104 protein-coding genes, 1 pseudogene and 1 riboswitch (2 of these 106 only partly in view) are annotated in these 115,343 nt (G+C 35.9%); of the genes and pseudogenes, 9 read left to right on the top strand and 96 right to left on the bottom strand.

From position 1 onward, the window contains the following. From ACTNEP_RS09620 to ACTNEP_RS09725, 22 genes are all read right to left on the bottom strand, one after another. Positions 1 to 1,057 carry the 5' portion of a GHMP family kinase ATP-binding protein gene (locus ACTNEP_RS09620; protein WP_441161692.1) on the bottom strand. It extends 152 nt beyond the left edge of the window, so the window shows 1,057 of its 1,209 coding nt (coding positions 1–1,057); the start codon lies at positions 1,055 to 1,057; its stop codon lies off the left edge, out of view. Positions 1,058 to 1,087: 30 nt separating this feature from the next. Further along, a complete protein-coding gene (locus ACTNEP_RS09625; RefSeq protein ID WP_441161693.1) occupies positions 1,088 to 2,140 on the bottom strand; it encodes a GDP-mannose 4,6-dehydratase in 1,053 nt (350 codons plus the stop codon). Positions 2,141 to 3,224: 1,084 nt separating this feature from the next. After that, positions 3,225 to 4,100: a UDP-N-acetylmuramate dehydrogenase gene (gene murB / locus ACTNEP_RS09630; RefSeq protein ID WP_441161695.1), complete on the bottom strand. Its 876-nt coding sequence runs from the start codon at positions 4,098 to 4,100 to the stop codon at positions 3,225 to 3,227. Between the two features lie 34 nt (positions 4,101 to 4,134). Further along, on the bottom strand, positions 4,135 to 5,478 hold the full coding sequence (locus ACTNEP_RS09635; protein WP_441161696.1) for a UDP-N-acetylglucosamine 1-carboxyvinyltransferase: 1,344 nt from the start codon (positions 5,476 to 5,478) through the stop codon (positions 4,135 to 4,137). A 26-nt stretch (positions 5,479 to 5,504) separates the two neighbouring features. Next, the gene (locus ACTNEP_RS09640) at positions 5,505 to 6,809 is read right to left on the bottom strand and encodes an oligosaccharide flippase family protein (protein WP_441161697.1); all 1,305 of its coding nucleotides are present in this window, start codon (positions 6,807 to 6,809) and stop codon (positions 5,505 to 5,507) included. Positions 6,810 to 6,820: 11 nt separating this feature from the next. Next, positions 6,821 to 8,029 carry a glycosyltransferase gene (locus ACTNEP_RS09645; RefSeq protein ID WP_441161698.1) on the bottom strand — a complete coding sequence of 403 codons (1,209 nt, stop codon included), beginning with the start codon at positions 8,027 to 8,029 and terminating at the stop codon, positions 6,821 to 6,823. 77 nt (positions 8,030 to 8,106) lie between these two features. Continuing rightward, positions 8,107 to 9,261 (bottom strand): O-antigen ligase family protein, encoded by a 1,155-nt coding sequence (locus tag ACTNEP_RS09650; RefSeq protein ID WP_441161700.1) that lies wholly within the window; start codon positions 9,259 to 9,261, stop codon positions 8,107 to 8,109. 187 nt (positions 9,262 to 9,448) lie between these two features. Next, positions 9,449 to 10,348, bottom strand: coding sequence for an ATP-grasp fold amidoligase family protein (locus ACTNEP_RS09655; protein WP_441161701.1), 900 nt, complete (start codon positions 10,346 to 10,348; stop codon positions 9,449 to 9,451). 58 nt (positions 10,349 to 10,406) lie between these two features. Further along, positions 10,407 to 11,636 (bottom strand): glycosyltransferase, encoded by a 1,230-nt coding sequence (locus tag ACTNEP_RS09660; RefSeq protein ID WP_441161702.1) that lies wholly within the window; start codon positions 11,634 to 11,636, stop codon positions 10,407 to 10,409. A gap of 127 nt (positions 11,637 to 11,763) precedes the next feature. After that, positions 11,764 to 12,654, bottom strand: coding sequence for a glycosyltransferase family 2 protein (locus ACTNEP_RS09665; protein ID WP_441161704.1), 891 nt, complete (start codon positions 12,652 to 12,654; stop codon positions 11,764 to 11,766). Continuing rightward, entirely contained in the window at positions 12,654 to 13,919 is a 1,266-nt protein-coding gene (locus tag ACTNEP_RS09670) for a hypothetical protein (protein ID WP_441161705.1), read from the bottom strand. The genes ACTNEP_RS09665 and ACTNEP_RS09670 overlap by 1 nt, the downstream gene beginning before the upstream one ends. A gap of 18 nt (positions 13,920 to 13,937) precedes the next feature. Next, positions 13,938 to 14,768 carry a glycosyltransferase gene (locus ACTNEP_RS09675; protein WP_441161706.1) on the bottom strand — a complete coding sequence of 277 codons (831 nt, stop codon included), beginning with the start codon at positions 14,766 to 14,768 and terminating at the stop codon, positions 13,938 to 13,940. Beyond that, positions 14,765 to 15,625, bottom strand: coding sequence for an NAD-dependent epimerase/dehydratase family protein (locus ACTNEP_RS09680; protein ID WP_441161707.1), 861 nt, complete (start codon positions 15,623 to 15,625; stop codon positions 14,765 to 14,767). The genes ACTNEP_RS09675 and ACTNEP_RS09680 overlap by 4 nt, the downstream gene beginning before the upstream one ends. Further along, the gene (locus ACTNEP_RS09685) at positions 15,622 to 16,248 is read right to left on the bottom strand and encodes a sugar transferase (protein ID WP_441161708.1); all 627 of its coding nucleotides are present in this window, start codon (positions 16,246 to 16,248) and stop codon (positions 15,622 to 15,624) included. The genes ACTNEP_RS09680 and ACTNEP_RS09685 overlap by 4 nt, the downstream gene beginning before the upstream one ends. A 109-nt stretch (positions 16,249 to 16,357) precedes the next feature. Beyond that, complete coding sequence (locus ACTNEP_RS09690) at positions 16,358 to 18,187, bottom strand: polysaccharide biosynthesis protein (protein ID WP_441161709.1); 1,830 nt, start codon at positions 18,185 to 18,187, stop codon at positions 16,358 to 16,360. 26 nt (positions 18,188 to 18,213) lie between these two features. Beyond that, the gene (gene galU, locus ACTNEP_RS09695; protein WP_441161710.1) at positions 18,214 to 19,095 is read right to left on the bottom strand and encodes a UTP--glucose-1-phosphate uridylyltransferase GalU; all 882 of its coding nucleotides are present in this window, start codon (positions 19,093 to 19,095) and stop codon (positions 18,214 to 18,216) included. Between the two features lie 73 nt (positions 19,096 to 19,168). Continuing rightward, positions 19,169 to 19,936, bottom strand: a complete 768-nt coding sequence (locus tag ACTNEP_RS09700; protein WP_441161823.1) for a tyrosine-protein phosphatase — start codon at positions 19,934 to 19,936, stop codon at positions 19,169 to 19,171. A 151-nt stretch (positions 19,937 to 20,087) separates the two neighbouring features. Beyond that, positions 20,088 to 20,849, bottom strand: coding sequence for a CpsB/CapC family capsule biosynthesis tyrosine phosphatase (locus ACTNEP_RS09705; protein ID WP_441161711.1), 762 nt, complete (start codon positions 20,847 to 20,849; stop codon positions 20,088 to 20,090). Positions 20,850 to 21,045: 196 nt separating this feature from the next. Next, a complete protein-coding gene (locus ACTNEP_RS09710; protein ID WP_441161712.1) occupies positions 21,046 to 21,738 on the bottom strand; it encodes a CpsD/CapB family tyrosine-protein kinase in 693 nt (230 codons plus the stop codon). Then, positions 21,713 to 22,477 (bottom strand): YveK family protein, encoded by a 765-nt coding sequence (locus tag ACTNEP_RS09715; RefSeq protein ID WP_441161713.1) that lies wholly within the window; start codon positions 22,475 to 22,477, stop codon positions 21,713 to 21,715. The genes ACTNEP_RS09710 and ACTNEP_RS09715 overlap by 26 nt, the downstream gene beginning before the upstream one ends. A 189-nt stretch (positions 22,478 to 22,666) precedes the next feature. Further along, positions 22,667 to 23,296 carry a response regulator transcription factor gene (locus ACTNEP_RS09720; RefSeq protein WP_441161714.1) on the bottom strand — a complete coding sequence of 210 codons (630 nt, stop codon included), beginning with the start codon at positions 23,294 to 23,296 and terminating at the stop codon, positions 22,667 to 22,669. 101 nt (positions 23,297 to 23,397) lie between these two features. Beyond that, a riboswitch (cyclic di-GMP riboswitch) is annotated at positions 23,398 to 23,497 on the bottom strand. A 503-nt stretch (positions 23,498 to 24,000) separates the two neighbouring features. Then, a complete protein-coding gene (locus ACTNEP_RS09725; RefSeq protein ID WP_441161715.1) occupies positions 24,001 to 24,573 on the bottom strand; it encodes a nitroreductase family protein in 573 nt (190 codons plus the stop codon). A gap of 120 nt (positions 24,574 to 24,693) precedes the next feature. Here ACTNEP_RS09725 and ACTNEP_RS09730 point away from each other — a divergent pair, with 120 nt between their 5' ends. From ACTNEP_RS09730 to ACTNEP_RS09740, 3 genes are all read left to right on the top strand, one after another. After that, the gene (locus tag ACTNEP_RS09730; RefSeq protein WP_441161717.1) at positions 24,694 to 24,852 is read left to right on the top strand and encodes a hypothetical protein; all 159 of its coding nucleotides are present in this window, start codon (positions 24,694 to 24,696) and stop codon (positions 24,850 to 24,852) included. Positions 24,853 to 24,944: 92 nt separating this feature from the next. Next, on the top strand, positions 24,945 to 26,201 hold the full coding sequence (locus tag ACTNEP_RS09735) for a helix-turn-helix domain-containing protein (RefSeq protein WP_441161718.1): 1,257 nt from the start codon (positions 24,945 to 24,947) through the stop codon (positions 26,199 to 26,201). Between the two features lie 60 nt (positions 26,202 to 26,261). After that, the gene (locus ACTNEP_RS09740; RefSeq protein ID WP_441161719.1) at positions 26,262 to 26,417 is read left to right on the top strand and encodes a DUF1540 domain-containing protein; all 156 of its coding nucleotides are present in this window, start codon (positions 26,262 to 26,264) and stop codon (positions 26,415 to 26,417) included. Between the two features lie 55 nt (positions 26,418 to 26,472). Here the strand turns inward: ACTNEP_RS09740 and ACTNEP_RS09745 are convergent, their stop codons facing one another. The 5 genes and pseudogenes from ACTNEP_RS09745 to ACTNEP_RS09765 all read right to left on the bottom strand — a co-directional run. Continuing rightward, entirely contained in the window at positions 26,473 to 26,610 is a 138-nt protein-coding gene (locus ACTNEP_RS09745; protein WP_441161721.1) for a YvrJ family protein, read from the bottom strand. A gap of 402 nt (positions 26,611 to 27,012) precedes the next feature. Then, the gene (locus ACTNEP_RS09750; RefSeq protein WP_441161722.1) at positions 27,013 to 27,225 is read right to left on the bottom strand and encodes a DUF2922 domain-containing protein; all 213 of its coding nucleotides are present in this window, start codon (positions 27,223 to 27,225) and stop codon (positions 27,013 to 27,015) included. A gap of 34 nt (positions 27,226 to 27,259) precedes the next feature. Further along, the gene (locus ACTNEP_RS09755) at positions 27,260 to 27,484 is read right to left on the bottom strand and encodes a DUF1659 domain-containing protein (RefSeq protein WP_441161723.1); all 225 of its coding nucleotides are present in this window, start codon (positions 27,482 to 27,484) and stop codon (positions 27,260 to 27,262) included. 231 nt (positions 27,485 to 27,715) lie between these two features. After that, positions 27,716 to 28,789: a glycosyltransferase family 4 protein gene (locus ACTNEP_RS09760; protein WP_441161725.1), complete on the bottom strand. Its 1,074-nt coding sequence runs from the start codon at positions 28,787 to 28,789 to the stop codon at positions 27,716 to 27,718. 151 nt (positions 28,790 to 28,940) lie between these two features. Further along, positions 28,941 to 29,222, bottom strand: a pseudogene (locus ACTNEP_RS09765) (UDP binding domain-containing protein); the annotation flags it as partial. Between the two features lie 477 nt (positions 29,223 to 29,699). On the opposite strand from ACTNEP_RS09765, the gene ACTNEP_RS09770 reads away from it, so the two are divergent. After that, on the top strand, positions 29,700 to 30,773 hold the full coding sequence (locus ACTNEP_RS09770; protein WP_441161726.1) for an LCP family protein: 1,074 nt from the start codon (positions 29,700 to 29,702) through the stop codon (positions 30,771 to 30,773). Positions 30,774 to 30,826: 53 nt separating this feature from the next. On the opposite strand, the gene galU (ACTNEP_RS09775) is transcribed toward ACTNEP_RS09770, so the two are convergent. From galU (ACTNEP_RS09775) to ACTNEP_RS09785, 3 genes are all read right to left on the bottom strand, one after another. Further along, positions 30,827 to 31,723, bottom strand: a complete 897-nt coding sequence (galU, locus tag ACTNEP_RS09775; protein WP_441161727.1) for a UTP--glucose-1-phosphate uridylyltransferase GalU — start codon at positions 31,721 to 31,723, stop codon at positions 30,827 to 30,829. 62 nt (positions 31,724 to 31,785) lie between these two features. Next, on the bottom strand, positions 31,786 to 32,952 hold the full coding sequence (locus ACTNEP_RS09780; RefSeq protein ID WP_441161728.1) for a nucleotide sugar dehydrogenase: 1,167 nt from the start codon (positions 32,950 to 32,952) through the stop codon (positions 31,786 to 31,788). Positions 32,953 to 33,187: 235 nt separating this feature from the next. After that, on the bottom strand, positions 33,188 to 36,247 hold the full coding sequence (locus tag ACTNEP_RS09785) for a peptidoglycan-binding protein (RefSeq protein WP_441161729.1): 3,060 nt from the start codon (positions 36,245 to 36,247) through the stop codon (positions 33,188 to 33,190). A 307-nt stretch (positions 36,248 to 36,554) separates the two neighbouring features. Between ACTNEP_RS09785 and ACTNEP_RS09790 the strand changes: the two genes are divergently transcribed. Then, on the top strand, positions 36,555 to 37,607 hold the full coding sequence (locus ACTNEP_RS09790) for a glycosyltransferase (protein ID WP_441161730.1): 1,053 nt from the start codon (positions 36,555 to 36,557) through the stop codon (positions 37,605 to 37,607). Between the two features lie 15 nt (positions 37,608 to 37,622). Further along, positions 37,623 to 39,467 (top strand): hypothetical protein, encoded by a 1,845-nt coding sequence (locus ACTNEP_RS09795; RefSeq protein WP_441161731.1) that lies wholly within the window; start codon positions 37,623 to 37,625, stop codon positions 39,465 to 39,467. 40 nt (positions 39,468 to 39,507) lie between these two features. Here ACTNEP_RS09795 and ACTNEP_RS09800 read toward each other — a convergent pair whose 3' ends face one another. The 59 genes from ACTNEP_RS09800 to ACTNEP_RS10090 all read right to left on the bottom strand — a co-directional run bounded on the left by ACTNEP_RS09800 (position 39,508) and on the right by ACTNEP_RS10090 (position 104,928). Next, the gene (locus tag ACTNEP_RS09800; protein ID WP_441161732.1) at positions 39,508 to 42,804 is read right to left on the bottom strand and encodes a peptidoglycan-binding protein; all 3,297 of its coding nucleotides are present in this window, start codon (positions 42,802 to 42,804) and stop codon (positions 39,508 to 39,510) included. 236 nt (positions 42,805 to 43,040) lie between these two features. Beyond that, on the bottom strand, positions 43,041 to 45,431 hold the full coding sequence (locus ACTNEP_RS09805; RefSeq protein WP_441161733.1) for an ATP-grasp fold amidoligase family protein: 2,391 nt from the start codon (positions 45,429 to 45,431) through the stop codon (positions 43,041 to 43,043). A gap of 27 nt (positions 45,432 to 45,458) precedes the next feature. After that, positions 45,459 to 47,591: a glycosyltransferase gene (locus ACTNEP_RS09810; protein WP_441161734.1), complete on the bottom strand. Its 2,133-nt coding sequence runs from the start codon at positions 47,589 to 47,591 to the stop codon at positions 45,459 to 45,461. Further along, a complete protein-coding gene (locus tag ACTNEP_RS09815; protein WP_441161736.1) occupies positions 47,578 to 50,100 on the bottom strand; it encodes a glycosyltransferase in 2,523 nt (840 codons plus the stop codon). The genes ACTNEP_RS09810 and ACTNEP_RS09815 overlap by 14 nt, the downstream gene beginning before the upstream one ends. A gap of 23 nt (positions 50,101 to 50,123) precedes the next feature. Further along, the gene (locus ACTNEP_RS09820; RefSeq protein WP_441161737.1) at positions 50,124 to 51,671 is read right to left on the bottom strand and encodes an ABC transporter ATP-binding protein; all 1,548 of its coding nucleotides are present in this window, start codon (positions 51,669 to 51,671) and stop codon (positions 50,124 to 50,126) included. Positions 51,672 to 51,689: 18 nt separating this feature from the next. Continuing rightward, a complete protein-coding gene (locus ACTNEP_RS09825) occupies positions 51,690 to 52,466 on the bottom strand; it encodes an ABC transporter permease (RefSeq protein WP_441161738.1) in 777 nt (258 codons plus the stop codon). A 23-nt stretch (positions 52,467 to 52,489) separates the two neighbouring features. Next, a complete protein-coding gene (locus ACTNEP_RS09830; RefSeq protein WP_441161739.1) occupies positions 52,490 to 53,272 on the bottom strand; it encodes a glycosyltransferase family 2 protein in 783 nt (260 codons plus the stop codon). Positions 53,273 to 53,282: 10 nt separating this feature from the next. Beyond that, the gene (locus ACTNEP_RS09835; protein ID WP_441161740.1) at positions 53,283 to 54,413 is read right to left on the bottom strand and encodes a glycosyltransferase; all 1,131 of its coding nucleotides are present in this window, start codon (positions 54,411 to 54,413) and stop codon (positions 53,283 to 53,285) included. 233 nt (positions 54,414 to 54,646) lie between these two features. Then, positions 54,647 to 55,756 carry a glycosyltransferase gene (locus ACTNEP_RS09840; protein ID WP_441161742.1) on the bottom strand — a complete coding sequence of 370 codons (1,110 nt, stop codon included), beginning with the start codon at positions 55,754 to 55,756 and terminating at the stop codon, positions 54,647 to 54,649. Between the two features lie 458 nt (positions 55,757 to 56,214). After that, on the bottom strand, positions 56,215 to 56,478 hold the full coding sequence (locus ACTNEP_RS09845; RefSeq protein WP_441161743.1) for a hypothetical protein: 264 nt from the start codon (positions 56,476 to 56,478) through the stop codon (positions 56,215 to 56,217). Positions 56,479 to 56,514: 36 nt separating this feature from the next. Continuing rightward, a complete protein-coding gene (locus ACTNEP_RS09850; RefSeq protein ID WP_441161744.1) occupies positions 56,515 to 59,598 on the bottom strand; it encodes an efflux RND transporter permease subunit in 3,084 nt (1,027 codons plus the stop codon). A gap of 2 nt (positions 59,599 to 59,600) precedes the next feature. After that, complete coding sequence (locus tag ACTNEP_RS09855) at positions 59,601 to 60,467, bottom strand: efflux RND transporter periplasmic adaptor subunit (RefSeq protein WP_441161745.1); 867 nt, start codon at positions 60,465 to 60,467, stop codon at positions 59,601 to 59,603. A 22-nt stretch (positions 60,468 to 60,489) separates the two neighbouring features. After that, complete coding sequence (locus ACTNEP_RS09860) at positions 60,490 to 61,332, bottom strand: TetR/AcrR family transcriptional regulator (RefSeq protein WP_441161746.1); 843 nt, start codon at positions 61,330 to 61,332, stop codon at positions 60,490 to 60,492. A 234-nt stretch (positions 61,333 to 61,566) separates the two neighbouring features. Then, on the bottom strand, positions 61,567 to 61,845 hold the full coding sequence (locus ACTNEP_RS09865) for a hypothetical protein (protein WP_441161747.1): 279 nt from the start codon (positions 61,843 to 61,845) through the stop codon (positions 61,567 to 61,569). Between the two features lie 187 nt (positions 61,846 to 62,032). Continuing rightward, positions 62,033 to 62,449, bottom strand: coding sequence for a 3-hydroxyacyl-ACP dehydratase FabZ (gene fabZ / locus ACTNEP_RS09870; protein ID WP_441161748.1), 417 nt, complete (start codon positions 62,447 to 62,449; stop codon positions 62,033 to 62,035). Positions 62,450 to 62,608: 159 nt separating this feature from the next. Continuing rightward, on the bottom strand, positions 62,609 to 62,899 hold the full coding sequence (locus ACTNEP_RS09875; protein WP_441161749.1) for a DNA-directed RNA polymerase subunit beta: 291 nt from the start codon (positions 62,897 to 62,899) through the stop codon (positions 62,609 to 62,611). A 29-nt stretch (positions 62,900 to 62,928) separates the two neighbouring features. After that, entirely contained in the window at positions 62,929 to 63,759 is an 831-nt protein-coding gene (locus tag ACTNEP_RS09880) for a flagellar hook-basal body protein (protein WP_441161750.1), read from the bottom strand. Between the two features lie 17 nt (positions 63,760 to 63,776). Further along, positions 63,777 to 64,601, bottom strand: coding sequence for a flagellar hook-basal body protein (locus ACTNEP_RS09885; protein WP_441161751.1), 825 nt, complete (start codon positions 64,599 to 64,601; stop codon positions 63,777 to 63,779). Positions 64,602 to 64,708: 107 nt separating this feature from the next. After that, positions 64,709 to 65,707 carry a rod shape-determining protein gene (locus ACTNEP_RS09890; RefSeq protein WP_441161752.1) on the bottom strand — a complete coding sequence of 333 codons (999 nt, stop codon included), beginning with the start codon at positions 65,705 to 65,707 and terminating at the stop codon, positions 64,709 to 64,711. A 292-nt stretch (positions 65,708 to 65,999) separates the two neighbouring features. Beyond that, entirely contained in the window at positions 66,000 to 66,290 is a 291-nt protein-coding gene (gene spoIIID / locus ACTNEP_RS09895) for a sporulation transcriptional regulator SpoIIID (RefSeq protein ID WP_441161754.1), read from the bottom strand. A gap of 597 nt (positions 66,291 to 66,887) precedes the next feature. Continuing rightward, positions 66,888 to 67,916 (bottom strand): AimR family lysis-lysogeny pheromone receptor, encoded by a 1,029-nt coding sequence (locus ACTNEP_RS09900; protein WP_441161755.1) that lies wholly within the window; start codon positions 67,914 to 67,916, stop codon positions 66,888 to 66,890. 200 nt (positions 67,917 to 68,116) lie between these two features. Next, the gene (locus ACTNEP_RS09905; protein ID WP_441161757.1) at positions 68,117 to 69,019 is read right to left on the bottom strand and encodes a peptidoglycan DD-metalloendopeptidase family protein; all 903 of its coding nucleotides are present in this window, start codon (positions 69,017 to 69,019) and stop codon (positions 68,117 to 68,119) included. A gap of 58 nt (positions 69,020 to 69,077) precedes the next feature. Beyond that, positions 69,078 to 70,133, bottom strand: a complete 1,056-nt coding sequence (gene spoIID / locus ACTNEP_RS09910) for a stage II sporulation protein D (RefSeq protein WP_441161758.1) — start codon at positions 70,131 to 70,133, stop codon at positions 69,078 to 69,080. A gap of 247 nt (positions 70,134 to 70,380) precedes the next feature. Beyond that, on the bottom strand, positions 70,381 to 71,685 hold the full coding sequence (murA, locus tag ACTNEP_RS09915) for a UDP-N-acetylglucosamine 1-carboxyvinyltransferase (protein ID WP_441161759.1): 1,305 nt from the start codon (positions 71,683 to 71,685) through the stop codon (positions 70,381 to 70,383). Positions 71,686 to 71,720: 35 nt separating this feature from the next. Continuing rightward, entirely contained in the window at positions 71,721 to 72,440 is a 720-nt protein-coding gene (locus tag ACTNEP_RS09920; protein WP_441161761.1) for a YwmB family TATA-box binding protein, read from the bottom strand. A 79-nt stretch (positions 72,441 to 72,519) separates the two neighbouring features. Continuing rightward, on the bottom strand, positions 72,520 to 72,750 hold the full coding sequence (locus ACTNEP_RS09925; RefSeq protein ID WP_441161824.1) for a DUF1146 family protein: 231 nt from the start codon (positions 72,748 to 72,750) through the stop codon (positions 72,520 to 72,522). 292 nt (positions 72,751 to 73,042) lie between these two features. Continuing rightward, a complete protein-coding gene (locus tag ACTNEP_RS09930; RefSeq protein WP_441161762.1) occupies positions 73,043 to 73,441 on the bottom strand; it encodes a F0F1 ATP synthase subunit epsilon in 399 nt (132 codons plus the stop codon). Between the two features lie 63 nt (positions 73,442 to 73,504). Further along, a complete protein-coding gene (atpD, locus tag ACTNEP_RS09935) occupies positions 73,505 to 74,908 on the bottom strand; it encodes a F0F1 ATP synthase subunit beta (RefSeq protein ID WP_441161763.1) in 1,404 nt (467 codons plus the stop codon). A gap of 42 nt (positions 74,909 to 74,950) precedes the next feature. Then, a complete protein-coding gene (gene atpG / locus ACTNEP_RS09940; protein WP_441161764.1) occupies positions 74,951 to 75,814 on the bottom strand; it encodes an ATP synthase F1 subunit gamma in 864 nt (287 codons plus the stop codon). A gap of 76 nt (positions 75,815 to 75,890) precedes the next feature. Further along, on the bottom strand, positions 75,891 to 77,399 hold the full coding sequence (gene atpA, locus ACTNEP_RS09945; protein ID WP_441161765.1) for a F0F1 ATP synthase subunit alpha: 1,509 nt from the start codon (positions 77,397 to 77,399) through the stop codon (positions 75,891 to 75,893). A gap of 21 nt (positions 77,400 to 77,420) precedes the next feature. Beyond that, on the bottom strand, positions 77,421 to 77,963 hold the full coding sequence (locus tag ACTNEP_RS09950; protein WP_441161766.1) for a F0F1 ATP synthase subunit delta: 543 nt from the start codon (positions 77,961 to 77,963) through the stop codon (positions 77,421 to 77,423). Continuing rightward, positions 77,960 to 78,487, bottom strand: coding sequence for a F0F1 ATP synthase subunit B (atpF, locus tag ACTNEP_RS09955; protein WP_441161767.1), 528 nt, complete (start codon positions 78,485 to 78,487; stop codon positions 77,960 to 77,962). The genes ACTNEP_RS09950 and atpF overlap by 4 nt, the downstream gene beginning before the upstream one ends. 363 nt (positions 78,488 to 78,850) lie before the next feature. Further along, complete coding sequence (gene atpE, locus ACTNEP_RS09960; RefSeq protein WP_018930781.1) at positions 78,851 to 79,057, bottom strand: F0F1 ATP synthase subunit C; 207 nt, start codon at positions 79,055 to 79,057, stop codon at positions 78,851 to 78,853. Positions 79,058 to 79,103: 46 nt separating this feature from the next. Next, entirely contained in the window at positions 79,104 to 79,826 is a 723-nt protein-coding gene (gene atpB / locus ACTNEP_RS09965) for a F0F1 ATP synthase subunit A (RefSeq protein WP_441161769.1), read from the bottom strand. Between the two features lie 5 nt (positions 79,827 to 79,831). Further along, positions 79,832 to 80,218 carry an ATP synthase subunit I gene (locus ACTNEP_RS09970; RefSeq protein ID WP_441161770.1) on the bottom strand — a complete coding sequence of 129 codons (387 nt, stop codon included), beginning with the start codon at positions 80,216 to 80,218 and terminating at the stop codon, positions 79,832 to 79,834. 2 nt (positions 80,219 to 80,220) lie between these two features. Next, positions 80,221 to 80,442, bottom strand: coding sequence for an AtpZ/AtpI family protein (locus ACTNEP_RS09975; RefSeq protein ID WP_441161772.1), 222 nt, complete (start codon positions 80,440 to 80,442; stop codon positions 80,221 to 80,223). 349 nt (positions 80,443 to 80,791) lie between these two features. Further along, positions 80,792 to 82,882 carry a S8 family serine peptidase gene (locus tag ACTNEP_RS09980; RefSeq protein ID WP_441161773.1) on the bottom strand — a complete coding sequence of 697 codons (2,091 nt, stop codon included), beginning with the start codon at positions 82,880 to 82,882 and terminating at the stop codon, positions 80,792 to 80,794. Positions 82,883 to 83,038: 156 nt separating this feature from the next. After that, positions 83,039 to 84,385, bottom strand: coding sequence for a serine hydrolase domain-containing protein (locus ACTNEP_RS09985; protein ID WP_441161774.1), 1,347 nt, complete (start codon positions 84,383 to 84,385; stop codon positions 83,039 to 83,041). A 77-nt stretch (positions 84,386 to 84,462) separates the two neighbouring features. After that, the gene (gene upp, locus ACTNEP_RS09990) at positions 84,463 to 85,092 is read right to left on the bottom strand and encodes a uracil phosphoribosyltransferase (protein WP_441161775.1); all 630 of its coding nucleotides are present in this window, start codon (positions 85,090 to 85,092) and stop codon (positions 84,463 to 84,465) included. A gap of 183 nt (positions 85,093 to 85,275) precedes the next feature. Then, positions 85,276 to 86,511, bottom strand: coding sequence for a serine hydroxymethyltransferase (gene glyA, locus ACTNEP_RS09995; RefSeq protein ID WP_441161776.1), 1,236 nt, complete (start codon positions 86,509 to 86,511; stop codon positions 85,276 to 85,278). Positions 86,512 to 86,685: 174 nt separating this feature from the next. Then, on the bottom strand, positions 86,686 to 87,231 hold the full coding sequence (locus ACTNEP_RS10000; protein ID WP_441161778.1) for a TIGR01440 family protein: 546 nt from the start codon (positions 87,229 to 87,231) through the stop codon (positions 86,686 to 86,688). Between the two features lie 19 nt (positions 87,232 to 87,250). Beyond that, complete coding sequence (gene rpiB / locus ACTNEP_RS10005; protein ID WP_441161780.1) at positions 87,251 to 87,691, bottom strand: ribose 5-phosphate isomerase B; 441 nt, start codon at positions 87,689 to 87,691, stop codon at positions 87,251 to 87,253. Between the two features lie 33 nt (positions 87,692 to 87,724). Beyond that, complete coding sequence (locus tag ACTNEP_RS10010) at positions 87,725 to 89,020, bottom strand: methyl-accepting chemotaxis protein (RefSeq protein ID WP_441161782.1); 1,296 nt, start codon at positions 89,018 to 89,020, stop codon at positions 87,725 to 87,727. 29 nt (positions 89,021 to 89,049) lie between these two features. After that, positions 89,050 to 89,610, bottom strand: a complete 561-nt coding sequence (locus ACTNEP_RS10015; RefSeq protein WP_441161784.1) for a low molecular weight protein arginine phosphatase — start codon at positions 89,608 to 89,610, stop codon at positions 89,050 to 89,052. A 50-nt stretch (positions 89,611 to 89,660) separates the two neighbouring features. Further along, positions 89,661 to 90,209, bottom strand: a complete 549-nt coding sequence (locus tag ACTNEP_RS10020) for a manganese efflux pump MntP (protein ID WP_441161785.1) — start codon at positions 90,207 to 90,209, stop codon at positions 89,661 to 89,663. A gap of 87 nt (positions 90,210 to 90,296) precedes the next feature. Beyond that, a complete protein-coding gene (locus tag ACTNEP_RS10025) occupies positions 90,297 to 91,316 on the bottom strand; it encodes an L-threonylcarbamoyladenylate synthase (RefSeq protein ID WP_441161786.1) in 1,020 nt (339 codons plus the stop codon). A gap of 197 nt (positions 91,317 to 91,513) precedes the next feature. Next, positions 91,514 to 91,945, bottom strand: a complete 432-nt coding sequence (locus ACTNEP_RS10030) for a hypothetical protein (protein WP_441161787.1) — start codon at positions 91,943 to 91,945, stop codon at positions 91,514 to 91,516. 59 nt (positions 91,946 to 92,004) lie between these two features. Next, positions 92,005 to 92,601: a stage II sporulation protein R gene (gene spoIIR, locus ACTNEP_RS10035; RefSeq protein WP_441161788.1), complete on the bottom strand. Its 597-nt coding sequence runs from the start codon at positions 92,599 to 92,601 to the stop codon at positions 92,005 to 92,007. 217 nt (positions 92,602 to 92,818) lie between these two features. Next, entirely contained in the window at positions 92,819 to 93,673 is an 855-nt protein-coding gene (gene prmC, locus ACTNEP_RS10040; protein ID WP_441161826.1) for a peptide chain release factor N(5)-glutamine methyltransferase, read from the bottom strand. 1 nt (position 93,674) lies between these two features. Continuing rightward, the gene (gene prfA, locus ACTNEP_RS10045) at positions 93,675 to 94,742 is read right to left on the bottom strand and encodes a peptide chain release factor 1 (RefSeq protein WP_441161789.1); all 1,068 of its coding nucleotides are present in this window, start codon (positions 94,740 to 94,742) and stop codon (positions 93,675 to 93,677) included. Between the two features lie 71 nt (positions 94,743 to 94,813). Further along, positions 94,814 to 95,425: a thymidine kinase gene (locus ACTNEP_RS10050; protein WP_441161790.1), complete on the bottom strand. Its 612-nt coding sequence runs from the start codon at positions 95,423 to 95,425 to the stop codon at positions 94,814 to 94,816. Between the two features lie 353 nt (positions 95,426 to 95,778). Next, complete coding sequence (locus tag ACTNEP_RS10055) at positions 95,779 to 96,024, bottom strand: type B 50S ribosomal protein L31 (RefSeq protein WP_441161792.1); 246 nt, start codon at positions 96,022 to 96,024, stop codon at positions 95,779 to 95,781. A gap of 126 nt (positions 96,025 to 96,150) precedes the next feature. Then, entirely contained in the window at positions 96,151 to 97,443 is a 1,293-nt protein-coding gene (gene rho, locus ACTNEP_RS10060) for a transcription termination factor Rho (RefSeq protein WP_441161793.1), read from the bottom strand. A gap of 667 nt (positions 97,444 to 98,110) precedes the next feature. After that, positions 98,111 to 99,397, bottom strand: a complete 1,287-nt coding sequence (locus ACTNEP_RS10065) for a UDP-N-acetylglucosamine 1-carboxyvinyltransferase (RefSeq protein WP_441161795.1) — start codon at positions 99,395 to 99,397, stop codon at positions 98,111 to 98,113. Positions 99,398 to 99,713: 316 nt separating this feature from the next. Next, the gene (locus ACTNEP_RS10070) at positions 99,714 to 100,568 is read right to left on the bottom strand and encodes a class II fructose-bisphosphate aldolase (protein ID WP_441161796.1); all 855 of its coding nucleotides are present in this window, start codon (positions 100,566 to 100,568) and stop codon (positions 99,714 to 99,716) included. A 182-nt stretch (positions 100,569 to 100,750) separates the two neighbouring features. After that, on the bottom strand, positions 100,751 to 101,110 hold the full coding sequence (locus tag ACTNEP_RS10075) for a response regulator (protein WP_441161798.1): 360 nt from the start codon (positions 101,108 to 101,110) through the stop codon (positions 100,751 to 100,753). Between the two features lie 281 nt (positions 101,111 to 101,391). Then, complete coding sequence (locus tag ACTNEP_RS10080) at positions 101,392 to 102,990, bottom strand: CTP synthase (RefSeq protein ID WP_441161799.1); 1,599 nt, start codon at positions 102,988 to 102,990, stop codon at positions 101,392 to 101,394. Positions 102,991 to 103,723: 733 nt separating this feature from the next. Beyond that, the gene (gene rpoE / locus ACTNEP_RS10085) at positions 103,724 to 104,227 is read right to left on the bottom strand and encodes a DNA-directed RNA polymerase subunit delta (protein WP_441161800.1); all 504 of its coding nucleotides are present in this window, start codon (positions 104,225 to 104,227) and stop codon (positions 103,724 to 103,726) included. Positions 104,228 to 104,340: 113 nt separating this feature from the next. Then, the gene (locus tag ACTNEP_RS10090) at positions 104,341 to 104,928 is read right to left on the bottom strand and encodes an AAA family ATPase (protein ID WP_441161802.1); all 588 of its coding nucleotides are present in this window, start codon (positions 104,926 to 104,928) and stop codon (positions 104,341 to 104,343) included. A 131-nt stretch (positions 104,929 to 105,059) separates the two neighbouring features. Between ACTNEP_RS10090 and ACTNEP_RS10095 the strand changes: the two genes are divergently transcribed. After that, complete coding sequence (locus ACTNEP_RS10095) at positions 105,060 to 106,202, top strand: phospholipase D-like domain-containing protein (RefSeq protein WP_441161804.1); 1,143 nt, start codon at positions 105,060 to 105,062, stop codon at positions 106,200 to 106,202. A 329-nt stretch (positions 106,203 to 106,531) separates the two neighbouring features. On the opposite strand, the gene argS is transcribed toward ACTNEP_RS10095, so the two are convergent. The 5 genes from argS to speE form a co-directional block, all read right to left on the bottom strand. Continuing rightward, positions 106,532 to 108,199, bottom strand: a complete 1,668-nt coding sequence (gene argS / locus ACTNEP_RS10100; RefSeq protein WP_441161805.1) for an arginine--tRNA ligase — start codon at positions 108,197 to 108,199, stop codon at positions 106,532 to 106,534. A gap of 13 nt (positions 108,200 to 108,212) precedes the next feature. Continuing rightward, a complete protein-coding gene (locus tag ACTNEP_RS10105; protein ID WP_441161806.1) occupies positions 108,213 to 108,641 on the bottom strand; it encodes a DUF1934 domain-containing protein in 429 nt (142 codons plus the stop codon). 16 nt (positions 108,642 to 108,657) lie between these two features. Next, the gene (locus ACTNEP_RS10110; RefSeq protein WP_441161807.1) at positions 108,658 to 109,695 is read right to left on the bottom strand and encodes an AimR family lysis-lysogeny pheromone receptor; all 1,038 of its coding nucleotides are present in this window, start codon (positions 109,693 to 109,695) and stop codon (positions 108,658 to 108,660) included. Positions 109,696 to 109,771: 76 nt separating this feature from the next. Continuing rightward, positions 109,772 to 110,644, bottom strand: a complete 873-nt coding sequence (gene speB / locus ACTNEP_RS10115) for an agmatinase (protein WP_441161808.1) — start codon at positions 110,642 to 110,644, stop codon at positions 109,772 to 109,774. A 15-nt stretch (positions 110,645 to 110,659) separates the two neighbouring features. After that, positions 110,660 to 111,487 (bottom strand): spermidine synthase, encoded by an 828-nt coding sequence (gene speE / locus ACTNEP_RS10120; protein ID WP_441161809.1) that lies wholly within the window; start codon positions 111,485 to 111,487, stop codon positions 110,660 to 110,662. A 186-nt stretch (positions 111,488 to 111,673) separates the two neighbouring features. Here speE and ACTNEP_RS10125 point away from each other — a divergent pair, with 186 nt between their 5' ends. Further along, a complete protein-coding gene (locus ACTNEP_RS10125) occupies positions 111,674 to 113,782 on the top strand; it encodes a transglycosylase domain-containing protein (RefSeq protein ID WP_441161827.1) in 2,109 nt (702 codons plus the stop codon). 139 nt (positions 113,783 to 113,921) lie between these two features. Here the strand turns inward: ACTNEP_RS10125 and ACTNEP_RS10130 are convergent, their stop codons facing one another. Further along, positions 113,922 to 114,434, bottom strand: a complete 513-nt coding sequence (locus ACTNEP_RS10130; RefSeq protein WP_441161810.1) for a YwhD family protein — start codon at positions 114,432 to 114,434, stop codon at positions 113,922 to 113,924. A gap of 147 nt (positions 114,435 to 114,581) precedes the next feature. Here ACTNEP_RS10130 and ACTNEP_RS10135 point away from each other — a divergent pair, with 147 nt between their 5' ends. Then, positions 114,582 to 114,764, top strand: coding sequence for a 2-hydroxymuconate tautomerase (locus tag ACTNEP_RS10135; protein WP_441161811.1), 183 nt, complete (start codon positions 114,582 to 114,584; stop codon positions 114,762 to 114,764). Between the two features lie 48 nt (positions 114,765 to 114,812). Here the strand turns inward: ACTNEP_RS10135 and ACTNEP_RS10140 are convergent, their stop codons facing one another. After that, on the bottom strand, positions 114,813 to 115,343 hold the 3' portion of the coding sequence (locus tag ACTNEP_RS10140) for a hypothetical protein (protein WP_441161813.1). It continues 93 nt past the right edge of the window; only the last 531 of its 624 coding nucleotides appear in the window; its start codon lies off the right edge, out of view; the stop codon is at positions 114,813 to 114,815.

The following is a 115,343-nucleotide window of genomic DNA, read 5'->3' on the forward strand; positions in this document are numbered from 1 at the left end:
GATCGATTAATCCAATACAACAACCTCTGTAACCAGCACCACTGAAACGAGCACCATATACCCCTTCTGTTTCTTTTAGCACTTCATAAATAGTAATTAACTCCGGACAGCCTGATTCATATTGGTGAATAGAGCTCTCTCCTGATGCAAACATTAGCTTGCCAAACTGTTCAATATTTCCTTGTTCCCATGCTTCAATGCCTTGACGTACACGTTCCTGTTCGGTAAAAAAGTGATCCAGTCGCTTACGGAATTTTCCTGGTACTTGTTCACGGTATGTACGATAATGCTCTTCTGAAATATTTCGGAGCTTCACATCCTGTAGTGCTAACCGTTCAAGACCTGCGAGTTCTTCTATAATCCAGCCAGCAACCTTACATTCATCCACACGGTTATTATAGTCTGTACCTATTAATGCCTTACTTACTCCAGAATATACGATGACTACTTCAAAATCCACCATATCAGGTGACTTGTCTACTAAATAATGCTCACTTGTTTGACAGTCCATCACCAATAATCGATTATCTTCACTCAAAATATTAGCCGATTGATCAAGAATACCATTCTTTAAGCCGATAAATTCGGTTTCCACCCAGTGGCTGTAGGAAACTAATTGTTCCTTAGAAATATCTAGATTATTTACTTCTGCTAAAGCCATTAAATAAGCTGTCGTAACTGCTGCAGAAGAGCTTAATCCACCAATTGGCAATTTCCCACTAATCACTGCTTGAAACCCGAACGTTAATTTTTGATCCTGCTGCAGAGAAAGAACGGCACCCCGAATATAATTCCCCCAAAAGCCTGGTAACATCTCAGGTACTCGATCAATATGAAAATATTCCTCATCTGGAAAGTCCATACTGCTAATACGAATATAACCGTCTTCCGAAGGTGCGAATACCAACTCTACATTTGCATCCAATGCCATACCTGTGACAATGCCATCTTGATGATCTACATGTGCTCCCAACGGACAAATTCTTAATGGCGAACGAATAAGTTGCGTTTCCTTTTCACCGTAAAAGTGTGTAAATGTATCAAAAAGCTTCTGCATTAGTAGATACCCCTCACTTCTGATTACTAATTAGCTATTTTGTTTCTGTAGCTTATCTTCAACCAAGTTGTAATATCGTACATACCAATCAGCAAACTTTTGTAGGCCTTCTTCAATTGGTGTTTGTGGTTTGAAGCCAACTGCTTGGTGTAAACGATCCGTTGATGCATATGTTCTGGGAACATCTCCAGGTTTAATTGGTTCAAACACTTTGTCGAACTCAACTTTTTTACCAAGTGCATTACTTAGGGCTTTCTCTAAAGACGTAATAAAATGCATTAATTTCTCTGGATTACTATTGCCGATATTGAATACCTCGTGTTGAACCTCCCCCTCTGGTGTTCTTGGAATTACCTTTACTATTCCTTCGACAATATCATCAATATATGTAAAGTCACGGTATAAATCATTTTCAAAATCACCATTATTAAAGATTTTAATTGGCTCGCCAGCAAAGTATTTATCGGCAAAACCGAAATAGGCCATATCTGGTCTGCCCATTGGTCCATAGACTGTAAAGAACCGTAAACCTGTTGTAGGGATATTGTAAAGGTGACTATATGTATGTGCCATTAATTCGTTGGATTTCTTGGTGGATGCATATAATGATACAGGATGATCAACAAAATCTGTCTCCTCAAACGGAACTTTCTTATTAGCACCATAAACGGAACTAGACGAAGAGTAAATTAAATGTTCTACTGGATGATGTCGACAAGCTTCCAAAATATTATAAAACCCTATCACATTACTTTGAATATACACATCAGGATTTTCAAGTGAATAACGCACCCCTGCTTGTGCTGCAAGGTTTACTACCACATTTGGACGATATTGTGTAAAAAGATCATCAATTATCGTTTTATCCGAAATATCTGCTTTGATAAACGTGAAATTCTCATAATGCTCTAAGCCTTCTAAACGAGTATACTTTAAGTTTACGTCATAATAATCATTCAAATTGTCAATTCCGATAACTTTACAACCTTGGTCTAATAGCTTTTTAGAAAGATAGTATCCTATAAAACCAGCTGTACCTGTAACGAAATAGGTTTTGTCCGTTCCTAATACTTTTTTACTCAATTTACCATAACTCCTTTTTATCCAATATTATTTGTTACTACCTCCACGTCTCTTTCAAAAATTTCTGTATTTATGAGATAGGCCAAGTTACCTTATGAGAAAAAGTGGGCATCTTGTAATCGTAATCAAGCTTCTTGATCTGAAGTCTATAGTTTTCTCAAAACTTTTTTCCTTCACTATAAAACCTTCTATTTTCTCAATGAGTTTTATTCGGAAACTAAGTATGAATATCTAACAAATTTTTTTATCAATATCTAACTCAGCAAATCATTGATAGTGGGTTGACAAAGCTACTTTTAATATTGAAATACCGGATTTTATTCATGTTTTATTTATGAATCTTAAGCGTCTTATAATCATAGATTGAATATTTAGATTTTCTTGTTAAACTAAGGCAGAAAGTGTAGACATACTACTTCTTGTTTATCCTCCATCACGAAAGAACTAGCCTCATTCCCACTTGTTACAGTTCATTAATAATAGATGTAAAGGATAAAACACTGATCTAGTAAGATACTATAGTTTAAAATTAGGGTATTTTATTCGGAAGTTCTAAAAAATTTAATAGCAAGAAGTAAAAATGGATTAGAATTGATGAATATTAAGGCAAAGTTAATGCTATTAATTCCTCAAACCTCATTTTTCACCACGATCCGTTACATTGTTTAATTGCAACTGGTTATTTTTCCACTCTATTAGTCAATTAGTCATAAGTAAGCAAAAACACATTCAACATTTATCTTTGGTTAATGGTGAAGTAGTAAATGTGCAACCGTCACTTTACAGGTTCAAAAATAATATAATCGAACAAGGATCGTTCTAAGTTGTTTGAAAAGTTATATTAATTTTAAAAGGTTTGACATATCGTTTACGTTTTTTTATCAATCTCAAAACAGCCGTCCATTAATTGGTTGTTAATGTCTCAAAGCCAAAAAATTAAGTTTTTATTTCACTTTTAATTGGAGCTACAACCGGTAATACTTCATGTTTATTAGAAAATGCAATTCCTATGTAACCACATCTAACAATTGTAATATTATAGATGCTAAAATTGGAATATTCATTTTAGAAAAATATATTTTTACTATATCACTTTCCACTCTAACTCTAGATTTATTCCGAATTTTGATTTTACTTTTTCTTTAGCAAAATCTATTAAAAATATAATGTCCTCTGGTTTTGCATTCCCTGTATTAACAATAAAACCAGGATGTTTATCCGATATCATTGCTCCATTTCTTTTATACCCTCTTAGATCTAATTCATCAAATAATTTCCACACATAGAAATCAACACCATCTAATTTAGGTCTCTTAAAAACACTCCCTGCATTTGGATAATTTCTTGGTTGTTTTAGGTATCTTTTTTTCTTTATTTCAAGTAATTTTTCTAATGACTCAATATAATCCCCTTTCTCTGCTTTAAATACACAAGAAATTATAACAATATTGTTATTAGCCCATTTAGATTGTCTGCGGCCAAAATTATCTTTTTTTACTTTATCAGTTATAATTCTATTTTCTGTAATATTATAGTAAGTAACTTGTTCTGTAAGTTGACCAATAGTGTCTTCATAGGTTCCCGCATTCATTATAATAGCACCACCAACACTTCCAGGTACATCTTCAAGAAATTCGAATCCTTTAATGTTATTTTCAACAGCATACCAACTCAAACTAGCTAGTGTCGCACCTGTTTCTACAGTAATTTTATTATCCTTATGCTCTATTTTATCCATTAATTTAAAATTTACAAAGACATAGCTTTCATCATAATATTCTTTTGATAATAAGATATTAGATCCTCTACCAATAATAATAATTTTCCTTTCTTTATATTTTTGGTATATTTCTTTAATTCCATTTATATTAATTGGTAAAACCATTTCTGAAGCTACAGACTCAAGTTTAAGAGTATTGTATTGTTTTAAAGAACAGTTTTTTATTGACACATAATTCATATTCATTACTCCCATAAACTTTATTTTATATACATTAAGAAACTCTTTTAATATCTGCACCCAAACTATTGAAAAGTTCCACAAAATTTCCATAGCCACGTTCTAATTGATAAATATTAGTTATTTTTGATACCCCATTAGCAGCTAATCCTGCTACAGCAACTGCAGCCCCTCCTCTTATATCAGTTGCTTTTACTACTGCTGGGTACAGTTTATTTACGCCCTTAATTTTAGCTATTTGTCCTTTGGCTCCATTAACGCAATAAAAATCTGTATCATATATTTGAATATTAGCCCCCATTTTAACTAATTCAACGCAGTATTTAAATCTTCCATTTAATATAGTTTCCTTTACTGTCGATTCTCCATTAGCAAGTGCCATCATTAATGTATGAAGTGGCTGAATGTCCGTATGAAAGCCAGGATAAGCCTTTGTTTCAATACTTGTTGCATTGAGTAAACCTTCTTCACATCTTATACGTAATCCATTATTGTCCTGTTCGAATATTACACCAGATTGCCTCCATACACCGATTTCGGTTGCGAGTAAATTGCTATCAAAATTATTTAGATATACATCACCGTTAGTAATTGCAGTTGCAGCTATAACAGTTGCAGCTATAATCCTATCCGGCATAACAGAATAATCTGTACCTTTTAATTTCTCCGCCCCTTTTATATTAAGCGTTCTTTCGTCACTCCAAGCAATACTCGCACCCATTCTGTTTAAAAGATTAATAACATCTAATACTTCCGGATTACGAGCAGCATTTTTTATAGTAATCTGTGATTCTTTTAAACAAACTGAAGCGAATATTGCATTGAGGGTTCCTCCAAATGTTGGATAATAGAATTCTATTAAAGCTTCATTATTTGCCTTACCAGGCTTCAATAGTATTCCTTCATCCTCAATTACAGTATTTCCTAACGAACGAAGAGCATTTACATGCATATCATGTTTTCTATTCCCTAAATCGCATCCACCGGGCATTGGTAAGAAAATGTCAGTTTTCCTGTTGGCTGCTAAACCTAATAATAACAAAGAATGCCTTATTTTACCTGCTAAATCTGAATCCAATGATCCTCCTCTCCAGTTTACTCCAGAACATATGAGTACTTTTTCTTCTGTATTTACTTTTATACTTGCTCCCATGTTTTTAAGCAACTTAATAATCAATTTCACATCATTCAATTCTAAAGGTACATTTTGCAGCGTTACCTCCTCATCACTAAGACAGGCAGCAACAATCGCAGGTAATGCAGCATTTTTTGCACCTGATATTTCAGTTGTACCCTCTAATACATATCCCCCATTAATTTCTAAGTATGGTTCATCTACCAATACATTTTCAATATTACTAATTAAACTCTCTTTCATTTTAGGGCCTCCTTTTACAAATATGATTATTTCGCAATTATTTTATTTATTGATTTTTTTATAATTAGTAAATCGCCTTTGTTTAATATAAGTAAATCTTTTAATCGAACTCCAACCTTTTTAGCATATACTATCCCATACAAAATACCACCTAATGAATAACTTATTGTTGATGCCCATGCTGCTCCTTTTACTCCATAGTTAGGGATCCATAATAAATTAAGTAATATATTTAAGACGAGTGGCCCAATAAAAACTAATAGACCATAAAGTGGCTTACCTCTAGCTGCCATATCTGGATGCAAAATTTTTGAAATAACTATAATAAATACACCTGGCAACAGGATATTAATAACATCGGATGATTGCTGAAACTCATCCCCATAAAGTAGTGTAACAATATACTTTGATGTTATAATAAAAAATAAACATATAAACAATAATATTGGTAAAGTTATTCTAAGTATCTTTGCAGAACGGTTATGTGCCTCAAAATTCGTTTTACTATTAGCACTTCTTGCAAATAATACAATTGATATTGCTGCGGGTAATTGCCAAATTAATTCTGCTAAATTTGTTCCCACGGAATAAATGCCTACTTCTGTTGATGTAACCATTCTTTCTAAGAATATAATATCAATCTTATAATTAAGTGTTAGAATGAATAATGCTAAAGCAAAAGAGATACCTTTTTTAAATAGATTTTGTGGAATGGGCTTTATGTACTTTAATTTCATAACACTTATACTTCTTACTATTTTTATAAAGTATATTAAACCCACTAGTGCAACTAATAAAGTTACTGTAGATGCCCCAATAACACCTAAATCAAATATCCATACCAAAATTATTACTCCAAATAAGTTAAAAGCAAACGAAATTAGCTCTTTTAAATTTATATTACCTATTTTTTGTTTACCTTGAATAACACCGTTAAGATAAGAGGTTAGAAGTTTGATCGGTATATAAATCAATGCTATTAAAACAAGTATCCAACCATACTCTTGAAGTGATCCCATAGAATAATAACTTAAAACTATTCCAATAGATATTATAGATGTAAACAACCATAGGAATAAACTCGATGATAATACATCTTGTACAGAATATATCTTCCTTCCAATATAATATGCTGACGCTTGTCTAACTCCTAAATCAGCAATACTTATAACTATATTCGGGACTACAAATAATGCTGTAACAACCCCCTTTCCTTCAGGCCCCAATAACCTAGCTAGCAAGATTGATACAAAAAAGCTACCAAATAAAATTACCAGTTTTGTTCCAAAAGTTGTTATCACATAAAATCCTGTACTATTTTGTGTCCGCATATTAATTTAATTCACCTTTTTCTACTGACATCATTATCTTGCTTCACTTTTATTCTTATCGCGTTAATATAAAATTGAATATATTCTCTAATTATCTTAAATAACTTTGGATTATAATTTGGAGCAGTAGGTTGAGTACTCTTATATAAGTCTATAATTTTATTTTCCGCAAATTTAATATCATAAAATTCTTGTGTAAGTTGCTTTAATTTTTTTACATAACTTAAATTTGAATTACCTCGGCGTAAGTTAAGAATACAATTTTCTAGTTCGTCGTAAGAAATTATATCTTCTAAATTTCTACCCGAAAAATTATAAGTTCTTAAATTCTCAAATGTTCTCAAATTACAATGACTAATAGTATTCATTTCACTAACCACAAAACAAATTCTGCAGTTTAAAATACCGTCAATTACGCTTCTACCTTTACCAAAAACGATATGAGATTCCTTGATATAATCTAGAACATTATTTTTAAAACCATGTATAATGATAAAATTTTTATTATATTTTTCATTCAATTCATTTGCAAGATTGCTAATATTTTTGTAGTGTTTTCCATCACCTAAAATATCTAATTTCACATTTAAATTATTTTTATATAACTTTTCTGCCATTTTAATAATATATCTTAATGATTTAATATGATGATCTGACATACGAGAAATCATTAATAATTTTATTTCAGTATCATTTTTTGTTATGTATTTATAATGCTGACTATATTCGTCAATTGATATATTAGTATCCATCCGATTGCTTATTACTGTAATTTTATTGGTGTCATAACCATATTTAGATAATTCTAACTTATTCTCCTCGCTGTATACTAATAATTTTTCATCCTCTAATAGCTGAGCAGAAAACTTATCAATCTTACCACCAGGTATATTGTAAATGATTGGTATATTAATTAATGTAGATATAATTTTATGAAAATAACAATTCATCAATGTAGTTGTATGAATTATATCTGGCTTTTCTTTTTTAATTATATTTAGATATTTTAGTAATATAATAAAACTCTTAAATGGTTTTTTTATATGAAAGTTAGGTAATTCAACTAATTTAATATTATTTTGTTTATATTCTACAGGCTCATAGGTGAATTGACCTAATACAACTACATCTATATCATGCTTTTTTGAAATTTTTACATATTGTAGTAATGATTTCGGAGCACCACCACCAAACCCCGCGTTTTTATATAGTATTTTCAATATTAATTCACCTTCAATTTTCTAATTTCGATAATTTTCAGTCAAAATTTCCTTATTAAAAGAATTACTAAGGAGAGTTAAACAACTTTTTCTCTTTTATTAATCATATATAAATAGAATAAAGTGATACAAACATACATATAGTAAACTGAAAATATTGAATAACTTAACTGCAAAATAAGAAATCCTGTTATACAAAAAACACTAAATAAAGCTTTGTAACTATTATCTTTACAAATGTATAGCATGTAAAAACATATAATCATAATTATGATTACTACTATACTTCCTAAAATTACCCCAAAAGAAGTGAACAATTCTAAAAACATATTATGTGAATAGGTTCCATTATTTAAAACTCTATCATAACCTATTCCATACCCTAATGGATTCTCTCTTATAGCATTAATTGTCCTTATCCAAATAATTTCTCTTGCTGAGGATTCTGCAAGTTGTCCATTTATAATTGAGTTCAACGTTCTACTATGAATACCAATAAAATCAAGGAAACTAAGTGCTATATTTAATAAACGTTCATAAAAAGCAATTATTATTAAAAAAATAGAGAGCGTTAATATAGTAAAATTAATTTTATTGCGACTAAATGTAAACAGGCACCATAACAAGTAAGCTGTAATTATAATTATAGAACCCCTGTTACCAAATAGAACATAGTTGCATATTAATAATATTGTAAGAATAACATCTATTATTTTTTTTTCTTTAAATGCAAAATAGGTTACAACAGCCCAATTAATAATGGAACTGTAGGCTAAGGACATATAGTTTACGTCAACCATATATCCATCTGTAAAAGGTATAAGCAATGTTAATATTAAGACTGGATATGAAACGAGTCTCATGTATGTAAGTATTTTATAAGGATCTCTAATAAAAAGTAAAATCAATATAATAGGTAATACATTCAAAATAAATTCAGCAAAAATTTCCTGAATAAAAGAAAGATTACTGTAGTTCAATAATGAACTTAATAACATAACCGAAACAAATATAATTAGACCCAACAATATAAATTTATCAATTTTATTTATGTACAAAAGTAAGATAATTAAATAAATAGTGATTTTTAAAAAGGCAATTATATTATAATTTGTTAAAAAATCTATATTGAGACCCACATACGAAAAAAAGTTTATAATATGAGATAAAGAAAAAAACATGAATAAACCTAGTAAACCAAATATATCATTTTTATTATTTATATATTTCATAAAAATACCTCTCATTAATAGGAAGTAAAAGAAAATTCACCCTGAAATTTAAACTTAAAAGACTATGCTTTTATAGACTCTCTAACTCTCTCTGTTATGAGTAGTTATCCTCAATCTACCTTCATTATCTATATTGAACTCATTGCAACTATAGTAAATATACTATTTACTATACACACTAGACAATTTATTTTGGCAATTCCAACCAACTTCCAATTTCATAGTTAAAATCATCTGGTCTTATTCTTCCTAAACCATTTTGATGGTATAAGGTCATTTCACCAAATAAAATTTTTTCATTTATATAATAAAAATCGATCCTGACATGAGGTATATTTGCTGATATTTTTCTTGCTAGATCAATCATTTCCTCTAGCTTTTTTGGTTTTTTCACTTTGTATGATAGTTCTTTTGGATATGATATTTCTTGTTCCATAAGAGACCAATCCAAATCATATAGATTACGCCTAGTCTTATCTTTATTTGTAATACTAAAATCCACAGTTATAAATTTTGGTTCTCCATTAAAGCAGAAGAATCTATAGTCTCTTAATTCATCACCATCATCCTGCTCAATAAATTTTTCACAAATAATACGTGGCTTAACATTTTTATATGGCCATTCTCTACCTAGCCAATACCAATTCCTTTTCATCCATTTATTTAACTTGTTTTTAGTCTCTTTTATATTTAATTTTGTTTTATCTGTACAAATTATATTACCACCGGAACCATGCGTACACTTCAAAACAAATTTGTTTGGGAGCTTTTCCCAGTCTATTTCTTCTACACTTTCAAATATTCCTATCATGGGAACTAAATATTCTTCCCCAATATGTTCCTTAATAAATGAACGAACTGCAAACTTATCAACATATTGACTATAGATATTTTTTCTATCATGGAGCTTTAACCATTGAAGTTTTTCATTAAAAGTCTTTGGATTATTTAAATTAAGTTTTTGATTTGTTTCAGAATAATAAAACATTTTCAAGTAAATTTCATCTGGGATCCAATTTAAGTATTCTCTTCCACCCAAAAACCTGATGATTCTTTTAGGATTCTTTAAGATTTTTTTTCCTCTCATGCATCAAACCTCCTAAAAACTTATAAAACTTTTGCATTCCCTGATCTATTTTTAGTATTCAATATCCCATTGATTTTTTATATATTTTTTCAAGCTCACCATTAAGAACATCAATAGGAAATTCTCTTTTAACTTTCTTCATAGCCTGTTCGGTTATCTCATTTTGCTTTTCACTATTATCCATTACATATTTAATTTTTTCATATAAAGCATTTGAGTCCTTTTCGGGCACTAAATATCCAGTAACATTATCATCAATTAATTCAGGTATTCCACTATGAAAGGTGCTAATAACAGGTATTAACATAAGCATGGCTTCCTTTAATGCATTGGGAATTCCTTCTTGGTTACCATCTTTTGATGTAATACTTGGAGCTAAGAATAAATCTGCTGACCTTAGATATTCCATTACTTCTGTTTGATTCTTACGTCCAACTAACTTTATATTAGATTGGGCATTACTTTGTTTAATAAGTAACGATAACTCTTCTTTTAGACTTCCATCACCTATTATCGTGTATTTAATATTGTTTCTAGTTTCAAGTAAAGTAGCTACAGCCTCTATTGCATACTTTAATCCCTTTTTTTCTTCTAATCTTGCAGTTGATATAATATGAAAATAATCTTTATTTTCTTTTGAGTGGCTAACTGGCTTAAATTTGTTTATATCAATTCCTGAATAAAGAACTTTTATTTTATTTTCTGGACAGCCATTTTTTATTAATATATTTTTAAAATGTCTACAAACAGGCAAAAAGAGTTCTTCATTTGCAAATAACTGTTTATATCCAGGGTAATATTCTGCCAAAGCCCTAGTAATGTCAAAACCTCGGATCGAGGTTATTATTTTGCCATTAATAATTCCTAAATTCTTTAAAACCAGAGCTTCAACTCCTTGTGGACCGTATTGACAATGAATTATATCGTATTCTTTTCTTTCAGTAAAATTGATTAATGTGTATAAACACCTTAATGACAAAATACCTCGTCCATATTTCAAAAAATTCACAGTTTGAATTACACTATTTAAATTAGGAGTTTTTTTTAACAAAGCAGGAATAATTTTTAATACTCTCTTTAATTTATTATTGGGTATATCACCACCTAAGTAATATACTCTATCCATTAAATTATACTCTTCAATAGTTTTATGAATAACCTCAGTATCACCTTTATTAAAAGTAAGGATATCTATATTATGACCTTTATCTATTAGGCCTGTTATTTGATTTAGTATGAACGTTTCTGATATGATTGGAAATTTTGGAACTAGCATTGCTATTTTCATATTATCCATCCCTTTATTATGACTTTCTGCTAACAAGAAATATATAAATACAACTTATGCTAAAACTACTTTTATATTTAAATAAACTTTAATCTTTAATATTATTTTTCCAATTAGTTATACAATATTAATTTTTATTTTTTCTCCTTCCAAGAAGCCTTTTAAAGACATCATAGTATGCTGTTGGATTAAATCCTATCTTTAATAAGTATCTTATTGATAGTAAAAATCTTTTTTCTTTAATTAAGAGAAATATAATTTCAAAATAATGTCCAGAATAGATTCTCTTTTGCGTTTTGTTATCATATAAATTAAAGTGATGTTCCATTTTTTTTAAAAAATGTTCTTTAATTTTAATCATTTTGATTGAATTAGGCCTGTTTCCCCCTTCATCTATATGAATCTTAACGTCATACTCTGACAAAACTTGCATCTTATTGACTTTTAAAAAATCCAAGAACAGCTGTAAATCTTGATGTCTTATGAATGATTCATCAAAATATCCACTTTTATCTAGAGCCTCTTTACGAAATAAAACGGTTGAAGTCAAAATAGAAACAGAACGATTTAGAACTTTTAAGTGAAGATCTTTAGTTGTGTAATGTGGAGCTTTTCGTATTGGATTCCCGTTATCATAATAAGTGTACAAACAAGAAACAGCACCGTATTCATTACTTTCTTTCAATATCATCACTTGTTTCTCTATTTTAGTTACCAACCATTCATCATCATCATCCAAGAATGCAATAAATTCACCTTTTGATGCTCTTATTCCTACATTCCTAGCAGCCGCTCCATTTATATGTTTATCCTGTTGTATATACCTTACACGTTTATCGGTAATTGTGCTTAATTTTTTCTGAACTATTTTACTATAATCATCATTTGGTTCATTATCATCTACAACAATTACTTCCAAATTTTTATAAGTTTGTTCCAAAACACTATTAATAGCTCTTAATAGAGTATCGTTTCTCTTATAGGTAGGAATTATACAAGATACTAGACCATTAATCATTATTTAACCTCTCTACTATTATTTTTCTCTTTAATCTCTATAACATACAAGCCTCGTTTCCCTTCAAAAACTGAATCAATACATACCATAGTACTTTTTCTATTCCACCTCGGATGCAAATCGCATCTTACATCATTATCGTATTTAAAGGGAGCAAAAACTTTTGCAATTGTTTTAATAGTGTTATCTTTAATTAAGAAGACATTTGAAATTCTCGCTCTGTTAGGATAGGTATCAGTTACTGCACTACTTCCATCCGGTGAATAGCTTGGATGTCCGTCCATCGTTAATTGAGACCACACTCTTTTATATTCATCTGTTCTATCTTTCATCAAATAATAACTATTACCTTTGGAATTCTTATGAGCATAAGCAATTATTTCATTATCATTTTTCCAGTAACAATGAGACGTCATATTATCATCATTCAAATTAAACATTTCTGAACCATCACTATTTACAGTAACTAAACGAGTATATTTACTTGAGCCATTAATCCATCTATGGAGAACCATAAATCGATTACCAGATGGATTTAGCATTATATGATTAACCTTATGTTCTGCATTTTTCATTTCAGGTCTAGATTCGAAATTTGCAAAATCTGAATAATTCAACAAAGGCTGAACGACTCCACTATTTAAGTCCACATGCCAAATACAAGGCTTGTTAGGGCACTTTTGGCTTTTATATGAATCTGGTAAATTAGAATACCCATAACCTGGTCTTAAACGGTGTAATCTTGAAAAATCAAGTGAAAGTGCAAAATCTCCATTGCTTGCAACACTATAAATTGGCATTGGTATAATTTTTTCTTGATTTGTACTAATGTTTAATATTACTGAACAATACTCACCATTACGAAAATCGTTATAAATAATTTTTTCCTTATAATCAGGACCTAACCACTGCAGCATACAACCTTGTTGCACGTTCCATGTATGTGTTTTTCCCAATACTTTATAGGAATTATTATCATGAGTATCAAATAAAACTATTTCCGCTGGTTCTTTTGGTGCTACAGATAAATAAGTGTTCTTTGTTCTTAAGCAAAGCATATATCTATCCGTAGCATCCCATGGAGATTTATCATAGTAGCCAAAAAAATATTCCATTCCATCATCTGGAGATATACGTTCGATATCTCCCTCATATTTAATTTTTGGTGAAATTATGTAAGATGCAAGTTGATAAGATCTTTTAACAGCTTTTTTTATAACAGGGAATTTATTTAAAGCATCATTTACTTTAGATTCAATACTCATATTCACTTCAACCTTTTCTTATGCTTTTTTTCTTAATAGTTTATCTGATATTACTTCAAGTACCCAAATTGGAGAAACAAAAATAATTATTTGACTAGTAGCCACAACCAAGAAGTCTAACAATGTAGAATATCCTTTTTTCTTAAAACTATAGATCATTTCCATATAACTTCTGCATTTTTCCCAGCTTTTTCGTCTTTTGAGATTATCTCTGTTTGCTCGGAATAACAATAAAGACTTATTAATATTTTTTCCTTTGCATCCATTATTTAACATCCTTACAAATAAGTCCAAATCTTGATTTCTTCTATAATTTTTATAACCACCTAAACGAAGCACTTCCGTTTTTTTATACATAACAGTAGGATGATTAAAAGGGTTTCTTCTACGCGAGAAAGACATAATCTCTTCACTTGTCAATGGAACTACTCTTGAAGAAATTATGTTGTCAGGCTCATCATAAAATTCATCAATATGCGAACCGAGAATCACTAATTCTGGATCTTTATTAAATTCATTGACCTGCAATTCACACCTATTTAACAAAGATATATCATCCGTATCCATTCTAGCTATAAGTTCATTTCTACTAACTTTTAATCCTTCATTTAAAGCTAATCCAAGACCTTTATTTTCTTCTAAGGCAACTATACTAAAAATGCTAGGATATGATGATTTATATGAACTAATTAATTCCTCCAAATCAAATGTTAAAGGTCCATCCTTTACAATAATTATTTCATTTGGCTTTAGTGTTTGGCTCAACATACTTTCAATGCTTAATTTTAAATATTCTGGTTTCTCTTTATAATAGACTGACATCAGCACACTATAATTATTGTAACTCATTTTTCTTTCTCCATCTGTTCTGTTTTTCTAATAGATTCTTCAAAGGAGACTATATTATATTCTTGCATGTCTGGTGACATTTTTTTTTCATACTTTAAGTCTCCAAATACTTTTTTCACTACGTTAACCTTAATGCTCTTAATTAAGAAATTTATAAATTTTACTTTGATCAGTTTTCGATTATGTATTTTAGAAATTAATTCGACCATCTTTGTGGTATTGACATAATTAGTATTTTGCGGATGAAAAATACCTTCATCTTTATTGCCTATCACCCTAGTAATAAACTCTGATAAATTATCAACGAATATCATACTACGTTCATTTTTAATATCTGGAAAAAATAATGATATTTTAGCTATCTTGGACAATTTACTATAATTCCCCACACAGTTAGGCCCATATATCATCGGAGGACGTATGATTGAAATAGAAAAGTCTTTATTTTTCATTTTCATTAGAATTTTTTCTGACTGCAATTTAGAATTTCCGTAAGCATTAACTGGTTTCTCATTAGTATCTTCAGCAATTACTCCTTCTACTAATCCAAAAACACTCATAGAACTTAAATATATGAAGTGTTTGACACCTTCTCTTTTCGCTTTAGAAGCTACATCATTCGTTAAATCTCTATTGACTTTAAAATATAATTCTCTATTTTGTGGGGTTTCTTTTATATGAGCTATCCCAGCAACATGCAACACAACGTCATAAATGGAAAAGTCAGCACTTTTCCACTCTTCTGTTCGCAAACTTATTTTATCAATTTGAAACTCTTCAGGATAATGTTCTGTTACCCAGTTCTCGAAGGAATTTCCTACGTAACTATTCTTCCCTGTAATTAATACCCGTTTCATTTTGAGGCTGACTCCTTCTGCTCATACTTTTCCGAACCTGTTCCACCTTCTACAACGCCATCTCTTTTTAATACACTGACAAAAGTGCCAACAAAGCACTTCAAGTCAAACAATGGCCCAATTCGCTCTATGTATTCACCGTCAAGTTTCGCCTTAATATCAATTGACAGCTCATCTCGTCCATTAATTTGCGCCCATCCTGTTAATCCAGGTAATACATCATTTGCTCCATACTTATCACGTTCTTCGATTAAATCATATTGATTCCATAACGCTGGACGTGGTCCGATGATTGCCATTTGACCTGCTATTATATTTAATATTTGTGGCAGTTCATCTAAACTAGTCTTTCTAAGAAATTTACCTACTCTCGTAATATATGTATCTGGATCACCTAATAAGTGAGTAGGTGTATCCTTTGGTGTGTCAATTCTCATCGTTCTGAATTTCAATATATGGAAATGCGTTTTATTAATACCTACACGCTTTTGCTTAAATAAAACAGGTCCTTTGGAATCTAGTTTAATAGCGATGATTAAAATCAAAAAAACAGGTGATAAAATAATTAATCCTATTAGTGCTAACAGAAAGTCAATTATTCTTTTTACCTTTAAATAAAACACCTTTATCACCTCTGCCAGTACTTTTTTGTGCACTTCATATTACAGATTATTATCATCTTGTACCATATCCTTCAAACAAGAGTCATAGTAATACAAGACTTGATCAACATTACGTAACTGCTCCAACTTTCTTCTGTGCATCAAGATAGACAATATCCATTAGCTGTTCCTTCAACCCTTCTTTCGTATATGTAGAGAAGCCTTGAATCAGCGTTAATACTTGCTCAAACTCTACATCGACTGTTTTACCAACATAAATCTTCTCATAAACGGCATTTGGATGTATTTCATCTTCACCAAGCAGTTCTTCATACATCTTCTCTCCAGGACGTATTCCACTGAATTCAATTGGAATCTCTTCTTCCGTATATCCTGATAGTTTAATAAGATTTCTCGCTAAATCTACTATTTTTACAGGTTCCCCCATATCTAAGACAAATATTTCTCCACCTTTTGCTAATGTCCCAGCTTGGATAACTAATCTGGACGCTTCGGGAATGGTCATAAAATAACGAGTCATATCTGGATGTGTGACAGTAACGGGTCCCCCCTTTTCAATTTGCTTCTTAAACAGTGGAATAACACTACCTCGACTGCCAAGCACATTACCAAAGCGAACTGCCACAAATTTTGTTTTGCTTCGGCTTGCTAAGTTTTGCACAACCATTTCTGCAATTCGTTTCGTTGCACCCATCACATTTGTAGGGTTAACGGCTTTATCTGTAGAAACCAAGACAAACGTATGAGTGCCAAATGCATCAGCCGCCTCTGCTACATTCTTCGTTCCAATAATATTATTCTTTACTGCTTCATGTGGGTTATATTCCATTAGTGGTACATGTTTATGTGCTGCTGCATGATAGATTATTCTTGGGGTATGTTCTTGCACAATTTCAAAGATGCGTTTACGATCTTGTACATCTGCGATAATTGGTACAATTTCGATATCATCTTGCTGATATTTTTGACGAAGTTCCATATCAATGGAATAGATACTAAATTCACCATGTCCAATCAATAAGATTTTCGATGGGGTAAATTGCATTAATTGTCTACAAATCTCTGATCCTATTGAACCGCCTGCACCAGTGACCATTACCGTATTGCCTGTTACATACTCTGCTATCGAGTTTATATCTAATTCAACTGGGTCACGTCCCAATACATCCTCGACATCGACATTTTTCAATGAGCTTACGGATACTTTACCTGAGACAATATCCTCTATTTTTGGCACCATCTGCACTTTTACATTCGTACTGTTACAAATCGCAACTAGTTCTGATAGTGTACCATTTGTTAAAGATGGAATAGCAATCACAATATGGTCAATCTCTAATTTTATTACTAACTCGGGAATATCCTCTGTGCTCCCGGCAACTGGCAAGTCATAGAGCTGCATTTTGTGTTTTGCCATATCATCATCTGCAAATGCAACTGGTAAAAGATCTGTATGCTGCTGTTCATTCTTTAGTTGTCTCGCAATCATTGCTCCCGCAGCACCGGCACCTACAATTAATGTGCGCTTGCGATTTTTCTTATCTTGCATATATTGATCACGGTATACTCTCCAAACAAATCGTGAACCACCTATTAAAATAATATGTAATAACCAAGTTACAATAAGTGCTCTTCTATAAATCACGAAATCATTGACTAAAAATTGGACGATCCCTGTTGCGACGATTGTGAAAGTGATTGCTTTCACAATCGCGATCAACTCCCCAATACTCGCATAAGCCCATACCTTATTGTAGAGCTTATATAAAAATGCGAATAAATGGTGAAACAGAAATAAGGCAATCATGGAAATCACCATTGTTTCTGGCTTCATGTATGGAGTGCCAGGGTAAACAATCCATGAAGCGATAAAAATCGCTGTACTGACAATCAAAGAATCTAATAATATTAATAAGAAAATTCGTTGTTTATAACCCATTGGGTCATCCCTTCCATCGAACTTATTTATTGATTTACTTTGCTTTCTACTGCCAATTGGTTAATAATTTTTTGTACTTCCTCACCTATTTCTTCATTTTCCAGAGCAAATTCTATCGTTGTTTTGATGAAACCTAGCTTTTCTCCTACATCATAACGTTTCCCCGCAAAGTCATAGGCAAATACACTTTGTGATTCATTTAATCGCTGAATCGCATCCGTCAATTGAATTTCGCCACCAGCCCCTACTTCTTTCTGCTCTAAATATTTAAAAATAGTTGGGGATAATACGTAACGTCCCATTATTGCTAAGTTGGATGGAGCTGTTCCTGGTTCCGGCTTTTCGACAAATTTATTGACAGAGTAGTTTTTACCGTGCTGTTCTTTCGGATCCACAATGCCATAACGATGCGTCTCATGATCAGGAACCTGTTGTACACCGATAATAGAGCCACCTGTACTCTCATACTCATCTATTAATTGCTTCAAGCAAGGAGTTTCCGCTTGTACAATATCATCACCAAGTAAAACCGCAAATGGTTCATCCCCAATAAATTTACGTGCGCACCACACAGCGTGTCCTAATCCTAACGGTTCTTTCTGTCGTATATAATGAATATCTACTTCTGCTGGTTGTTTTGTTTTTTCTAACAATTCGAATTTACCTTTTTTTAATAAGTTATCTTCTAATTCAAAGTTATGATCAAAGTGATCTTCGATGGCACGTTTACCTTTACCAGTTACAATAATAATATCTTCAATCCCTGATTCAATTGCTTCTTCTACGATATATTGAATTGTTGGTTTATCCACAATTGGTAGAATTTCTTTCGGCATTGCCTTTGTTGCAGGTAAAAATCTAGTCCCCAGTCCTGCTGCTGGAATTATCGCTTTTCTTACTTTTTTCATAATAATTACAATCCTCCAATAATTTATAAGATTATATTTAAAGCATATTTCACTAACAAGAAATTACTTGCCACTAGAACATTCCCATTATCTTCTTCCGTTTGATTTTCTCTGGGACATCTCCTACTACATGATCGCCATTGACTAAGTATTGCGCATTTTCCATATACCAATAGAGCACGGAGGAACCAAACTTATCTTTCACCAGTGCATGCGCATCCTGCATAACAAAACCTCTACTCGTTATATTATGTGCATCAGAGGCGATAAAATGCGTTAAATTTGCTTCGATCAATTGCAGGCTGAATTTCTTGATTTTTTTACCAAACTTTCCAGCGATACTTGCTGCGGTAACCTGTGTTAACGTCCCGTTACTTACTAAATCATATAATATGTCAGGATTTTCGATTAACTCTTTATTCCGCTCTGGATGTACAATAATTGGTTTGATCCCTTTCAACTGTAAATCAAACATTAATTGTTTTGTGTAACGTGGAACATGATTGGATGGAAGCTCCACGAATAAATATCCACTTGTTTCATTAAGAGGGAGCAGTTGCCCATTTTCTAAATCCGTTAACATCTCCCCGTTTATTCGTGTTTCCTGACCTGGCAGAATCGTAAGCGGAATATCTTCCTCTTGTAGTCTATCATTTAATTGATCTACCGCTATTAATATATCATCCTTATAGTTATCATAACTACCATTCATGTGATGTGGTGTGGCAATAATCGTGTTAATCCCTTGTGAAACAGCATTTTTCGCCATTTGCACACTATCTTCTGCATGCTTTGCACCATCATCTACTCCAGGTAATATATGACAATGAATATCAATCATTACATCCATCGTCCTTTCTCTATTATATGTATTCCTCTACCTCAGGAAGCCACCTTAAAGTATAGCAGTAAACAAGCCAAAATAAAACAAACAAAGGAAGAAGAAACTCTTTCAGAAATCTTAATATTATGAAAATTCAGTTTAACTATGCTTATAAGATCCCTAATATTCTCTTCTTCTTCATTCGCGTTGGTTCTTCGCCTTGTACCATTCTATTATCCAAGAGTAAATGCATGTTGTCTTGTAGTACATACCACTTATTAAAAGGTATGTGCTGCTTCAGACGCTTCCATGCAGCATCTAAGTAATAATCCTTTGCTTCTGAGGTATCTGAACCGATGAAATGGACGAGGTTATTTTTCGCAAATTGTTGTGTGAGCTTTTGTAGTTTTTTCCCTTTTTTCCCTGTTATACTTTTTGCACTAACCTGCACTAGCACACCATTCTTCACCATACTGTATAGGTTATCAGGATCTTCCTGGATTGCCACATTTTTTTCAGGATGAACTAATATAGGCTTATATCCTTTAAGTAGTAGATCATAGCATAGCTGTTTCGTATATTCTGGAATATGATCATACATTAATTCGATAAAGACATATTCAGGGTCCGTACCATAAGTTATGTAGCTGCCATTCTCTAGCTTCTGTTCCAGATCTCCATGAATCCGAATCATATGCCCCGGAATAATCTCAACCTTTGTATTTTGTTCGATTAGCTGTTGATTAATTTTTTCAACGAGATTAGTAATGGTATCTTTACGGCTTTCTTGTTGTCCTTGTATGTATCTTGGTGTAGCAATAATTTTATTGACTCCTGCCTTTTCTGCTTCCTTCGCTATTGCGATCGACGAGGTGATGTTCGCTACACTTTCTTGATTAATTGGAAGTATATATGGATTAATATCCAACATAAGCACCATCCTTTCTCGTTACTACGCATATAGTTCAAGACCTAAGTCCTGTTCTTTGTAAAGAATACCATATTCCACATTGTTTGGAAAGTAATAACATTTTATGTCCATACTATATATGTTAGTATAGCTTGCTTATTTTATGGGGGATCATTCAAAAAAACCTTTCGACTTTAATTGTCGAAAGGTTTTCACTTTAACTACCGTAATAATAATAGTGACCTTTTTTCTGTTCCCGGTCATTCAGTACAACACCTAGCAATTTGGCGTTACCAACCTCTAGCAGTTCTTTCGCCTTGGTCGCTGCATCATACTCTGTTTGGTTGCTACGTACAACCATTACTGCTCCATCGCAAATATTAGCTAGTATCTGCGCATCAGTTACCGCTAGTACAGGCGGTGTGTCAAACAGCACTAAATCATACTCATCACTGGCATTGGAAATAAGATTTTCCATTGCTTTGGATCCTAACAGTTCAGATGGATTCGGAGGGATCGGACCACAAGATAATAAATCCAATCCTGCTATATCGCTATTTGTAATAGAGTCATGCAATTCCGCTTCCCCTACCAGCACACTGCTTAATCCTTTACGATTATCCACTCGGAATGTGTAGTGCAATGTTGGCTTACGCATATCCGCGTCAATTAGTAACACTTTCTTTCCTTGTTGAGCAAATACGATCGCTAGGTTCGCTGTTGTCGATGATTTTCCTTCTGATGGGCCAGAAGATGTCACCAGCATCGTTTTCAATTCTCCATCTACCGAAGAAAATTGTAAGTTTGTTCGAATCGTTTTATATTGCTCGGAAATAGGAGAACGCGGGTTCATCTTTGTAATTAAGTGTCTTACATTCTTTAGGTTAGACTGTTTTTTTCGTTTGACCACTTACGCTCCCCCTCTCTCTTTTCTTATTGATGGAAACTGGCTTTCCCATCGACATCATATCTTTTTCATCAATATGGGATACGACACCAAGAATAGGTAACGCTAATTTATCTTCGACATCTTGTTCTGTTTTAATTGTATTGTCTAAGTATTCAAGTAAGAACGCTAAACCTACCCCAATCATCGCACCAAGCACTATAGCGATTGCAATATTAAGCATTGGTTTAGGATTAACAGGTGTTGGATTAGCAGGCACTTCTGCTGCAGATAGGATGTTTACATTGTTGACATTCATTAACTCCGGTAAATCCTCACGGAATATTTCTACTGTTGTATTGGCAATTTCGGCTGCCACTGCTGGATCATAGTCTGTCGCTGTTAAGGTAACAACCTGTGAATTTTCAGAATTGGATAATGATAATTTTCCACTTAATGCTCCTGTTGAAATCGTTAAGTTCATTTCATCTACTACTTGTTCTAATATCCGGTTACTTGTAATAATATCGTTATATGTATTGATAATCTCTACGTTGGAACGTATTTGGTTCAGGTCGACATTATTCGTCTCATTCGTATCTTGGTTTACAATAAATTGAGTACTAGATTGATAGGTTGGTGTTAAAACAAAGAAACTAACAATAGCACTTATAGCTGCTGCACCAACAATTAATACTATAATGAGTAATATACGCTTTTTCAGGACTTCAAAAATCTCTTTCAAAGATATCGTTTCTTCCATTTTGTAACCTCCGCATATAGTCTATCAGATGATTTTTGTCGATTATTTTCACTAGGATCACACCACATAATCGAAATTATAACATAAACTTTTTTTATTTGTCATAACTATCTGATGATTTCTTGAAATTTTTTCTAGTATTGGATATAAAAAAAAGCCTGTGCATTCTCTTGCACAGGCTTTCTCTCGCTATGAAACACGGAACCATTGGTTTTTTAACGCAGTGATTACGGCATTCGTTCGATCTGGCACTTCTAATTTTCTCAAGATCGAGCTGATATGATTTTTAACGGTTTTATCAGTAATATATAATTTCTCACTAATTCGATGGTTACTATAACCCTTTGTTAAGAGCTCCATTACTTCCCATTCTCGGTTAGTGAACACCCCTACTGGTCGTCTTTCTTTACGGCTGTGAATTTCACGGTAATCTCCTAACAAAACCGCTGAAAGCTCTTCATGAATATAATGCTGTCCAGTAAGAATCTTCTTTATCGCATGAATAAGTTCTTCTTTTTCCATTCCATTATAGAAATAACCATGGAGATCCATTTTAAAAAGCTCTGTTAACGCTGGGTGAGAGGTATCCTCTGTCCAGACAATAATTTTCTTGTTGTTTTCCATGTATGTCTCAATTAAATTCATCGTATTTTCATTCGTGTCAATATCAATGATGAGTAGGTCAATAATATAGTCTCGGAGTTTGCCTTGCTGCTTTGGTTCTACTGCAATAACATCATATGATTTAAACTCATTAGAAAGGACCCCTTCTAAACCTTGTCGATAGATAGAAGCTTCTTTCACTATCGCTATACGCATTGATATTTCCTCCTGTTTTCTTTTTTAATATAATAAAAAGGCTATTTCTCCTTATCAAGTACAGAAATAGCCTAAAACAACATACATATAAGTTAAGTATTTTAGGTAACCAGGCTGCCATAGGTAATATGATTCATGTATACTACCCTTAGACCCTAGGCTTTGCGTCCCGTTTTTTCAAGCGGTTTGCCTTTTTCTTACTATTTTACTCTGTAGTTTATACTACATCTTTCCTATCTCTTTTTCAACAAAAAGGAATAAAAGTATACAAAAATAATCCGAAAGTTATATTAATTGGTAATAATATGGTAGTTTTGAGAGTCTATTTGTTTATATTATTTTGTATATTTTTGTCGAACAAAAGGTGTTACTGTCTTTTCTTGGAGGTGGCTAATTTTTAGGTACATATAACCTGTTTTTTTGTCAAAATAGACGCTAGCAAATGAAGGCCAGAGTAGTTTTTAAATTAATTAGTTTAACTTATGGGCTAATATGTAGGAAGGAAGACTTCAGTATCAAATACTCTTGCGTTTAATAATTAGACAAATCTTTGAACAGGGATAAACGATTACCCAACACCACAGGATGCATCATTAATCTGTATGGATCGATCAGACCAGATGGAACAAATCTTGTTCCTCCATGTGCCGAGGGACTTATCTAGCCAACAACGATCTCATAAAAAAAAAGAACCTGATCTACTTTCAGGCTCTAAACTCTCCTTCCATCACCGTTTCAGTCAGTGGACGACGATTGGAAGGTAATTCGCGTTCTTGGAATTTTTCATCTAATTTATCTTTTTCATCCTGGTAACCAATTGCTATAACGGCATGAATAGCAAATTGTTCCGGAATGTTTAGTACTTCACGAGCTTTATCCTTATGGAATCCGCCCATTGCATGCGTTATGAGACCGTTCTTCATCGCCTGTAATGATAAATATCCCCAAGCTGCTCCAGTATCAAAGCAATGTGATCCACCTGCTTCTGTGTCTGAAATTACTAATGCGAATGCAGGTACCTTACTACACCATGCGAGGTTTCCGTCCATAATAAAAGAATGAAATTTCTTGCGGTCTTCCTCCGTTCTCGCAATTATAAACCGCCACGGCTGTTTATTCATAGCAGATGGAGCCCAGCGAGATGCTTCCAAAACACTCATCAATGTTTCCTCATCAACCTCTTGTTCTGAAAAAGAACGAGGTGACCAGCGGTTTAAGAACATATCATCAATTGGATAATCTGCTCTACGATAATCGTTTATATTTATATTTCTCATCCATCATTCCCCCTTCACCCACACATTATATGCCATTTTAGGAAATAACTCAAAAATCACGATTCTAGGCGAATGTCATACGCTATAGTAATGAAACCATCCAAAAAGGGGAAGCAATCCATGAAACAATTCTTACATTTTAGTTTCGTCATGATCATTGGCTTTATTCTATTTATTATTTTCTTACTATCTGTTATACCGATGATCGGGTTAAAAACATTTGTTATTGTGGTGATTCTGTTGATTATTGGCTTTACCATCGAAGGTTTCTGTAAATAATTTAACTTTTTTTGGTATTTTTATGGATTATTTATGATAATATAGTATTATAGACTTTAGTACTATATTTATAAGGAAGTGGTGTGGTTCCCATGTATGATAAAGGAAAGCTAATCCGTAAATACAGGAAAGAGCTTAACTGGACACAGGAAAAACTGGCAAGGAAAGTTAATACTAGTGTATCGACAATTAGCAAAATTGAATCAGGAAAATACCAACCGTCAGCAGAACTAATGTTAAAAATCCAAAAAGTTCTCCAAATCAAGGAATTGATCCATCAGGAATATCATCCACTCTTTTCCCAGTTAACCTCTTGGCAACAAAGTATCACCCAAAGAAATTATGCTGAAGCAAATAAATACTACAACGAGCTTAAAAAATTCCCTATTACTTATTATTATGACCAGAAAGGGTTACTCTCATTATGTAATTTTTTACATGCTCTAATTGTCGAACGCACAGATCTAGCATCTAACTATTTAGAAAAAATACAGAAATATGCTGAAGTACTTTCCCCTGCGAGCAACTATCCCTACATAAAAGCGATTGGTTTTTATTACTTGTTATTAGATCATTTAAGTGATGCACTTCGTTACTTCCGTGATGCGACGAACATCAATCCTGAAATGTTAGAAAGAGATGGAGAAATTCACCTGTACTATGCCTATGCTTATGAGAAAATTGGTAACAATTTAGATTCCGTTTTCCATGGCTTTACTGCTCTAACAATATTCCAATCAACCTTCAATCAGCCAAATACTTTACTGTCTCGACTCATTTTAATTAAAAACGCGATAGACAGCCAGAATAAACCAATTGCTAAAATTATTCAAGAGCTACACAGTATTCTGACAAATTATACGAGTATACACAAGAATTATATTTACTATGTATTAAGTATAGCTTATCTACAAAACAAGGATTACAATAACGCTTTAAGATATTGTAAGAACGCGATGAACAATGAAAAAATACCGATGAAAAAGGCTAAATATATCTTTTTTATCGCATATATATATGCTTTACTTCAAAATCCACAGATGTCTCTAAACTATATAGAAGGTGCTAAAAAAATGAAAAAAGGGAAAAAATATGAGTATTCTTTTTATCTGTTAAAAGGAATTATCCAACAAGTACACGGTAATGAAGATTACCGTCGTAAAATCACGGATGAAATTATCCCTTATTTCGAGCTGACCGGAAACCTCCTTGAAAAGAATTATTGCCATGCGATTCTCGGGAATGTCTTTTATGAGAAGAAGTCATACAAAGCTGCTGCCAATCATTTTTATATTAATCCTGGTAATTTCTACATCAAGGAATTATTGGCAAAGTATCCGCAAAAGTAATATTTCCCACACATTTTTTTGTATTCTTGAATCAGAATATGGATATAGGAGGTGTGGAGGATGGCGAAAGATGTTAAATGTGAGGTAAATAACTGTAAGTTCTGGGCTGAAGGCAATAGATGTCTCGCAGATACCATCTATGTAGTCAGCCATAGCGGAAAACGTGCTGCTAATGAGAAAGAAACAGATTGCCATACATTCGAACCGTCCGTCTAACAGCCTTCTTTAATGACCTCAGCTAACTATGGGGGTTAGCTGAGGTTAACTTTTGCTAACGCATTTTGTCTGGTAAAGCAACAATGGACTCAATTAATGTATTGAGCTTTGTTTCAATACGGTGTAGCAAATAGAATGTCACCGCAACTGGAAAACCGAGATCGGTAACTAACGATATCCACGTTTGCTCCATGTGATGGACTCCTCTCCTTTTAGTAGTTGAATGATACGGACAAAGTGACACTGCTTTTCTTTTGAAATCATCGTAGCTTGTAGTTGGCACTACTCTTCCACTTCGAGCTATCTCCTTCTACATGTTGCCGATGATTCAGTCTGCTTTCTCCTTCAAAACGTGCTTACGAAGAAAAGCCTAGAAACCCGCAGCAACTGTGATAAAAGGAATTACGGTGTATTTGCGAACGGATGAGGACTTTTGCCCAAGAGACGAGTATCAACGTTTGTCAGTTGATGAGAGCGAAATGACTCGATTGAAAGAACGACTTTGTCTCACTCAGCTAGTGCGTATGTGAATCATCTCCGCGTCTTATTCCTAAATGAATGAAAGGAGAGCTTCTATGCTCTCCTTTTTACTGGATTAGATTTCAATTTCGCTAACATTTCGCTCAACGATTCGCGCACTTTGCTTTGCGACTAAATCACCGCCTGAGGAAAAGAAGGCATTTTCACTCAGGATGGTATCCATCGCCTCAGATACTGCTGCAGGGTCTGCTGGCTCCACTGGATTATCCAACGAGAAGGTTATTGTCTTCCCCTCTTCATTTTCAAATCTTAATTCGAGTTTCTTCATTACGTACACCTCCCTTGTTTTCATTCATTGAGAATTAATCTTCTGTAATTAATTCCGTGTCATTTCGTTTTACTGAATACAAAGCATGCTGCTGTAATGGGACAAGTGCTTGTGTGACTGTCAGAAGTTGATCCGCCGTTGCATCTAACTTCACATTGTTAAAGGACTTTGTCTTATAAACCATGTCTCCAGAGATTGGATCAGTCCCATTCTCGAACGTTAACTGAAGTCTGGAATCAATTCTTTCCGCTAAAGCCATATGTTCCACCTCCCTTCATCTCTATAATCAATTGATGCGATGAGTAGGTGTCGTTTGTTGATTAATAGCAAGATAAGCTACTCTATTGGTGAAATATATGTCGTAGGAGGATATCTCATTAAAGGAATCACTTATCTCGTGAGTAGAGAAATATATCTCATGAAGATAGCATAATACCTCGCCAACAACAAAAAAAAGCCAGCACTTTTTATAAGTACTGACTTTATATAGCTACACCTTTTGTTTTCTGCCTATTAATTTTCTGATACTGCTTAATATCGGTTGCTGACCATTCTTAACAATGCCGGTGAGTTCAGCTATTAACTGAATGCCGATAACAATAAAACCTAAAATAATCAATGATGTTAACATAGTGGCACTGTTAAAGATAATAGCCATAATACCAAAGAAACCACTAAATCCATAAATGATCAACACAGAAGCTTGATGGCTGTATCCCATATCAATCAGTTGATAATGAATATGTTTGCGGTCTGCTGTACCAATATTTTGTTTATTGATCAAGCGACGTACAATCGCAAACAGCGTATCAAAGATTGGAACAGCAATGATGATGATCGGAATGATAAAACTGAAAAAAGCGACATTCTTAAAGAGACCGAGCATGGATATCACAGCAATTGCATATCCTAAAAACAAAGCCCCAGTATCGCCCATAAAAATTTTAGCAGGATAGAAGTTATGATATAGAAAACCTAAACAACTTCCGACTAGCACCATTCCTAAATAAACAACGATCAGACGATAGTCAGTGATGGCGATAATTAAGATACTTGTTAAACCTATCGCCGAAACACCTGCTGCTAGTCCATCCAAACCATCAATAAGGTTAATGGCATTGGTAACACCAACAACCCATAAAACTGTAAGAATCAAACCAATACCTTCTAGTTGAACTGTCCCCATAAAGGGTATTGTTAACTTATCTATGACTAGCCCAGACGATACAACAACAAGTGCTGCAGCAAGTTGACCAATTAATTTCTGGTATGCTTTTAATCCAACAATATCATCGATTACACCCGTAATCACAATGATGATACCACCGATAATGATTTCCATCATATGTGGATGTTGTGGCTGTAAATAAAGCAGACCTGCGGTAACACCTAATACAATGGCAAGCCCACCTAATCGGGCCTTGACACCGTCGTGTTTTTTTCGCTCATCTGGTAAATCTATTGCATTCACTTTCATTGCTAATTTCTTAATAAGAGGAGTTGACGCAAATGCCACCGTAGCTGAAAGCAGAAATGCTACTATTAACTCCGTTACGTTAAACATAATTACACCTACTTAATAATAAAGTCCTATTATCATCATTTTACCATAGTTTCTTTTAAAAATACCTTGAACCATTATAGCACGATTTCACTTCATGTATACTATAAATATTCGATTTTAATGATTAAATCCAGACCGTTATCTGTAAAAACTAATCTCTGCTATAAAGATCTCTAGTATACACTTTATCCTTAACTGTTTTTAATTGATCTGTTAAGCGGTTCGCCACAATAACATCTGCCAAGTCTTTAAAAGCATCAAAGTCTTTCATCACTTTTGAATGGAAGAATGTTTCTTCTTGCAGGTTTGGTTCATATACAACCACTTCTACACCTTCCGCTTTCAATCGTTTCATTATCCCTTGAATCGCTGATTGTCGGAAATTATCAGAATTAGTTTTCATCGTTAAACGATAAATCCCAACTACTTGAGGTTTTTTCGCTAGTATACTTGCTGTGATATCACATTGCTTGCTTTTCATCCCTTGTCGCTGCTAAGTTCAAGTCTTTATTTGCTAGATAATATTCAATCTCCGGGTTCACACTAGGTGATTTCTTGTTATTAATTAGTTGAACTTTTCTTCTATTATATCTAAAGCATAAACTTCATTATGTTTTGCTAATACTATCTCATGGGATAATCCAATATAGCCCGTTCCTGCTACAGCTATTTTCATATGAATTCGCCCTTTCTTTCGTCAATAATTGATCATTTACATGTTACCATATTTTCCACATTTAACATAGAATCGACATATTTCTTTCTTTTAAATGGATGTAACTTTTATTACAAAAATACGTCTAATATATTAAATTATCGATTAATTTCCTAAATACAATTTACGTAGACACTATTTCATAGTAAAATGTACTTTAGTGTGTGGGTTAATTAAGAAATCGGGGGAAATACAATGTCAAAAAAAGAGATGAATTCGAGAACTCAAATAAAAGTATCAAATAAGAAGAAAAAGCGCAGAAGGATTTTATTTTTTATCTTTGTACCTTTACTAGTATTAATAGCTGCTGTATCAGCCTATGCTATTAATTTAATTAATGAAGCAGAAAAAGTTGTATCAGAGTCGTATGAAAGTGATGGTCGTGAGAAGTCCGAATTGCGAGCTGAAGTAGTAGACCCTACAGAAGACCATGTCTCTGTTCTATTTATTGGTGTGGATGGTAGTGAGCATAGAGGCGCAAATGACGAACCAGTTCGTTCCGATGCATTAATTTTAGCTACACTTAACAAGAATGATAAGAGCGTTAAAATGCTAAGTATTCCACGTGATTCTTATGTGTATGTCCCAGAAGTTGGATATGAAGACAAAATTACTCACGCTCATGCATTTGGCGGTGTTCATGCAACAATTGACACAGTAGAGAATTTCTTAGATGTTCCGGTTGATTATTACGTCAGATTGAATTTCAATGCATTTGTTGATGTAATTGACGCAATCGGCGGTGTAGATATAGATGTTCCATTCGAGTTTACCGAGTCTAACTCTGAAGATAAACGGGATGCTATTCACCTTCTCCCTGGTGAACAGACTTTAGATGGTGAAGAAGCACTAGCATTTGCTAGAACACGTAAAATTGATAATGATGTAGAGCGTGGTAAAAGACAGCAAGAAATAATGAAAGCAGTAATTGACAAAGCTACTTCCGTTAATTCTGTCTTCAAAATAGATGATGCTATTCAGGCTGTTGGAAACAACATGACGACTAATTTAACGTTTGATGAAATGAAAGCTTTCGTCTCTTATGGTACATCAGGAAGCCTTGATGTCGAAACATTAAACCTTGAAGGTACCGACTTATATCTTAATAATATTTATTATTATAGTCTTGATGAGCAACAGCTTGCTGAAACGAAACAAATTTTGCAGACCCATCTAGACTTAATTGAAGAGGAAAATCTGGAATCAACAGTAGGAACTGAACAAACTACACCTGAGATGGAAAGTACTCCAGAATCGGCTGTACAATAAAAAAGTAACCGAACTTCTTTTATGGAAGTTCGGTTTTTTTCGCTAGTTATTAATTATTTCATCTTCTCTTCAAACTTAGGCTTGTATTTCTCTAATAAATTCTCTATTACAATTTTTACATCATCGCCAATTTTTTCATTTTGCAGCGCGAATTCAATCGTTGTGCTAACAAAACCCAAAGTTTCCCCTACATCGAATCTACTTCCTTGAAAATCATATGCATAAACTTTATTTGCTTCGTTAAGGCGTTGGATCGCATCTGTAAGTTGAATTTCTCCTCCAGAACCAATATCATGTTTTTCTAGATACTCAAATATTTCTGCAGTTAATACATAACGTCCCATAATCGCTAAATTAGACGGTGCTGTACCTTTTTTTGGTTTTTCTACTAAATAATCGATGGAATATAACCTATCGTGTCTTTCCTTCGGAGCAACAATACCATATCGATCTGTCTCATTTTCGCTAACCTGTTGTACACCTATAACGGATTTATCTGTCTGGTTAAACTGATCGATTAGTTGTTTTAAACAAGGTGTATCGGCCTGAACAATATCATCACCCAGTAACACCGCGAACGGGTCATTTCCGATAAATTTGCGTGCACACCATACTGCATGTCCCAACCCTAAAGGTTCTTTTTGACGAATATAGTGGATATCTACTTTAGCTGGTTGCTTCGTTTTTTCCAGTAGCTCAAATTTTCCTTTTTTCATTAAATTATCTTCTAATTCGAAATTATGATCAAAATGATCTTCAATTGCTCTTTTCCCTTTACCAGTTACAATAATAATATCTTCTATACCGGATTCAACAGCTTCTTCGACTATATACTGAATAGTAGGTTTATCTACAATTGGTAACATTTCTTTTGGCATTGCTTTCGTTGCTGGTAAAAACCTAGTACCGAGTCCAGCTGCTGGTATAATCGCCTTTTTTACTTTTTGCATTTTGTACCTCCAAATATTAAGATCTAGGTTGTATTTTTTATATTTTTCTACTACCGCAAATTTTAATCCCTACTAAATAAATCACGTGTGTATACTTTATTCCTTACATTTTTCAATTCATCCGTTAATCGATTCGCAACAATAACATCTGCCTTGTGCTTAAAAGCACTAAACTCTTCGACAACTTTAGAATTATAAAAAGTTTCTTGCTCAAGATTTGGCTCATATATAATTATTTCTACTCCCTCAGCTTTTAGACGCTTCATAACTCCTTGAATCGCTGATTGTCGGAAATTATCAGAATTAGTTTTCATCGTTAAACGGTAAATCCCAACTACTTGAGGTTTTTTCGCTAGTATACTTGCTGCGATATGATCCTTACGAGTACGGTTGGCATCTACAATAGCTGTCATAATATTATTCGGTACGTCCTGATAATTTGCCAATAATTGTTTTGTATCCTTTGGCAAACAATAGCCACCATAACCAAAAGAAGGATTATTATAGTGATTGCCGATTCTAGGGTCTAAGCCAACTCCTTCGATAATTTGTTGGGTATTAAGACCACGGATTTCGGCATAAGTATCTAACTCATTAAAGAAGGCAACACGCATTGCTAAGTAAGTGTTCGCAAACAACTTAATTGCTTCCGCTTCTGTCGAATTTGTAAATAACATCTCTATATTGTCTTTAATAGCCCCTTCTGCCAGTAAGTTAGCAAAAATATGGGCACGGTCGGATTGCTCTCCTACCACAATACGAGAAGGATACAAATTATCATACAAAGCTCTTCCTTCTCTTAAAAATTCGGGAGAGAAGATGATGTTCTCTGTTTGAAACTTTTCACGTAATTCTAACGTATAGCCCACAGGTATCGTGGATTTGATTACCATCGTTGCATCAGGATTAATCGACAGGACCGTATCAATCACTTTTTCTACAGTCGATGTATCGAAGTAGTTTTTGTCCGGGTCATAGTTTGTTGGAGTCGATATGATCACATAGCTTGCATCCTGATACGCTTGCTTTTCATCTGTTGTCGCAGTTAAATTCAAGTCTTTATTTTCTAGATAATCTTCAATCTCCGGGTCTACAATAGGTGATTTCTTGTTATTAATTAATTGTACTTTTTCTTCTATTATATCTAAAGCATATACTTCATTATGCTGTGCTAATAGTATTGCATTGGATAATCCAACATAGCCCGTGCCTGCTACAGCTATTTTCATAATCATCTTCCTCTCATTAATACGCATTTATATCACATCAAAACATACCTATTATATCATAATTGTATCCTGTAACATAGATTTTATTATATTTCTTATCATTTAATCGAATAAGATAAATTGACTTTAACCACAAAAACGTCGATCTTCCATTTCATGAAGATCGACGTTTTTACTTGTATCTTGTGATATCTAGTTCAAAGTTTCCGGAGCTGAACAGCAACTGATACTGTTCTTATTTCTTTTTCAGACCATATGCCTTGGCTATTGCCTCAGCAGTGATCTGACCCAGCCATTCTCGATAACTGCTATCTCTTAGTTTTTCATTTTCAGCTTTGTTATCAATGAATAAAAATTCAATCAAGATGGATGGCATATTACTAGTTCTTAATACATGAAAATTAGCCTCTTTCATACCTCGATCGTTGACATTCAATTGGTCAATTAAATAATTATGAATTATTTTCTGGTTGTTTTTGGTAGTTGCAGAACTAGACCCGTTATAAATATAAGTCTCAAACCCACTGGCACTACCATTAAATGCATTATTATGGATACTTACAAAGTAATCTGCCCCAATTGAATTTGCATGTCTTGTCCGATCATCAAGAGAAACATATATATCACTTTCTCTTGAAAGAACCGTACGAACTCCAAGATAATTTTTAGTTAAGTAGTCTGACGCTTTTTTAGCTATATCAAGCACAACGTCTTTTTCATTTATTCCGTAACCAATAGCACCTGGGTCAGTGCCACCATGACCAGGATCTATAAATATAGTTACAAGATTATCTTCCATTGTTCGCAAAGCAGTTTCAATTGTTTGCAAAGTGATTTCGTCAGCTATTCCACTTACTGGTAAGCCATATGCTTTTTGAAAGCTTTTTACGGCCTCTTCTGTTTTAGGCCCGTAATGTTCTGTCATATTTCCTGGTACTACAAAACCTAATGCAGCTAAATCATATTTCAACTGTACTGTTCTACTATTGTAGTTACCATTCTGCATTGGACTAGATAATATTTCTTTTATTTTATTTAAAGTTGGAGTGTCTGCGATACCGTTTTGCTTTAATCCATAATGCCTTTGAAAGTCTTTAACAGTTTGTTCTGTTTTTGGACCATAATGGTCTGTCATATTACCAGACACTACAAATCCTAGTGATTTCAGATCATGTTTTAATTGAATGGTTTTTTCATTATAATTTCCATTTTGTAACGGACTTGATAACACTTCTTCAATCTTGTTAAGCGTCCTCTCATCTGCTATTCCATTGCTTTTTAAGCCATAATAAGCTTGAAACTCTTTTACAGTTTTCTCTGTTTGGGGACCGTAATGGTCTGTCATGTTACCAGGCACGATGAATCCTAATGTCGCTAGATTATGCTTTAATTCTTTTGTCTCATCATTTCTGTTACCATTCTGCAATGGACTATTAAGGATTTCATCTAGTTTCCGTAGTGTTGTTTCATCAGCGACACCGGTAACAGCTAAATCATAGTATTCCTGAAACTGCTTTACAGCTGCTTCGGTAAGCGGCCCAAAATGATTAGTTGGGTTATTTGATACTTTGAATCCTACTTTAGCTAAGTTAATTTTCAATTCAATAACATCTTCACGATACATTCCATTCGATAATGGCGCTTCTAACAATTCACTTATCTTTCTCAATGTTACTTCATCTGCTATTCCAGAAGGAACAAGACCATATGCTTCTTGGAATTCCTTAACAGTAGCCTCCGTTTGATCACCATAGAGTTCCGTCATATTACCAGGCACGACGAATCCTAATGTCGCTAGATTATGCTTTAATTCTCTTGTCTCATTATTTCTGTTACCATTCTGCAATGGGCTACTAAGAATTTCATCTAGTTTCTTTAGGGTTGTTTCATCAGCGACACCGGTAACTGTTAATTCATAGTATTCTTGAAACTGCTTTACAGTTGCTTCTGTAAGCGGCCCAAAATGATTAGTTGGGTTATTCGATACTTTGAATCCTACTTTAGCTAAGTTAATTTTCAATTCAATAACATCTTCACGATACATTCCATTCGATAATGGCGCTTCTAGCAATTCACTTATCTTTCTCAATGTTACTTCATCTGCTATTCCAGAAGGAACAAGCCCATATGCTTCTTGGAATCTCTTAACAGTAGCCTCCGTTTGATCACCATAGAGATCTGTCATATTACCAGGCACGATGAATCCTAATGTCGCTAGATTATGCTTTAATTCTTTTGTCTCATCATTTCTGTTACCATTCTGCAATGGACTATTAAGGATTTCATCTAGTTTCCGTAGTGTTGTTTCATCAGCGACACCGGTAACAGCTAAATCATAGTATTCTTGAAACTGCTTTACAGCTGCTTCGGTAAGCGGCCCAAAATGATTAGTTGGGTTATTCGATACTTTGAATCCTACTTTAGCTAAGTTAATTTTCAATTCAATAACATCTTCACGATACATTCCATTCGATAATGGCGCTTCTAACAATTCATTTATCTTTCTCAATGTTACTTCATCTGCTATTCCAGAAGGAACAAGACCATATGCTTCTTGGAATTCCTTAACAGTAGCCTCTGTTAGATCGCCATAGTGTTCTGTCATATTACCAGGCACTACGAATCCTAATGTCGCTAGATTATGCTTTAATTCTATCGTTTCATCATTTCTATTACCATTTTGCAATGGATTGTTAATAATACTATCCAACTTTTCCAAAGTTTGATCGTCAGCAATACCTGTTACTGTTAGTCCATAATACAGTTGAAATTCCTTTACAACTTTTTCTGTAATTGGTCCAAAGTGGTCAGTTGGATTATCCGAAACTTTAAATCCTGCTTTTGCAAGATTCAATTTCAGTTCAATTACGCCATCATCGTATGTTCCGTTTTGAAAATACTGTGATTCCACAGATGAAGTTGTTACTTGTTGTTTAAGATTTTCATCTTTTTGAGATAGTGTATCGTCATTTTTTTCTTCTTTTATATTTGACTGATCAATATTCGGTCTTTTTAGCTCATCAGACTCTGTCTTATTTTGCTCTTTTTCAAGACTCTGTGTCGTCTGGATATTCACACTACTTTCTTCCACTTCTTCTATCTCTTTATCCTGTTGTACTTGCTGAGCTTCATTATTTTGTTTACTAGAATGCTCTTCTTCCATTACTTCATTTTCGTTTATTTCGAAAGCTTCTGCATTGCTTGAAACTTCGGTTGTAGCCAATGAATCGGATATATAGAAAAAGAAGGAAAGTATATTAAACAAGAAGAAAAGAATGCAAACCTTTAACCTCATCATTTCACCTCCTTCTCATCTTATTATTTATATCGGTTATAAAATAAGATTTATAACTATGTTGATAAACTTTTTCACATTTTTTAAGTACAATTTGCACCTGGCCATTTCATTTACTTATCCGTATTTTAACTTGATACCATATTAAAACTTCATGTGTAAAATGCTTCTATGGAGGGTAAAATGTAAGATATAAGTAAACAATCAAGGTGAATTTTTAAAAAATAGTCACCTTTTGAACAATTATATCGAATCTTTTGGGACAGGATAGAAAAATCACAATACACATCTTGCAGTGGAGGAGAAAATGAAGACATTTAAAGAGATTCTTATTATCATTCCTGCTTACAACCCTGATCATGAGTTGTTAGGTTTCATAGATGAACTCAAATCAAAAGGATTTGACAATATTTTAGTTATAAATGATGGTAGTAAAGAAAAATGTTCCATCATCTTTGATCAAATTAAAGAGAAAAATGAATGTGAAATATTACAGCATGCAATTAATATGGGGAAAGGCAGAGGATTAAAAAACGCCTTTAATTACGCTCTAAATCACTATCAAGAATTACATGGCGTTATTACAGTGGATGCAGATGGTCAACATGCACCGGATGATATAAAAAAGGTAGCTGACCAATTATTAAATACAGACAGAAAGATTGTTTTAGGTTCACGTGATTTCTCTCAAAAAGATATACCGTTCCGAAGCCGCTTTGGAAATAAATTGACTTCAAAAGTACTTTATCTTGCTACTGGTATGAAAATTGCAGATACGCAAACAGGTTTAAGGGGCATACACATTAATGCTTTGCCATACCTATTGGACATAAAAGGTGAAAGATATGAATACGAAATGAATATGATTTTGGAAGCTCGCAAAAAAGGTATTGAAATTGAAGAAGTCACCATCCAAACAATTTATTTGAATGACAATGAATCTTCTCATTTCAATCCAATTGCAGATTCATTAAAAATTTATACAATTTTCTTTAAGTACGCCATTTCATCTTTATCATCTTTTGGGATAGACATATTATTATTTGCCTTGTTATCTGTCCTTTTAAAAGAAGCATTCCCGAATTCTTTTATTTTCTATGCTACCATTGGAGCTAGAGTACTATCATCATTATTTAACTATTTTGTAAATAAAACATTTGTTTTTCAAAACAAATCCAAGAGGACTATTTACAAATATTATACTCTTAGTATAACTCAAATGCTTATTTCATCTTATGGAGTTTATTTGATTTACATGATGATTGGTAGTGGGGAAGTAGTTATAAAGATTTTTGTAGATACCATATTGTTTCTAATGAGTTATTATATACAACGTGTTTGGGTTTTCAAGAGTGCGTAATATGGAGTGAGTCTTATGCTAACATATTTATTATCGGGAATATTGTTATTATCATTAATAGGATGGAGTGTACTGATATATAAAAAGTTTAAGTTATATCCTACATTCATACCGATCTTCCTATTTTCTGTAGTTACTTGCGTTTTATTTATTTCGGGCATTCTAAATATTCTAACGCAAGTAGTCTATATTATTTTTTTAATTGGGTTAATTTTATTGATTTATTACACTTTTCAAGCATACAAACAAAATGAACCATTATCTTGGAAAAATGCTGTAACTCCAGGTGTTCTTTTCTTTATGTTATTTGGATTGTTTATCGCTTTTTACTTAAAGGGAATTATTTACCTACACTATGATAATTTTAGTCACTGGGCATTAATTATTAAAGAAATGTTTAGGATTGAGGGATTACCTGATCATACTACTATGGTCAACTACACGACATATCCACCTGGAAGTGCGATATTTATCTATTTCATCAATAAGATTATCGGCTATACCGAAAGCCATACGTTAATGGCTCAAGGCATACTAATTGGAGCTAATCTTTCGGTTCTATTTGCATTTTCAAAATGGAAGAAACCATCTACTATTCTAATGCCAATGATAATTAGTGTTGTCCTAGTCTCAATTATTACACAGAGTTTCTATCACTTATTAGTGGATACATTACTAGGATTAACAGCTCTCAGTATATCTGTTATTGCTTATTATTATAGAAATGACTGGCGTAAGTTATTTTTGATAAATGCACCACTAATGACTTTTCTACTTCTTATTAAAGATAGTGGTAAGCTATTCTTTATATTAAACGTAGTTGTTATTATCATTCTATTGATTTCTAATTACTATACAATGCAGAAACAAGGTTCTGTTGTGAAGAAAGCTAATTTACTTGCATATTTCCTAATTTCTATTTTAGCGATACCTTTATTTTTTAATTTCCTATGGGGGCAATATGTTGATAAAGCTTATGTAGAAGATACCTATGAAAGCAGTAAGTTTGAAGTGAATCTAAGTACAATTACTGATATAGAGAAGTCCCCTGAGTTTATGAATAATATAGTTCCGGATATTATTGAATCAGCTACTAGTTTTGAAAATTCTAATGTGTTATTGCTAATTCTTATAAATGTATTTACATTAATCATGCTTTTCTTGTTTTATTTAAAATATAAAAAATTAGACACATTACTATTAGGGACTTTCTTGTTCACGAATATATTTTATATTCTATATGTTTTTTCTTTATTTTTAATGTATGTATTCTTAATGCCAGAAAATGAGGCGTCAAGATTAGCAGGATTCAAACGGTACCAATCCACTGCTATTATCTATATAACAGGCTTACTGATGTTAGTAAATGTTAATAAGATATCAACTTTCTTTACTAATATACGTGGTCAAATTATGAAGATATCGCTATTCGTTATTTTAAGTGTGATGGCTCTTTTTCCATTCCAAGACAATACGTTAAAAATGTTTACTAAACCAGAAATAGAATCAAACCTTAGGTACCGGGTAAAAGAATTAGTGAGTGATATACCAAATGAGAATTTCGAGGACATCGAAGTAGTGTATTTCAGCCCTAAAAGCAAAGATGATAACGGCTTTTTAGATAAAGTATTATACTACGAACAGCTATCTGATAATTATAGTATAGCTACGCAGCTATCATCAAAGGAAGATAAAGAGGAGTTTAAGAGCAAATTATCTAATGCCGATTATTTAGTTATAGTGGATACTAATGAGAGTCTAGAGAATTACTTAAAGGATTATACCGATAGTGCCATAAATAGTGGCATCTTTAAAATCGACAGTGAAGGAGAGTCCATTACTATCGATCCTGTACAATAAATGAAACCGAACTATTGAAATATAGTTCGGTTTCATTCTTTTACTTATAGCGAGGTATGTCAAACTGTTTAATAGCGTTAGGTAACTTTTCATATAAGCTCTGAATATTAGAGACTTGTTTTACTGCCCAACCAACATCTGTTGCATATTGGTGTGTTCCTGGCGATTGTGGATTCCAACGCATTTTATAAAGAGTGTCCTGTTGGTAATCCTTATGATTAATATAACGACCAGAAATCCATTGAGCTCCTCCGATTATTGCTTTACTAGGAGATGTCCATCCTTGTTCAAAAGCATATTTTGCTCCACCATTTATAGCGTTATTATCTGTGGCCTGAATACCAAACATATTATAAACCTTAACTGATCCACTAGGGACTTTTGACTTGTCCGTAATTAAGTTACCTTTACTATCCCTTATAGTATTTCCATTCTTATCAACATAGATACCATTCGCTAATTCAGAAGTACCATATCCTGTTTCTAATAACGCATGGGACACTAAATAGACTTCATTAACATTACTCTGTTTACTAGCTTCTAGAAATGCCTGTTCTTGCCCATCCAATATTCCTTGTCCATTTATAATAGTTCTTAATTGACTAGCAGTTAGTCCTGCTGTTCCAGATAAAAGTAGATGTTGGAAGTTATTGTTCCTATCAGGATCTAAATATTCCATTACATCTCCTGATTTTGCATTTCTCCAAGTCTGATAACTAATTTCATACCAAGATCCTACTTGATTTCTGATAGTTACTTTTTGGCCAGTACTTAAGCGACCATATGTATGGCTACTTGTACTTGTGGATTCTTTTACATTTGTACTAGTTATTACATTACCTGATGAATCAAGCGCAGATGCTAAAACATATGCCGGATTATTTCGATATTTATCTGTCTGCGGTGCTACACCCATTTGTATATTCAGCATTTGTTGTAATGAATAATTATAATTTGTGTAATGATAGATTACTTTAGTTTCTAATAATTCTTTAATTTTAGCAAATGTGATTTCATCGGCGATCCCCGTAACTTTTAAATCATATTGTTCTTGGAACTCTTTTACTTTTTGAGTAGTTACAAGACCATAATAATCATTAGGATTATCGGAAACATGGAAACCTAGCTTTGCTAAATCCTTTTTCAATTGGATTGTATCTTTGTGGTTTTTACCATACTGAAAAGGACTATTGATAATTTCATCTATCTTTTCAAGTGTTTTATAATCTGCTATACCACTAACAGGAAGGTTATAATAACTTTGAAATTCTTTTACCTTTGATTTAGTAACTTCTGCATAATGATTGGTAGGATTATCTGATACATGGAAGCCTAAAGTACTAAGGTCTTTTTTCAGTTGAATAGCTTCTTCAACTCTTGCGCCATCTTGCAGCGGACTTTGTAAGATCTCTTGAATTTTTTCTAAAGTCTTAGAATCTGCTATGCCATTTGTTTTTAATCCATAATACGATTGAAATGCTTTCACTTTAGATGTTGTTGTAGGTCCATAATAGTCATTTGGATTACTTGAAACTTTAAATCCTAATGTTTCGAGGTCTATTTTTAGTTGTATAACATCCTCATGATAACCACCTTTTTGCAAAGGTGTATTCGCTAACTCTTCTAATAAATCAACAGTGTCATTATCCGCTATACCCGTTACAGGCAATCCATAATACTGTTGAAATTCTTTCACTTTTGATTCTGTTATAGGTCCATAATGTGTAGTTGGTGTGTTTGAGACATGAAAGCCTAATTTATCCAAATTAATTTTTAAATCTATTACATCATTGCGATACATTCCTTCTTTTAATGGAGCATTCGCTAATTCATGAATCTTGTTTTTGGTAACAGGATCAGCTATTCCTGTCACTTTTAGATTGTGATCCCTTTGGAATTCTTTCACTCTTTTAGTAGTTGTGTAACCATATAATGTTGTTGGATTATCTGATACATGATATCCTAGTTTCTCTAAATCTAGTTTTAATTGAATGGTATCCTCATGCCGTTTGCCATCTTGAAATGGACTATGTAGTATTTCTTCAATTTTTTCTAGAGTTGTTGGCCCCACTTTTCCATCTACTGTAAGACCATAATATTTTTGAAATTCCTTCACCTTTGATTCTGTTATCGATCCAAAATAAGTAGTCGGACTATTCGATACATGGAATCCTAATTTTTCTAAATTGAGTTTTAAATCTATTACATCTAGTCTATCCATACCTTTTTCAAGAGGCTGATTCATTAACTCTTCAATCTTCGCAAGTGTTACTGAATCTGCTATACCTGTTGCCTTTAACCCATGATCTTGCTGGAATTCTTTAACTTTTGAAGCTGTTACTGGACCATAATGGGTGGTAGGATTGTTTGAAACCTTGTAACCTAAATATTCAAGATCCTCTTTTAACTTAATTGTTTCTTCGTTATATTCTCCATCCTGAAAAGGACTATTTAGCACCTCGTTTATTTTTTCCAAAGTAGCTGCTCCTACTATCCCGTCTACTTCTAAACCGTAATAGCTTTGAAATTCTTTTACTTTCGCCTCCGTAACAGGACCATAGTGATAAGTCGGAGTGCTTGATACTTTAAATCCTAATTTCTCCAGATTAATTTTAAGATCCACGACGTCATCACGATATAAACCATTAAACATAGGACCATTCAATAATTCATTAATCTTCTCTAAAGTCTTATAGTCTGCTATTCCACTCACTGGAAGACCATATTTTTCTTGAAAAGCCATTACCCCAGCTTCTGTTAAAGGTCCATAATGTTCAGTAGGGGTATTAGAAATAGGAATGTCTAATCGAGCTAAATCCTTCTTCAGTTGGATTGCATCTTGATGATATTGACCTTCTCTTAAAGGGCTAGATAAAATTTCGTCTACTTTATTTTGCGTTTCTTCATTAAGTTCTCCTGTTTTTTCTAATCCATAATAAGACTGAAAATCTATAAGTGCATCTTCAATATTAGAACTCTCAAAACCAAGTCGCTTTAAGTCATTTTGAATATCTTGAAGTGTCGATTCAGTTTCTACAGAAAAAGTGCTGATTTCTAGATCTTTATTAACACTATCTTTTGTATTATGAATTTCCTCTGAAGGAACTTCTTTCTCTTCTAGTACTTCAGCTTCTTGTAAGTCTTTTTCTTTTGATGCTTCTACTTTTTCTTCCTCTTCCATTTCATCAACTTCATTTAATTCTTCATCTGTTTTTCTTTCTTCTGCTTGATCCGGCTTTTTAGTATCTGATTCAGCTTCAGCTACTGCACTAATAGGCACATAGTAAACAAAGGTGAAAAAGGCTACAAGCGTAATAAGCTTTTTCTTAAATTCCATTACGTATTTCCTCCTGTATAGAAACTCGTCGATAACTTATAATAGGCTGAAAAACCTATTAGTAAATTTGTTTTGTTTTAATAGTCACATCACTCCTAAAGAGTTATTACTACTAGTAATATCGTAATATCTTATTCTATTAACGTCAAGCTAATTAAATAAAAATAACCATCTACACCTAGTAACTAGATATAGACGGTTAATCTTGGAATGTATGGTATTAAACTTTTTAGTATTTATTCATTCATATTTTTCTTCTGATATTGATTGATATTTTTAAGGTATTCATGATATTCATTAAATTGCTTTCCAGCCAATAAATCATCCGATAACCTTTCCTCTGCTTCTAAAAACATATCCCCTAATAATTGGTCCACCGATTCATTAAACTCTGTGTAATTACCAGGTCTAGGTGTGAATTCACAAAATACTAATCCTTTTTCTGCTTTAAGAAAGTCGATTCTCATAAACGGAGCTGGAATTTTTGAACTTATCGTAGAAACTAAATCTAATTGTTCACCAGTCGCTCCTTCTCCCTCAAAAAGCTTATCATTGTACTTACCAGTATTAATTCTTGTTCCATCTGGAAGTAACCAGCAATATTTTAACTCAGGATTTCTAACAATTTCTAAGATTAGACCAACCTTACCATAGAAACAATAGAATTTTAAATCTCGAGCTGGTTGTTTCATTTCACTATCTTCACTCAATAGTTCCTCTACGAACCAACTATCTTTTGCCACCCATTTATCTTTTAGGTCTAATCGCATACTCTCTTTAAGTTCATCCCAAGAAGATAGGGCCTTTTCTCGTTTTACATCCCATATACGTTCTTCACTATATATAAAATAAACTCCTCTTGATGCTGCTCCTTGTGTTGGTTTTATTACGGAGTTTTCATAAAAGGGAACATTCTCTAGTTGATAAGAGTCCTCTGTTCTCCATGGCCTAGTTATATTGATCGAATCAATAAATTTATAAGCATCTGTTTTATCATTTAATTGCCATTCAGGCAAAGTATTTTTCATTAATTGTGATTTTCTCGACCTCATTGTTAGACTTGCGCTAAATGAAGCTGCTTGCTTTAATGGTAAAGGGTCAGAATCTTTAACAATTGAATGTGGTAACTCCTCAATTTTCAGCACTTCTAATGCTTTATTATAAACCTCTGATCTTGTTTCTGTACTATCATGTCTATAGATCATTGCTATATACTTAAAAGCACGTTTATATAGTTGATCAACTTCTTTTCTTTTTTTGACTAAATCCTCTAAATATTGTACAACCTCGCCTTTTTCTTTTGCCTTTTTCATTTTGTAAATCATATTTTTTTCAATACAAATCGTTTTGGATTCACTGTTATCGTTACGCTTTGCATCCTTTTCACCTTGTGGAGGTTGAGTTAAATTCTTAGTACCATTTTTTTCCTCAGCGTGTTCTTTCTCATTTATAGTGATATTATTCACTTTCTTATTATGTTGATTATTAGAACGTGACTTGCCTTTAATAATATCTAATGTATTTCGCAGACTATTCGTATATCTCCAGGTTTTACTATTCTCTGTTTGTATTAGTTGTTTCAATGCCTTATCTCGAGCATTTATTGAGTTTTTTATTTTATCCTCTTCAAGACTGATATTATTTTTTAATAATTCAAGGTCTATTTCTAACCTATTATTATTCTCTTTCTTTTTATTTAGTTGCTCCAATAACTCATTGTACTCATTTTTATACTTCAATATTAATTCTTCTTTCTCTTTTATTAATCCCTCTAAAGCTTGTTCTTTTACTAATTCCTCTTGAAAGTCAGTTTCTATCGAAAATTTAGTATAAATAATATTTGGCTCTACCGTAGGTTTTGATCTTACTCTTTTGACTTGCTCTTTACTGTTCGTATCACTAAGAGCATGAATTGTCCGTAAATAGAGTTGGTCTTTCGAATCGATAATTGTCGGACTTTGTTGATCCACCTTAGTATGAGAACCATTACTAAATATAGAAATTAGATTATTTCCGAATGATTCATGCTTTGGATCATACGTATTTAGGTAAGCTAAACCTAAAGCAATTTTTGGTGAATAATTTGTGTGAAAAGATTGATATACATCTAATTCCACATTATATATACCTGTATATCCATTTCCGAACGAAATACAAAATCCCGAGTGTTCAGGAGACAGATACTGAAATAATTTCTCAAGGTAATTGCTAGCTAATGCATCATCATCATCAAGTCTAGCGGTACAATAACAAATTGGTTCATTAAATTGATTTAATTCCTCTGTTATCACTTGATCTATTAAATTTTTCATTGAATCATTATGGTTTGTCGGTATAATTTTAGCCCATGTATAATCTCCCAACATCTCTTGTAAATTCGAGAGGTTTTCTTCAGGTAATTTATCAGATGTAATTACTAACAAAGAAAACTCATCTGGGTTTAAAAAAGTTTGGTTAGCAATAGATGGAAGTGTTATGTTTTTAAACAGTTTTTCTCTTATTTCTAAGCGTCGGGAATCAAACACTTCTTGTTTATATTCATCAAATTCTTTTTCACCAATTCTCCATCCAGATCCATTTTCTGTTAGCATACTGTATCTAACAATCAGAAAAATATGTTTTTTCAAATGCTTCACCTCCATATTTATCATGTACTATTGAGTTTTTATATAACTTATATTTTTCATTTTGTCATGTAAAACATTAGAGTCTGTGTACCAGGTCGCTTCTTCACCAAAGTACTCTAATAAATGCTCATAATAAGTTTGAATGTTATCTATTACATATTGTTCGTCTTCAGTAGAAATATTGTTAGCTATTACTGACACTTTATCAGCATCGATCTTCGGTATGAATCGTTGCCACTCCTTCAGGACATTTGGATTATATATCGTTAGATGATTACATTTAATCTTCTCTCCGTATACAATCATTTGAAATTGCTCGCCATCAATTAGATCTCTAAACTCACCTTTAATCTTTTGTAGCGGATCTATCTCATACTCATACATTTGAACAAAGCCAACCTTTTTATTGTTAAAGTCGACTTGTTTCTTAATTTGCTCCCACATCTCCAGGTCGAAGTTTCGAAAATCACTAACTAGAACTACATCAAAGAATCGTCTGCCATTTTCATCTTTTTCTTCTCTTTTTGGCCACATTGGTTCTGGCACTGGAAAAGCACGTTTTTGTGGTGGGAAGTCATACTTCAATGATTCTGCGTTATTATGATAATGTGATTGACTTTCGACATACTCTTTTCTTGCCCCCATAAAATAACCATGGAAGCCAAATGCCGAATTGCCTGTTAAAGAAGAGTCAGATTGTCTCTGAAATGATAGTGGACCTGTTCTTAAATCAACTATCGAGTCCTTGCCAAACGTTCTTTTGACTCTCCTTAGATATTCAGCATCTGCTCCAAATCTTACACAATCATAAAAACCAACCTTATCTAACAGAAGTTCTCGACGGAACATAAATGAAGACATATTTGTAAACATTAACCTGAAATTACCTCTTCTAAAATAAAAAAGATTAGAAGTAGCACGAACCTGCTGTGAAGTATTCCCCACCTTATCTGGGTTATTCAATAAATGTAAAACTTGCTTTTCTATTTTCTGTGGATGAGACCAGTCATCCGAATCGTTTAAAGTTATAAATTCACCCGTAGCATGTGTAATAGCAAGATTTCTTGCCATATAAGCTCCACCATTGGTTTCAGTTTGGATGAGTTTCACTCTATTGTCTTTTTGTACATATTCTTCAATGACACTATAGGTATTATCTGTACTACAATCATCCACAACAATAACCTCTAAATTTCTCCACGTCTGATTAAGTACAGATTCAATTGCTGTTTGCACCACATCCTCTGCATTATAAACAGGGATAATAACCGTTACTTTTGGCGTACTGCTTGATCGTTCATAGTATTTCAACTGTGATTTGTCATAACTTATCGTATCGTATGGCAACTTACCGTTTACTGGATTTAATTTAATTGGTGCAACATCGTACATTTCATATAATTTATTAATCCACTCTACACGTTTATGCTGGTCTTCTTCTAAATTCGCTGCTGTAATATATAGATCTGCACTGTTGTTGTGTCTCTTGATTTCTCTATCAATTAAACTTTTCGCTTCTTCTATTTTCCCAAGAGTCATATAAGATTCAGCTGCTAATACGGTTGCCTGTATAATTCTTGTTATGTCTCTTTCGTGACGTAGCCACTTATTAATGTAATGAAGACATTTTAATGCGCCTTGTTCATTACGCCGATTAGCATGCCATAAAGCTAATTCTCTGGCAGCTAAACTTTGTATCGCCTCATTCTTACTATCAGCCAACTCTTCTAGCTCAAGCTTAGCTTGTTGATTAAAACCCAGATTTAATAATTTTGTTTTAATCTTTCTTATTTTTCTTTCAGCGCTCTTATTACTTGATTTTTCACTGCTTTTTTTTGTTTTCTTTTTCGAAGTGTTTATCTTAAACACTTTTTTTCTAAGAACATTTGATACATTCCAGATGGTACTATTCTTAATTGCATCTACACGTTTTAAGTATTGTTTTTCTTCTTTCTGCAATTTAACATTTTTATCTTTTTTATTATCTAACTCTTTCTCTAATGTTTTAATTTCTTCTACCAATTCTTTTGATCTTGTTTCTTCTTTTGCAATCTCCAATTTTATTTCTTTTACTTTTGCATCTAGATTTTTTATATCCTCATCTAAACCTTTTAATGTAGCCTCACTTTGAGAATTATTATCTGTTTCACTTCTGTTCATCTAACCATTCCTCCAATCTAGATTGGTGCTGTGCATACCCAAAATTTTTGTTTACATATTCCAATGCTATTTTCTGCTGGCGTTCATAATAGCTTTTATTAGAAATTAATTCTTCCAATTTAGATGTCACTTCATCTGGACGTGCATATATTGCAGCCTCACCAAATAGTTCTTTATATTCAGGAGGTATTACTACTGGTACTCCAGCAGCCATTGCTTCAATAATAACCCTTCCGAATGATTCCACCCAATCAGAACGTGTATAATAGACAAACACATCGAGATTAGACAGAAATTCTTTGGGATCTACTTCACCAAATTCCTTCACAATCCAATTATCTGGGATATATCCTAATACTTTTTCCGGCGCTTGAGCTCCACCTAGAATATGGACTTCATAAGGTGATTTATCAGGATAAATTTTTAATAACTCTTCTTTTTTATCTGGCCATTTTACAGCCTGAGATCTAGAATGTCTACCGATTTTAATATGGTTTTCTTCTCTTTTTCTCTTGTTCGGAGATGTCCATTCTTCGACATTAATTATATTGACCCAATCCTTATCTGATAATTGGATAGACTTTATTTCCTCTGCATGATATTGTTCCAAAGCTTGTCTTACCAATGGGCCAATTGGAAACCAAATTGCATCTTTGTTAAAATATTCTATTAACTGTTTATGACATACTTCAATGTTAAATCGTCTCTCACCATGAGTACCATAATCACTCATTGGTGTTTGATTAATAATAACATTAATATGACCCGCTTGAATATCTGGAATATATCTCTGGTAATGCTCTAAAATAGGTGGATATCGTAAAATTAAGAGATCGCACGAAACTTTTTCCCCATAAACAATCATTTGTACTAAATCCCCATCTATCATATTACGAATTAATGGATTTATTTTTTTGTTTGGGACATAATCAAATCGCGCTAATTGGACTAAACCTGTTTTAAATCCCATCTTTCTCTGTGCTTTTATTTCCTCTAAACTAGATAGTGTTGAGCCACCTTCTAAACGAAAATCAGATACAATGATTACATCAAAGTGTCTTCTGCTACCTTTTTCGACTTCTCTTACAGGTTTCATTGGTTCAGGTATAGGAAAAGGTCTCTTCTCTTGAGGAAAAGTGTATTTAATACTTTCTGCCTTCTGATGATAATCCAATTGCGCTTCCAGGTATTCTTTTCTTGCCCCCATAAAGTATCCAGGAAAACCAAATGCCGAATTTCCTGTTAAAGAACCGCTCGATTGTCTTTGGAAGGATAAAGGACCAGTTTGTAATTCTACTATACTTTTCTCACCAAACGCTTGCTTTATTCTTTTAATGGCTTCGGAATCTGCACCAAAACGAACAGAATCCCAGTAGCCAATCTTATCTCTAAATTCTTTACGTCTGAACATAAAAGAAGACATATTACCAAAAATATATAACCCAGGCTTTCCTCGTCTGTAAAAATTCAAATCCTCTGTCAATCTAGCTTGTTCCGAAGTATTCCCTATTATTTTGGGATTATTAATCAAATGCTCTGCTTGCACTTGTATTTTACAAGGATGAGACCAATCATCCGCATCATTAATTGTAACGAAATCGCCTGTTGCATGATTAAGAGCTATATTTCTTGCTATATAAGGACCTCCATTTTGCTCTGTTTGTAATACTTTAATCCGAGGGTCTTTCTTCGCAAATTCCTCAGCCATTGCTATGGTATTATCCTTGCTACAGTCATCTACAACTATAATCTCCAAGTTCTCCCACGTTTGGTTTTGTAGAGAAGTCAAAGCAGTAGGGAGAACTGTTTCAGCATTGAAAACTGGAATTATTATCGTAACTCTTTCTTTCCTATTAACTTTCTTTGTTGGAATGTTATCTACAGTTAGTTGATCATATAGAGATTTACTATCTGCTCCATTCAGATTTACTTCAGGTAATTGATATAACTGATATACTTTATTGATCCACTTAATTTTCTCTGACGGTTCTTCCACAAGATTGACATAACTCAATAACAAATCCGGGTGTTGTTTCGTATTTATTAAATTTTCTATAAGTTGTTTTGCTTCTGAATTTTTGCCTAAAAAGTTTAGATTTTCTGCTTTTAAAATCATTATTTGTCTTTTGAAATCAGCCGAATCTTTTTGGATAGAATCTAAATAGAATAACGCTTGTTTGGCATCTTCTTTTGTATATTGGTCACTATGCCATAATGCCAACTCAAAAGCAGCCATTTCTTTCAAATCACGGTCTTTGTCTTGGTTATAATATTCGACCATCTCGTTATAACCAGCATCAACAAATCCTAAATTCTTTAATCTGTACTTCGTACGTTTAATCTTCCGAATATTGATTTGCTTTTTACCGTTCTTTAATAGATTTTTAATTCTTTTCTTATTCTTTTCCGTGAGAAAATTGTTAATCGCTGACCTTACTTTATGGGTGAAAATATGGTCATAGATAAACTGTACCATGTTAGAAATCAGTTTAATGATTCTTTTTTTCATTATCCATCACAACACCTATACATCTATTTTTTATTTTTTTGCTTTTTTTCCCTTACTTCTTTTCTATATAATTTAACTGCTTCTTTTGAGTCACCATCAAATTTAATCCTACCTTTATCAATCCAAATCGCCCTTGTACAAACTTTTTCAACCATTGACATACTATGTGAAACAATGACCACCGCTTTTGCTTGTTCCATCATATCCTGAATTTTTTCACTAGCTTTTTGTTTAAATGCCATATCTCCTGTAGATAGGGCCTCATCAAGAATAAAAATATCCGGTTGTAAAGTAGCAGCAATACTAAATCCTAACCTGGCTCTCATTCCGCTTGAATATTCCTTGATTGGTCTATCTATTTTTTTACCTAATTCAGAAAACTCCACTATTTTCGGATAATTTTCATACATTGTTGCCTTGGGAATACCTAGTAGCATACCATTAAGAAAAATATTATCTTTTCCTGATAGTTGAGCATTAAAGCCTGTTCCATAATTTAATAATGCTGTTGTTTCTCCATTTACATGTATCTTACCACCGTCTGGTTTCAATATCTGTGTCATGACCTTACATAAAGTACTTTTACCCGCTCCATTATGGCCAATTATTCCGACTACTTCGCCTTCCTTAATCGCGAAATTAATCTTTTTTAATGCCCAATGTGTTTTCTTCTTAAGCGGATAACCAATACTAATGTCCTCTGCCTTAATTACAACGTTATCTTTTACGTCCGTACTCGTTTGTTCTAAATTTAATTTTCTTTTCATTTTTGGTTTCTTTTTAGGAATAGTTGCCTCGTATTGCTCTAATACAAATTTTGGATCGCCAATTTCTTTAATGACTCCCTTTTCTAACCACATTAAACGATCACAATTATTTAAAGCGTACTTATGGCTATGAGTTACGATAATAACCATTTTTGCTTTTTCAAGCAGTTCTTTTATCTTAATTGATGCTTTTTTCCCGAATTCTGCATCACCTGTATTCAATGCTTCATCAAGAATTAGAATTTCAGGTTCTAAATGTGAAGCAACACTAAAACCTAATCTTGCTTTCATCCCACTTGAATACCGCTTCATTGGCTGATCAAAAAATTCCCCTAAACCAGAAAAATCGTGAATATCCTCTATAAAAAAGCTAATTTTTTCTTTTGTAATCCCCAGCATCATTCCATTTAAATATACATTCTCTCTACCTGTAAGTTCCTTATTAAATCCCATGCCCATTGAGAATAATGCTGATACCTTTCCATTCACTTCAAGATGCCCTTCGTCTGGTTGTAATATTCCAGACAAGGCTTTACATAATGTCGTTTTTCCAGAACCATTTGAACCAACAATTCCAAGTACCTCACCTTTATAACCTGTAAAATTAATATTTCGTAGCGGCCATGTTTGACTCGGTCCTTTTTTCTTTTTTTTCTTTTTTGATAGAAACTCAATTGCTATCGATTTGTAATCATCTCTTTTATAATTAGAATTAAAGGCAACACCTAAATTGTCTGCCTTAATTACTATTTCTTTATCATTTTGATGTTTTTGTGTTTCTCGATCCTCACTTGTTGTATACATGGTAAACAACCCTCTTTTTTATAAAGCTTTAATGATTTTGTGTTCATTTTTGTTATAGTAATATAGCATAAATATTATTCCGATTATCGATATAACTGTAATAATGAATAATCCTAACCATTGTGGTGTTTGGTTATACATCAAAACATCTCGATAAGCATTTAATAATATTGCAACAGGATTTAATTGAACAATAATATCATATTCCTCAGGTAATCTACTTCCTTCCCAAATAATAGGTGAAGCATAGAAAAATAATCTTACGATGTGTGTTAGCACATTATCTATATCTCGAACAAATACTGTGATATAGGATACAAATAAACTAATTGCCACTAAAAAGATAAGCTGTATCAATATAATCACGGGTAATAAAATAATTTGCCATCCCGGAACATATCCAAACACTGCTAAGAATATAGCTATAACAATTAACCCAAAACTAAAATTAAACAATTGTGTAACCGAAAAAGACAACGGGAATATCGTTTTAGGTAAATAAACCTGGTTAATAATAGACGAATACTTGGTAATGGCTTTTGCAGAAGAATTAATCGTAGTACTAATCCAACGCCACACTACTAGACCAATTACTAGATACACCGGATAGCCAGGTCCACCACGCTCCAAAATAACTACAACAACGAAATAATACACAATAACGTTTAATAATGGATCTAGTAACCACCAAAAATATCCTAAATAACTATTTCGGTTTTCTGCTTTTAAACCTGATTTCACAAGATATATAAGTAAATCTTTTCGTTTCAATATTTCAGATATATAATTCAACATTTGTTCTTAGACACCACCAATTCTTACCTTTTATAATTTAAGTATGCTTTTACTTTCAAAAATGCATAATGTCCAAAATACCACATGCTTTTTAAAAAGCTTAGCTTCTCAATTTGCCGATAAACAATCCAATTTTGCTTGGCCATTTTGACTTTGTTACTGGAAATCGAATTGCTTCTTACCCGGTATAGAGCGAGTGCTTCTTGCAACGCATAGGCTGTGTAGCCGCGTCTGGTAAGGTTCAACCATAATGCATAATCTTGGCGTGAGCGGATGCTGGACATGCGAATGTCCGTAATCTGCTCTCGATCTAGCATAACCGTTAAACAGCCAATTACACAGCTCTTCAGCAATTGCTTATAGGTTGCCTCAGCTGGCATATGCACTTCTTTTTTCTTTATTTTACCATCCCCATCGGTTTGAACGCGATGGTATCCTGTATAGGTAAAAGCATAATCATGCTCTTTCATAAAAGCTAACTGTCTTTCTAGCTTCTCTGGCAGCCACTGGTCATCACTATCCAAAAAAGCAATATACCTACCTTGCGCGTGTTCAATCGCTGTATTTCGAGCAACTGCTGCTCCTTGATTTTTTTCAAGGCAAATCAAACGGATTCTATCGTCTTCTTTCTGATATGCTTCAATGATCGAGGTAGTCTGATCGGTGGAACCATCATCCACAATGACCATTTCCCAATTTGGATAGGTTTGCTTTTGAACAGACTCTATCGTCTCTCGTATATACGTTTCTGAATTATAGGTTGGTGTAATTACAGAAACAAGATTGTGATCTTTTATTTCACTCATATTTCCCATCCTATTTCGTTAATAATTGCTCATACCATGATAATAGTTTTTTCTCCTGGGATTCCCAGCTTAGCTCTTGCAATACAGCCTTTCTACCATTATAACCCATAGTTTCTGCTTCTATCGGATTATTCTTCAAATAATCGACTGCATCCTGCCATTCTTGCTTATTTTCAGGATCAACGGTGATCCCACATTGATATTGATCGATAAATGTCTTCCAGCTTGGAAAATTCGAGCAAATAATCGGTAAACCTGCACTCATATATTCAAAAAACTTTGTCAATTCCTTCTTTAAATAATGTTCTGTTGCTGGGAAAATTGCCAAGCCTGCAATCCAATTTTCATTCAGATAATATTCGTCAATTTCTTCTCTTTCGACAAACCTGTCAATCCCGTCAAAATGGAGGTAATCACATTTGTCACCAGCATGTTCTTTCATTTGCTCTGCTAATTCACTCGGACATTTGCCGACAAAATAAACATGCTTGTCCATGAGTTTGGGTATTTTCGCATGATAAAAGGCACCACGTACTTCCGATACATTTCCGGTGTACAATAGCTTATCACTTTTGATCTCACGCTTTATTTCCTTACTGATAAGCTTCTCATTGACTATTGGATAATTCAGAATGCTCGTTCCACGTTGATAGCGATCGTAATAATATTTCTCGGCAAGACAAAGGTCCATCCTTTTAATTAAAAAACGTTCGATACTATTATACAACCTGCCAATGATCCGTTTAATCGGCTTTGGGAAGTATTCCTTTTGCATAATACTTGTATAATAATCTTCATGCACATCATAAATGATTTTGTTATCTTTCTTTTTCAACAGCCAACCGACAAAAATTAATTCCGGATCGTGAAAATGGTAGATGTCTGCTTTCATTTTTTTTGCTTTCTTATAAGCTTCGATTGGACCAATCAGCATTCGTTTCCAGCGATTGGTGTGCTTTTTGATTGGAATGATATCTACCTTATTCTGCTCGTCCTGACTCTTATTTTGTTCATCTATTGGCGCGATTAACGAGACATCATATCCTGCCTTTTGCAAGGATACACATTCCTTATGATAAATTCTTGTATCATAAGGGTGATGTACCGTCGTCAAATGTACAATTTTACTTGAATGAGACAAATGGATAAACCTCCATTTCTATATAGCGAGACTTCCCTCACTGTGAGGGATCAGCGAAACATACCAAGCTGTTTAATATCCGTTTTACTCGAACTTTGTAATGATGTATGACGGAAATATGCACCTTGATTTCGTCAAGTTTTTGCGACAACCTTCGTTTTATATTCTCTTGGTCTCCAACTCTGCTAATAATTTATTCTTTCCTAATGTGACATTGTGTGAACAACCATTAATTATAACACATCCAGGAAGATTTGTTCATATTGTCTAACAATCTTATTTGAATTAAAGAAGGTAGCACGCTCGTATCCTTTTTCCCTGATCTCGTTCAATTCTTCTGGTGTTTTTTGTAGTACCGACAGCATATTTTCCGCCAGCTGCTCTTGATCACCTACAGGGCTTAATAAGCCGTATTTACCATTATCCAAAACCTCGGATGGACCTGATTTGCAATTAGTCGATACAACCGCTGTTTTGGTGGCTAATGCTTCGGCAATGACGTGACTAAAGCCTTCATGCTTAGAGGACAGCACAAATAAATCTGCATGACGGAAATAAACGTATGGGTTTTGTTGAAAACCAAGAAAATGAACACGTTCTGCTATATTTAGTTCGTTTGACAGTTGTGTTAATTCATCATATAAATATCCTTCTCCGAGAATGACGAGTTGGCTAGCTAATTGTTCATTAACCTTTGCAAAAGCACGTAGCATTGTGTCGTGATCTTTTTGTGGTACCAGTCTTCCAGCCGTAATAATCATTTTTTCCTCGGTTTGAAATAATGTTTGATGCTGGAAATCTTCTTCTTGATTGGCAAGCTTGGTAATATTTGCTACGTCGACTGGGTTATAGATTACTTCAATCGACTTTCTTGGCACTTTATATCGCTTCACTAGGTTGTCTTTTACTCCTTCAGAAAGGGAGATAATTTGATTTGCTAATCGATATACAAGACCAAAACCTAATAACATTAGGTTTTCTTTAAACGTACCTCCAAGGTTATCTGCTTCTCTAATCACATTCTTTGCTTTTGTAAAAGATACCAGCTTGGCCAAAATCGCGATCGTATTAACTCTTGGAATCGTACTAAATACAATGTCAACTTTCTCTTCGCGGATAATTTTCGCTAATTTAAAAATGGATCTACTTAAACGTTTCGTGTCCAATTTAATAAAATTCACATCATCTTTTAGCGCATGTTCATATGACCCATCATAGTTTAATGTCACTAAGATAGGAGCAAATTTATTTCTGTCTAGGTTATTGATAATGTTTAATAATGTTCTGGCAGCACCACCGGCTCCCATTTGATAAATAAAGAACACGATATTTACTTTTTTCATCTAATTTCTTCCTCCTGCTTATGATCAGGATATATACGTATTTATAGTGTTATCCACAAAGTTGCCAAAGTAAAAATAAGCAGTTGATACGCACCACTAGCAACAGGGTGTATACTTTGTGTGAGCAATATAACAAGCCAACGAGGAAATGCCGCGCTTATCATTTGGTGACCTTATGAACAACCTCTTATACGTTTTCGATAAAATTGAATATTTATGACTGTATTCATGAACAAATAAATTTATTTCTTCAAAATTTGACATTTTATCGCATATCTTTCTATTTTATACGATAATTGATAGAAACGAAAGTGTTATTAGTGAAATGTAATAAAAGCGAAATGCAACTGTGATAAAGTAGAATTTCCATCAGTTAACTGCATCTCTGCAGGTGATGTTAAAGGGACTTGTATACTGCCTGATTAATGATGGGTATCACTTAATCATGCTGTAAGTTTTCAGTGCTTAGCAAAGAGCCTTTGCTTGGGAATGATTTGTTGGATCCGCTTTAATGAACAAATCATTGCTTCTCCTGTAGAGATTTGTTTATTATCTTGCTTTTTTAAACAAATCTTTGCTCTTTCTATTGAGTTTTGTTTATTATCTTCTTTTATTAAACAAATCTTTGCTCCTTCCATAAAGATTTGTTTAATATCTTTTTTCAAATCTATACCGGTCCTTGGGGCAGAGCAATAATCAATCACCATGTCTAATGGAACCAAACAAAACAGCCTGGCAATATTCACCAGGCTGTTTGCTTATGCTTCTTTTTCTTTTTTATTCTTTTTCGTAAACCAGCCTTTAATACGTTCTGACAGGTTATCAAAGTACGTATAAACCACCGGAATCAAGACTAATGTAAAGATACTGGATGTCAATAAACCGAAGATAACGGTAATTGCCATCGGTTGCTGCATTTCTGCACCCTCACCATATCCTAAGGCTAATGGTACCATTGCTAGGACAGTAGTCAAGGTAGTCATTAGAATTGGACGTAGCCTTGTTTTTCCTGCTTCCACAATTGCCTCGTGTCGATCCATACCACGATTTCTAAGAATATTAATATAATCGACGAGCACAATTGCATTGTTAACGACAATACCGGCGAGCATGATCACCCCAATAAAGGCGGTGATAGATAGTGGTTGACCGGTGATGAATAGTCCACCAAACACCCCTATCACTGTTGCAGGCATCGAGAACATAATAATGAGCGGATGGAGGAAGTTTTCAAACTGAACAGCCATTACAGCATAGACTAAGAAAATCGACAGGATGAGCGCCAGACCTAAGTCAATAAACGCTTCTGTCATATCTTCTGCTTGACCTCCGATTGAATAGTCATAATCCTCAGGGAAGTTCATCGATGCTAAGGCATTTTCCACATTTCGTGCTACGGTACCTAAATCACTATCAGCAATACCAGATGTTATATTAACTTGACGCTCTTGGTTTTGACGAGTAATAGTTGTGGCACTTTGTACTTGCTCAAAATCTGCAATCGTCTGTAAAGAAATCGTTGTTCCTTCTTGATTTTGAATCTGTAAGTTTTCTAAGTCATTAATGGTGGTCCGCTGATCTTCCGGATACATTAATTGAACATTCATTTCATCTCCGGCTTCGCGATATTGCATAATCGTTTGACCAGTGAACCCAAGTTGAATTTGACTCATGACTTCCTGATAACTTAAACCGTATTGTGCTGCCAGTTCACGATCAATTTGAACCGTCATTTCCGGTTGAGTATCAGATAGAGAGGATGTCGGATTATAAACACCTTCTACATCTTCTAATACCATCAAGACTTGATCGGACAGTTCCTGTAATACTTCTGTTTCAGGACCAGTGATTTGAATTTGAATCGGATCTCCCAGACCAGTTGCAGAACCTGCTTCCATAACGGTTATTTCTGTCCCTGCAATATCTTGTAATTCTTCGTCTAACTGCTGAGCGATCGATGTAGTTGATTGGCCTCGCTCATCGGCTGGTATTAACTGAATTTGATACGAGGCTGCTGAGCCTCCTCCCATCAGTCCTCCACCGGCATTATCACCACTTACCGTTACATTACTGACATCAATAACATCATCGTACTCTGCCAATTTTTCATTAACTTGTTCTGTAATTTCTAGACGTTTTTCTTCATTAGTACCTGTAGGTGTTTCCACGGTAATCCCTAATTGTCCTTGATCACCTTCTGGAATAAAGGCTGTACCAATAAAAGGTAGTAGCGAAACACTTCCGATGATAGCGATAATGGTAATCGCAATGGTTGTCTTTCGTAATTTCAAGGCTGCCTCAATCACTCGCTGGTAGCCATTGATTACTTTCTGTAAGAAACGATCGAACCAGTAACGACGTCCTTTATCCTGCATCGCTTTCGTTAGGAGCTTGGATGATAACATCGGAATTAATGTGACCGCAACTGCAAGTGATGCAATAAGGGCAAACGCAACCGTTATGGCTAATGGTGTAAATAGCTCTGAAGCCATCCCCTCAACGAAAACAATTGGTAAAAATACTACAAGTGTAGTTGTGGTTGAGGCAATAACGGCTGGCGCTAATTCAGAAGCACCCTTGATTGCAGACTCCTTCATACTGTAGCCCTTTTGCCTGTATGAGACGATATTCTCGAGAATAACAATCGAGCTGTCCACCATCATTCCAATACCGAGTGCTAGACCACCCATTGTTAATACGTTTAGGGTCTCACCTGTGAAATACAATAATATAAACGTTGAGACAATCGCAATTGGAATAGACACCCCAATAACAAGTGTAGCTCTAATACTTTTCAAGAATAGCAGCAATACTAATAAGGCAAAAATCCCACCAAAAATCATATTCTGTAAAACCGAATTAATCGATTGCTTGATGAATTCTGATGTATCCACCACTACTTCCAAATTAACACTTTCTGGCAAATCCTTATTCAAGTCGTCCACTGCAGATAATATATTATTAGATACATCTACGGTATTACTATCAGACTGTTTTAGAACACTTAACACAACAGCTGTTTCGTTATTCACAAGGGTTGTCCCATTGCTTTGAAATGTATCTTTTACATTTGCTACATCTTCAACTGCTATTTGCGCACCTTGAGGTGTATGAATAATGGACTGAGCAATATCATCTATTGAATCGAATGTACCTTCAACACGTAACTGTAAATTTTGATCGCCACGTTGAATGGTGCCTGCTGAAGCAGACTGATTCGCTCCTTGTAATGCTTGTTGAATTGCTTGAGTGGACACACCATATTGCGCCATGGCTGCCCTGTCTAACTCTAGCTCAATAACTCTTTCTTCTCCACCTTCGATACTAACAGAGGCAACGCCACTTTGTCGCTCAAAATATGGCTGAATAGTATCCTCTGCTACAGAGTGTAAAGTGTTGGTATCACTTCCGGTTAAACCTACCCACATTATTGGCATTTGATTAGGGTTAAAGCGTAGAACACTTGGATCATTTGCACCATCTGGGAGTTGTGCTTTTACCTGATCTACACTTTCCCGTACTTCCAGTAAAGCATTATCGAGATTGGTACCATTTTCGAACATAATTATCACAAGGGAAGAACCTGTTTGTGATTGCGATTGAATCATATTGACGCCTTCTATCGAACTAAGGCTTCCCTCAACTGGTTCAGACACAAGATTTTCAACCTCTTGAGGCGCTGCATCTGGATAACTAGTCGCAACGACTGCTATTGGCAAATCAATCTCTGGAAAAAGATCAATCGCTAAATTTCGAACTGAAATAACACCCATTGCAATAATAGCGAGGACAATCATGATGACCCCGACTGGCCGCTTTACTGATGTGTTGACAAGCTTCATGATTAATCCTCCTCTATTACATTAATTTTGCTTTCATCTTCAAGTGTCAGTTGTCCACTTGTAATGACTTGATCCCCTTCACTAAGATCTTCAGCTTTTATTGCTGTGAGTTCAGACTGTGTTGCTTGAACACTTACTTCTACTTTTTTGGCTTTGTCTTCATCTACCACATATACATATGTTTCATCGTTTTCTTCCACTAATGCTGCAGTTGGAATTAACAGAGAATCCTCAATTACTGTATCTTCTAACACAACAGTAGCAATTACGCCTGCTTTATAGTGAGTTGTTTCATTATCAAATGACAAATCAATCGGGAATAAGCCCGCCTCATTTGCAGAATCAGCTACATATTCAATCTCTGCTTCATGTGTTTCTTCTTCAGCACTTTGTAATAAAAGAGTTACTTCTTTTCCTTTTTCAAATAAATCTAATTGAACGTCCGGTACTTGTAACTGCACGGTTAGCTGTTCTAAATCAATGATCATCGCTAGTGGGTCCTGATTGGAAACCATGGAACCTTCTTTCGCTTCCAACTGTGTAATAACCCCATCTGTTGGAGCTGTTACTTTAATGTTCCCTTGCGGACTGGAGACCGTTGCGATCGTATCATCTTCCTCTACACTATCTCCATTTTCGACTTCCAATTCATCTATTTCTCCCGCTACAGGAGGAATGACAGGTATTGTTTGATTAGGCGTTGTACGACCATAGAAATTACGTTCCATCACAAGATCGCCTTTCGTCACTTCACCTGTTTCTACTGGGGTTACGCGCTCCTCTTGTTCATCTTGCTCCTCACTGTTGTCTGCTGAACACGCAACTAATGTGATGATAACAATCATCAGCAAAAATAATAAACGCTTCATTATCTTGTCCCCTCTCAATTTTTTATAAGTATATTTTTAACTTTTGAACAGTTGGTTTAATAGTTGTATACGTTTCTAAATGATCCATCATACTTTGAATAATAATTTGTTTAGGTTCTTCTTTTTGCCATTCCTCTTCAAGTACATGTAATGCTTCGGTAATCTGTTCTATGTCACTCCTTTCCATGTCTGTAATTTGATCTTTTATTTGGTTAATGACAGATTGAATGGCCTTGTCATCTCTTTTGTTGAATATTTTTAAATCCTGATAGTGAAAAAATGGAGGAGCGGTTGTGGTTAAGATCGATTTCATTAAAACATCTATCTGATTGCTTATATAACCAGCTAATTGAGCGGGGTCGAATTCAAGATCATGAATAGCAATCCACTTGAAATACCCACTTAATAAACCATCCACTTGGATAACTGCTTCCACTATATAGGGTTTCAGCTCCTCACCATATATATTAATTAAGCGACTTTCCATCCAATCAAAACTTTGCCTATGTAGATCTATAATTAATTCATCAAACTTTTTACTTTGATGAAGATTATCACGGAAATGCATGATCAAGTATTCTTTATGCTCTTTAAATAATTGGAAAAATGCTTCGAGCTGCTTGGTAAATTGTTCAAAAGGGTTGCTTGTACCAAGTTCGATTTTGTTCAGGTTGTTCACAACTATCTCGGTATAGTATTTGTACATTTCCATTAGCAGTTCGTCTTTGGAATTAAAATGTAAATAAAACGCTCCCTTTGATACATTACTTTTATCCGCGATTTCCTGTATGGAGGTAGAATGAAAGCCTTTTTCCGAGAAGAGCTTTAAGCTCTCTTCAATCATGCGCTTTTTTTTCTCATCCAATTGAATAGCACCTCACTTTCTCTTATACGGTTACGTGTTCAAAATGTTTCACTTTTTTATTTTACTGAATGACTGGTCAGTCAGTAACAACTATAACAATAAACACTAATCATTTCAAAGAAAAGGGATCACCGAGCAAGGAGAATATGCCTAGTTATTTTAATAACCACAACAAATAACCCTGCTTCAGTTATGAAACAGGGTTTAACTTTCCTAATTAGATAGAACACTCACTTATTCTTGTGGATTATCTTGGTCGTCTATCGGCCCTTCACCATTCTCCATGGCGTCTTCCATTTGTTGTTCCGTTTCGTTTAAGTTTTCTTCTGCATTTTCACCAATATCTTCTCCAGTTCCGCCATCTGGAGCTTCGTCTGTTGGCGCTTGCTCTTCTTGTTGTGGCTGCTGTTCTTCAAGTGGTTGATCTTGATTATCATCCTCTGCTGCACAACCTGCTAACAGAGCTAGTGATAATAAAAATGCTGAAAGATACTTAACGTATTTTAATTCCATGTGATAGCCTCCTTTAAGTCTTGTTCAATGCTAGCTTTTCCAAATAATCTACAAAATATGCCATAAATTTTATTTATATTTTTTGTTTTTTAAACGTAAGAGTGAAAGTGGGATAATTCAAAATGGGTAAAAGATGAAATAAACAGAGGAGCATAAAAAAGAGAAGCTCCTAAAAGCCTCTCTTTCCTTATTTTACTGCAAACGTTATTTCTGCTTCACAGGCTAGTTCACCGTCAACTGTTGCAACGGCTTTGCCTTTTCCGATCGGTCCTTTTATACGGATAATTTCTACTTCTAGCTGGAGTTGATCCCCTGGTTTTACTTGGCGTTTAAAACGGCATTTATCAATTCCCGCAAGAAATCCAATCTTTCCTTTGTTTTCTTCCTTACTTAAAATCGCAACCGCCCCGACCTGAGCTAACGCTTCTACAATTAATACACCAGGCATGACAGGATAATCAGGGAAGTGTCCTTGAAAAAAAGGTTCATTAATGGTTACATTTTTTTTACCGGCAATTCGTGTGTCATCTTGTTCTGTTATCACATCTACTAATAGAAACGGATAACGGTGCGGGATCGTTTCTTTAATTTGTTCAATATCCATATGTATGACTCCTTTCCTCTATCCACTAAAGTATATCAAAAAGCAAAGAAAAAAGCATTGGTGGTTAAACAAATAAAAACACGTGAACCGAAAGAGAATTCACGTGTCCTATCTGTTATATGTTAACCAGTATGTCCCTTAAATAGAATCTTCCTCTTATCATTCTCCTTTTACGAAGTCAATGATATGTTGCCATGTATCCCATTTCAAGACATCTAATGAGTTGCCATCTCCAAGTATACTAAAACCTATAATAAGTCCGATCATTAAAGCAAATAAACTTGACACGACGACAATTAGAACTTTTGCCCAAATTGGGATGAGTCGTCGAACATATTTTTTTTCTTTTTGCCTCTTTTTATCTGCTCTTTTCTCTTTTTTCGCATCTGTATTTTTTTGTTCATCTGCTTTTGTTTTATTTCTGTTTTTTGCTCTTGTTTCCTGTGCCATAAGAGATGACTCCTTATAATAAAACTACACTATCTCAACTGATTAATCAGACCTCTCATCTGGTCGTGCATTGAGATTGTTCGTGCATTAAATTGATATGCGCGTTGTGTTTCGATCATGTCTGTTGTTTGTTTTGCCAGGTCTACATTGGAAGCTTCCAATTTACCACTTTCCATTCTGACATCTGCTAATCCTACTCCGTTGATAATCTCATCAAATGGATAGGTTGCAAGTGACTGTTCGGATAGACGAAATAAATTGTTGCCTGCTGCTTCCAATAAACGTGGACGTACTGCTTCGACAATTCCCAGCTGCCCTTCTACAGCTTGTACACCATTCCGCGTTACGTTGATCATTCCGTTACCATCAATGCTTAGAGCGTCCATATTATCGTCCAAAACAATCGGTTCACCACCAATGCCAAGTACCGGATATCCATCGGACGTCACGAGCATCACTTGATTATTTGCTATTGGTGACAAATAGAAGTTCCCTGCCCTGGTATAACGAATTTCATCTTCGCCATTTTCATTGATAGCTACTTGAAAAAGATGGTTATCCTCCAATAATGCAACATCAAGGTTTCGATCAGTTGTCTGGAGCGAACCTTGTGCAAAATCAAAATTAGTGTGACCAAGCTTTGCTCCACTTCCGACACGAAGTCCATCTGGTGTTAAACGCCCTATCGGATTAGTTGGGTCTGGCTCAGTATTGATTTGCTGTGACAACAAGGAAGAAAAATTCGCATCTCGATTTTTATATCCAGCCGTATTGACATTGGCAATATTATTTCCAATATTATCTAACCGTTTTTGTAATTGTCCCATCGTTACGGCAGCCTGGAAAGTCATTCTAGTCATTTGCCTCTACCCCTTTATTATCCAAGTCGTGCAATTTCATTGACAGCTCTGTCTAAACTGCGATCATATTGTTGAATAATTTTTTGATTTGCTTCAAAACTGCGGTAAGCTTGCATCATGTCTGTCATCGTTTGCGCTGCATCTACATTCGAATTCTCCAAATAGTTTTGCTGAATGGAGAATTGCAATCCTGCTACACCTCTGGCATCCACTAATGCTGCTCCATCTTCTTCAAGTTCAAATAAGTCTTGTCCATTTTTTACTAAATCATTAGGGTTAGCACTATAGGCAATTCCTAAGGGAACCTCTCCCTCGTCTAGCTGGATCATTCCTTCAGGTGTCACAGTAAACGATAGGTTGTCCGTATTGATAGGATTACCCTCATTATCTAACACGTAAAAGCCATTATTAGTCGTCAAATTTCCTTCTCCATCAACAGTAAAATTACCATTTTTTGTATAACGGATCTCACCTTCACCGTTTTGCACAGTAAAAAAGACGGAACCTCCCTCATCTGGAGTTTGTCCTTGTATCAATGCCAAATCCGTTGATACACCTGTTTCACGAATACTTCCTTGAATGAAATCAGGAATGGTTTCTTGAACATATACACCGGTGTTAATAGCACCGATTTCCGTCATTGTTGGGACGGTTGTTCCTTGTGAATTAGGAATATCACGATTTTCCATGCGTCGAATCAATAGCTCAGGAAATGCTCTCAATGTTGTTTGGTCTTGTTTATATCCAGGTGTTTGTGCATTCGTCATATTATTGGATAATACTTCTTGTCTACGCTGCTGTGCTAGCATTCCATTAGTAGCTGTGTAAAAACCTCTTAACATATACAGAACTCCTCTCCGATTGACGTAAAAAGTCTATGTTATAATCTAGCTCTCACGCCGAGAAATAGTAAGACTGCTCTCATCTCTACGATAACAAGAACTATGTATTAAACAATCGAACGTTCTAATTTATCTATGTTATCTAACATAATACCTGTACCTTTAGCTACACAATTCATTGGCTCTTCTGCTAATAAAACAGGCACTTTCAGTTCCTCTGCCAATAATTGATCTAAGCCATTCAACAACGCACCACCGCCAGTTAGTATCACACCTCTGTCGATAATATCTGCTGATAATTCTGGTGGTGTTTTTTCTAAAACTGTCTTCGCTGATTGGACAATTAAGGAAATAGATTCTCTAAGTGCTTCTTCCACTTCTTCGGAATGAATCGTAATCGTTCTTGGTAAACCAGTCACCATATCACGACCGCGAATATCAATTTCCTCGTTACGAGCTCCTGGGAATACTGTGGCAACATTTATTTTAATATCTTCTGCCGTTCTTTCACCAATTAATAATTTATATTTACGCTTTACATACTGAAGGATTTCTCCATCGAATTTGTCACCGGCCATTTTGATAGATTGTGCCGTTACGATATCTCCCATAGACAATACCGCGATATCTGTTGTTCCGCCACCGATATCAACAACCATGTTCCCGCTTGGCTGGAAAATATCCATACCAGCACCGATTGCGGCTACTTTTGGCTCTTCTTCTAAGTAAACTTTTTTTCCACCGGATTTTTCCGCTGCTTCTTTGATTGCTTTTTGTTCAACCTTTGTAATATTAGTCGGGCAGCAAATTAACATTCTTGGTTTTGATAAAAACCCTTTGACATTAATTTTGTTAATAAAATATCTAAGCATTGACTCTGTCACATCAAAGTCTGCAATAACGCCATCCTTTAATGGTCGAATTGCCTCAATATTTCCTGGTGTTCGCCCCACCATCCGGCGTGCTTCTTCACCAACTTCCAACACTTTCCCAGTATTACGGTCCATTGCAACAACAGACGGTTCATCTAACACAATACCTTTTCCTTTGACATGAATAAGTACGTTCGCAGTTCCTAAATCTATTCCAATATCTCTTGAAAACATGAATGGTTATCCTCCCTATTTCAATACCTTACTATTATGTTTAATATCGGTCATTTAATGATGTTTATGTAGTTTGCTAGTTGATGTCTTTCTGAATTATAGTACATAATACCTCTAATTATATATAATATCATAAAATAGTGAAAATCGTTATATCTTTCCAGAAAAAAATGTCGTTATTTTTATAATTTTAATGGATTTTCCCGGAATAACTATGATAGCAAGGAGTATCAGTTGTTAGTATGATGTCCAAAGAAGGTAAATGTATGAATTAGAGAGGATATCAAATTCATTATTTTGATATTAGTTCTTCTGTCTCGGTTAGTGCTTTTTTACTATGCATTTGATATTTCATTTTAGTAGCTTCTCCACCTCTCAGATGGCGAATTGCTTTATGGTGGCTTAGTATTTCTTTGACTTCATTTGCTAATTCGGGATGTAGTTCAGGTAAGCGTTCTGTTAGATCTTTGTGAACCGTACTTTTTGAAACTCCAAATTCCTTGGCAATAACTCGAACCGTCTTCTTCGTGTCGACAATGTACCTACCAATCCTTAATGTTCTCTCTTTGATGTAGTCATGCACATCACTCGCCTCCCAAAAGTTGTCAGTCCAAGGTGTGAACAGAGACAAGTACTATTATATATAGTGAGACTTCAACAGTAGGGATGTTTTTCCCACACTGATGGATAGTGAAACTCATCATGATGTGAGCCGCCATGCTCATCCTCTTCGTCTGCATAATGCCTGATACTTGAAGTATGGGCCATTACCGACGGTTATCACCATGATAAAATTAACCACGATACCTAAAGTTGCATCCTCACCTTAGACAAATAAAACATAATTTGTACCATCATATTAAATAGCGCATCCCATTATGACAGTAATTTTAGGGCGGTCGATTTCAAACAGCATTAACCTGCAAAAACTCGAGTAAGGGATAATGCCTATTTTAAAAAACGTTATCTTCTTCACGAATGGTTGACCGATAGTAGATATGGACTGCTTCTTTTTGTCGCGATACAGGTTTTCGAAACAGCTCGACGATATCCCTGACACGATGAACCCAGAAAAAAAGTGATGGCTAACTGCCATCACTTTTCAACCAATATCACCGTAATCTGGATCTGATTTTTTTCTCAACTTCATACACTATTCTCCTAATCACATTTTATCGCTTTATATTCCTAAACCTTCTGAAGCCTTCAGTGGTAGTCTTGCGAAAAAATGATCACTCCTTTTCTCCATAAAGTGTTGATAAGAATATATGAAAAAATGGTGCTCTCTTGTCGCTAAGCCTAAGTAATATTGTGTAAAGGGAGTTGTGATATTTAGATCTTCTAACATTTTCTTTGCCAATTGATCGTTTCCTTTGGCAATTTCTAGGTGTGCTTGTTCTACAGGATCATTGGTCGTTACTCCATTCACTCTTCCAAAATGAGCACAGATAAATGGATACGTTTTATTTGTAATGTGATTTAATATTTTCTGGTCATCTAAGCAATTAGCTATGTACTTCGCTTCTTCGATATGGTAGACACTAGATTCGAAATCTTCATATATATAACTAAGTGCTAAGTCTAAATGGAGTTGTGCTTTTTGTCTAATGTGGTAGGGCATGAGCAGTGCTTCATAGGCATGTTTTCTAGCTAGAATTAATTCATTTCTCTTCCAATAGTATTGGAATAATAAGATTTGCATCCTAATTTGGCAAAATGTAATAAATAGTGGATTTTCGATATGGTGTAGTTGTTTTTGAATTTTATTTAAAAAGCAGCCTATCCGTTCATAGTTGTATACCTTTATATCCATTTCAATATATAAAAAGTATTTTAAGCATCTCAATTCTGGATGTTGAGTAGATATCGATTTCGGTTGTTTTCTAATGGTATGAACAGGTTTCTCACTTTTTAAATCTAGCATGGATTGATAAAGCATAGCTGATTCCTGATTTAAATCATTCAAACTTGCTTGATTGACTTCAATAAAATATTGTAAGTCCTGATAACATTCATTCATGTAAAAATATTCTAAAGCTAATCGCTTGTCCAGGTCTGAATTGCTTTTATATAAAAATTCTTTTGCCATTTCTAGTTGTGCTGCTTCATCACTATCAAGGCTAATCATTGTTAAAAACTGAGAGAATTGCAGTTCCTTTTCCGATTCAAAATGGTTCATTGTCCCAGTGCTTGTTTTTATTTGTACCATCATTTACCTCCTTTCACAGTTACCTATTATTTCATATTCAAGAAATTATGCAATAGGTTTTTTGATAGAATCGTTCGTCAAATAATTAGGGATATCGACAGTTTTTGATTGGATTTCATAGTGTTTAAGTAGAAAGTATAGGAATAGCGTTGAAAAATGAAAAATCTCCCTACCTTTTTTCACAGGTAAGGAGATTTCCATTACGCTCGTTCCATAGCGCTGGAAGATTCTGTGTTGTTATTTCCCAAGTCTGTATCTTCTTCCGATTCTGTTGAGCTTTCGTCTTCTGTCGAACTCTCATCTTCTGTTGAACTCTCATCTTCTGTTGAGCCCTCATTTTCCTCTGAACGCTCATCTTCTCTCTCTTCATCTTCAGTTGCCGAATCGTTGTCTTCTTCCTGGTCTGGTGCTACAATCTTATTAATAGGTTCATTAATAAAAAGCTCCGGATTGACTGGTGTTCCATCTTTTCTTACTTCAAAATGTACATGAACACCGTTATCTTGACCAAGTGTATTCTGTCCAGCTGTTCCGATGGTTTCACCTTGCTCTAGCTCATTACCTTCTTCAACAAGTACTTCTTCTAAACTAGCATAGTATGTCGAAATACCCTGTTCATGCTCCATCTTCACAACATTACCTAATAATGGATCATGCTTCACCTCTGAAACTGTTCCAGATAATGATGCTTTTACATCAAATGCTTGATGATCTGATGTTGAAATAGCAATCCCATCACTTTGGTAGTATTTGTTTTGATGTAAAATGAGCGCCTGTTCTTGTTCTTCTGCATCTGCTCCATAATCATAAAATTTGGTCACAATTTCCACTTGCAAGTCTTCTGAAACTGGCATCTCTAGTACTTCCTGTTGTTGCATGACAGTAGTTGCATCTTCTTCATCTTGAGCTTGTTGATCTGCTTGTTCATTTAATTGATTTTCCATGTCTTCTGCTACCTCTGGTACTTGATTGATAGCATTCTGATACCATAGAACTCCTGTTAAAAGTAGAGCAGCTACCGCTAGATATACAGCAGGAAAAAACCATCTTTTCTTGAAGATACGTTTCCAACTATTTTTTGAAACGTTCTTGTTTTCCTCCATTATGCATCACCTCAGCTACCATTGTGATCAAATAGAGGAAGATTTATACATGTTTTTTTTATTTTTTTGCTAAAAGTGTTGGTGTAGTCTGTTCTAATGTACTTACTTGCGCACCTTGGTAATAGTGCTCAATGATGTCTTGATAGTCCTTTCCTTCTTGTGCCATACCGTTTGCACCGTATTGGCTCATTCCAACGCCATGACCGTATCCTTTAGTTGTGAAGACATAATGATCATTCTTTTTGGTTACAGTGAAGTCATTAGAAGGAAGATTTAGCTTTTCACGGATCTCACGTCCCGTTAACGTTTCATCACCAATTTGGGCAGTTGCTACTCGTTTACTCTCTGTTCTTGTTAATTGAAAATCCTCTAATTGAGTGAGAGTAATTTCTAAGTTCTCTTCTAAATCTGCTTTCGTAAATACTTGTTGGTCAAAAAACCTAGGAGAAATTTCCTCATCCCATGGACTCTCAACAGTCCGTAAATACGGTAATTCACTTTCCCAGTAATCTTCGGAATTCTCCGTATAACCATTACTAGTAGAAAAGAAAGCTGGAGTAATAGGCTGATCGCTATAAGTAATAATTTCCCCTTGTGTTTCGGCTACAGCTTGCGTGATTTTATCCATTTTCCAATGGTAATCACTGCCCCAAACTTGCCGTAATTCATCTTTATTTTTATATACTTGATGATCGATTGTGTCTTTTACATCTGCTCCACCAGGAAGATCTTCTGGCTGTTCTTGGATCAGAAAGCGCACAATGTACGTTCTTGCTGCCAATGCCTGTGCCTTTAATGCCTCTAATTCAAAATCTGCGGGCATTTCAGAAGCAACTACATGCGTTACATACTCCTCTAACGGGATTTCTTCCACTTCATTCGTTTCCGTTCGTAATACTTCGACATCAAAAGGAGATTCTAATGTAATGGGAGCTTCTGTTGTTCCATTGTTGCTTGGTTCGCTTTCTACTGATGCTTCTGTCGATTCCTCCCCCTTAAAAGGGATGACAATAAGGGTTGGGATGACAAACATTAAGGTAAGTAATGTTGTTAAAATAAGAATAGTTGGTAATTTCCAATTTATTTGTGACTTGTTTTTCTGCCACTTGGCCATGGATAACCTCCTCTGTGATTCTTGTTTTTCTACTCTATCTTATTCACAAGAATACGAGGTTAGAACAAAGAACAAAACATTGATAAAGTAAGACTACGATTAGTGGGGTCTTACAGACGTTTATCTTTTGTGATACAAATCATAGAGCTTGTACAGAACTGGTACAAACAGTAGGAATTATTTCTGCTGGTACTATAGGAAAAAATAAAAAAAGAGGACGAGCTTCTATTAAGCTGTCCTCTTTCTATTATTGCACTTCTACTTGTTGTACTTCTGCTATAATAGTAGTTTCTTGTTGTTTTACCCGTTCAATATCTGCGCCTAAGCTAGCAAATTTTTCTGTGATATCCACATACCCTCTGTCGATATGGTGTAGAGAAGTGACACGAGTATACCCTTCTGCTACCAATCCTGCTAAAATTAAGGCTGCTCCGGCACGCAAATCAGTCGCAGCTACTTCTGCCCCCTGAAGATTGACAGGACCTTCTACGATGACGCTACGGCCTTCTATTTTTAATTTAGCATTCATTCTACGAAATTCCTCGACGTGCATAAAACGATTTTCAAAAACTGTTTCAGTAATCACTCCGGTACCTGATGCCTGTAACATCAAAGCCATCATTTGTGATTGCATATCTGTCGGGAATCCTGGATGTGGTAATGTTTTAATATCTGTTGCTTTTAATTTTTTGGGTCCAATAACACGGATACCATTTCTCTCTTCCGTAATCTTAACGCCCATCTCTTCCATTTTTGAAACGAGGGCACGAATATGTTCAATTTCGGCATTTTCTATTAAGACATTACCACCAGTAATAGCTGCTGCTACCATAAATGTTCCTGCTTCAATACGGTCTGGAATAATCGTATGCTCTACTCCATGAAGCTTGTCGACACCTTCGATTTTAATTGTTTCAGTTCCTGCACCTGTAACTTTAGCACCCATTTTATTTAAGTAATTCGCTAAGTCTACTATTTCCGGCTCTTTTGCTGCGTTCTCAATAGTCGTTCTTCCTTGTGCAAGAGCGGCTGCCATCATAATATTTTCGGTTGCCCCAACACTTGGCATATCCAAATATATTTTAGCCCCTTTTAATCTACTTCTAGTAGAAACTTCGACAAAGCCATTACCAACATGGACATCGGCCCCCATAGCTTCAAACCCTTTTAAATGCAAGTCAATTGGTCGTGATCCAATCGCACATCCACCAGGCAAAGCGACCTTTGCATGACCATAACGTGCTAAAAGAGGTCCTAAAACGAGGACTGATGCTCGCATTTTTCTTACATATTCAAAAGGTGCTTCCGTTAATAATGGTTTTGTTGCATCAACTGTTACCGTATTTGCTTGATAAGTCACTTCTGCGTTCATATGCTTTAATACTTGATTTATTGTGTGCACATCTGCCAATGCAGGTACTTCGTGTATAATGCTTTTTCCTTCACTTGCGATTATGCTTGCGGCAATGACAGGCAGTACAGCATTTTTTGCTCCTTCAACTCTTACAGTACCGTTTAACTGTCTGCCACCACGTACGATGATATTTTCCAAGGCTCATTCTCCTCTGTAGACCATATTCATTATTATTAGTATTCATGTATTAGGATAGGTGTTCCTATAGTGACAGTTGTCCGCTCTCCTATCCGCTCTCTAACTGCGATTTGTACGTTAATTTTTTCATCATTCTGTTGCTTCAATTTATTATTCCAATCTGGTGTGAAGCCTGTCCATGAATGGAAATGTGGTTCATTTATTTCATCGATTATTGTCAAATTCAGTCTTTTATTCAAAAAATTTATTAAACAAACAATATCTATAATACCATCATTCCAGGCTTCAACACAAGTAAAATATTGAGCATTTTCTGTAAATAGTTCATTTGTTATTGTCCTGGTTCTTTCTTTGTATCGATTTAGTACATCAGGTGCTGTTTCGGTCGATGTAATAGTATAAATAACTTGGTAGTGATTTTTTTGTTCATCAGTGCGCACTAATAACAGTGATTCGCTAATACCAGTAGATTCTTGTCGGTCTGACTCGAATTTGATCCGACTATTTTCTTCGTTTTCTTGCATACTTAATTGATACCCATTGATTGTAGCAATAAAACTATTAATGTCTGTTATTTTTCTTGACTCCTTAATAGTAGTTTGTAAGTTTGATAGTTGCAGATTATACTGATCCACTATTTCTATCATGTCGTCTATTTCGTTGTCATTATCTATATCTGTTTTCGTCTCTATTAATGTTTGATCTATCCAAAACATCATGCCAACAGTTACAAGTGTAATAAACAAATACTTCATTTCCCGCTCTCCTTTTTTTAATAGAAGTATTGTCAGGAAATGAAGTATTCATACTTTTTTTATTAAATTATTTTGGATTTTAGAAAAGGTATATCAATTGTTGAGACCATTTTAAGAAGTCTAAGAAAAAGTTACTCACGGTTGAACCAATCGCAATAGTGATGAAAATAATGAGTATCCGTGCTTCATATACCTTATTTTTGCGAAATAATTCATCAAAATTAACTGCTTGAAGCACTTGCCACGTAATGATAATAAAAATAAGATGTGACAGTATTCCAATTAAGCCCTCTTGGGCCAAGCTTTGCATCATAATATATCCCTCGTTTTCATGCTTTTTGTATATTTTAACACATCTATCAATGATTCGCCTTTATTGGATATCCTTCGATATTTCCCGGGAAATTCAGATAAATTATTATCTATCGACAGGGGCTTCTTGCAACTTTCGGGGGGCTTCTTGCAACTTTCGGGGGGCTTCTTGCAACTTTCGGGGGGCTTCTTGCAACTTTCGGGGGGCTTCTTGCAACTTTCGGGGGGCTTCTTGCAACTTGAAAAAGGGCTGCACTCAACCAAATGGTTGAGGCAGCCCTTTTTCATGATTATCTATTTTCTACAACGTCGATTCGGTTTAAGGCACGTTTAAGTGCTAATTCTGCCCTTCTGAAATCTATTTCATCTTGCTTAGCTTGTAAACGACGTTCTGCTCGTTCCTTCGCTGCACGGGCACGCTCAATGTCAATATCTTCAGGTCGCTCTGCTGATTGTGCAAGAATTGTCACTTTATCAGGACGAACCTCAAGGAATCCTCCACTTACAGCGATTCGTTGTGGATTCTCCCCTTTTAAGCGCACCGCACTAATGGACAGTGGTGCAACGAGCGGAATGTGACCTGGTAAGATCCCAAGCTCTCCACTCTCAGCTTTACAGCTAACCATTTCAAATGAATCTTCCAGAACAGGGCCATCCGGAGTAACAACACTTACTGTTAGTGTATTCAACAGAACCCCTCCTTAGGCTATAATAAATGGCAAATCGGGGACTGATTACGTCCCTGCTACCTATTACGCCATTTGTTTGGCTTTTTCTACTACTTCTTCAATGCGACCGACTAAACGGAATGCATCTTCTGGAAGGTCATCATATTTACCGTCAAGGATTTCACGGAATCCTTTAACCGTTTCTTTAACAGGCACATATGAACCTGGTTGACCTGTAAATTGCTCTGCTACGTGGAAGTTTTGTGATAAGAAGAACTGGATACGACGAGCACGAGCTACCGTAAGTTTATCTTCATCAGATAACTCATCCATACCTAAGATCGCGATAATATCTTGCAGTTCTTTATATTTTTGTAATGTCTGTTGTACTTCACGCGCAACATTATAGTGCTCTTCCCCAACTACTTCAGGGTCAAGGGCACGAGATGTCGATGCAAGTGGATCCACCGCTGGGTAAATACCTTGTTCTGATAATTTACGATCAAGGTTGGTTGTTGCATCTAAGTGGGCGAACGTTGTTGCCGGTGCAGGGTCTGTATAGTCATCGGCTGGTACATAGATCGCTTGAATAGATGTAACGGAACCTTTGTTAGTTGATGTAATCCGCTCTTGTAATTGACCCATTTCTGTAGCAAGTGTTGGCTGGTAACCAACGGCAGATGGCATACGACCAAGAAGTGCCGAAACCTCTGAACCTGCTTGTGTAAAACGGAAAATGTTATCAATGAATAATAGCACATCTGCACCTTTTTCATCACGGAAATACTCCGCCATTGTAAGACCAGTTAGTGCTACACGCATACGTGCTCCTGGCGGCTCATTCATTTGTCCGAATACCATCGCTGTTTTGGAAATTACCCCAGAATCTTTCATTTCATAGTAAAGGTCATTTCCTTCACGCGTACGCTCCCCAACACCTGCGAATACAGAAATACCACCATGCTCTTGTGCGATATTATTGATCAGTTCCTGAATAAGTACGGTTTTACCTACACCCGCACCACCAAATAAACCGATCTTACCACCTTTGATGTAAGGTGCTAATAAGTCTACTACTTTAATACCTGTTTCGAGAATTTCTGTTTCTGTTGATAAGTCTTCAAATTGTGGTGATTCTCGGTGAATTGGATCACGACGAACATCCTCACCAATTTCTTCGTCAAGGTCAATTTTCTCACCTAAAACGTTGAAGACACGACCTAGTGTAACATCACCTACTGGTACTGAAATTGGTGCGTTTAAATCCGTTACTTCTGCACCACGTTGCACACCTTCTGTAGATGACATCGCAATTGTACGTACAGAATCATCGCCTAAGTGAAGAGCAACTTCTACCGTAAGTTCTTGTGCTTCACCGTCCGCTTCATACTGTACCTTTAACGCGTTGTAAATTTCAGGGAGATGGCCGTCTTCGAATTTTACGTCGACAACCGGTCCCATAATTTGAATAACGTGTCCTTTTGCCATCGATTTCCCTCCTAACTAAAGTTTTGCTATTGTGCGATTATATTATTCCAATGCGGCTGCCCCACCAACGATTTCGGTGATTTCCTGCGTAATTGCCGCTTGTCTTGCACGGTTATACTGTAGTGATAAGTCATCAATAAGTTCATCCGCGTTATCTGTCGCACTTTTCATGGCAGTCATCCGAGAAGCATGCTCACTCGCTTTACTGTCTAATAGTGCACCAAAGATTAAGCTCTCCGCATATTGTGGCAATAATACATCTAAAATTTGTTGTTGATTCGGTTCATATTCATACGTGCTCTTTACACCACCAGATTCTTCTGCAAGATCTGTTAATGGTAAAAGTTTTTTCGATGTTACCTTTTGTGAAATCGCACTAATGAAATGATTATAGAAGATCACTAATTCATCTATTTCTCCATCAATAAAAAGTTGTACCGTTTCAGACGTTAAATCTTTGATATCCGCAAAGTTAGGTTGATCTGAAAGACCTGTGATTTCCTTAAGAATTGGAATATCACGTTTCCTAAAAAAGTCACGACCCATTCGTCCTACTGCGATCACGGCATATTCATCTTTTGATTGATGCTTCTCCTGAATGGTACGATATACTTCACGAAGGATTCCACTGTTAAAAGCTCCTGCAAGACCACGGTCAGCTGTGATGACAAAATAGGCAGTCTTTTTTACTTCACGAGTCTGTAGCATAGGGTGTTCTGCATCCTGACCACTACCAGCAATACTGTTAACAACTTCTTTGATCTTATTGCTGTATGGATCAAAAGCTTTAGCAAATTCCTCTGCTTTGCTTAGCTTTGAAGCAGATACCATATGCATTGCTTTGGTGATCTGTTTTGTCTTTTGTGTGGAATTAATTCGCGTTTTGATATCTCTAAGAGATGCCACGTTGTTTCACCGCCCTTTCCTAAAAGGTTGACGCATATACTTGCGAAAGTCATCGGACACTTTCGCTTTTCTATCATTATTCAGATACGACGAATGTTTTCTTGAATTCTTCAATTGCTCCGCTCATGTCACCTTCGTCTGCTAAAGCTCCTGTTTCTTTGATTGTTGAAAGTAGCTCAGGCTTATTGTTGTCTAACCATGCCAAGAACTCTTCTTCAAAGCGTGTGATATCTTCAACAGGAATGTCATCTAGGAAACCTTTTGTTAAGGCATAGATAATCATAACTTGTTTTTCTACCACTAATGGCTTATGCAGGCCTTGTTTTAGTACTTCTACTGTACGTGCACCACGATTTAACTTCGCTTGTGTTGCTTTATCCAAATCAGAACCGAACTGAGCGAATGATTCCAATTCACGGAAAGAAGCTAAGTCTAGACGTAACGTACCAGCAACTTTCTTCATCGCTTTGATCTGTGCGGAACCACCTACACGTGATACCGATAGACCAGGGTTGATCGCTGGACGTACACCTGAGAAGAATAAATCAGATTGTAAGAAAATTTGTCCATCTGTAATCGAAATGACGTTTGTCGGAATATAAGCGGAGATATCCCCTGCTTGTGTTTCAACAAATGGAAGTGCTGTTAATGAACCTCCACCTTTTGCATCACTAAGTTTTGCTGCACGCTCTAGTAAACGAGAGTGTAAGTAGAATACATCCCCAGGGAATGCTTCACGTCCTGGTGGACGACGTAATAGTAGTGACAGCTCACGATAAGCGTTCGCTTGTTTCGTTAAGTCATCATATACAACCAATACGTGCTTGCCATTGTACATGAACTCTTCACCCATGGATACCCCTGCATATGGTGCAAGGTATTGAAGTGGCGCAGGTTCACTAGCACCAGCAGATACTACGATCGTATAGTCAAGCGCTCCATGTTTACGAAGTACTTCTACTGTTCCACGTACAGTCGAGTCTTTTTGACCGATTGCAACATAGATACAGATCATATCTTCATCTTTTTGATTCAATATGGTATCAATTGCTACTGTTGTCTTACCTGTCTGACGGTCCCCGATAATTAACTCACGTTGACCACGACCGATCGGTACTAATGCATCAATCGCTTTGATACCAGTTTGTAATGGCTCATCAACTGATTTACGATCCATTACACCAGGTGCCGGAGATTCGATTGGGCGTGCTTTAGAAGTTTCCACAGGGCCTTTACCATCCACTGGTTGTCCTAGCGGGTTTACGACACGACCAATAAGTTCCTCCCCTACTGGCACTTCCATAATACGACCTGTACGACGAACCTCGTCACCTTCACGAATTCCGGTATAAGGTCCAAGGATTACGATCCCGACATTTGATTCTTCTAAGTTTTGTGCCATACCCATGACACCATTTGAAAATTCAACAAGCTCACCAGACATGACGTTATCAAGACCATGTGCACGTGCGATACCGTCACCAATTTCAATAACTGTACCAACATCGCTCACTTCGATGTCTGAATCATAGCTTTCAATTTGCTGTTTAATCAGCGCACTGATTTCTTCAGCTTTAATGCTCATGCCATTTCACCCCTATCGTCCTTAATTTGCTCTTGCAATTTGTCGTTCAAGACGATCCAATTTCCCTTTGATAGAGCCGTCAAATACTGTGTTGCCAACTCTAATCTTGACACCACCGATAACGGATGGATCAATCTCGTTATTTATCTTTAATGATTTTGCATTTAATTTCTGTGTAAACACATTCTCAATTTCCTGTTTTTCTGCATCTGATAATGCGCGAACCGAATAAACAGTTGCCTCTTTAACGCCTTTTGCTTCATTCGCAAAAGTGATAAAGTGATCGACAACATCCGGAACAATTGCTTCATTATGACGATCTACAAGTAACGAAAGTGTATGTAATACATCCTTCGAAAAGCCTGCAAATGCTTCATTCAGTAGCTGCTTTTTCTTTTCTGTTTCTACTTTTGGATGCTGTAAGAATGGAAGAAATGCTTTATTAGTTTGAAAAACTTCTTTGACAGTTGCCAGTTCTGTTTCTAGGAAATCAATTGTTTCTTTTTCCTGACCGATTTGAAAAAGAGCTTCTGCATAACGTTTTGCTACATTCGTTTTACTCATTGCTCTTCTCCTACCTCTTTAATGTACTCACTGATCAACTGTTCTTGATCTTCAGCACTGATTTCTTTTTCAATCACTTTAGTAGCAATTTGTACAGACAATGTTGCCACTTGTGCCTGAAGTGCCTCGACTGCTTTTTCTTTTTCGCGTGCGATATCTTCTTCTGCAGACTTCTTCAAACGAGCTGCTGCCTCGTTCGCTGCATCGATAATCGCTTTTTCTTGCTGACCGGCAGCTTTTTTCGCATCTTCGATAATTTGGTGTGCTTCCTGACGCGTCGCCTTTAATTGTTCATTTGCTTCACGTGCTGCTTTTTCAGCTTCTGCCCGGTTCTTTTCAGCTGTGTCAATTTCATTTGCAATATAGTTTTCGCGCTCTTCCATCTTGTTCATTAATGGACCCCACGCAAATTTTTTCAATAATGCTAGTAAAGCGAGGAAACTGATAATAGCAAATGCCATATCTCCACCTTGCAAACCGCCAATTGAAGCTTGAATGGTCACTCCACCTGCTAAAAGTTGCACAGTGTTCACTCCTTCCCACGATTAGTCATCTATTTCACTTTTACATTACATTCTTTATTTATATAAAACTCTTAATTACACCATTAAACGGTGCTTTTTGCTTTTCTTGTCTAGCTATAAGCGCCAGCAACTAGTAAACTTCCCTCACCTCCGTACGATAAGTCAACATCGACTCAGTCTTCGTCGTGTTTCCTTTATCTCCTTCCGGTTCAGTCCAGTTTAATACGTTGCTGAACAGGCCCTCTTCGCTTTTCTTGTCTAGCTATAAGCGCCAGCAACTAGCAAACTTCGCTTTTCTTTTTACAAAGTAATGGCGAAGGTTGTCTTGGACGAACTTCGCCATTCTATCAACATTAAATATGATTACATTACCATAAAGGCAATAACTACGGCGAAAATTGGAATCGCCTCTACTAACGCTACCCCGATAAACATTGTTGTTTGAAGTGCACCTCTTAATTCTGGTTGACGTGCAATCCCTTCTACTGTACGACTTACGATCATACCGTTACCTAAACCAGCACCAAGTGCCGCTAAACCAATTGCAATTGCAGCTGCTAAAGCTCCCATTGTATTTCCTCCTTTAAAATGTATAAATCATTACTATTTTAATATTTTAATGGTCTGAACTCACTTTATGAGACATATAAACCATTGTTAACATTGTGAAAATAAATGCTTGGATAGCACCTATGAATAAACTGAATCCTTGCCATGCCATCATCGGAATGATGGAAATAAATGTAAATGGTATAGCCACGAAGGCCATTTTGGTAATAAGTGATAATAAAATTTCTCCCGCAAAGATATTACCGAAGAGACGTAGACCCAATGTTAAGGTGTTCGTAAATTCTTCAATAATCTTAAATGGTAGTAAAAATGGTACAGGACGCACATAATCTTTTGTATACTCCTTGAACCCTTTTACTTTCACTCCATAATAATGAGTTAAAATGATGACCAACGCTGATAATGATAAGGTGAGCGTTGCATCTGAAGTAGGTGATTTCCACCATAGCGTATGACCCCATACACCCATAGTAATAACACCAAGAATGTTACTAATAAAGATATATACTAGTAACGTTAAACCAAGTGGTAAAAATACTTTACCTGTTTTCCAATCCATCGTATCCCCGATAATACCTTTGACAAAATCTACAATCCACTCCATAAAGTTTTGAAAACCAGTTGGCTTCATTTTGAGGTTTCTCGCTGCTAGTGTACAGATGATAAATACAATGACAGAAGAAACAAAAGTCATTAATGTAGTGGAAAGGTTAAAATCTAGCCATGGAATACCAAATAGATCTTCCAACATCGGTGATTCGTGATCCAATTCCTTCACCTCACTTCCTTTTGCTCGTCTAGTTTTCTAAAAAATGCAAAATCTATCATAATAACAACATAAGTTGTCATTAATCCCAAAATAACAGACATTAAATGGAAATATTCTTCAAAGCGCATTGCGATGAGTACCGCTAATGCTGCAGTAGCTAAGCGGGTAAACGTACCAATTCCCCCTGGTCGACCACCATCCGAAATTGCCTTTCCAAAACGGTCGATCTTACGTTGCATTACCCATAAATTATAAAAGCTTAATGCTGTTCCTAGGAGAAGTCCGAGGAATACTCTTGGAAAAGGTGTAAAACCCCAGCCAAGAACAAAAAGTGCAAGGAGATAGAACATCCATTTACGCTGACGGGTTATCATATTTTTGTATTGATTCATAGTTACTCGTCTCCCGTTAAATCTCGTACGTAATGAATGGTTCCGTATAAACCGGCTCCTAGACCAAAAAGTAATCCGATCACTAAAAAAAGTGGTGATGTGGAGAGATACTTGTCCACACTTCTGCCGATAAACAAGCCAATTAATGGCGCACCGACAATTTGTGACAAGACAGCACTATAAACTGCTAATCCATGGTAAGGGCTCTTTTTCGGTGGTGACATTTACTCACTCCTAATATACAAAACCTATTACATATGTATAGATAAGAAAAACGGATAGATACGATTGCCATTTTCCTTTTTCGTGATATTTGTCACACTGTAACCCTTATCATCCACACTAAATTAGCATACAATAGGGGTTCTTTATTGTCAATCGATTTCACAGACAAAAAACAAAAATAAACAGACAAATTTCCACACTTTTTGAGAGACTCCTTTTCCTGCTAGCCATCATGTGGAAAACAACACTTTTCGAAAAAAATGTGACAATTACTTCGTGTCGCGAAATAAAAGGTGTGAAGCAGGTTAGAGAGAGATCTTTATCTCTTTCACCCACTCCACAGGAGCTTCAACCAACCCCACCATCTAAAATTGTTTGATACTGATAGATCTGGCCGTTGCTTGTTTGAATAGTTATGTTGGCGATGTAATGCCCTTCGAGAAGTTGTTGTTGTTCAATTTCTCCTTCAATAACACCTGGTTGTAATGCTGTTCGTTCTTCCAACGTAGTGACAAATGCAAATGTGTTGGCATCGTATAGGTCAATAGTTAGTTTTTCTGCTGCTTCTACTAAATATAATTGATAATGATAAGAATCTTCTAGTGGTGTTATCGTTAATTCAAGGCCCATCGCTTTCGGTATCTCATTTTCTTCTGTTAAAAACATGTACGGAATAGGGGTATCGTTCAAAAAAAGGTATCCTTGTTTCATCCCTTCCTCGAGTTGACCTGTCCTAATCGTTGCTTTTACCTCAACTTCTTTCTTCTCACCTGGTTGTAGAGTGAAGCTTTTTGGCAACTGAAAACGAATGTCCTGATCTTGCTCTGGTAACGTAAAAGCATATTGCTTGGTTTGATCAGAGATATTTTCTACAGTAAGCTTGCTTGTTTTTTGTTCACTATGACCAGTTATCTTACCAAATTGCAGGAGCGATTGATGGATTAAGGTATCGGTTTCGAGTGCTTTTTTCGGGTTGATTTTCCCTGCTCCTTGTTCAATCGGCTGAAAGTTATGAAAAGGTTCAGCTGTAGTCAAAATTGCCGCCTTCAATTGAGCCGGTGTCCAATCCGGATGAGCTTCTTTCAACAAAGCTAGTACACCTGCGACATGAGGTGCTGCCATACTTGTTCCATTTAATGCCTGATATCCACCAGGTACCGTACTTAAAATACCGGCACCTGGCGCAACTATTTCTGGTTTTATTGCCCAATTAACAGTAACCGGTCCACGTGAACTAAATTCCGTTATCGTATCTTGAATTTCCTCATATTCAATCGATAAATAACCCGGATTTTCTTTTAACCATGTTCCATCCTCTTGACTGATCGCTGCAACCGGTATGGATATATTTGGATCTACAGCACCCTCAAAAACCCCTTCTTCTTCATTGTTTGCAATTAGTAACGCTGCGGCGCCATTAGCTTCAGCCTCGGCTGCTAATTGAGCAAAGGGAATCTCTTCTTCCCGATCTGTTATTAGAATCGCATCATTCTTTAGTTCTTCTTGATTATCCGTTACTTCTAAATCACGAGGGAAATCCCAATTAGGTGAGCCTTGCATCGGGATGATCTCTATTTTTTTATCATGAAACCGATCAAACAGAAAAGGACGTTTTAGTTTCGGGGTTGATGCGCCGACAGAAATGACTTGACTGGCTGTTGCTGGTGACCCAACCGTCCATAAATCAGGTCCCGTATTACCATTGGCAATAACTACCGTCACCCCTTTTTCTGTTGCGCGATTTACAGCAACACTTGTCGGCCAATCGGGACCATTAATCGAATTTCCTAATGAAAGGTTGATAATGTCCATCCCATCTTTTACAGCGGCCTCAATCCCCGCCATTACCTGTACAGTTGTCCCGGTTCCACCTGGTCCGAGTGCTCGATAGGCATAGAGTTCCGCATCTGGAGCCACTCCTTTCATCTGACCGTTCGCCCCTATTATTCCTGCGACATGGGAGCCATGCAGCGTAGGGATACCTTGTTCAGGAGTTGATTCCATTGGGTCATCGTCAAAATCTACCAGGTCATATCCACCTTTATAATTCTTCTTGAGATCTGGGTGCGTATAATCTATTCCTGTATCAACGATTCCGACCTTTACCCCTTTTCCCGTGTACGGAAGGGGATCTGGTATTAAAAAAGGGATACTCTCGTTGATGTTCGTTTGGGTTAGTTGTGTTTGATATTCTTGAACGGAATATGTTTGCCGAAAGTTATTTCGTCTTTTGATTCTGTCGAGGTTACGCTGATCTGTTTTGATCGCTATCCCATTGAAGATGGTATCGTATACAGCAAGAATTTCTACATTGGAATGATACGTTTCTATTTCTTCAGCGAATTCATGTGGGTCATCTTCCACCTCGATAATAAAGGAGTATTCGGTTGGATCTGTAACTGTAGCAGTAAATAAGAATAGGGATAAGATGAATGACACTTGAAGCACTCCTTTTAATTGGATAGGAGTATTGTTTACGTTTAGGAGGGGAGATATGTATGAAAAGATTGCATATCTCCACCTCATAATAAGAATACAGAGTCATTCTCTTAGCTATATCTAATAATAAATTAGTCAATTTTTCAATAGGTGAAATTATTTTATTTTTTCCAATTCAACCGAAAATCCATCTTCAAAAAGGGTAACGGCCTTCACCTCTCCTTCTTGGTCTTTTCGAAATGAGACAATACCAGGTGACATTTCCAAGCTGAAAATATCCTCTGTAGGTGCTTGGTTAATTGGTTTTAGTTCTAATGGATATGCTGGATTTTGAGCTTCATATATACAGAGACGATCGTTTACATACTTTACGCCGAAGAGGATATTCATGTTAGGTTCTAGATATTCTCCCAAATACTTCTGAAAATTTAATTGATTTTGTTCCAAGTAATCTTTTTTCTGTGGTAATGTTATTGATTGTCCGTCTAGAATAGCACGAATATCTTGATGAATGATATCTATTCGAGAGCCATAATAGGCTCGATTACTTAAAATAATAATAACTAGCTTTTCATCCATATCTCTACTTATCAGTGAGTTAAAACCTGTAATTCCCCCTTCGTGATGCACACTTTTTTCAGAAACTTCCCATCCATACCCATAATTTCCAATATGTTTTATAAAAAGTTGATGACGAGACTCCGAACTTAGAATGGTATCCGAATATAAAGATCGGTCCCATTTGTAAAGGTCTTCTACTGTAGAATAGACTCCTCCTGCGCCATAACATATGGACATTTCCAACACCGGCCCTTCCTTATATCCATCTGCTGTACCTGTGTATCCAATCATTGGACCATCTATATTCGTGCCGCTTTTAAGCACTCCGGTATCCTTCATGTTGAGTGGCTGAAAAATCACTTGATCTAAGTATTCTTCATAAGATAGATTCGTTATATATTCAATAACTTTCGCAAGTAAAACATAACCAGAATTACTATAATAACTGTTACTACCAGGTTTAAACAGTAACTCCCTATCGCTAAAATAATCCATAATATCCTCGGGCGTATGGACTTTTGTCCTGTTGAGATAATATTCGAGGGTTTCTGTGTAATTAGGGATTCCCGAACTGTGAGTCAGTAAGTGATGAAGCGTAATCTGGGGTGCATAAGTATAGTGTTTTAAATACTTGTCGAGGGTGTCTTTTACATGTAATTTACCTTCTTCTTGCAACTTCATGATAGCGGCAGCAATGAATTGCTTGGATACAGAACCTACCAGAAACTTTGATGATGGGGTGTGCGGCTTATTCAGCTCATAGTCAGACATACCATAGCTTTGATTGAATATTATTTGATCTCCTTTTGCTACCAATACATTGCCAATAAAATAGTCTAATTCGTAGTTTGCTTGCATTAGCATTTCTATTTTTTCTTCCATTTCATTACCACCTTTTTTGATTTTTCCATTTTCCTCTTTATTACTTTCGACATTTCCCACTTAAACCCTGTTCATTTGAGTATTTTTTAAAATACAAAAAGGAATGCATGGCAACATTCCTTTTTGTATTTAGAGTATTATTTAGTTCCAAATAAGCGGTCTCCCGCATCACCAAGACCAGGAATAATATAACCTTTTTCATTCAATTTTTCATCAAGTGCTCCGAGGTAGATATCAACGTCAGGGTGTTCTTTTTGAATGACTTCTACCCCTTCTGGTGCTGCAAGTAAGCACATAAGCTTAATGTTAGTTGCGCCACGCTTCTTCAAGGAATGAATCGCATCATTGGCAGAACCGCCAGTTGCTAACATTGGATCAACAACGATTAATTCACGCTCTTCGATATCAGATGGCAGCTTAATATAGTATTCGACAGGTTTTAATGTTTCTGGATCACGATAAAGGCCAACATGTCCAACTTTAGCAGCAGGAATAAGGGATAACATGCCATCTACCATACCTAATCCCGCTCTTAAGATAGGAATAATCCCCATTTTCTTTCCACTTAGTACTTTAGTTGTAGCGGTAGTGACTGGTGTTTCAATTGTCGTTTCTTCTAGCGGAAGATCTCTGGTAATTTCAAAAGCCATTAAAGTAGAAACTTCATCTACTAAAGCACGAAATTCTTTTGTCCCAGTATTTTTATCTCGTATGTACGTTAATTTGTGTTGAATTAACGGATGATCTAAAACAAACACATTACTCATGAGGAAAACGCTCCTTTTTTTACAAAATTATATCCCGGTAGACAACCATATTCATCCTTAAAATTGTACAGAAAAACAAGAAACCATGCAAGTATAATTCAAAAACTTCGGAGCTTATGATATCTGACTTTCCATAAAGAAAGCTAGACACAATCCAGATCAGATTAAGTCTAGCCTTTCCTTTTATTGATATAATGGGAATTTCGCAGTTAGAGCCGCTACGCGTTCACGTGCTTCGTTTAAGGTTGCGACATCTTGTGGATTTTTCAATGTGAGTGCAATGATTTTTGCTACTTCTTCCATTTCTGCTTCGCCAAAACCACGAGTTGTAACAGCAGCTGTTCCGACACGGATTCCGCTTGTTACAAACGGACTTTCCGGATCAAAAGGAATCGTGTTTTTGTTCGTTGTAATTCCTACCTCATCCAATGCCGCTTCTGCATCCTTACCTGTTAAATTCAGACCGCGGACATCTAATAATAACAGGTGATTGTCTGTTCCACGTGATACCGTACGAATACCTTCTGACTCTAATACTTCACCGAATTTCTTAGCATTTTTAATAATATTTTGACCGTACTCTTTGAAAGATGGTTGCAATGCTTCCTTTAGGGCTACTGCTTTTGCTGCAATTACATGCATTAATGGTCCACCTTGCATACCTGGGAATACTGTCTTGTCGATTTTTTTAGCGAATTCTTCTTTACATAACACCATACCACCACGTGGACCACGTAATGTTTTGTGTGTTGTCGTTGTGACAAAATCAGCGTGCGGTACTGGATCTGGATGTAAACCTGTTGCCACAAGTCCCGCGATATGGGCCATGTCTACCATTAAATACGCTCCCACTTCATCTGCAATCTCACGGAATTTCGCGAAATTGATCTGACGAGGGTAGGCACTAGCACCTGCAACGATCAATTTGGGTTGTACTTCTTTTGCTTTTGCCAAAACCGCATCATAATCAATTTGTTCCGTTTCCTTGTCAACACCGTAATCAACGAAATTGAATAATTTACCACTAAAGTTAACCGGACTTCCATGTGTTAAGTGTCCACCATGACTTAAGTTCATGCCAAGCACTGTATCGCCAGGCTCCAAAACCGTAAAATAAACAGCCATGTTCGCTTGTGCACCAGAGTGTGGTTGTACATTGACATGCTCTGCACCGAATAATTCTTTGGCACGGTTACGCGCTAAATCTTCTGCGACATCCACATGCTCACAGCCTCCATAATAGCGACGACCTGGATAACCTTCCGCATACTTATTGGTTAATACAGAACCTTGTGCTTCCATAACTGCCTCTGAGACAAAGTTTTCTGAAGCTATCAATTCGATTTTATCATTTTGGCGCTTTCTTTCGTTTTCCATCGCTTGAAAAATATCTGCATCAAACTTTTTAACGTGATCCATTTTTGCTCCCCCTAATATTTTTTGGTAGGTGTATTTTGATATTATTCGTCATTTAGATGATCTCATTCTAAAATAACATCATTTTCAAAATAATTCTAGACCTTTCACGAATAAAAAAAGAAAATATGCACCTTTTATTCGTAAATACAAAAAGATGCATATCTGATTCTTTCATTATGACGGATATACTGCCCTTGGACCACCAATTAACTTCGGTCTTGTTCGGGCATTTGTTGTTCTTGCATGGCCAACGTAGCGTTTCTCCAACCTAAGCGGTATTGCCACGGGCTTCAGTTGCATTCCGATCATCGTTTCACCAATATCGATACCAGCATCGGCTTGAACAGACTCCACAACAACCGCTCCACTCAAATGATCATAGGCATATGCTGCCATTGATCCGCCAGCTTGCCGTACTGGTCTCACCGATACTTCCTCCATGTTATGTTCACGTACTAATTTCTTTTCTACTACAACTGCTCTATTTAGGTGTTCACAGCATTGAAAACATAAATGTACACCGGTTTGCTCCTTTAAGCGACTTAATTCGCGATAAATCATCGCTGCTACTTCCTCACTACCTGCTGTACCGATACGTTCACCTGCTACTTCACTTGTTGAACAGCCGACAACAAAGAGCTCACCTTCTGAAAGAATATTGAGTGAAATCCATTCATCTACAATTGCTTTTAGATCTACTCCCCATTGATCAAGTTTCATGGATTTTTCCTCTTTTCCATTACTTATTTTCGTAATCAGAAAGTTTACCGACACGGTTTGCGTGACGACCACCTTGGAATTCTGTACCTAACCATGTTTTGACGATTTCTCTTGCCAAACCAGGCCCAATCACACGTTCACCCATAGTGATCATATTCGAATCGTTATGCTCACGTGTTGCTTTCGCACTAAATAGATCATGTACTAATGCAGCACGAATACCTTTTACTTTGTTGGCAGCAATCGACATACCAATTCCCGTTCCACAAATCAATATACCACGATCAAATTCACCACTTGCTACACGCTCAGCAGCTGGAATTCCGTAATCTGGATAATCGACAGAATCTTCACAATCACAGCCAATATTTTCATATTCAATATTGAGTTCTTCTAACAGAGATGCAATTTCCTTGGACAGATTGATACCACCATGATCGGATGCTAAAATGACTTTCATAGCAATAAATGCTCCTTTTTTTAAAAGTATTGTTTAGCTTAGCTTAAATTGCTCGATCTTGATTTTCAAGTTTTGTGCTTGTTTATCGAGTGAAATCGCCAATTCTTCTAAATCTTCCGCAAAATTTGCCTGTTCTTCAACCGTTGCCCGCATTTCCTCTGCACCAGCAGAGGTTTCTTCTGCAATGGCCGCAACATTTTGTGACTTTGCTTGTGTTGCTTCAATTTCTTGTAATTGGTTATCTACAAGCTGTGATATTTCTCCGATAGCAGAGGCAACCTGAAGTACGGACTCCGACATGTTATCAATAACTTCATTCGTTTGCTCACCTTTTTTCACTTCTCCACGTGTTTCATCTACATGTGTACGCATATTATCTACTACCAGTTCGACATCTTTTTGCATATCCTGAATCAAATTAGATATCGTTTGAACAGCTTCTGAACTTTGATCCGCTAATTTTCTTACTTCTTCTGCCACAACTGCGAATCCTTTCCCCTCTTCACCAGCCCGAGATGCTTCAATTGAAGCGTTCAGTGCTAATAGATTCGTCTGTTCACTAATCTCCCCTACGAGGGAAATAACGTTTTCGACTTCTTTCGCCTTCTGAGACAATCGATTCACATCATTAAGCGCATGATCCTGCTTATCTGCCATGATGGTGATACCTGTGACTAATTGACTAATAATATTTTTAGATTCATTTAGCTGCTCCACCATCTCATTTGATTTATGCTGTGAATCTTCTGCTTTCTTGTCTACTTGGGTAGCAAGATGAGTGGAATTTTCCACAGCCTCTGCCGTTTGCTGAATAGCTTCAGAAGTTTCTTCAGAACCTGTCGAAATTTGGCTAATCGTGTCTTCTAAAACATCTGTATGTTCTTTTGATTTAGAGGCAACCTCTTTCATTTTATGTACAGATTGAGATGTTTCTGTCGCATGACTTTCAATCTCCGTTAGCACCGTTCTCAATTGATATACCATTTTTTGAAAAGCAAGTGTTAATTCACTAATCTCATCGCCCTTTGTTTTCGGTTGCTCAATCTCGACATTTAAATCTCCGTCTGCCACTTTTGTTGCCACACTTTTCAATTTGTTAAGTGATTTTGTAATAAATCCGGCCGCAATGAAAGCTAGAATACCTGACCAAATAATCCCTAATGTTAAGGTGCCTAGTACATACCATATTTCTGGTATATGGACGAATTCCCTTATTACTCCTGATAACACATAAATAAAAAACGCACTAGTAGAGTAGGTGATAATCGCTAGTAACGTAGTAAATATTACCAGTTTTATTCTGAGATTTACCCCTTTTTTTGCTTCCATTTGACTTCCTCCTCAAAAAACATGACTTTTTATCTATCTTTATTTTCCAACTTTTTGACTAATAGTGCAAGATAATTATCTAATTCTTCATAAGTTTTTTGATAAGTCATGTGATTGCCGCCAAATGGATCGGTTATATCAACATCTTGAACGATTTGCTCCAGTTTATTTATTTTACTTAACAGCGTTTGATCTGGTTCACTTCCAGTTAATTTCGCTTCCTCTAATTGAGCATAAGATTCTTTCAGGTTATTCCAAGCCATTTCGTAATCAGGATTGGCATACTCTTTTAATGTATATATTTTCTCCGTATCTGACGGGTACTGTTGTTTTAATAGATCACGATGATTTTGGGTCATCGTTAAAACTAGCTCTGCCCATTTCATCAATTTCTCCGTAACTGGTTGGGACTTATGGTCAGATGAGATACCTTCCTGTTGTAACACTTTTGTTGTCCCGTCAGAAGCAGGCAGCCCTTCACCGGCAAAAATACCAGCAGATTGAACATTATGCGCTGTTTTTTGTTGCATGATCGCCTGAGCCATTGGACTGCGACATGTATTACCCGTACACACAAACAAAATATTCATGTAGTGCTTCCTCCATTTTTTATGATACTACTTCTTATTATATCACATTATCAGAATAGTACATGAAGGCCAAATCCAAAGAGGATAGCACCTCCTAGCAACTCACTATAGGTTCCTAATAAATGATGCGTTTTACGGCCAATTAGTAATGCTATCCAGGTTAATACAGTGCTAAAAAGGCCAAACATAGTAATTGCGAAAACGGTCGCCACTCCAGAAAGGCCCAAGGATATTCCTATCGAAAAACTGTCAAGGCTTACACTAAAAGCAAACATAATTAAGCCAAAGCCTACTGGTGCTAAAACTTGGCTATCTTTTTGCCAAAAGGTTTGGAACATCATTTGAAATCCTATCGCACATAATAATAGACCTGCTGCTAAAATAGCAATCCCTTCTATTTTACTGGATAATACCGAACCTAACACCAACCCAATAGTAGGCATAATAATATGAAAAGTTCCGACCACCACTCCGATCAAGAAAATCCTCTTTAAACGTATTTCTCGCATACCTATACCTAATCCTACGGAGAAAGCATCCATTCCTAAGGCAAATGCCATACATATAATTGATATAATTTCTACAATTGATGTTCCCATCCGAAAAAAAGCCCCCTTCGCCCTTGAACAAAACAGGTGGGACATTATCCATGTCCCCTTGTCCCATTCTTATGCTTGGGGGGGTAGTTATATGTTTCTGTTTTGGACGTGCTGGTTAGTAGCAGCTTTCGTTAGGCGATTCATGATAGCATCACCGATCCCTTCTTTCGGATAGGTTTCAGCTAAGATAACGTCTACGTTGGTACCATTAAAGTATCTTAACGCATAGTACAGATTGGCGGCAACTTCTGCTAAGTTCCCTTTGTTGCCACAGGAATAACTACTATCTGCCTGGAGCTGATCTACTAACGGCCAACTGGCGATGATACCGACTTTTTTTCCTTTTTGTTGATAACTATGGATATGATGTTGGAAAAAGGTGTGATCGCCATCAATTAATATTAATGGAGCATCCGGCTTATAATGATTATATTTCATCCCCGGTGATTTCGGTTGACTTTCTTTAAGGGAACCTGTTAGTTCTACTTGACCAACTACTTTCTCTATGTCCTGTTTAGTCACGCCACCAGGTCTTAAAATAACTGGTATATCACCTGTTCCATCCACCACTGTTGATTCCAGACCAACACCTGTCGCTCCACCGTCTATAATACCAGCAATTCTGCCTTGTAAATCTTCATACACATGATCGGCAGTAGTCGGGCTCGGTTTGCCCGAAAGGTTGGCACTTGGAGCAGCAAGGGGTAAGTTCGCCTCTTTAATAAGTGCTTGACCGATTTCATGATCAGGAACCCTGATTGCCACTGTATCCAGGCCTGCTGTTACGGTATTTGCTACAGTACCGTTACTTTGAAGAATAATCGTAAAAGGTCCAGGCATAAAATGATCGATTAGTGTTTGGGCCATGGTGGATATCTCCGTTACATAATGTTTTATCTGACTTGAATCATGTACATGGACAATTAACGGATTATCGGAAGGGCGCCCTTTTGCTTTAAAAATTTTTGCTACTGCTGTTTCACTCGTCGCATCTGCACCTAAACCGTATACTGTTTCCGTAGGAAATGCTACTACTTCCTGATTACGCAATAATAGAGCAGCCTTCTTTAATGAATGTGTGCTTGCACCAAATTTTTCTGTTTTCATGTTATCCCTCGATCTAGATTTATTCTAACGTTATTATGAAGTTATCAAGAAAATTGTGCAAGCACCTTTTCTTATCAACAAGTTTTTCCACATCTTTTAATAAAAATGTGCACAACACAACTATTTATACACATTTCTATTCACAAAATAGTGTAGGTTAACAAAAGCTTTCTAGTTATACACAGCATTATGCACATTTATATTAAATTCTGTGTATAATCCCCTCTTTTATCCACATCTTCTAATGAATTTCTCCACCAGGAAGCATCTAATGATTCTTCTACAGCTAGATCTGTCGGTTGATAGCCTAATTGTGTTAATAACTCATTGAGAACATCTGTTTTGCTGTGGATAATCAAGGATGTTGCTCCATAGCTCTGCGATAATTTCTCCGCTGTTTGAATGATGGTAACGGGAAGTAGCACAGATCCCGTTCTTTTCATAATTAAGCTGCGAAGCCAATAAGCGTACCGATCAACAGGAATAAGGGAGAAAAAGGCAGCCGGTTTTCCTTGTTTGTAAAGGAAATACCCGTACTTTTTCATTTCTACTTCTTCAAATGGTACCTTCTCATCAAAAAAAGCTTCAAATTCCTGTTGCTCCATGTCTTTTGTCGGTTTTAATTCCATCCTCTCACCTCTATCATTTCGTCTTACTATTTATCTATGACAAAATGATAGATTTATGATTAATTAAACCATTTTAAAAAGAAAAATGTATATTCTACTTCCTCTTCTTCTGATTTTTTCTCCTCTTTGTCTTCCTTTTCTTGCGCTTCATCATCTTCGGCTGCTTGTACAGTTGTTCCAAATGAAAAATCTAAAAAACATAATGGTGGAAAAACGACACACCACCAATTGGATCCTTCTGCCTCCCCTAATGTAATGAGGATTGCTTCATATTCACCAGCAGGGTACAAATAATTATCATATAGCTTCGTCGGAAATTGGACATCTTTACGGTAATCAACCGTATATTCAACGCCCTCTTCTACTACTGTATCCTTCACGATTTGATCGATATCATCTATCCGAGAGGAGATAAGTTGTCTTGCCTCGTCAATATCGTCCATTTCCTCCACCCATTTGGTTACTTCTTCATTAACCGCATCTCTAACAGCATGTTTCAGTGCTTGATCTTTCTCATCGTCACTATTCGCTAAGATCCTTAATCGGATCGCTTCATCAGGAATGACTTGATAGGATTGTTCATTACTAGTTACCTTTTGTGGAAAAAATCCAATAATTAACACCATTAGTACAGTAAATAAAATAAGCTTCCGCATTTTTAATCCCCCTGTAATTAGCTTTTGCTAGTCACAGTGTGGTCAATAACGAAAACTTTTAAACTTTTAATCTATTATTTTTTTAAATGAAATGATTCCTCTCATTTTTTAAAAGGATTTTTGCAAGAAATGAGCTAGTTGCTTCTGTTATCTCGTCAACAGAAGCAACTAGCTCAACAAGAAAAAGGAATATCCAGCGACGGACTAGGTGTTATTTCTATGTTAGTGCCCTTATTATTCGATCTTTTCCATTGATATCTTGGAAAAGGCTTATGGAGCTATCGGGAAATTGATCTTGAATCAGCTTGGTAACAGCTTCTGCTTGTGTGTGACCAATTTCGAAGAAGATCATGCCGTTTTTGTGTAACACCTTCGTCGCCTGATCGATAATTTGTTGATAAGCAGCTAATCCATGTTGATCCGCAAATAATGCCATTTCTGGATCAAAGCTTTTTACCGTTTCTGATAGACTGTCCGCTTCCTCATATGAAATATAAGGAGGATTAGAGACGATGATATCTACTTTCTTTCCTTGATCCATTAAAGGCTCTAAAAAATTGCCATGATAATAGGTAACGTTTGCTTCGTGTTTCTCTGTATTTTTTTTGGCTACTTTTAATGCTTCTTTAGAAAGATCCGTTGCAAGCATAGTTACTCGTCTATTTTCCCATTCTTTCGCTAAACTTATAGCAATAACACCACTGCCTGTTCCGACATCTACACAAGTAAAATCGGACTTATCCACCGTTTCGGTTACACGTTGGATAAGTTCTTCCGTTTCTGGCCTTGGAATCAACACATGGTTATTAACAATGAAATGGCGACCGTAAAATACTTCGACACCTGTTACATGTTGTACTGGAATTTTTGTTTCGGCATGCTGTTCGATTAGTTGCTGGTAATTCTTCCATTTCTCTTTTGCCATCGGTTCCTGTAAATGAACAAGCAGGTCGGTTTTGGACCATTCCATAATGTGCAAAAGCAGTATTTCTGCCACTTTCGGTTCACAGTTATGTTTTTGTAAAAAAGAAGAAGCCCATTTCAGGGCCTCATGTACTGTCGTTATCTGCATATCATTCACCGATTTCTTCCATTTTCTTCGCTTGTTCTTCGATGATCAGTGCATCAATTACTTCATCCAGCTTACCTTCTAAGATTTGATCAAGCTTTTGAATAGTCAGACCAATGCGGTGGTCTGTGACACGATTTTGCGGGAAGTTGTACGTTCTGATTCGCTCTGATCTATCTCCAGAGCCAACAGCAGATTTACGTGTTTGATCATACTCCGCTTGTGCCTCCTGCTGGAATTTATCATAAATACGTGCTCGTAAAACTTTCATCGCTTTTTCTTTGTTTTTGATTTGAGATTTTTCATCTTGAATCGATACAACAATTCCGGTTGGCTCATGTGTCAAACGAACAGCAGACATCGTGGTGTTTACCGATTGCCCGCCAGGACCGCTAGACGCAAAAGTATCAACGCGAATATCCTTTTCATTAATATCAACTTCGACTTCTTCCGCTTCTGGCATGACGACTACGGTTGCCGTTGAGGTATGAATACGTCCTCCAGATTCCGTTTCTGGTACGCGTTGTACACGGTGCGCACCATTTTCAAACTTTAATTTAGAATAGGCGCCATTTCCATTAATCATGAAAACAACTTCTTTAAAGCCACCAACACCTGTTGTATTGGAATCCATCACATCAATTTTCCATCCTTGAGATTCCGCATAACGGGAATACATTCGGAATAAATCACCTGCAAAAAGTGCTGCTTCATCCCCACCAGCTGCTCCACGAACTTCCATGATAACGTTTTTGTCATCATTCGGATCTTTCGGTAATAATAAGATTCTCAAACGCTCTTCTAATTCTTCTTTCTGCTCGGAAAGCTCTGAGATTTCCATTTTTGCCATCTCACGCATTTCATCGTCATCATCTTCGAGCATTTCCTTTGCATCACTTAATTGTGTAGTGACATCTTTATATTCACGATAAGCTGTAATCACATCTTGAAGGTCTGATTGTTCTTTCGAATATTCTCTTAATTTTTTGGAATCATTAATGACTTCCGGGTCACTTAATAATTCATTTAATTTATCATAACGTGCTTCTAACGATTCTAAGCGATCTAACACGTTCTTCACCTCTTTCTCCGATTAGCAAAAACTTCACTATAATACAGTATATTATAAAATAACGGAGACCGTCAAAATCTGCTATAAGCTTTTAGTTTACTTTTCGGGTGATTCGGAACCTGATGATGATGTCTGCACCTTGGTTCATATGCCTCTTTTGCACCAACTAAAATAACGGGATCGTCATAGGAAGCTGGACTGCCATTAATTAACCGTTGGGTTCTACTTGCCGGTGAACCACAGATAGGGCATACTGCATTTAATTTTGTCACAAATTCACTGATGGCTAAAAGCTGTGGCATCGGTCCAAACGGTTCACCTCGAAAATCTGTATCCAATCCGGCGAGGACAACACGATGGCCTCTGTCAGCTAACTCTGACACAACGTTAATAATCTCATCATCAAAAAATTGTACTTCGTCGATTCCAATCAGATCAATGTCTTCCGTAATATCTTGTAAGATGTCAATTGCTCGTTCAACTGGTTTTGCTACCAATTCTGATCCATTATGAGAAACGACACAATCGTTTTTATAACGATTGTCTATTTGCGGTTTATAGACAGCGACGGTTAGGTTCCCGTATGTTGCTCGTCGTACTCTTCGAATTAATTCTTCTGATTTACCCGAAAACATACTTCCGCATATTAGCTCAATCCAACCGTCCTGCTTCATAATGTGCATGATAATGTTGCCCCTTCCAGAGTTTTGGTTCTCTATATTTAAACATTTTATCACGGTGTTCATCATCCGTAAAAATTCCTATTCATGGTCTACCAAAGCAATGGGAAATTCAAGAGGAAGCAAGTGTGCTAACTAACAACTTGATCCGTTTCTTTAACCCTCATCTCCTCTGGTGTGAAGTCCCACTTTCTCTTCTATTTCGTGATAATATGTAATAATCTTTCCTAGAAAGCATTTCCTGTTTCCACAGTATGAGCAGAAACATCCAATAAAAAACAGGCAAATTTTTGGTACATTTGCCTGTTTCAAGGATTTGTATCCTGTTATATCTTCGTACAATGAAAAAATACCAATTAATTAATGTTGTATTTTTTCTTGAATCGGTCAACACGACCACCGACTTTATCAGCTTTTTGCTTACCTGTATAGAACGGGTGAGAAGCTGAGCTGATTTCCACACGGATTAATGGGTAAGAGTTACCGTCTTCCCATTCAATTGTCTCTTCAGATGTTTTGGTTGATCCGCCTAGAAATTTGTAGTCAGAGCTTGTATCAAGAAAAACAACTTTGTGGTATTCTGGATGAATTCCTTTTTTCATGTCTGTCCACTCCTTTTGCCCTGAATCCTTAGGAAACAGAGTTAGATTCATGCTCGATAAGCATTTTTGTCATACAGAAGAATTATAACAACCTATAGTAAGGTTTGCAAGGGTATTTTATTATTTCTATCCATTAACAGGTTTCTTCGTACCTTTGCGCTTCATTTCTTCTTCAAGTACAGATAAAAACTCTTCATTACTTTTTGTTGAACGTAATTTACGTAAAAATCGTTCTAAGAAATCTGGAGAATCCTGCATGCTCTTTCGAATCGCCCACATTTTCTCGAGATGATTCTTCGAAACAAGTAATTCTTCTTTTCTTGTACTAGAACGTAAAATATCAATTGCCGGGAAGATACGACGTTGAGCTAAATTCCGATCCAAGTGTAATTCCATGTTACCTGTTCCTTTAAATTCTTCATAGATAACATCATCCATACGGGAACCAGTCTCTACTAGTGCTGTTGCAAGAATAGTGAAACTTCCTCCATCTTCAATATTTCTGGCAGCACCAAAGAACCGTTTCGGTCTATGAAAGGCTGCCGGATCAATACCACCGGATAACGTTCTTCCACTTGGTGGGATAACAAGGTTATAAGCACGCGCAAGACGTGTAATACTATCCATAAGAACGACGACATCCTTTTTGTGCTCAACAAGTCGCATCGCACGCTCTAACACTAATTCAGCTACTTTGATATGATTTTCCGGTACTTCATCAAACGTAGAGCTGACAACATCCACATTCTCATCAACAGAACGCTCAATATCTGTTACTTCTTCCGGACGTTCATCCACTAACAAGATAATCAATTTCGTGTTTGGATGATTTTTCGTAATACTATTTGCGATTTGTTTAAGTAGCATTGTTTTACCGGCTTTAGGTGGTGCTACGATTAAACCACGCTGTCCGTAACCAACAGGGGTAAGTAAGTCCATTATCCTTGTCGAAATCAGTTTTGTATCCGTTTCTAAATTCATCAATCGATCAGGATATAGTGGGGTTAAAGCTGGAAAGTGAACACGTTCTTTTGCTGCTTCTGGATCCTCTCCATTTACAGCATCCACATGTAACAGTCCATAATAGCGTTCATTTTCTTTCGGCGGACGCACCTTACCTGATACTTTATCACCATTACGCAAATCAAAGCGACGGATTTGTGATGCAGAAATATAAATATCCTCTGCACTTGGTGAGTAATTAATCGGTCGTAAAAATCCGAATCCTTCCGTCGGGATAATCTCTAATATACCATCCATAAAAAGATAGCCGCTTTTTTCTGCTTGCGCTTTTAAAATAGCAAATATTAGTTCTTTTTTTGTTAATTTCGCATAATAAGATACTTTGAATTCTTTTGCTTTTGCATAAAGTTCTTTTAATGTCATTTGTTCTAATTCAGAAATTGTTACTTCACTCACAAGATCACCACACCTATTTTTTTAATATGTTTTTCCATCTTCATGTAATTTTCGAGATTAACAGTTTGTAGATTTATAAACGTGGGGAAGTCAATCAATATAACTAATTGATCTTTCGTTCTGGTTATCTAAGTTGTATCTATCAATGGTCAATCAGTAATGGAAACTCAAGTTGGAGTACCGAGATCGCTTGAAATCTCAAGAAGAGTATGAGATGGAAGCACCTTCATCCGCATGGTAACAGGATGATATGGAAGAACCCAAATAATTGGTATAATTGAGTTATTTATATTCTTTCTATATAGTACATGGTTACAACTATATATTCAACTAATTTTTATGAAAAAGTGATTTTTTTGTAAATTTCTTGTGAAAAGTTTGGTAAAACTCCATTTATATACTTTTTATTATTAGTTGTGGTTACTACAAACTGGTGAAAATTCTCTTTAACATTACTTTCGACCGATCTGGTTTTGGGCGATTGTTTGCATGTGCTAGTGAAGTGATCTAATAATTGGAGGAATAGAACTTGAGAGAATATTTTCTATGGATTTCTACTTACATGGATAGAAAACTATGCTAGCGCAGTATTGGGCCATAGCGTATGACAACTGCTCAACAAAATTCAGAACGAAAGAAAGGAGAGGCTTTATGGGCCTCTCTTGGATTAGGAGTTTTGAAACTGTTGGATTTCTTGTTCGGTCATTTCTTCACGCCACACTCGGGCACCGAGCTCTTCTAATTTCTCCGTTAAATTGGCGTATCCTCTATCGATATGTTCTAATCCGGTAATCTCTGTGATACCTTGGGCCATCAAGCCGGCAACGATAAGGGATGCCCCTGCTCTTAGATCACTTGCTTTTACTCTTGCCCCTTCCAATGGAGTAGGGCCATGAACAATAGCAGAGCTTCCTTCTACTTTAATCTGTGCATTCATTCTGCGAAGTTCATCGATATGTTTAAATCGTGCCTGGTAAATAGTATCTGTGACTATTCCTGTACCTTCCGCCTTCGTTAACAACGCTGTAAAAGGTTGCTGTAGATCCGTAGGAAAACCGGGATGTACTAAGGTCTTGATATCCACACTTTTGAGTCCATTTCCTTGATAGATGAGCAACTGCTCTTCCCCTTCTTCAATATGTACACCCATTTCCCTCAACTTTGCCAACAGTGGTTCAAGGTGCTGTGGAATAACGTTATCAATTAATACTTTTTCTCCCTGAGCAGCCGCCATTATCGTATAGGTACCTGCTTCAATTCGATCAGGAATGATGGTATGCATACATCCGCTTAACCGCTCTACACCATCAATACGAATAACATCCGTTCCAGCACCTTTAATTTTTGCACCCATACTGGTTAATAATGTCGCTACATCGATAATTTCCGGTTCTCTTGCCGCATTTTCAATTACAGTACGTCCTTTTGCTTTTACCGCAGCAAGCATAATATTGATCGTTGCCCCTACGCTAACAACATCAAGATAGATTCGTGCTCCTCTCAATTCTTTAGCACGTAAATAAATAGCACCCTGTTCATTCGTTACAGTTGCACCAAGTGCCTCGAATCCTTTTATATGCTGATCAATTGGTCTCGGTCCCAAATAACAACCACCAGGTAAACCGATAACCGCTTCCTTAAAACGCCCCAGCATTGCGCCCATAAAATAATAAGAGGCTCTCAATTTTTTCACACGACCATTTGGCAGGGGCATTGCTGTCATAGGAGCAGGATTAATATGGATCGTCTGTCCTTTCCGCTCAACCGTTCCACCAATTTCTTCTAATAAAAAGCTTAATGTTTCTACATCCGAGATGTCTGGCAAACCTTCAATACTTACTTTTGAATCCGCTAATATAGACGCTGGTAATAACGCTACCGCACTATTTTTCGCACCACTAATACGGACCTTTCCATTTAACAAGTGACCGCCCTCTACAAGCAACTTCTGCATATATTTTTACCTCACTTTCAAGGATTCCTGTACCTTAAGAACAAAATTGCTATTATAATCCTAGTCTGTACTAAAACTGCCAAAATTATGTAACCAAAAATAAACTTACAACCATTATATCTTATTTCCAATCGATTTAAAAACATAAGATTAGGACAGATGATTTATATTGAAGACGATCACTTTTGGAAATTTACTATCAACTTTTAGGGATTACTATCAATTTCCCATGATTTATTCTCGACTTCCCACTCCATGGTTTTTTAATGCATGTAAAAAGCCACACTCTTTTAATGAGTATGGCTTAATCATTATTTTATGCTTTACCGGAAGAACCAAATTCACGCATTTTTCCGATTACTGTATCTTTAATCGCGTCGCGACCAGGTCCTAAGTATTTACGCGGGTCAATCATATCTGGGTTCGCTTCTAATACTTCACGAACTACTTTAGTTTGTTGGATTTGGTTTTCTGTGTTTACATTGATTTTAGATGTACCAAAAGAAATTGCTTTTTGGATATCTTTCACTGGAATACCAGTTCCACCGTGAAGTACTAATGGTACACCAGCTACAGTGTTGATTTCTTCCATTTCTTTGAATCCTAAGTTTGGCTCTCCTTTGTAAGGACCATGAACAGAACCTAATGCTGGTGCAAGGCAGTCAATACCTGTACGATCAACTAGCTCTTTACATTCATTTGTGTCAGCATAGATGATGTCACCTTCTACATCATCTTCTTGTCCACCAACAGTACCAAGCTCAGCTTCTACAGACACACCGTGGAAGTGTGCTAACTCTACTACTTTGGATGTTACTGCTATATTTTCCTCGAATGGATCGTGTGAAGCATCAATCATTACAGAAGTGAAACCTGCGTGAATTGCTTTAGCACATGCTTCAAAACTTGAACCATGATCTAGGTGGATTGCTACAGGCACTGTTGTACCTTGTGCTTCCATTGTTGCCTTAACCATTGCTACTACTACATTAAATCCACCCATGTAACGTCCGGCACCTTCTGATACACCTAGGATTACGGGAGATTTTTCTTCTTCAGCAGCTTGAAGAATAGCTTGGACATACTCTAAGTTATTAATATTAAATTGACCTACAGCATAGCCATTCTCATTTGCCTTAATAAGCATTTCTTTCATCGAAACTAATGGCATAATTGCTCCTCCTTTAAGGTATGTATATACAATTGTTTTAACAATCGATCTATGTATGAAAGATTGCATCCATTAATAGAATACCAATTCCGTCAAAAAGGTGCAACAAAACAATCGACAGAAAACGCTTTATTCGTCAAATTCCCGATAATTACCATAAAAAAAGAGAGAATTCTAAGCAATTATTCCAAAATATTCTTTACCAATATTCTAATTTCATTTAATTGAAAAGGTTTTCCAAGCGTTTTTCTAACGGATTTTAGATTTTGCACATCATCTTCTGCTTTTTCTGGCAAACCACTCATCATAATAGTGGGGATAATAATATTATCCTCTTCCAACTTTTTAACTAAAGTTGGACCGTCAATGATTGGCAACTTATAATCTAGCATGATCAGATCAGGTTTGTTGTCTATAATGTTGTCTAATGCTTCCTTGCCATTCACAGCTGTCTCTACTTTATACCCTTCTTGAGTAAGTACTTCTTCTAATAAAAGCCTTATACCGATTTGATCATCTACTACCAATACTGTTTTATCCATTTTTTGCCAGCTCCTTTTATGTTTTTCTATTTTATATCTATAGTTGCTTGATTAATTTGGCATAAATTGCGATTTAACATCTATTTGTTATAAGTCCTTTTTCTTATAGTTCGATATGATAAACGAAAATCCTGCAATATTCGTAGTATTTTATAAATTTTGTTCTTTTGTCAAGTAGAATAATGGCAAAATTAACCTATTTGTCATATTAAAAAACGTCATAGTGCTGCACTATGACGTTTTTTTAAAAGGAAGTATTTCTCTAATTTTCTGATCCACATTTACTTGTTTACAGTGGCGTTAATAAACCCGTTAAACAGCTGTTGTGGACGTGTTGGTCTAGATTTAAATTCTGGGTGGAATTGCGAAGCAACGAACCATGGATGATCGCTAAGTTCGATTGTTTCTACTAACTTTTCGTCAGGACTTGTCCCTGAAAAGATGAATCCGTTTTGTTCCATGTCATCTCTATATTGATTATTGAATTCAAAACGGTGACGATGACGTTCATATACAACATCTTCATTATTATACGCTTCTTTTGTTTTCGTTCCATCTTTTAATCGGCATGGATACAGACCTAAACGTAATGTTCCTCCTAGATCTGATACATCCTTTTGCTCTGGTAACAAGTCAATAATTGGATGTGGTGTATTTGGATCAATTTCAGCTGAATTTGCCCCTTCTAAGCCTAATACATTTCGCGCGAACTCAACAGTTGCAAGCTGCATACCTAAGCAAATTCCAAGGAAAGGTAATTGATTTTCACGAGCAAAGCGAATGGCTTCAATTTTACCTTCAATACCACGATCACCGAAGCCACCTGGTACTAATAAACCATCAACATCAGCTAATTCATCTGCCACATTTTCAGCATTCACTGCTTCCGCATTGATCCATTTTATATCAACGTCCGCATCATGGGCAAAACCTGCATGTTTTAAAGCTTCTACAACGGAAATGTAGGCATCAGGTAATTCAACATATTTACCAACAAGTGCTATTCTGACTTTTTTCGAGAGATTCAATACTCTTTCTACTAATTGGTTCCATTCTGTCATATCTGCCGGCCCACAATCTAACCCAAAATGATCACATGTTAATTGATCCAGTTTTTGTTCTTGCATCGCTAAAGGAATATGATAAAGGGTATCTGCATCTCCAGATTCGACTACGGCCTTTTCATCAATATCACAGAATAATGCGATTTTTTCTTTCATTTCCTGGCTAATTTCATGTTCTGTACGCAACACAATGACATCAGGTTGGATACCCAAAGAACGTAATTCTTTCACACTATGTTGCGTTGGTTTTGTTTTTAATTCGCCTGCTGCTTGAATATAAGGAACTAACGTACAATGAATATACATGACATTCTCTTTGCCGATATTACTTTTGATTTGACGAATTGCTTCAATAAATGGTAATGATTCAATATCACCGACCGTTCCACCAATTTCGGTAATCACGATATCAGCATTTGTTTGCTTGCCTGCCTGGAATACTTTATCTTTAATTTCGTTCGTGATATGTGGAATTACTTGAACTGTTCCACCTAAATAATCACCACGTCGCTCTTTTTTAATAACAGTGGAATAAATTTTCCCTGTTGTGATGTTACTGTATTTATTTAAGTTGATGTCGATAAAACGCTCATAATGACCTAAATCCAAGTCTGTTTCGGCACCGTCATCTGTTACGAACACCTCACCATGTTGATAAGGACTCATCGTTCCTGGGTCAACATTGATGTAGGGGTCGAATTTTTGAATGGTTACTTTCAATCCTCGGTTTTTTAAAAGGCGACCTAGAGAGGCTGCTGTAATTCCTTTTCCAATTGAAGAAACAACACCGCCAGTTACAAAGATATATTTTGTCACGCTGTATCCCTCTTTCTTTTGTAATTGTTCTATCTTTAACTTAGTATTCTGTATTTTGTGTGTAGTAGTCATACTAAGCTTGATGAAAATGGTTCACTCCAATAAAAAGTGCTTAACTTTACGTTAGGGAAATATCCTTACTTTCTGCGAACAAATCAGCATCGTTTCCCGAAAAAATCGAGCGTGATGCAGGATCTCAAAATCAGTTCCACTAAAGTATCGTATATCTCCCCTTGCCGGTGCAAAATATAATTATAATCATCATTGCTATTCAAAAAATAAAAAGCGCTCCCCTTGAGCAGGGGAACGCTGTGTATTTTCCGTTAAATTATGGAGCCCAATAAAAATTTTACTCAGAAGCTTGTGGAAAGTCAAGTATCCTTTGAGAGATATTTTTATTTCATGATTGCCTTAAATCTATTGACTATATTTTCTACTGTAAAACCATACGCTTTTGCTACTTTCTTCAGCTTGGTTCCATGATTTTGTTGACGTTGGTAGCTTTTGTCTAGTTAATACTATTAGATGTGGTCTATCGATACTTTCTATCGCTAAGCGAAACCATTAGGGAATGGAAAACAAAGAGAGGGATTTATGGCGTATTAAGGACTACAGAGCCCGTGGAACGAGATTGTATCACGATTACGCTACTTCAGAATATGGCTTAATTAGTGGACAATACAATGGAAATAAAACTATACGTGAATCTAGATAAAAAAAGAGGATAAGTAAATTACTTATCCTCTTCTTCATCAAAATCATCATCCACTTCATCATCAAGACTGGTATCATCAAAATCAAAATCATCATCGACAATATCATCTGCTTCCAGATCTTCTTCATCGAAGTCAACTAAATCTTCATCACTAATAATGGTTTCATCGAGATCTTCGGTTTCATCCAGTACTTCAACTGGTGCTTTCTTCTTCGCTTTTTTCTTTTTCTTCTTTTTCGGTACAGGCGTGATATCCTCATCAATTTCTTCTACCGGATACCATTTTTTTAATCCCCACAGATTGGAGCCCTTTGTCATAAAGCGACCATCTATGTTCAAATCCGTATAAAATTGCGCAATGCCTGTATCTTTTTCTGATTCAGATAGTTCTTTTAATTCAGCAACCCGATCAAAAATTTCTCGAAAATTCATTGCTTTATTTTCTTCTTCTAAAATTAACGTTGCAATATCAATCATTGCCATTTCATCTATTCTTTCCTTTGTTAAGTCCTTTACACTCACGCTCTAGCACTCCTTTTTATCTAATCTATATGTAAAGAAAATTCATGACTGGTTAAGATCTACCATCATATTATATGGCTTTGTTTATTGAATTGCAACAATCTTTAAGGAAGCTATTTTTTTAGAAAAGATATCAACTTTTGAACCTTTTCTTCCGTTAAATCACCAGAGTTATCAAAAATTTCGATATTTTCTTTTGGAATATCCCAATTAATAGTCGGAACAAAATCTACTCTTGTCTCATAAGAATCCCAATTCTCTAGCTTCCATGTATCCCGATCTGTTCCACGCTCTTCTATTCGTTTACGTTGTTGCTCAATATCCTGAAGGGTCACAACTACCACTTTCACGTCCACTTCTTCTTTCGTTTTTCCACTTGTTGTAATTACTTCTTCAATCCACTCTTTATTTTTCAGTTCAGCTGTGAAAGGTGAAATCATAAAAACATTTTGTCCAACACGTAAGTTTTCAATACATATATCTTTGGTTGTATCATACTCTAAGTCCCGAAGGTTTTCTTTATAAAATTGGGAATCTCGATCTTTTGGATCTAAATCATTCATCTCAAGAAATCGTTCAACAAAACGTCCTCCAACTGTATCTCGATCAAGAAATGCACATGGAATATGGGCCGAAACTTTCTCTGCCACCGTTGTTTTACCTGTCCCTGCTACACCTACAAAAAACACTAATTTTTGCATGACTAACACCTCTTTTATTTGTCTGTTCCTTCTATATGTTAACTTATTATCAGAAAAAACGCATCCATTATGTTGATGATGATTTTACCCTTTTTTGGGTATAGTAACAAGAAAGAAATGAGGGAAAATAAATGCTTTGGATAATCATCTTATTCATTCTTTTACTGATTATAGATTTCCAGCTTGGACGGACGCTTGTTGCAAAACGTAATGAAAGTCAGCGCTGGCAGACAACTACGGAGGAAATAGAAGTATATGCTGATGGGGATCCATTGTTTAAGGCAATGCTTGCTGATATAGAGAAGGCAAAAGAATCCATCGATATCCAGTTTTTTATTATTCGTAATGATCGAATTAGCAACGAATTTTATACGTTACTTGCCCGCAAGCATGCTGAAGGTGTGCAAGTTAGACTATTGGCAGATTGGGTGGGCAGTTTTAATTTCCGTAAAAAATGGCTTGAGCAAAAGATATTTATCGATAAATTAAATGCACCGCGATTTCCTTACTTTTATCACCTTCAACAACGAAATCACCGGAAAGTACTTGTAGTGGATCAGAAAATTAGCTATCTTGGTGGCTTCAACTTAGGGGATGAATATGTTGGCAAGGATGTTTCACTGGGAAAATGGCGAGATTATCATTTGCGGATGGTTGGAGAGATTGGAAAAGTCATGCAGGAAAGCTTTGCTAATGATTGGGGAGAAACAAAGAGTCCAGCCCGACTTTCTCCAACTGGAAATGTAAAGGTACTAGCGACAGAGGGCGACGTTTTGGAGAAGGAAATGCTACGTTATATCGAGAACGCAAAACAATCCATTGAAATCGGCTCCCCTTATTTTGTACCTACTCGTAAACTTGAAGAGGCACTTGTCACTGCACTTAAGCGAGGGGTTAATGTAACGATATTAATCCCTGCGAAAACCGACCATATGCTGGCAAAAGCAGCTGCAATCCCCTATTTAAAAAAGATGAAAGAACATGGAGCAACTATTTATTTATATAAAGATGGCTTTTTTCACGGAAAGGTTATCTTTTTTGATAAGAAAATCTGTGATGCTGGCACAGCTAATTTCGACCGCAGAAGCCTCCAATTAAATCAGGAATTAAATATAATTGTGTATGATGATCACCCTATTTATCAGAAAATGCGTAACGTCTTTGAGCATGATCTCCGTTCCAGTAATGAAATGACAGACACGTGGATAGATCATCAACCATTAACTATCAAAATTTTAACATGGGTCTCTATCCCCTTGCGTGATTTGTTGTAATTTAAGCTTTTTTTAAGTGAGTCTCCCTTGAGTGAGAGATTGACGATCAATTAGTACCTCATAAATAAGATATTCAACAAATCCTCTCTGGGCAGCTCTTGATTTGTCGATTATATTCAGATATTCAACAAATCTTCTCCACACAGCTCTTGATTTGTTGATTATAATCGGATATTCAACAAATCTCCTCTACACAGCTCTTGATTTGTTGATTATAATCAGATATTCCACAAATCTTCTCCGGGCAGCTCTTAATTTGTTGATTAAATCATCAAAAAAGGCTATCCCTATAAGTTTTTTATTAAAACTTATGGGACAGCCTTTCTTTACTACATACTTTCCGGTGCGTGAACTCCAATTAGTTTCATTCCGTTTGCGAGTGTGATGCGAACTGCTTCCATCATGGCTAGTCTTGCTTTTGTGCCATCCAAGTCATCCTCGTTGATTACTTTTTCTGCATTGTAAAAGCTGTGCAAGTTTGCTGCAAGGTCAAAGATGTACTGTGTAACCCGATGTGGTGTACGATTTTCCGCTGCATCTGTAACAATTTGTGTAAATTCACCGAGCTTTTTCAATAAATCTTCCGCTTTTTCGGACTTTAAGTAACTTGCATCATAGCCTGTATAGTCAATTCCTTTTTCTTTTGCTTGCTTCAGCATCGTACAAATTCGTGCATGAGCGTACTGCACATAGTACACAGGATTTTCATTGGATTGTGATTTAGCTAAATCCATATCAAAGTCTAAATGTGCGTCTGCTGAACGCATGACGAAGAAATAACGCATTGCATCAATGCCGACTTCTTCCATTAATTCTCTTAACGTTACGGCCTTACCAGTACGCTTACTCATTTTAATCTTCTCACCATTCTCGAAAAGATTAACCATTTGAATGATTTCCACTTCCAATGTATCTGCATCATAACCCAACGCTTGGATAGCAGCACGCATTCTTGGAATGTAGCCATGATGGTCTGCACCCCAAATATTAATCAGCTTATCAAAACCACGGTCTAATTTATTTTTATGATAGGCAATATCTGGTGACAAATACGTATAAGAACCATCATTTTTAATTAAGACACGATCCTTATCATCACCGAAGTCAGTAGTGCGGAACCATGTGGCACCATCTTCTTCATAGATATAACCTTTTTCTTTTAGTACTTCAATTGCTGGAACAATTTTTTCCTCTTCATATAATGAAGTTTCCGAGAACCAATTATCGAACGTTACACGGAATTGTGCCAAATCGTTTGCCAGCTTATCCAATTCAAATTTTAAACCATATTCACGGAAAAAGGATAGCTGTTCTTCCTCTGATTTATCCAGCAACGATTCACCATATTCCTTCGCCAATGTTTCTCCAATTCCAATAATATCAGCACCATGATAGCCATCCTCCGGCATTGGATAGTCTTTCCCTAGTGCTTGCATATAACGTGCTTGTACTGATAAGGCTAGGTTATTGATTTGATTACCCGCATCATTAATGTAATATTCTCGCTGCACCTCATAGCCCGCTTTAGCTAAAATATTGCATAATGCATCACCAACGGAAGCACCTCTAGCATGACCTAGGTGCAAATCACCTGTTGGGTTAGCCGAAACAAACTCCACTTGGATTTTTTCACCTTTACCAGCGTTTGAAGCTCCGTACGCTTCTCCTTGCTCCAATACCGTTGGAATTAACCTTGTTAAGTATTGATTATCGATAAAAAAGTTAATAAAACCAGGTCCTGCAATATCCACATTTTTAATCGATGCTTTTGATCGATCCAATTGAGCTACAATATCTTCCGCAATTTGGCGTGGTGCTTTTTTAGCTACTCTAGCCAGTTGCATAGCGATATTTGTTGCATAATCACCATGTTCTTTATCTTTTGGTTGTTCGAGTACTACAGCAGGAACTTGTTCTTCCGTTGCCAATTCGGCGGCTAGTACAGCGCGTTTAATTTCCACTTTTAACTTTTCCTGCATCTCCTGCATCACGTTCATACAATAACCTCCATTAATCTTCTTTTTTTACCAAAATCGTTAAGCGGTGACGTCTCGGTGTTTCACCATTCAAACTAGTTTGATAACTGATAAATAATTTGCCATTCTTCTTATTGCTAGGTGGTTGGTATAAAATTTGATCTGTTTGCGTCTCCATATGCATGGTACCAAATTGATGACGATAAACATTTTCTGTTACCTGTTTTTTCTGAAATTTTTGCAGCATCGATACGGCACCAGATCTTTTAACACTCACTTTGTCTGGCTGTATCGTAATAAAGGAATCAGTCTGTTCATTGTTCTCGTTTGTTTCACTAAATTTCAAAACCGTTGTATCCTCTTTTTCTAATAACTGCCCTTTCTCTTCGACAACTGTCACTTCCTTATTTCCAAGATCCATAATTTCCATTGTCATCTTGATAGACACGGGTGATTTCTTCACGTTATCATTCATCCTTTTATTGATCAAGAGCGTTTAGCGCCTCAAGTGGTAATTTCGCATAAAAATAATCATCACGTTCTTCAATAAAACGTTGATAAGACGTACGTAATAATTGTTTATCCTGCTTGGCCCGTCCTAAATAATATTGTTGAAAAGGAGTAAGCTCTTTGAACTTTTCTAAAATGCGGATACACTTTTCTATCTTATTTTCGGCCAATGCAATATGAGCCTGTTCTGCCTTATCTTCACTCGTAATACCTTCTGTTCTTTTATAATATGCGGCGATAAAAGGAAGGGTAAAGTTTTGCAAACCGTACAAAGCCCGCTCATTTTGTAATTGCGTGGCCAATTCTATTGCAACAGAAACATGATACATTGCCTGTTCATAGCTTTCGAATAAATAACCTTGTGCCAACGTATTATGGATATCAATTTTTTTATGTGGATTATTGGTTTCATTTAATAATTGATAGCCATATTTACGAGACAAAATCAGTTCATTCCGCTTCCAATGATAAATAAAAAGGATCTCATTTAATCTCGATTCAATTAAATCGTATAATAAAGGATCTGTTATATGCAGCAGATTTTGTCTAATTAATTGCTTAAAAGTTCCGATTTCACCATATTGGTGTGTATCAAAATAACTATATATATAAACAAGGTCCCGAAGAATCTTTAATGAATATTCTTCCTCATTTATCTTTATACGATTAACGGTTTGGATATAATGCACAGGCATATCTGGCTTTAATTGTTTCGCTCTCAATATTTTTCGATCATACATGATTTGATAAATTCGTGATGTTTTACGAACAAGCTTGTTTTTTGCATACATTGTCTTATCTATTAATAGCCTCAACTCGTCCAATAATCCATTGGCATACAAATATTCCATGGCTACGCATTGATTTGCCCCATTCTCACTATTTAGACAAATTTCACTCATATCTTTCCATTCATTTGGCTGACCTTTTAGTTGTTGATAAACGACATGTAGTGGCATTTCTGTATCATTCGACAAAAATCCCATCACCATTTGTTTTCTATTCATGTAATAAATATCCCCACTCCAATATAAGCTGTAACATATTTTATCATATTGCATGATAGTTTACATTTGATGTGACTTACTTTACCCATCCTAGTAATATTTCACGCACAAATTTACTAGCAGCTATTACTGTTTGTTCACTAGGATCATAGTTAGGAGCTACTTCTACAAGGTCAGCACCGACGACGTTGATAGCAGACCGCGCAATTAAATGGATTGCTTCTAACAATTCCTTAGAGGTAATTCCTCCCGCTTCTGCAGTACCAGTACCCGGTGCAAAAGCTGGATCCAATACATCAATGTCAATCGTGACATAAACAGGACGACCAGCTAATCTCGGCAAGATTTCTTTTAACGGCTCCGCTACATCGAACTTTGCCATATACATGCCGCTTTCCTCTGCATAACGAAATTCCTCGCGATCACCAGAACGAATACCAAAGGAAAAAACATTTTCCGGTCCAATTTTTTTACAAACTTTCCGAATCGGTGTGGAATGAGACAATGGCTCGCCCTCATATTCCTCCCGCAAATCTGCATGGGCGTCAATGTGAATGACAGCAAGATCTGGATATTTTTCATACATTGCTTCTATAATTGGCCAGCTGACAAGATGCTCGCCACCTAATCCTAACGGGAATTTTCCTTTTTCTAGAATTTGATCGACATACTTACGGATCATTGTAAGGCTTCTTTTCGGATTACCAAAAGGTAGTGGGATATCTCCCGCATCAAAATAGGTTACTTCTTCTAAATGACGGTCTAAATAAGGACTATATTCTTCTAAACCAATTGACGCCTCACGAATTCGATTCGGACCAAAACGTGATCCTGGACGGAAGCTAACAGTCCAATCCATCGGCATCCCGTAGATTATTGCCTCAGCAGCTTGAAAATCTGGTCTGGACATAATAAATACTTTTCCAGAGTAGGCTTCTTCAAATCGCATTTACCTCTTCCTCCTCTATAGAGTTAAGTCTGCTACAAATTTCGGCAGAACAAAGCTGGCATGGTGTAACTCTTTTGTATAATACTTTGTTTCAATATTAAAAAAACGCTCCTCTTTCACTTTTAACGGATCATGAATTTTACTTCCGATCGTAAACGTCCACAAACCACTTGGGTAGGTAGGAATATTCGCCGTATACAAGCGCGTGACAGGGAAAATCTCTTTTACATCCGCATATACCTGACGAATTAAATCTGCTTTAAACCAAGGGTTGTCTGTTTGTGCGACAAAGATACCATCGTCCTTCAATGCTTTGGCAATTCCTGCATAAAAGCCTTTCGTAAAAAGGTTAACTGCTGGTCCGACTGGTTCTGTGGAATCGACCATTATCACATCATATGCCTTTTCACTTTCTGCAATATGCATAAAACCATCCGCTACACGTACTTCCACACGGGGATCATCTAATTTGCCAGCAATAGAGGGCAAATATTTTTTGGAATATTCAATTACTTTTCCGTCGATATCTACAAGAACAGCTTTTGTAACAGAGGCGTGTTTCAGAATTTCACGAATAACTCCACCGTCTCCACCCCCGACAACCAATACTTCTTTCGGATTAGGGTGTGTAAACAATGGAACATGTGCGACCATTTCATGGTAGACAAACTCATCCTGCTCTGTCGTCATAACCATGTCATCCAAAAGCAACATGTTACCCCATTCCGCTGTTTCGATCATATCGAGCTTTTGGAATGCTGTTTGCTCCGTATGGTGCGTTTTATTCACTTTCATCGTGATGCCAAAGTTTTCTGTTTGTTTTTCGGTAAACCATAGACCCATCTGGATCGCTCCTTTATCTATATCCAATAATTATTTTAATAGTAAACAATACTATTCTAGAGTTTTTCCGTAAAAAATCAAGTCATTCTTACATCTTATATGTTTATACCTGTTCTGTTTTATCCATAATGCTAATATAAGTTTTTCACTCACACAAAAAAATGGAGGTGTGGTCAGGTGAAACGCATGCGTAGGAGAAGGAGAAAAAAGAAACTTTTGTTAAAATTAGGGGTCTTCTTTGTATTAATGGCAGGGTCTTGTGTTGCAGTCCTGTTGATTGCGAGTTTTTTACTAGGCCCACCTTCGTTAGACCGTCCGCAAAATACTATTTATTACAGTAATGACGGTGAAGTAATCGGAGAAGAATTTGGCACCGAAAAAAGATATTGGGTACCACTTGATGAAATAGATGATCGCTTGGAACAAGCAACGGTCTTGACAGAGGATCAACATTTTTATGATCATTTCGGTTTTGACCTTAAACGTTTAGCTGGTGCAATCTGGAATGATATTCGGACGATGTCGTTAAAAGAAGGCGCAAGCACGATTACCCAACAGTATGCCCGTAACCTTTTTCTTTCACATGAGAAAACATGGAAACGGAAATTATACGAAGCTTTCTATACCATTCGCTTAGAAATGTTTTATGACAAGGAGGAGCTGTTAGAGGGGTATTTAAACACCATCTATTTTGGCCATGGCGCCTACGGTATCGAAGCTGCAAGCAGATTCTTTTTTGATAAATCTGCAGCAGATCTCAGTTGGGCAGAAGCAGCTATGCTGGCAGGAATACCGAAAGGACCGACACACTATTCGCCTTTTCATGATTTCGATAAAGCCAAGGGCAGACAGGAACTGATTTTATCCAATCTTCATGACAAGAATGTGATCGATGATGTCACATACGAAAAAGCCTTGAATGAAGAATTAACTTTTTCTGAAGATCGTATGATTACCACACAAGGTGTTGCACCTTATTTCCAGGATGTCGTTGTCAATGAGTTGCAAGCGTTACTGGATGTAAGTATGGAAGATATTCGTTCCGGAGGCTATCAAGTTTATACCACTTTAGATTTGGAACAGCAGCAAGCAATGAATCAAGCATCTACTATAATCGATGCTAATTCGGAAATTCAACTTAGTGCCGTTGCAATGGATCCAAGTTCGGGAGCTGTTACTGCACTTGTTGGTGGACGGGATTATGAAACTTCTTCTTTTAATCGGGTAACACAGGCAAAGAGAATGCCAGGTTCGGCTTTTAAACCTTTTCTTTATTATACAGCTCTAGAAAATGGCATGACCGCGGCCACGACTTTAATGAGTAAGCCGACGACTTTTGAGTTAGCTGATGGTAAAAGCTATCAGCCTAGCAACTATAATGATTATTATGCCAATCAACCAATCACAATGGCACAAGCAATGGCTCTTTCGGATAATATCTTTGCTGTCAAGACCAATCTTTATGTAACACCAGAACGATTTGCACGAGTAGTCAAAGATAAATTCAACTTTAAAAGTGAGTTAGACCCCGTCGCATCACTTGCATTAGGAACAGAAGTGGTAACGATGGAAGAGATGGTAACAGGCTACAGTATCATTGCCAATGGCGGTCTTGATGTAGAAAGCCATACCATCATCAAAGTGACAGACGCATATGGAGAAATATTGTATGACAGGGAAGAAGAACAGACAAAAGACCAAGGATGGGGCCTTTTCTCCAAACAGGATGATGATCAAGTATTGAGAGAAGAGTATGCATATATACTGGCTGACATGATGAAAGGGATGTTCGAAGAAGAATTAAATGGTTATATGAGTGTTACTGGGGCATCTATAGCCGATAAGCTATCACACGAATATGCTGGTAAATCAGGAACAACTAATGCAGATAACTGGATGATTGGTTTTACACCTGCTTTAACTGCCGGAGTCTGGGTTGGTTACGATGACAATCGAGATATTGTCCAAACAAGTGACCAGCAATACGCGAAGGAAGTATGGGCGTCCTTTATGGAGTCCGCTCATGAAAATTTACCAGAAGAAGATATTGTTAAGCCTGAAAATGTGGTGGAAGCGTCGATAGATTTAAATACTGGTTACCTCGCATCAGATGAATGCGGCCAAACGCATACGATGTTATTTGTGAAAGGAACAGAGCCTACGAAATATTGTACAGTTCATTTAGAAGACTATAATCAGGAACATCCTGAAGACCTGGAAGAAATGATACCGGAAGATCGTTTATTAGAAAACTGGTGGGAATGGCTATGGACTGGAGAAGAAGATGAGCACTAAACGGAAAAAGGCTGGGCAAATGCCCAGCCTTTTCCGGTCCTAGTAACGAAGAGTTACCATGTGTGTATATTTTATAAAAAATTGATCTCTTAGGACAAGTATAATTGTCCATTTTCAGATAATGTTCACAAAATGTTCACTATTCTGGTAATGCCTGTTTTAATTCATCTGAAGAATTTTCCCACATTTCAGGGTCGAATTCCCGTAAGAAATCACCTAATAATTTTTGCGATTTCGCATCCATATGATCGACAATCACATGTCCTTTCATCGATTTATCCATATTATTCACATGCTCTGGCATGGATTTATAGGCACGTTTAATGGAACGATCGACACGAATTTCACAGCCTGTTACACCATGATAGTATGGGCCATTTTCTCCCCGTTCCACCGTTACCCAGACAATCCAGTACAATTTACCGTTTGGTACGTCTTCTTTATTAGGAAGAAATTTCACACGACGTTCCACTTCACTTCTCGCATGCATAGCTCCCATATCTACAAAAGCACGATCTTCATTTGGGTCGACAATCACAGGGGAGATATTCTCTAAACTAATCGATCCGACACCATATCCACCATGCCCGTCCGTGGAATCGTCCTTCATGATCGTAAATTGATTGGATTTCTTTTTCTTTTCTTCACTCATGACAATCCTCCTACTGATTTTACTATTTATTGTAGCATGTTTGAAAAGGTGTTTTCATCTTCTTTGTTTCCCTTTTTTTGTGTTTACGATACAATGATATGGAAAAACCCCTAGGGTACTTATCTTTAAAAAAAGGAGAGAATACATATGCCATACGTGACAGTACAAATGCTAGAAGGAAGAACAGATGAACAGCGTAAAGCATTGATTGAAAAAGTAACAGATGCGGTGGTGGAAACAACTGGTGCATCTCGTGATAAGGTTGTTGTGTTTGTGGAAGATATTGATAAGCGTAATTACGGTGTTGGTGGCAAACGTTTAATTGACTGAGAAGTTATTAGAGAGGATGAAGGACAGTTTTTCTAGATTGGATGCTTTTTAGTCCTTCATCCTGCTTATGATAGACACTTTTTCCCGATTTAATGTTCTTTTGTCCTTCATCGGGGCTATGATGGACACTTTTTCCCGATTGGATGTTCTTTTGTCCTTCATCGGGGCTATGATGGACACTTTTTCTCGATTGGATGTTTTTTTGTCCTTCATCAGGGCTATGATGGACACTTTTTCCCGATTGGATGTTTTTTTGTCCTTCAACGGGGCTATGATAGACACTTTTTCCCGATTGGATGTTCTTTTGTCCTTCATCGGGGCTATGATGGACACTTTTTCTCGATTGGATGTTCTTTTGTCCTTCATCGGGGCTATGATGGACACTTTTTCTCGATTGGATGTTTTTTTGTCCTTCATCGGGGCTATGATGGACACTTTTTCCCGATTGGATGTTTTTTTGTCGTTCATCGGGGCTATGATAGACACTTTTTCCCGATTGGATGTTCTTTTGTCCTTCATCGGGGCTATGATGGACACTTTTTCCCGATTGGATGTTCTTTTGTCCTTCATCGGGGCTAT

The sequence above is a fragment of the Gracilibacillus sp. HCP3S3_G5_2 genome, assembly GCF_052063305.1.
In the GTDB taxonomy this organism is placed as follows: domain Bacteria; phylum Bacillota; class Bacilli; order Bacillales; family Amphibacillaceae; genus Gracilibacillus.

Bases quoted from the DNA above. Each gene is read 5' to 3' on its own strand.
- speE (WP_441161809.1), bottom strand. From the start codon at position 111,487: ATGGGTCTATGGTTTACCGAAAAACAAACAGAAAACTTTGGCATCACG.
- ACTNEP_RS10030 (WP_441161787.1), bottom strand. From the start codon at position 91,945: ATGGAATTAAAACCGACAAAAGACATGGAGCAACAGGAATTTGAAGCT.
- ACTNEP_RS10015 (WP_441161784.1), bottom strand. From the start codon at position 89,610: ATGAATATTTTGTTTGTGTGTACGGGTAATACATGTCGCAGTCCAATG.
- ACTNEP_RS09675 (WP_441161706.1), bottom strand. From the start codon at position 14,768: ATGAGTTACAATAATTATAGTGTGCTGATGTCAGTCTATTATAAAGAG.
- ACTNEP_RS10110 (WP_441161807.1), bottom strand. From the start codon at position 109,695: ATGAATAGAAAACAAATGGTGATGGGATTTTTGTCGAATGATACAGAA.
- ACTNEP_RS10020 (WP_441161785.1), bottom strand. From the start codon at position 90,209: ATGGGAACATCAATTGTAGAAATTATATCAATTATATGTATGGCATTT.
- glyA (WP_441161776.1), bottom strand. From the start codon at position 86,511: ATGGATCACGTTAAAAAGTTTGATGCAGATATTTTTCAAGCGATGGAA.
- ACTNEP_RS10095 (WP_441161804.1), top strand. From the start codon at position 105,060: ATGCTTTGGATAATCATCTTATTCATTCTTTTACTGATTATAGATTTC.
- murB (WP_441161695.1), bottom strand. From the start codon at position 4,100: ATGAATTATGTGTCAATAAAAAACTGTTCTTTAAAACAATACAATACT.
- ACTNEP_RS09635 (WP_441161696.1), bottom strand. From the start codon at position 5,478: ATGAAAGAGAGTTTAATTAGTAATATTGAAAATGTATTGGTAGATGAA.
- ACTNEP_RS09880 (WP_441161750.1), bottom strand. From the start codon at position 63,759: ATGACTAGAATGACTTTCCAGGCTGCCGTAACGATGGGACAATTACAA.
- ACTNEP_RS09770 (WP_441161726.1), top strand. From the start codon at position 29,700: ATGTCAAAAAAAGAGATGAATTCGAGAACTCAAATAAAAGTATCAAAT.
- ACTNEP_RS10135 (WP_441161811.1), top strand. From the start codon at position 114,582: ATGCCATACGTGACAGTACAAATGCTAGAAGGAAGAACAGATGAACAG.
- atpA (WP_441161765.1), bottom strand. From the start codon at position 77,399: ATGAGCATTAAAGCTGAAGAAATCAGTGCGCTGATTAAACAGCAAATT.
- ACTNEP_RS09715 (WP_441161713.1), bottom strand. From the start codon at position 22,477: ATGGAAGAAACGATATCTTTGAAAGAGATTTTTGAAGTCCTGAAAAAG.
- ACTNEP_RS09890 (WP_441161752.1), bottom strand. From the start codon at position 65,707: ATGTTTTCAAGAGATATTGGAATAGATTTAGGAACTGCGAACGTACTT.
- rpiB (WP_441161780.1), bottom strand. From the start codon at position 87,691: ATGAAAGTCATTTTAGCATCCGATCATGGTGGTATCAATCTGTCCAAG.
- ACTNEP_RS10050 (WP_441161790.1), bottom strand. From the start codon at position 95,425: ATGCACATTATGAAGCAGGACGGTTGGATTGAGCTAATATGCGGAAGT.
- ACTNEP_RS10090 (WP_441161802.1), bottom strand. From the start codon at position 104,928: ATGCAAAAATTAGTGTTTTTTGTAGGTGTAGCAGGGACAGGTAAAACA.
- ACTNEP_RS09820 (WP_441161737.1), bottom strand. From the start codon at position 51,671: ATGTATACAACAAGTGAGGATCGAGAAACACAAAAACATCAAAATGAT.
- ACTNEP_RS09750 (WP_441161722.1), bottom strand. From the start codon at position 27,225: ATGAAGAAACTCGAATTAAGATTTGAAAATGAAGAGGGGAAGACAATA.
- ACTNEP_RS09920 (WP_441161761.1), bottom strand. From the start codon at position 72,440: ATGAAGTATTTGTTTATTACACTTGTAACTGTTGGCATGATGTTTTGG.
- ACTNEP_RS09925 (WP_441161824.1), bottom strand. From the start codon at position 72,750: ATGCAAAGCTTGGCCCAAGAGGGCTTAATTGGAATACTGTCACATCTT.
- prmC (WP_441161826.1), bottom strand. From the start codon at position 93,673: ATGCAGATAACGACAGTACATGAGGCCCTGAAATGGGCTTCTTCTTTT.
- ACTNEP_RS09795 (WP_441161731.1), top strand. From the start codon at position 37,623: ATGCTAACATATTTATTATCGGGAATATTGTTATTATCATTAATAGGA.
- ACTNEP_RS09825 (WP_441161738.1), bottom strand. From the start codon at position 52,466: ATGTTGAATTATATATCTGAAATATTGAAACGAAAAGATTTACTTATA.
- ACTNEP_RS09830 (WP_441161739.1), bottom strand. From the start codon at position 53,272: ATGAGTGAAATAAAAGATCACAATCTTGTTTCTGTAATTACACCAACC.
- ACTNEP_RS10070 (WP_441161796.1), bottom strand. From the start codon at position 100,568: ATGCCATTAGTTTCGATGAAAGAAATGCTTATTAAGGCAAATGAGAAT.
- ACTNEP_RS09720 (WP_441161714.1), bottom strand. From the start codon at position 23,296: ATGCGTATAGCGATAGTGAAAGAAGCTTCTATCTATCGACAAGGTTTA.
- fabZ (WP_441161748.1), bottom strand. From the start codon at position 62,449: ATGGATATTGAACAAATTAAAGAAACGATCCCGCACCGTTATCCGTTT.
- ACTNEP_RS10130 (WP_441161810.1), bottom strand. From the start codon at position 114,434: ATGAGTGAAGAAAAGAAAAAGAAATCCAATCAATTTACGATCATGAAG.
- ACTNEP_RS09700 (WP_441161823.1), bottom strand. From the start codon at position 19,936: ATGATTGATATTCATTGTCATATATTACCTGGAGTAGATGATGGTGCA.
- ACTNEP_RS09840 (WP_441161742.1), bottom strand. From the start codon at position 55,756: ATGAAAAAAGTAAATATCGTGTTCTTTATTTATCAAATGGGAGCCGGT.
- ACTNEP_RS09680 (WP_441161707.1), bottom strand. From the start codon at position 15,625: ATGAAACGGGTATTAATTACAGGGAAGAATAGTTACGTAGGAAATTCC.
- ACTNEP_RS09655 (WP_441161701.1), bottom strand. From the start codon at position 10,348: ATGAGAGGAAAAAAAATCTTAAAGAATCCTAAAAGAATCATCAGGTTT.
- ACTNEP_RS09730 (WP_441161717.1), top strand. From the start codon at position 24,694: ATGAAACAATTCTTACATTTTAGTTTCGTCATGATCATTGGCTTTATT.
- ACTNEP_RS09760 (WP_441161725.1), bottom strand. From the start codon at position 28,789: ATGTTTAACGTAACGGAGTTAATAGTAGCATTTCTGCTTTCAGCTACG.
- upp (WP_441161775.1), bottom strand. From the start codon at position 85,092: ATGAGTAATGTGTTTGTTTTAGATCATCCGTTAATTCAACACAAATTA.
- ACTNEP_RS09650 (WP_441161700.1), bottom strand. From the start codon at position 9,261: ATGAAATATATAAATAATAAAAATGATATATTTGGTTTACTAGGTTTA.
- ACTNEP_RS09970 (WP_441161770.1), bottom strand. From the start codon at position 80,218: ATGAATCAATACAAAAATATGATAACCCGTCAGCGTAAATGGATGTTC.
- ACTNEP_RS10000 (WP_441161778.1), bottom strand. From the start codon at position 87,231: ATGAAACTTGATCAATGGGGAGTAGATCTAAAAGCAATTGTAGATGAA.
- ACTNEP_RS10125 (WP_441161827.1), top strand. From the start codon at position 111,674: ATGCGTAGGAGAAGGAGAAAAAAGAAACTTTTGTTAAAATTAGGGGTC.
- ACTNEP_RS10065 (WP_441161795.1), bottom strand. From the start codon at position 99,397: ATGCAGAAGTTGCTTGTAGAGGGCGGTCACTTGTTAAATGGAAAGGTC.
- galU (WP_441161710.1), bottom strand. From the start codon at position 19,095: ATGAAAAAAGTAAGAAAAGCGATAATTCCAGCAGCAGGACTGGGGACT.
- ACTNEP_RS09800 (WP_441161732.1), bottom strand. From the start codon at position 42,804: ATGGAATTTAAGAAAAAGCTTATTACGCTTGTAGCCTTTTTCACCTTT.
- ACTNEP_RS09725 (WP_441161715.1), bottom strand. From the start codon at position 24,573: ATGAGAAATATAAATATAAACGATTATCGTAGAGCAGATTATCCAATT.
- galU (WP_441161727.1), bottom strand. From the start codon at position 31,723: ATGCAAAAAGTAAAAAAGGCGATTATACCAGCAGCTGGACTCGGTACT.
- atpE (WP_018930781.1), bottom strand. From the start codon at position 79,057: ATGGGAGCTTTAGCAGCTGCAATTGCAATTGGTTTAGCGGCACTTGGT.
- spoIID (WP_441161758.1), bottom strand. From the start codon at position 70,133: ATGGCCAAGTGGCAGAAAAACAAGTCACAAATAAATTGGAAATTACCA.
- ACTNEP_RS10075 (WP_441161798.1), bottom strand. From the start codon at position 101,110: ATGGATAAAACAGTATTGGTAGTAGATGATCAAATCGGTATAAGGCTT.
- ACTNEP_RS10055 (WP_441161792.1), bottom strand. From the start codon at position 96,024: ATGAAAAAAGGAATTCATCCAGAATACCACAAAGTTGTTTTTCTTGAT.
- ACTNEP_RS10010 (WP_441161782.1), bottom strand. From the start codon at position 89,020: ATGGAAGCAAAAAAAGGGGTAAATCTCAGAATAAAACTGGTAATATTT.
- ACTNEP_RS09755 (WP_441161723.1), bottom strand. From the start codon at position 27,484: ATGGCTTTAGCGGAAAGAATTGATTCCAGACTTCAGTTAACGTTCGAG.
- ACTNEP_RS09780 (WP_441161728.1), bottom strand. From the start codon at position 32,952: ATGAAAATAGCTGTAGCAGGCACGGGCTATGTTGGATTATCCAATGCA.
- ACTNEP_RS09790 (WP_441161730.1), top strand. From the start codon at position 36,555: ATGAAGACATTTAAAGAGATTCTTATTATCATTCCTGCTTACAACCCT.
- ACTNEP_RS09815 (WP_441161736.1), bottom strand. From the start codon at position 50,100: ATGAAAAAAAGAATCATTAAACTGATTTCTAACATGGTACAGTTTATC.
- ACTNEP_RS09785 (WP_441161729.1), bottom strand. From the start codon at position 36,247: ATGAGGTTAAAGGTTTGCATTCTTTTCTTCTTGTTTAATATACTTTCC.
- ACTNEP_RS09740 (WP_441161719.1), top strand. From the start codon at position 26,262: ATGGCGAAAGATGTTAAATGTGAGGTAAATAACTGTAAGTTCTGGGCT.
- speB (WP_441161808.1), bottom strand. From the start codon at position 110,644: ATGCGATTTGAAGAAGCCTACTCTGGAAAAGTATTTATTATGTCCAGA.
- ACTNEP_RS09875 (WP_441161749.1), bottom strand. From the start codon at position 62,899: ATGGCACAGGAAACAAGAGCAAAAAACAGAAATAAAACAAAAGCAGAT.
- ACTNEP_RS09640 (WP_441161697.1), bottom strand. From the start codon at position 6,809: ATGCGGACACAAAATAGTACAGGATTTTATGTGATAACAACTTTTGGA.
- ACTNEP_RS09660 (WP_441161702.1), bottom strand. From the start codon at position 11,636: ATGAAAATAGCAATGCTAGTTCCAAAATTTCCAATCATATCAGAAACG.
- ACTNEP_RS09855 (WP_441161745.1), bottom strand. From the start codon at position 60,467: ATGAAGCGTTTATTATTTTTGCTGATGATTGTTATCATCACATTAGTT.
- ACTNEP_RS09900 (WP_441161755.1), bottom strand. From the start codon at position 67,916: ATGGTACAAATAAAAACAAGCACTGGGACAATGAACCATTTTGAATCG.
- ACTNEP_RS09865 (WP_441161747.1), bottom strand. From the start codon at position 61,845: ATGGAATTAAAATACGTTAAGTATCTTTCAGCATTTTTATTATCACTA.
- ACTNEP_RS10025 (WP_441161786.1), bottom strand. From the start codon at position 91,316: ATGAAAACAGAAAAATTTGGTGCAAGCACACATTCATTAAAGAAGGCT.
- atpD (WP_441161763.1), bottom strand. From the start codon at position 74,908: ATGGCAAAAGGACACGTTATTCAAATTATGGGACCGGTTGTCGACGTA.
- ACTNEP_RS09670 (WP_441161705.1), bottom strand. From the start codon at position 13,919: ATGAGTATTGAATCTAAAGTAAATGATGCTTTAAATAAATTCCCTGTT.
- ACTNEP_RS09975 (WP_441161772.1), bottom strand. From the start codon at position 80,442: ATGTCACCACCGAAAAAGAGCCCTTACCATGGATTAGCAGTTTATAGT.
- ACTNEP_RS09665 (WP_441161704.1), bottom strand. From the start codon at position 12,654: ATGATTAATGGTCTAGTATCTTGTATAATTCCTACCTATAAGAGAAAC.
- ACTNEP_RS09745 (WP_441161721.1), bottom strand. From the start codon at position 26,610: ATGGAGCAAACGTGGATATCGTTAGTTACCGATCTCGGTTTTCCAGTT.
- ACTNEP_RS09735 (WP_441161718.1), top strand. From the start codon at position 24,945: ATGTATGATAAAGGAAAGCTAATCCGTAAATACAGGAAAGAGCTTAAC.
- argS (WP_441161805.1), bottom strand. From the start codon at position 108,199: ATGAACGTGATGCAGGAGATGCAGGAAAAGTTAAAAGTGGAAATTAAA.
- ACTNEP_RS09690 (WP_441161709.1), bottom strand. From the start codon at position 18,187: ATGGGTTATAAACAACGAATTTTCTTATTAATATTATTAGATTCTTTG.
- spoIIR (WP_441161788.1), bottom strand. From the start codon at position 92,601: ATGCGGAAGCTTATTTTATTTACTGTACTAATGGTGTTAATTATTGGA.
- ACTNEP_RS09905 (WP_441161757.1), bottom strand. From the start codon at position 69,019: ATGGAGGAAAACAAGAACGTTTCAAAAAATAGTTGGAAACGTATCTTC.
- ACTNEP_RS09810 (WP_441161734.1), bottom strand. From the start codon at position 47,591: ATGAACAGAAGTGAAACAGATAATAATTCTCAAAGTGAGGCTACATTA.
- ACTNEP_RS09850 (WP_441161744.1), bottom strand. From the start codon at position 59,598: ATGAAGCTTGTCAACACATCAGTAAAGCGGCCAGTCGGGGTCATCATG.
- ACTNEP_RS09705 (WP_441161711.1), bottom strand. From the start codon at position 20,849: ATGTTGGATATTAATCCATATATACTTCCAATTAATCAAGAAAGTGTA.
- ACTNEP_RS09885 (WP_441161751.1), bottom strand. From the start codon at position 64,601: ATGTTAAGAGGTTTTTACACAGCTACTAATGGAATGCTAGCACAGCAG.
- ACTNEP_RS09950 (WP_441161766.1), bottom strand. From the start codon at position 77,963: ATGAGTAAAACGAATGTAGCAAAACGTTATGCAGAAGCTCTTTTTCAA.